The organism is Roseateles oligotrophus, assembly GCF_025717515.1.
Lineage (GTDB): Bacteria > Pseudomonadota > Gammaproteobacteria > Burkholderiales > Burkholderiaceae_C > Paucibacter_A > Paucibacter_A oligotrophus.
The window spans coordinates 227,355-342,697 of sequence record NZ_JAJIRN010000007.1; the positions used below are offsets into that span (position 1 = coordinate 227,355).

The 115,343-nt window shown below is 62.3% G+C and carries 97 protein-coding genes and 1 pseudogene (2 of these 98 cut by a window edge); 55 read left to right on the top strand and 43 right to left on the bottom strand.

The annotated features are described in order from the left end of the window. On the top strand, positions 1-351 hold the final stretch of the coding sequence (locus LNV07_RS16575; RefSeq protein WP_263572270.1) for an enoyl-CoA hydratase-related protein. It extends 432 nt beyond the left edge of the window; the window shows 351 of its 783 coding nt (coding positions 433-783); its start codon lies off the left edge, out of view; it ends in the stop codon at positions 349-351. A 20-nt stretch (positions 352-371) separates the two neighbouring features. Then, entirely contained in the window at positions 372-1,895 is a 1,524-nt protein-coding gene (locus LNV07_RS16580) for a 3-hydroxyacyl-CoA dehydrogenase (RefSeq protein ID WP_263572271.1), read from the top strand. On the opposite strand, the gene LNV07_RS16585 is transcribed toward LNV07_RS16580, so the two are convergent. Beyond that, positions 1,896-2,762, bottom strand: a complete 867-nt coding sequence (locus LNV07_RS16585; protein WP_263572272.1) for an IclR family transcriptional regulator domain-containing protein — start codon at positions 2,760-2,762, stop codon at positions 1,896-1,898. A 404-nt stretch (positions 2,763-3,166) separates the two neighbouring features. Continuing rightward, positions 3,167-4,372, bottom strand: coding sequence for a 3-oxoadipyl-CoA thiolase (gene pcaF, locus LNV07_RS16590; RefSeq protein ID WP_263572273.1), 1,206 nt, complete (start codon positions 4,370-4,372; stop codon positions 3,167-3,169). Positions 4,373-4,683: 311 nt separating this feature from the next. Between pcaF and LNV07_RS16595 the strand changes: the two genes are divergently transcribed. The 5 genes from LNV07_RS16595 to LNV07_RS16615 all read left to right on the top strand — a co-directional run bounded on the left by LNV07_RS16595 (position 4,684) and on the right by LNV07_RS16615 (position 10,297). After that, a complete protein-coding gene (locus LNV07_RS16595) occupies positions 4,684-5,964 on the top strand; it encodes an HD-GYP domain-containing protein (RefSeq protein ID WP_263572274.1) in 1,281 nt (426 codons plus the stop codon). Continuing rightward, complete coding sequence (locus LNV07_RS16600; RefSeq protein WP_263572275.1) at positions 5,961-8,105, top strand: putative bifunctional diguanylate cyclase/phosphodiesterase; 2,145 nt, start codon at positions 5,961-5,963, stop codon at positions 8,103-8,105. The genes LNV07_RS16595 and LNV07_RS16600 overlap by 4 nt, the downstream gene beginning before the upstream one ends. A 71-nt stretch (positions 8,106-8,176) precedes the next feature. Beyond that, positions 8,177-8,500 carry a DUF1840 domain-containing protein gene (locus tag LNV07_RS16605; protein WP_263572276.1) on the top strand — a complete coding sequence of 108 codons (324 nt, stop codon included), beginning with the start codon at positions 8,177-8,179 and terminating at the stop codon, positions 8,498-8,500. Between the two features lie 4 nt (positions 8,501-8,504). Continuing rightward, positions 8,505-9,155 (top strand): histidine phosphatase family protein, encoded by a 651-nt coding sequence (locus LNV07_RS16610; RefSeq protein ID WP_318013743.1) that lies wholly within the window; start codon positions 8,505-8,507, stop codon positions 9,153-9,155. 185 nt (positions 9,156-9,340) lie between these two features. Then, positions 9,341-10,297, top strand: a complete 957-nt coding sequence (locus tag LNV07_RS16615) for a porin (protein ID WP_263572277.1) — start codon at positions 9,341-9,343, stop codon at positions 10,295-10,297. 64 nt (positions 10,298-10,361) lie between these two features. Here LNV07_RS16615 and ruvB read toward each other — a convergent pair whose 3' ends face one another. From ruvB to LNV07_RS25575, 4 genes and pseudogenes are all read right to left on the bottom strand, one after another. Then, the gene (gene ruvB / locus LNV07_RS16620) at positions 10,362-11,417 is read right to left on the bottom strand and encodes a Holliday junction branch migration DNA helicase RuvB (RefSeq protein WP_263572278.1); all 1,056 of its coding nucleotides are present in this window, start codon (positions 11,415-11,417) and stop codon (positions 10,362-10,364) included. Next, on the bottom strand, positions 11,414-11,986 hold the full coding sequence (ruvA, locus tag LNV07_RS16625; protein WP_263572279.1) for a Holliday junction branch migration protein RuvA: 573 nt from the start codon (positions 11,984-11,986) through the stop codon (positions 11,414-11,416). Before ruvA ends, ruvB begins: the two co-directional genes overlap by 4 nt. A 30-nt stretch (positions 11,987-12,016) precedes the next feature. Continuing rightward, the gene (locus tag LNV07_RS16630; protein ID WP_263572280.1) at positions 12,017-12,670 is read right to left on the bottom strand and encodes a response regulator; all 654 of its coding nucleotides are present in this window, start codon (positions 12,668-12,670) and stop codon (positions 12,017-12,019) included. Between the two features lie 146 nt (positions 12,671-12,816). Further along, positions 12,817-13,404: pseudogene (locus LNV07_RS25575) on the bottom strand (sensor histidine kinase); the annotation flags it as partial. A 985-nt stretch (positions 13,405-14,389) separates the two neighbouring features. Between LNV07_RS25575 and LNV07_RS16640 the strand changes: the two are divergent. Together LNV07_RS16640 and ybeY are read left to right on the top strand one after the other, a co-directional pair. Next, positions 14,390-15,400, top strand: a complete 1,011-nt coding sequence (locus tag LNV07_RS16640) for a PhoH family protein (protein WP_263572282.1) — start codon at positions 14,390-14,392, stop codon at positions 15,398-15,400. Next, positions 15,397-15,840: an rRNA maturation RNase YbeY gene (ybeY, locus tag LNV07_RS16645; RefSeq protein ID WP_263572283.1), complete on the top strand. Its 444-nt coding sequence runs from the start codon at positions 15,397-15,399 to the stop codon at positions 15,838-15,840. The genes LNV07_RS16640 and ybeY overlap by 4 nt, the downstream gene beginning before the upstream one ends. A gap of 6 nt (positions 15,841-15,846) precedes the next feature. Here the strand turns inward: ybeY and LNV07_RS16650 are convergent, their stop codons facing one another. Continuing rightward, positions 15,847-16,944, bottom strand: a complete 1,098-nt coding sequence (locus LNV07_RS16650; RefSeq protein WP_263572284.1) for a magnesium transporter CorA family protein — start codon at positions 16,942-16,944, stop codon at positions 15,847-15,849. Further along, complete coding sequence (gene hemB, locus LNV07_RS16655) at positions 16,944-17,960, bottom strand: porphobilinogen synthase (RefSeq protein WP_263572285.1); 1,017 nt, start codon at positions 17,958-17,960, stop codon at positions 16,944-16,946. Before hemB ends, LNV07_RS16650 begins: the two co-directional genes overlap by 1 nt. 329 nt (positions 17,961-18,289) lie before the next feature. On the opposite strand from hemB, the gene LNV07_RS16660 reads away from it, so the two are divergent. The 7 genes from LNV07_RS16660 to LNV07_RS16690 are packed head-to-tail and all read left to right on the top strand — an operon-like array spanning position 18,290 to position 23,236. After that, positions 18,290-18,712 (top strand): CopD family protein, encoded by a 423-nt coding sequence (locus LNV07_RS16660; protein WP_263572286.1) that lies wholly within the window; start codon positions 18,290-18,292, stop codon positions 18,710-18,712. An 11-nt stretch (positions 18,713-18,723) separates the two neighbouring features. Next, entirely contained in the window at positions 18,724-19,827 is a 1,104-nt protein-coding gene (locus LNV07_RS16665; protein WP_263572287.1) for a VanZ family protein, read from the top strand. Positions 19,828-19,854: 27 nt separating this feature from the next. Further along, positions 19,855-20,181 carry a (2Fe-2S) ferredoxin domain-containing protein gene (locus LNV07_RS16670; RefSeq protein ID WP_263572288.1) on the top strand — a complete coding sequence of 109 codons (327 nt, stop codon included), beginning with the start codon at positions 19,855-19,857 and terminating at the stop codon, positions 20,179-20,181. 3 nt (positions 20,182-20,184) lie between these two features. Continuing rightward, on the top strand, positions 20,185-20,820 hold the full coding sequence (locus LNV07_RS16675; protein WP_263572289.1) for an alpha/beta hydrolase: 636 nt from the start codon (positions 20,185-20,187) through the stop codon (positions 20,818-20,820). Positions 20,821-20,849: 29 nt separating this feature from the next. Continuing rightward, positions 20,850-21,998 carry a D-alanyl-D-alanine carboxypeptidase family protein gene (locus LNV07_RS16680; protein WP_263572290.1) on the top strand — a complete coding sequence of 383 codons (1,149 nt, stop codon included), beginning with the start codon at positions 20,850-20,852 and terminating at the stop codon, positions 21,996-21,998. A gap of 49 nt (positions 21,999-22,047) precedes the next feature. After that, the gene (locus tag LNV07_RS16685) at positions 22,048-22,926 is read left to right on the top strand and encodes a D-amino acid aminotransferase (RefSeq protein WP_263572291.1); all 879 of its coding nucleotides are present in this window, start codon (positions 22,048-22,050) and stop codon (positions 22,924-22,926) included. Positions 22,927-22,933: 7 nt separating this feature from the next. Then, positions 22,934-23,236, top strand: a complete 303-nt coding sequence (locus LNV07_RS16690) for a DUF493 family protein (RefSeq protein ID WP_263572292.1) — start codon at positions 22,934-22,936, stop codon at positions 23,234-23,236. 10 nt (positions 23,237-23,246) lie between these two features. On the opposite strand, the gene LNV07_RS16695 is transcribed toward LNV07_RS16690, so the two are convergent. Beyond that, positions 23,247-23,918 (bottom strand): tetratricopeptide repeat protein, encoded by a 672-nt coding sequence (locus tag LNV07_RS16695; protein WP_263572293.1) that lies wholly within the window; start codon positions 23,916-23,918, stop codon positions 23,247-23,249. Positions 23,919-24,008: 90 nt separating this feature from the next. On the opposite strand from LNV07_RS16695, the gene lipB reads away from it, so the two are divergent. Together lipB and lipA are read left to right on the top strand one after the other, a co-directional pair. Then, on the top strand, positions 24,009-24,680 hold the full coding sequence (gene lipB, locus LNV07_RS16700; protein WP_263572294.1) for a lipoyl(octanoyl) transferase LipB: 672 nt from the start codon (positions 24,009-24,011) through the stop codon (positions 24,678-24,680). Between the two features lie 22 nt (positions 24,681-24,702). Further along, on the top strand, positions 24,703-25,689 hold the full coding sequence (gene lipA, locus LNV07_RS16705) for a lipoyl synthase (protein ID WP_263572295.1): 987 nt from the start codon (positions 24,703-24,705) through the stop codon (positions 25,687-25,689). 63 nt (positions 25,690-25,752) lie between these two features. Here lipA and cphA read toward each other — a convergent pair whose 3' ends face one another. Both cphA and LNV07_RS16715 read right to left on the bottom strand, forming a co-directional pair. Continuing rightward, positions 25,753-28,332: a cyanophycin synthetase gene (gene cphA, locus LNV07_RS16710; protein WP_263572296.1), complete on the bottom strand. Its 2,580-nt coding sequence runs from the start codon at positions 28,330-28,332 to the stop codon at positions 25,753-25,755. Between the two features lie 58 nt (positions 28,333-28,390). Beyond that, the gene (locus tag LNV07_RS16715) at positions 28,391-30,580 is read right to left on the bottom strand and encodes a cyanophycin synthetase (protein ID WP_263572297.1); all 2,190 of its coding nucleotides are present in this window, start codon (positions 30,578-30,580) and stop codon (positions 28,391-28,393) included. Between the two features lie 244 nt (positions 30,581-30,824). On the opposite strand from LNV07_RS16715, the gene LNV07_RS16720 reads away from it, so the two are divergent. After that, a complete protein-coding gene (locus LNV07_RS16720) occupies positions 30,825-33,119 on the top strand; it encodes a cyanophycin metabolism-associated ABC transporter (RefSeq protein WP_458296243.1) in 2,295 nt (764 codons plus the stop codon). Between the two features lie 11 nt (positions 33,120-33,130). Further along, positions 33,131-33,598: a cyanophycin metabolism-associated DUF1854 family protein gene (locus LNV07_RS16725; RefSeq protein ID WP_263572299.1), complete on the top strand. Its 468-nt coding sequence runs from the start codon at positions 33,131-33,133 to the stop codon at positions 33,596-33,598. Here LNV07_RS16725 and LNV07_RS16730 read toward each other — a convergent pair whose 3' ends face one another. From LNV07_RS16730 to LNV07_RS16760, 7 genes are read right to left on the bottom strand one after another with little or no spacing between them, the layout of a single operon-like run. Further along, on the bottom strand, positions 33,599-34,570 hold the full coding sequence (locus LNV07_RS16730; RefSeq protein WP_263572300.1) for a sodium-dependent bicarbonate transport family permease: 972 nt from the start codon (positions 34,568-34,570) through the stop codon (positions 33,599-33,601). A gap of 48 nt (positions 34,571-34,618) precedes the next feature. After that, positions 34,619-35,254, bottom strand: a complete 636-nt coding sequence (locus tag LNV07_RS16735) for an exopolysaccharide biosynthesis protein (RefSeq protein ID WP_263572301.1) — start codon at positions 35,252-35,254, stop codon at positions 34,619-34,621. Positions 35,255-35,281: 27 nt separating this feature from the next. After that, a complete protein-coding gene (locus LNV07_RS16740) occupies positions 35,282-35,695 on the bottom strand; it encodes a TerB family tellurite resistance protein (protein ID WP_263572302.1) in 414 nt (137 codons plus the stop codon). Between the two features lie 21 nt (positions 35,696-35,716). Then, complete coding sequence (locus LNV07_RS16745) at positions 35,717-35,872, bottom strand: hypothetical protein (RefSeq protein ID WP_263572303.1); 156 nt, start codon at positions 35,870-35,872, stop codon at positions 35,717-35,719. Positions 35,873-35,930: 58 nt separating this feature from the next. After that, positions 35,931-36,230, bottom strand: a complete 300-nt coding sequence (locus tag LNV07_RS16750; RefSeq protein WP_263572304.1) for a TFIIB-type zinc ribbon-containing protein — start codon at positions 36,228-36,230, stop codon at positions 35,931-35,933. Positions 36,231-36,280: 50 nt separating this feature from the next. After that, positions 36,281-36,973 (bottom strand): Bax inhibitor-1/YccA family protein, encoded by a 693-nt coding sequence (locus LNV07_RS16755; protein ID WP_263572305.1) that lies wholly within the window; start codon positions 36,971-36,973, stop codon positions 36,281-36,283. 40 nt (positions 36,974-37,013) lie between these two features. Next, positions 37,014-37,370, bottom strand: coding sequence for an HPF/RaiA family ribosome-associated protein (locus LNV07_RS16760; RefSeq protein ID WP_263572306.1), 357 nt, complete (start codon positions 37,368-37,370; stop codon positions 37,014-37,016). Between the two features lie 114 nt (positions 37,371-37,484). Between LNV07_RS16760 and LNV07_RS16765 the strand changes: the two genes are divergently transcribed. From LNV07_RS16765 to LNV07_RS16795, 7 genes are all read left to right on the top strand, one after another. After that, positions 37,485-38,369, top strand: coding sequence for a LysR family transcriptional regulator (locus LNV07_RS16765; RefSeq protein ID WP_263572307.1), 885 nt, complete (start codon positions 37,485-37,487; stop codon positions 38,367-38,369). A 95-nt stretch (positions 38,370-38,464) separates the two neighbouring features. Then, entirely contained in the window at positions 38,465-39,643 is a 1,179-nt protein-coding gene (locus LNV07_RS16770) for an isovaleryl-CoA dehydrogenase (protein ID WP_263572308.1), read from the top strand. 25 nt (positions 39,644-39,668) lie between these two features. Further along, positions 39,669-40,349 (top strand): carbonate dehydratase, encoded by a 681-nt coding sequence (gene can, locus LNV07_RS16775; protein WP_263572309.1) that lies wholly within the window; start codon positions 39,669-39,671, stop codon positions 40,347-40,349. Between the two features lie 20 nt (positions 40,350-40,369). Beyond that, positions 40,370-42,211 (top strand): bifunctional isocitrate dehydrogenase kinase/phosphatase, encoded by a 1,842-nt coding sequence (gene aceK, locus LNV07_RS16780; RefSeq protein WP_263572310.1) that lies wholly within the window; start codon positions 40,370-40,372, stop codon positions 42,209-42,211. A gap of 16 nt (positions 42,212-42,227) precedes the next feature. Beyond that, complete coding sequence (locus tag LNV07_RS16785; RefSeq protein ID WP_263572311.1) at positions 42,228-43,406, top strand: acetyl-CoA C-acyltransferase; 1,179 nt, start codon at positions 42,228-42,230, stop codon at positions 43,404-43,406. Between the two features lie 43 nt (positions 43,407-43,449). Then, entirely contained in the window at positions 43,450-44,118 is a 669-nt protein-coding gene (locus tag LNV07_RS16790; protein WP_263572312.1) for an SDR family oxidoreductase, read from the top strand. 13 nt (positions 44,119-44,131) lie between these two features. Then, entirely contained in the window at positions 44,132-45,262 is a 1,131-nt protein-coding gene (locus LNV07_RS16795) for an acyl-CoA dehydrogenase family protein (RefSeq protein ID WP_263572313.1), read from the top strand. A 3-nt stretch (positions 45,263-45,265) separates the two neighbouring features. On the opposite strand, the gene LNV07_RS16800 is transcribed toward LNV07_RS16795, so the two are convergent. Beyond that, the gene (locus tag LNV07_RS16800) at positions 45,266-46,039 is read right to left on the bottom strand and encodes a substrate-binding periplasmic protein (RefSeq protein WP_263572314.1); all 774 of its coding nucleotides are present in this window, start codon (positions 46,037-46,039) and stop codon (positions 45,266-45,268) included. Positions 46,040-46,357: 318 nt separating this feature from the next. Between LNV07_RS16800 and LNV07_RS16805 the strand changes: the two genes are divergently transcribed. After that, positions 46,358-47,233, top strand: coding sequence for a COG1361 family protein (locus LNV07_RS16805; protein ID WP_263572315.1), 876 nt, complete (start codon positions 46,358-46,360; stop codon positions 47,231-47,233). Positions 47,234-47,299: 66 nt separating this feature from the next. Here the strand turns inward: LNV07_RS16805 and LNV07_RS16810 are convergent, their stop codons facing one another. Beyond that, complete coding sequence (locus LNV07_RS16810) at positions 47,300-50,878, bottom strand: indolepyruvate ferredoxin oxidoreductase family protein (RefSeq protein WP_263572316.1); 3,579 nt, start codon at positions 50,876-50,878, stop codon at positions 47,300-47,302. Between the two features lie 117 nt (positions 50,879-50,995). Between LNV07_RS16810 and LNV07_RS16815 the strand changes: the two genes are divergently transcribed. Next, complete coding sequence (locus LNV07_RS16815; RefSeq protein ID WP_263572317.1) at positions 50,996-51,469, top strand: Lrp/AsnC family transcriptional regulator; 474 nt, start codon at positions 50,996-50,998, stop codon at positions 51,467-51,469. Here the strand turns inward: LNV07_RS16815 and LNV07_RS16820 are convergent. Then, a complete protein-coding gene (locus tag LNV07_RS16820; RefSeq protein WP_263572318.1) occupies positions 51,466-52,443 on the bottom strand; it encodes a GlxA family transcriptional regulator in 978 nt (325 codons plus the stop codon). The genes LNV07_RS16815 and LNV07_RS16820 overlap by 4 nt on opposite strands. 124 nt (positions 52,444-52,567) lie before the next feature. Between LNV07_RS16820 and LNV07_RS16825 the strand changes: the two genes are divergently transcribed. Both LNV07_RS16825 and LNV07_RS16830 read left to right on the top strand, forming a co-directional pair. Continuing rightward, entirely contained in the window at positions 52,568-53,344 is a 777-nt protein-coding gene (locus tag LNV07_RS16825; protein ID WP_263572319.1) for an MBL fold metallo-hydrolase, read from the top strand. A 33-nt stretch (positions 53,345-53,377) separates the two neighbouring features. After that, the gene (locus tag LNV07_RS16830) at positions 53,378-53,866 is read left to right on the top strand and encodes an Lrp/AsnC family transcriptional regulator (protein ID WP_263572320.1); all 489 of its coding nucleotides are present in this window, start codon (positions 53,378-53,380) and stop codon (positions 53,864-53,866) included. Here LNV07_RS16830 and LNV07_RS16835 read toward each other — a convergent pair. Then, positions 53,826-54,353, bottom strand: coding sequence for a GNAT family N-acetyltransferase (locus tag LNV07_RS16835; protein ID WP_263572321.1), 528 nt, complete (start codon positions 54,351-54,353; stop codon positions 53,826-53,828). The genes LNV07_RS16830 and LNV07_RS16835 overlap by 41 nt on opposite strands. Next, positions 54,350-55,618, bottom strand: a complete 1,269-nt coding sequence (locus LNV07_RS16840) for an MFS transporter (protein ID WP_263572322.1) — start codon at positions 55,616-55,618, stop codon at positions 54,350-54,352. The genes LNV07_RS16835 and LNV07_RS16840 overlap by 4 nt, the downstream gene beginning before the upstream one ends. A 139-nt stretch (positions 55,619-55,757) precedes the next feature. Here LNV07_RS16840 and LNV07_RS16845 point away from each other — a divergent pair, with 139 nt between their 5' ends. Both LNV07_RS16845 and LNV07_RS16850 read left to right on the top strand, forming a co-directional pair. Further along, on the top strand, positions 55,758-57,011 hold the full coding sequence (locus LNV07_RS16845; RefSeq protein WP_263572323.1) for a citrate synthase family protein: 1,254 nt from the start codon (positions 55,758-55,760) through the stop codon (positions 57,009-57,011). Positions 57,012-57,106: 95 nt separating this feature from the next. Continuing rightward, the gene (locus tag LNV07_RS16850; protein ID WP_263572324.1) at positions 57,107-58,030 is read left to right on the top strand and encodes an SMP-30/gluconolactonase/LRE family protein; all 924 of its coding nucleotides are present in this window, start codon (positions 57,107-57,109) and stop codon (positions 58,028-58,030) included. A gap of 14 nt (positions 58,031-58,044) precedes the next feature. Here LNV07_RS16850 and LNV07_RS16855 read toward each other — a convergent pair whose 3' ends face one another. From LNV07_RS16855 to pdxR, 3 genes are all read right to left on the bottom strand, one after another. Next, complete coding sequence (locus LNV07_RS16855) at positions 58,045-58,434, bottom strand: rhodanese-like domain-containing protein (protein ID WP_263572325.1); 390 nt, start codon at positions 58,432-58,434, stop codon at positions 58,045-58,047. A gap of 198 nt (positions 58,435-58,632) precedes the next feature. After that, positions 58,633-59,031, bottom strand: coding sequence for a nuclear transport factor 2 family protein (locus LNV07_RS16860; RefSeq protein ID WP_263572326.1), 399 nt, complete (start codon positions 59,029-59,031; stop codon positions 58,633-58,635). Between the two features lie 29 nt (positions 59,032-59,060). Next, positions 59,061-60,524, bottom strand: coding sequence for a MocR-like pyridoxine biosynthesis transcription factor PdxR (pdxR, locus tag LNV07_RS16865; RefSeq protein ID WP_263572327.1), 1,464 nt, complete (start codon positions 60,522-60,524; stop codon positions 59,061-59,063). 91 nt (positions 60,525-60,615) lie between these two features. Here pdxR and LNV07_RS16870 point away from each other — a divergent pair, with 91 nt between their 5' ends. Both LNV07_RS16870 and LNV07_RS16875 read left to right on the top strand, forming a co-directional pair. Beyond that, a complete protein-coding gene (locus LNV07_RS16870) occupies positions 60,616-61,095 on the top strand; it encodes a rhodanese-like domain-containing protein (protein ID WP_263572328.1) in 480 nt (159 codons plus the stop codon). A gap of 1 nt (position 61,096) precedes the next feature. After that, on the top strand, positions 61,097-61,558 hold the full coding sequence (locus LNV07_RS16875; protein ID WP_263572329.1) for a GNAT family N-acetyltransferase: 462 nt from the start codon (positions 61,097-61,099) through the stop codon (positions 61,556-61,558). 347 nt (positions 61,559-61,905) lie between these two features. On the opposite strand, the gene LNV07_RS16880 is transcribed toward LNV07_RS16875, so the two are convergent. The 9 genes from LNV07_RS16880 to LNV07_RS16920 all read right to left on the bottom strand — a co-directional run bounded on the left by LNV07_RS16880 (position 61,906) and on the right by LNV07_RS16920 (position 78,043). Then, entirely contained in the window at positions 61,906-63,693 is a 1,788-nt protein-coding gene (locus LNV07_RS16880) for a sensor histidine kinase (RefSeq protein WP_263572330.1), read from the bottom strand. Positions 63,694-63,908: 215 nt separating this feature from the next. After that, entirely contained in the window at positions 63,909-67,199 is a 3,291-nt protein-coding gene (gene icmF / locus LNV07_RS16885; RefSeq protein WP_263572331.1) for a fused isobutyryl-CoA mutase/GTPase IcmF, read from the bottom strand. Between the two features lie 215 nt (positions 67,200-67,414). Beyond that, positions 67,415-67,837 carry a hypothetical protein gene (locus LNV07_RS16890; protein WP_263572332.1) on the bottom strand — a complete coding sequence of 141 codons (423 nt, stop codon included), beginning with the start codon at positions 67,835-67,837 and terminating at the stop codon, positions 67,415-67,417. A gap of 13 nt (positions 67,838-67,850) precedes the next feature. Continuing rightward, complete coding sequence (locus tag LNV07_RS16895; RefSeq protein ID WP_263572333.1) at positions 67,851-72,374, bottom strand: RHS repeat-associated core domain-containing protein; 4,524 nt, start codon at positions 72,372-72,374, stop codon at positions 67,851-67,853. Between the two features lie 342 nt (positions 72,375-72,716). Continuing rightward, positions 72,717-73,496, bottom strand: coding sequence for a hypothetical protein (locus tag LNV07_RS16900; RefSeq protein WP_263572334.1), 780 nt, complete (start codon positions 73,494-73,496; stop codon positions 72,717-72,719). Positions 73,497-73,765: 269 nt separating this feature from the next. Next, the gene (locus LNV07_RS16905; RefSeq protein ID WP_263572335.1) at positions 73,766-74,989 is read right to left on the bottom strand and encodes an HD-GYP domain-containing protein; all 1,224 of its coding nucleotides are present in this window, start codon (positions 74,987-74,989) and stop codon (positions 73,766-73,768) included. A 142-nt stretch (positions 74,990-75,131) separates the two neighbouring features. After that, complete coding sequence (locus LNV07_RS16910; RefSeq protein ID WP_263572336.1) at positions 75,132-76,754, bottom strand: GDYXXLXY domain-containing protein; 1,623 nt, start codon at positions 76,752-76,754, stop codon at positions 75,132-75,134. Beyond that, entirely contained in the window at positions 76,751-77,752 is a 1,002-nt protein-coding gene (locus LNV07_RS16915) for a DUF2157 domain-containing protein (RefSeq protein ID WP_263572337.1), read from the bottom strand. The genes LNV07_RS16910 and LNV07_RS16915 overlap by 4 nt, the downstream gene beginning before the upstream one ends. A gap of 75 nt (positions 77,753-77,827) precedes the next feature. Further along, the gene (locus tag LNV07_RS16920) at positions 77,828-78,043 is read right to left on the bottom strand and encodes a YgdI/YgdR family lipoprotein (RefSeq protein WP_263572338.1); all 216 of its coding nucleotides are present in this window, start codon (positions 78,041-78,043) and stop codon (positions 77,828-77,830) included. A gap of 240 nt (positions 78,044-78,283) precedes the next feature. Between LNV07_RS16920 and LNV07_RS16925 the strand changes: the two genes are divergently transcribed. From LNV07_RS16925 to LNV07_RS16960, 8 genes are all read left to right on the top strand, one after another. After that, complete coding sequence (locus LNV07_RS16925) at positions 78,284-78,916, top strand: ANTAR domain-containing response regulator (protein ID WP_263572339.1); 633 nt, start codon at positions 78,284-78,286, stop codon at positions 78,914-78,916. Positions 78,917-79,173: 257 nt separating this feature from the next. Further along, positions 79,174-80,412, top strand: coding sequence for a CmpA/NrtA family ABC transporter substrate-binding protein (locus LNV07_RS16930; protein WP_263572340.1), 1,239 nt, complete (start codon positions 79,174-79,176; stop codon positions 80,410-80,412). 13 nt (positions 80,413-80,425) lie between these two features. After that, positions 80,426-81,310: a nitrate ABC transporter permease gene (gene ntrB / locus LNV07_RS16935; protein WP_263572341.1), complete on the top strand. Its 885-nt coding sequence runs from the start codon at positions 80,426-80,428 to the stop codon at positions 81,308-81,310. Positions 81,311-81,314: 4 nt separating this feature from the next. Continuing rightward, the gene (locus tag LNV07_RS16940) at positions 81,315-82,130 is read left to right on the top strand and encodes an ABC transporter ATP-binding protein (RefSeq protein WP_263572342.1); all 816 of its coding nucleotides are present in this window, start codon (positions 81,315-81,317) and stop codon (positions 82,128-82,130) included. Continuing rightward, positions 82,127-84,577, top strand: a complete 2,451-nt coding sequence (nirB, locus tag LNV07_RS16945) for a nitrite reductase large subunit NirB (protein WP_263572343.1) — start codon at positions 82,127-82,129, stop codon at positions 84,575-84,577. The genes LNV07_RS16940 and nirB overlap by 4 nt, the downstream gene beginning before the upstream one ends. A gap of 20 nt (positions 84,578-84,597) precedes the next feature. After that, positions 84,598-84,975 carry a nitrite reductase small subunit NirD gene (nirD, locus tag LNV07_RS16950; protein WP_263572344.1) on the top strand — a complete coding sequence of 126 codons (378 nt, stop codon included), beginning with the start codon at positions 84,598-84,600 and terminating at the stop codon, positions 84,973-84,975. 7 nt (positions 84,976-84,982) lie between these two features. Next, entirely contained in the window at positions 84,983-87,757 is a 2,775-nt protein-coding gene (locus LNV07_RS16955; protein WP_263572345.1) for a nitrate reductase, read from the top strand. Positions 87,758-87,925: 168 nt separating this feature from the next. Next, entirely contained in the window at positions 87,926-88,702 is a 777-nt protein-coding gene (locus LNV07_RS16960) for a type III pantothenate kinase (RefSeq protein ID WP_263572346.1), read from the top strand. Here the strand turns inward: LNV07_RS16960 and LNV07_RS16965 are convergent. The 6 genes from LNV07_RS16965 to LNV07_RS16990 form a co-directional block, all read right to left on the bottom strand. Continuing rightward, on the bottom strand, positions 88,699-89,484 hold the full coding sequence (locus LNV07_RS16965) for a potassium channel family protein (protein ID WP_263572347.1): 786 nt from the start codon (positions 89,482-89,484) through the stop codon (positions 88,699-88,701). The two genes, LNV07_RS16960 and LNV07_RS16965, sit on opposite strands and share 4 nt — an antisense overlap. Before the next feature lie 68 nt (positions 89,485-89,552). After that, positions 89,553-90,875: an ATP-dependent protease ATPase subunit HslU gene (hslU, locus tag LNV07_RS16970; RefSeq protein ID WP_263572348.1), complete on the bottom strand. Its 1,323-nt coding sequence runs from the start codon at positions 90,873-90,875 to the stop codon at positions 89,553-89,555. After that, a complete protein-coding gene (hslV, locus tag LNV07_RS16975; RefSeq protein ID WP_263572349.1) occupies positions 90,872-91,435 on the bottom strand; it encodes an ATP-dependent protease subunit HslV in 564 nt (187 codons plus the stop codon). The genes hslU and hslV overlap by 4 nt, the downstream gene beginning before the upstream one ends. Positions 91,436-91,481: 46 nt before the next feature. Continuing rightward, positions 91,482-93,263, bottom strand: coding sequence for a hypothetical protein (locus LNV07_RS16980; RefSeq protein ID WP_263572350.1), 1,782 nt, complete (start codon positions 93,261-93,263; stop codon positions 91,482-91,484). Positions 93,264-93,333: 70 nt separating this feature from the next. Further along, entirely contained in the window at positions 93,334-94,053 is a 720-nt protein-coding gene (gene dksA / locus LNV07_RS16985) for an RNA polymerase-binding protein DksA (RefSeq protein WP_409993995.1), read from the bottom strand. Between the two features lie 159 nt (positions 94,054-94,212). Beyond that, positions 94,213-95,250: a CobW family GTP-binding protein gene (locus LNV07_RS16990; RefSeq protein ID WP_263572352.1), complete on the bottom strand. Its 1,038-nt coding sequence runs from the start codon at positions 95,248-95,250 to the stop codon at positions 94,213-94,215. A gap of 138 nt (positions 95,251-95,388) precedes the next feature. On the opposite strand from LNV07_RS16990, the gene LNV07_RS16995 reads away from it, so the two are divergent. From LNV07_RS16995 to LNV07_RS17025, 7 genes are all read left to right on the top strand, one after another. Further along, positions 95,389-96,276, top strand: coding sequence for an HlyC/CorC family transporter (locus tag LNV07_RS16995; RefSeq protein WP_397545576.1), 888 nt, complete (start codon positions 95,389-95,391; stop codon positions 96,274-96,276). Further along, entirely contained in the window at positions 96,276-97,745 is a 1,470-nt protein-coding gene (lnt, locus tag LNV07_RS17000; RefSeq protein WP_263572354.1) for an apolipoprotein N-acyltransferase, read from the top strand. The genes LNV07_RS16995 and lnt overlap by 1 nt, the downstream gene beginning before the upstream one ends. Positions 97,746-97,809: 64 nt before the next feature. Further along, positions 97,810-98,733, top strand: a complete 924-nt coding sequence (gene glyQ, locus LNV07_RS17005) for a glycine--tRNA ligase subunit alpha (protein ID WP_263572355.1) — start codon at positions 97,810-97,812, stop codon at positions 98,731-98,733. Positions 98,734-98,736: 3 nt separating this feature from the next. After that, positions 98,737-100,842, top strand: coding sequence for a glycine--tRNA ligase subunit beta (gene glyS, locus LNV07_RS17010; protein WP_263572356.1), 2,106 nt, complete (start codon positions 98,737-98,739; stop codon positions 100,840-100,842). A 16-nt stretch (positions 100,843-100,858) separates the two neighbouring features. After that, the gene (gmhB, locus tag LNV07_RS17015) at positions 100,859-101,506 is read left to right on the top strand and encodes a D-glycero-beta-D-manno-heptose 1,7-bisphosphate 7-phosphatase (RefSeq protein WP_263572357.1); all 648 of its coding nucleotides are present in this window, start codon (positions 100,859-100,861) and stop codon (positions 101,504-101,506) included. Positions 101,507-101,588: 82 nt separating this feature from the next. Continuing rightward, positions 101,589-102,374, top strand: a complete 786-nt coding sequence (locus tag LNV07_RS17020) for a lysophospholipid acyltransferase family protein (protein WP_263572358.1) — start codon at positions 101,589-101,591, stop codon at positions 102,372-102,374. A gap of 16 nt (positions 102,375-102,390) precedes the next feature. Continuing rightward, positions 102,391-103,203 (top strand): M48 family metallopeptidase, encoded by an 813-nt coding sequence (locus LNV07_RS17025; protein ID WP_263572359.1) that lies wholly within the window; start codon positions 102,391-102,393, stop codon positions 103,201-103,203. 286 nt (positions 103,204-103,489) lie between these two features. On the opposite strand, the gene LNV07_RS17030 is transcribed toward LNV07_RS17025, so the two are convergent. After that, complete coding sequence (locus LNV07_RS17030; RefSeq protein ID WP_263572360.1) at positions 103,490-104,548, bottom strand: MBL fold metallo-hydrolase; 1,059 nt, start codon at positions 104,546-104,548, stop codon at positions 103,490-103,492. Positions 104,549-104,715: 167 nt separating this feature from the next. Between LNV07_RS17030 and LNV07_RS17035 the strand changes: the two genes are divergently transcribed. The 5 genes from LNV07_RS17035 to LNV07_RS17055 all read left to right on the top strand — a co-directional run bounded on the left by LNV07_RS17035 (position 104,716) and on the right by LNV07_RS17055 (position 111,840). Beyond that, on the top strand, positions 104,716-105,147 hold the full coding sequence (locus LNV07_RS17035; RefSeq protein ID WP_263572361.1) for a MerR family transcriptional regulator: 432 nt from the start codon (positions 104,716-104,718) through the stop codon (positions 105,145-105,147). Positions 105,148-105,212: 65 nt separating this feature from the next. Continuing rightward, a complete protein-coding gene (locus LNV07_RS17040; RefSeq protein ID WP_263572467.1) occupies positions 105,213-105,773 on the top strand; it encodes a sensor histidine kinase in 561 nt (186 codons plus the stop codon). A gap of 55 nt (positions 105,774-105,828) precedes the next feature. After that, complete coding sequence (locus LNV07_RS17045; protein ID WP_263572362.1) at positions 105,829-106,089, top strand: hypothetical protein; 261 nt, start codon at positions 105,829-105,831, stop codon at positions 106,087-106,089. Between the two features lie 32 nt (positions 106,090-106,121). Further along, on the top strand, positions 106,122-108,923 hold the full coding sequence (locus LNV07_RS17050) for a diguanylate cyclase (protein ID WP_263572363.1): 2,802 nt from the start codon (positions 106,122-106,124) through the stop codon (positions 108,921-108,923). Positions 108,924-108,939: 16 nt separating this feature from the next. Further along, entirely contained in the window at positions 108,940-111,840 is a 2,901-nt protein-coding gene (locus LNV07_RS17055) for a histidine kinase dimerization/phosphoacceptor domain -containing protein (protein WP_263572364.1), read from the top strand. Positions 111,841-111,849: 9 nt separating this feature from the next. On the opposite strand, the gene LNV07_RS17060 is transcribed toward LNV07_RS17055, so the two are convergent. After that, positions 111,850-115,343: the 3' portion of a CheR family methyltransferase gene (locus LNV07_RS17060; protein ID WP_263572365.1), read on the bottom strand. It continues 499 nt past the right edge of the window; only the last 3,494 of its 3,993 coding nucleotides appear in the window; its start codon lies off the right edge, out of view — the gene reads right to left on this strand; the stop codon is at positions 111,850-111,852.

Below are 115,343 nucleotides of genomic sequence, written 5' to 3' on the forward strand. Positions count from 1 at the left end.
GGCCCCTATGTGCTCAATGCGGTCGGTCCGCGCCAGGCGCGCCGACTCGCACTCACGGCGAGCCGGGTCGGTGCGGCCGAGGCCTTGCACATGGGCTTGCTACATGAGGTGGTGGAGCCCGGTGATCTGGATGCCGCGATGGAGCGTTGGGTGAGCGACTTGCTGGCCAGTGGGCCGCAGGCGCAGGCCGAGATCAAGGCCTTGTTTGCGCAAATGGAAGTGGGTCCCGTGACGGCCGAGGTGCGTGAGTTGACGGCGCAGACGATTGCGCGTGTGCGTACCGGCGACGAGGCGCGCGAGGGTTTTTCCGCCTTTTTGGCCAAGCGGCCGGCGGCCTGGATTGGCAAGTAAATACTGCGTTAGGGTTTGAAATGAGTGAAGCAAAACAATGGGCGGTGGCGTCCGCATCGCCGGCATTGATTGGCGTGGTCGGCGCCGGCATCATGGGCGCGGGGATTGCCCAGGTCGCAGCGCAGGCCGGGCATGCGGTGCTGCTTTTGGATTTGCGCGAAGGTGCGGCGGCGGCCGCGATCGCGCAGACGGCCAAGGCGCTGGAGGCTTTGGTGGCCAAGGGCCGCATGGAGGCGGACGAATGCGCGGCGGTGCTGGCGCGGATTCAGCCGGCCCTGAGCTTGGCCGAATTGAAAGATGCGGCCCTGGTGATCGAGGTCATCGTCGAAAAGCTGGAGCCCAAGCAGGCGCTGTTGCGCGAGTTGGATGCCTTGTTGGGCGAGGCCGCCATCATCGCGACCAACACCTCATCGATCAGCGTAACGGCCTTGGCCAACGGCATGAGCCATCCGAGCCGACTGGTCGGCATGCATTTCTTCAATCCGGTGCCGCTGATGAAGTTGGTCGAGGTGGTCTGGGGCGCCGAGACCGACGCCGGCGTGGCCCAGACCATCGAGTCGCTGGCGCGGCGCTGGGGCAAGACACCGGTGCATGCCAAGTCGACGCCGGGCTTTATCGTCAACCGCATTGCCCGGCCTTTTTATGCCGAGGCGCTGGCCTTGCTGCAAGAGCAGGCGGGCACGCCGGCGCAGATTGACCGCGCCTTGCGCAGCGCGGGCTTTCGCATGGGGCCTTGCGAATTGATGGATCTGATCGGCCACGACACCAACTTCTTGGTCACGCAGTCGGTCTTCGAGGCCAACTTTGGCGACAAACGCTATATGCCGTCGCTGGTGCAAAAGGCCTTGGTTGATGGCGGGCGTTTGGGTCGCAAAGCGGGCAAGGGTTTTTATGTGGGCCTGCCCGAGGCTGCGGCCAAGGTCGCGGCGCCGCAGCAGGGCTTGGCCGCTATCGGTGTGGTCGGGCGGGGCGCTTTGGCCGACCGGCTGGCCGCTTGCCTGGATTTAAAGGGCTTGAGCTACACGCGCGGTGAGTCGGCCGATTGGAATGGGCTGGTGATCGGCGACGTGCATGTGCACCTGAGCAGTGGCGTCAGCGCGGCGCAGCTGGCGGTCGAATGGCACCACCCGGAATTGGCCGTGATGGACTGGCCCTTGGCGCCCGACCGGATCGACGGCCTGGCCCTGGCCTTTGCGCCGCGTGTCAGCCCGGCGGGCGTGGCGGCGGTCGAAGATGTCTGGCGCACTTTGGGCTGGGAGCCCTTGCAGCTGCGCGATGTGCCCGGACTCGCGGTGGCGCGTACGGTGGCGATGCTGGTCAACGAAGGGGCAGACGCGGTCTGGCAGGGCGTTTGCGACGAGCCCTCGGCCGACCTCGCTTGCAAGCTCGGCGTCAACTATCCGGCCGGGCCGTTTGAGTGGCTGAGTTCGGTCGGTGCGGAGGCGGTGGTGGCTTTGCTGGACGGGCTGTTTGCCGGTTACCGCAGCGAGCGCTACCGGGTCAGCCCCTTGCTGCAGCAGCGACGTTGGAGCGCTGCACGCTAACTACAACAACATGCGCAGATGTGCTTGCGTTTGCAGCAAGGGTGGCAGGCATTGCTCGACCAGTTGATCCATGCTCATGCGCGAGGCGTGGGCGCTGATGTTCATTGCTGCCACCACTTCGCCGCGGTAGTTTCTCAGCGGCACGGCGACCGTGCGCAGGCCCAACTCCAGCTCTTGATCGATACAGGCATAGCCCAGTGAGCGGATCCGGGCGATCTCGATGCTCAGCCTCTCCGGGTGGGTGATGGTGTGCGTCGTCAGTGCGCTGAGCTGCTGGCGGGCGAGCCAGGCATCGAACTCATTGGGAGGCAAGGCGGCCAACATGATGCGGCCATTGCCGGAGCAGTTGGCCGGGACGCGGGTGCCGGTTTGCAGCTTGGGCGAAACGAGGCGCCCGGAGCCGGTGGCAGCAATGCAAATCACGTCATTTCCGTCCAGTACGCCGGCCGAACTGGCTTCCTTCAACGCATAGGCCAATTTGTGCAATTCGGGCTCAATGATTCGCGGCAAGCGGGCCGAATGCATATAGCTTTGGCCCAGACGCAAGACCCGCGGGGTCAGCGCAAACATCTTGCGGTCTTGAGACACAAAGCCAAGATGGGTCAAGGTTAGCAGGTAGCGCCTGGCAGCGGCACGGGTCAGCCCGGTGCGGATAGCCACCTCGCTGATGGTCAGGCGCGGGCGCTCTTGGTCAAAGGCTTCAATGACGGCCAAGCCCTTTTCCAGGCCCGCGACCAAGTCACGTTTGAGTGGCCCGGTGGCCGGGCCTTCTGGCTCGGCGGGGGCAATTGAATAGTAAGAATCGGTGCCTGCATTGGCTTGACTGTGCAGGTGGACATGATCTTCAAAAACGCGGGCAGCTGACATATTTGGACTAGCGATTGGCTTCTTACCCCAAATAGCAAGTCGAAAACCGCAAGCCCGGATCGCAGGCCAGCAAGGCCAAGCTTTGTCGAAGCTGTACCAACCGGCGGTGCAGCTTGAAGGAGTTGCCAAGTTTCGAGGCCACGAGTCGGGCGGGGAAGCTTGAATTTCTGAAAGACAGCACCGTCCGAATAGAAGGGACTGGTGCTGCTGAATCGCAAATAGAACCGTTGGATCGGCAACTTTTCTAGCGAAATTCGCGTTGATATATGTGCGCTGTACGCCAAGACATCGAATTTAGTATGCCATGTAAACTTTTGTTTCTGGGTACTATTACCTAGGGCATTGCAGACTAAAACTCATTTAGCCATGAGTTTTAGTCATGACTTGGGCCTCGCGATAGTGATTCAGACCCGCTCGACGATCAGCGCAATGCCTTGACCGACGCCGATGCACATGGTGCACAGCGCATAGCGCCCACCACTGCGATGCAATTGGTTGATGGCGGTCGTGACCAAGCGTGCGCCGCTGGCGCCAAGCGGATGCCCCAAAGCGATGGCGCCGCCATTCGGGTTGACGCGCACATCATCGTCGGCAAGCCCAAGTTGGCGCAGCACGGCCAAGCCTTGGGCGGCAAACGCCTCGTTGAGTTCGATCACATCCATTTGCGCCAGACTCAGCCCGGTCAGCGCCAGCACGCGCTGGCTGGCCGGCGCCGGGCCTATGCCCATGATGCGCGGGGTGACGCCAGCGCTGGCCATGCCGACCACTCTTGCACGTGGCGTCAAACCGTTTTTTGAAGCAGCCGACTCGCTCGCCAGCAGCAGGGCGCATGCGCCGTCGTTGACGCCGGAGGCATTGCCCGCGGTCACACTGCCGTCCGGGCGCACGATCGGTTTGAGCTTGGCCAGCACCTCGAGGCTGGTCTCTCGCGGGTGCTCGTCGCGGCTGACGCTGATCGCTTCGCCCTTCTTTTGGGCGATCAAGACCGGGGTGATCTCTGCTTCGAAGTAACCTGACTGCTGGGCCGCTACCGCCTTCATCTGACTGCGCAAGGCCATCAGATCCTGGTCGGCGCGGCTGATGCCAAAGTCGCTGGCTACGTTTTCGGCCGTTTCCGGCATCGAATCGACGCCGTACTGCTCCTTCATCAGTTTATTGACGAAACGCCACCCGATGGTGGTGTCGTAGACCGTATTGCTGCGAGAGAACGCTGTTTCGGCCTTGGGCATGACGAAGGGTGCGCGACTCATGCTTTCGACGCCGCCGGCCAACATCAGGCCGGCTTCTCCGGCCCGAATCGCGCGTGCGGCTGAACCGATCGCATCCATGCCCGAGCCGCATAGACGATTGATGGTCGCCCCCGGTACTGCCAGCGGCAGGCCGGCCAATAAGGCCGACATGCGAGCGACGTTGCGGTTGTCCTCGCCCGCCTGATTGGCACATCCGTACAGCAGGTCGCTGACGGACTCCCAGTCTACGCCTGGGTTGCGGCTCATCAAGGCACGCAAGGGTATTGCTCCCAAGTCATCGGCCCTGACGCTGGATAAGGCGCCACCATAGCGTCCGAATGGTGTGCGAATGGCATCACAGATATAGGCCTGATTGTTCATGGACGTCCTGAATTTTCGAATATGGCTTGGCGTTCTGCTGGATTTATGCACGCTTCCGGTCAGTAGCGCCAGGGTTCTGAGGTCGTGACTATATATAGTGGCCACAGGAGTTGAATTTGGGGGCGGAGCTAGAACGGACCGTTTGCTTGCGCACTTGGCCCAAAGTAGGCGGCCCCGGGTGTGACAAATCACACGGGATTTTCTGCTGGTGAGCCCTGAGCCGCTGATTGGCGGCCGATGTGCTTAAGTTTTATCTTGTGTTTGCCGAAGCTTGACCGGAGGGCGCCTCAACGAATAGGCGTAGGAATCATATGAAGGACAGTAGCGCAGATCCATTGATCGATGTAAGTCAGTTGAAGGTGGGGATGTTTATCCACCTGGATCTTGGCTGGATGGCTCACCCGTTTCCGCTCAGCAGCTTCAAACTCAATAGTGAGGAGCAGCTTTTGATCTTGCGCCGCTTGGGCCTGAGTCAAGTGCGCTGGAGTCCGGGCAAGAGTGAGCTCCAAATGGATGCAACGCCCTTGCCGGTTGCGGCGCCTGCCGTTACCGATTTGTCCTCGGTCTCGAGTGATGATCTGGCGCGTGAGGCGCATCGGCGTGCGCTGGCTGCTCAGCGGGCCGCTTTGCAGCTGTGTGAGCGGCAGTACAACGAGGCGGCCGGGGCGTTTCGGGAGGTGATGGAGCTGGTCCCCAAGGACGCACGCAACAGCCGCGAGCAAACCACCGCATTGGCTGCGGCCTTGCTGGACAAGATGTTGATCGAGGGCGACCTGAACATCCGCCTGCTCAACGAAGGCGCCGGTGACCGCAGCACGGCCCATGCTTTGAATGTTTCCATCATTTCTTTGCTGCTGGGCCGGGCCTTCGGCCTGAACCGCGACGAAATGCTCGACCTCGGAGTCGGGGCGCTCTTGCATGATGTGGGCAAGCTTGAGGTCTTGGCTCGCTTGCGGCACCGCGAAGACAGCTTTACCGGACCTGAACTGCAGATGTATCAGCAGCATGTCGCCAAGGGTGTGGCGATTGCACAAGGCATGGGTCTGTCGCCCGGGCCTTTGTTGATCATTGCCCAGCACCATGAAAATGCCGATGGCAGCGGATTCCCGCAGCGCATCAATATGGACAAGATGAGCGCCGGTGCCCGTATCGTGGCTTTGGTGAATCGTTTTGACGGCCTGTGCAATCCACTGTTGGCTTCCAAGGCAATGACGCCGCATGAAGCGCTGTCTCTGATGTTTGCCCAAGGGCGCAACCGCTTCGACGCAACGATGCTGAATGCCTTCATTCGCATGATGGGTGTCTACCCGCCGGGTTCGGCGGTGCAGCTGACCGATGACCGATATGCCTTGGTCGTGGCCGTCAATTCCTCTCGGCCGCTGAAGCCTCGCGTGATGGTGCATGACCCGAAGGTGCCGCGAGAAGAAGCCTTGGTGCTTAATCTTGAGGATCAGCCTGATCTGGGCATACGCCGCAGCATCAAGGCGCAGCAATTGCCGCGCGCTTCGATGGACTATCTGAGCCCGCGCACGCGCATTGCCTATTTCTTTGAGCCGGTGGGTGCGGGCTTGGCATCGGAGCTGGCGGCGTGACGGTTCTCAGGCTGCAGTTAGCGCCCCCCATCAAGACCCCCGAACCTTATGCGGCCCTGTTGGACGGGCTGCTGGATTCGGCCTGGTTGCTTGACGGGGCTAGCCGCTGCATCCTGGCGGTCAATGCGCTTGCGCATCAGCTATTGGGCATGAGTCCCGAACAATTGGTTGGGCAGTCGATCGAGTCCTTGGTCAGCACGCCCGAAGACGCGATGTTCTGGATGGAGGCGGCCGGCAACACCTCGGCCAGCTTGAATTCGGATACCTTGATGCGCCATGCCGATGGCCAGATGCTTTGGGTCACCCGGCGCATCAGTTTTATCGCGCCGAATACACAGTTGGGCGGTAGTGGAGCCAATGGCTATTGGCTGGTCGTGATCCGTGACCAAAGTCGGCAAAGGCAAAGCGAGGAGGAGCGTGAGGCCTTGGTGGCCGAGCTGCAAGCAACCCTCGAATCAACCGCCGATGGCATTTTGGTGACCGATCTGGCGGGCCGCATGCGCTCCTTCAATCGGCGTTTTGCGTCGCTCTGGGGTATTCCCGCTGATCTGTTGCAGGAGCGCAATGACGAGGCGGTGCAGACATGGATGCGGCGCTCGGTGCATGACGGCAAGAGCTATGCGCAGCGCTTGGTGGCCATTGAAGAGGCGCCGCTGCTGCAGAGCAGCGATGTGATCACGCTGACGGATGGGCGGGTGCTGGAGCGCGTGTCTTTGCCGCAGTTCAGCCGCGGCAGGGCGGTAGGGCGGGTCTATTCCTTCCGTGACTTGAGCGAAAAGCTTGCCGCCAGCCAGCGCATCGAGGAATTGGCCCATTCCGATATGTTGACCGGCCTGCCCAATCGGCGTGCTTTGGCAGAGCGGGTGGACTATGCGCAGGCAATGGCAAGACGCGAAAGCATTCCTTTTGCGCTGCTCAATGTTGACCTCGATAGGTTCCAGCAAATCAATGACACGCTCGGACATTCTTATGGTGACCGTGTCCTGAAAGAAGTGGCCGAACGCCTGAAGGGCTGTTTGCGCGAGGTGGATACGGTGGCTCGCTTGGGCGGCGATGAGTTTGCACTTTTGATCCACCAAGCCGATGCGCGTGGCGCCGAGAACGCGGCCCGCCGGGTGCAGGACGCCATGTCCCGGCCCTTTAGTTTTGACACGCTCAGTTTCACCGTCACTTGCAGCACCGGCATCGCCTTGTTTCCCGGCGATGGCGGCACGGCCGATGAGTTGATGGCCAGCGCCGAGCGCGCGATGCACTGGGTCAAGGAAAGTGGCCGCGGCACGTTCCACTTCCATCGGCCGCGCAAGGATGTTGACTTGCTGTCACGTATGCGCCTGGATCACGCCATGCGTCAGGCCTTGCAAGAAGGGCAGTTCCGACTTCACTACCAGCCACAAATCGCCTTGGGCAGTGGGCAGGTGATTGGTGCGGAGGCTTTGATTCGCTGGCGAGATCCGGTGCGAGGTGAAGTTTCGCCCGGTGAATTCATACCGGTGGCGGAAGAGAGCGGTTTTGTGGTCGCGATTGGCGAGTGGGTGTTGCGTCAAGCCGTCGAGCAAGCCGCGACTTGGTTGCGCCAAGGCCGGCCGATGCCGGTGGCCGTCAATGTGTCAGCGCTGCAGTTTCAACAGAGCCAGTTCGTCGACACGGTGGCCGCAGTCTTGAAGTCATCGGGCCTGCCGCCGGCGCTGTTGGAGTTGGAGTTGACCGAGTCCATTTTGCTGCGCGATGCTGAAGAAGCGTTGCTGCGACTGCAGGCTTTGGCGGCGCTGGGCGTGACCATGTCGATCGACGACTTTGGCACCGGCTATTCAAGCCTCGGTTATTTGAAGCGCTTTCCGATTCAGCGCTTGAAGATTGACCGCAGCTTTGTGAAGGGTCTGCCCGGCGATAGCAGCGATGCAGCGATCGTCAACGCCATCATTCAAATGGGTCAGGCTTTACGCCTGCAAGTGATCGCCGAAGGCGTGGAGACCGAGGCGCAGCGTGAGTTCCTGCTGCGCGCCGGCTGCCATGAATTCCAAGGCTTTCTGTACGCTCAAGCGCTCGATCCACGTGCCTTCGAGGAGCGAGTCTGGCGACGTAGCCCGGAGTTGCCTGCGCGCGGTGTCGGCATGCATTTATTGGGCGGCCTGCTGGTCTGAGGCGTCGGCGTCACAAACAGGCGTCACCGCCGTCAACGCACAATAGCGCTCTATCCAAGCAAGGGTGAGCGATGATTTACAAATTCAAGTCCAAGGCCGGCGCCGACGTCATCATGATGGGACCGCAGGGTGATCAAATCTTGGCGCTGCTGGGGCGCGAGCCGGCCGCTCAGGGTCTGCTCGCCGTGACGACCCTGACGCAAGCGATGGCCTCCTTGGAGCGGGCCGCTGCGGAAGATGACGCTGCTTTTGCCGCCCAGCAAGCCGAGGCGCTGGCCGCCGGTTTGAGTGCCCCTCGCCGAGAAGGCATCAGTCTGCGCCAACGTGTTTGGCCATTGCGGGAGCTAATGCGCCATAGCCTGGAGGCGGGGCAAGATGTTTTCTGGGGAGTCTGAGGCGATGCCTTTGGACCGCAGCACCCAGATTCTGGCGATTCGGCATGGCGAGACCGAATGGAATCGGGCCAAGCGGATTCAAGGGCATACCGATATTGCGCTCAGTGAACTTGGCCATGCCCAGGCGCGCTTGCTGGGGCTTGCCTTGCGTGAGCAGGCGATCGATGCGGTCTATACGAGCAATCTGTTGCGCGCCCAGCAGACCGCTCAGGCGGTAGTTGCCCATGCCCATCCATCCTGTCAACTGCGACTGGATCCCTTGTTAAGGGAGCGGAGTTTCGGCATCTTTGAGGGCCTGACCTGGGAGCAAATCGCGGAGCGGTGGCCGGTTCAAAGCGAAAGGTGGCGAAGGCGGGACGCCGATTTCGGTGCCGAAGGCGGTGAAACGCTGGGTAATTTTTACCAGCGCAGCGTTGCGGCGCTGACGCGTATCGCCTTGAATCATCCGGGCGAGACCATCGCGATCGTCACCCACGGTGGCGTCTTGGATTGTCTCTACCGCGCAGCGGCGCGACTCTCCCTGCAAGCTCCGCGCAGCTGGGTATTGGGTAATGCCGCGGTCAATCGCCTGCTTTTCACGCCAGCAGGTTTCAGTTTGGTCGGTTGGCACGATAGCGGCCATTTGGAACCGCTTGAGCAGGGCTCAGAACGTTAGGATTTCGGCCGTTTTCGTTTGGCTATGGCAAGTGCTAAACCGCATGCTGCTAGGTATAGCCGCGAAGTGTTGCAATTTCGCGTCGCCCCACTGGCGCTCCCGCTTGGCACTTCTATACTCGCGTCACATTACGCAGAAGACCGGGCGTACTTGCTCAGTTCTAATTCAACTCACAAAGGTAAACGATGAAAAAGATCGCTCTCGTGGCCGCTATTGCAGCCTTCGCCGCACCCGCCGCATTCGCACAAAGCTCGGTCACCCTGTGGGGCCGGATCAATACCTCGGTTGAGAGCCAGTCCAACAATGGCGGCGACCGCGTTGTTGCAGTGCAGAACAACAGTTCGCGCCTGGGTTTCAAGGGCACGGAAGATCTGGGTGGCGGCCTGAAGGCTCAGTTCTTCTTGGAGCATGGTCTGAAATCGGATACCGGCGCTGCCAATGGACCTTTCTGGAATCGTGAAGCAGCCGTTCAGTTGAGCGGCTCCTTTGGTGCTGTCAAGCTGGGTCGTTGGACCAACGGTTCTTACTTCGCCACGGCTGACTACATCAGCATGCACAACCATGACACCGGCACTTCCTCGGATAACCTGTACGCATTCGGTACGGCTTTCAGGGAGGAAAATAAGATCGGTTACTTCACCCCTAACTACGCAGGGTTCACTGCAGAAATTACTGCCAGCGCTGGCGAGGGTGGTCCCAAGCGTGCGTTCGACTTGTCCGCCAACTACGACATGGGCCCTATCCATTTGGGCGCTGGTTACGGCAAGCAAGGTGACGGTAACCAATTCGCTATTCGCGGTCTGTATGAAATGGGTGCCTTCACCTTCGGCGCTTATTGGCAAGTTGAAGACAACAAGGTTGCAGTTGGCACCAAGGCAAAGCGCAACATTGGTCGGGTCTCTGGCATGTACACCATGGGAGCCTCCGAGTTTCACGTCAACGTCGGCGGCACCGAGGGTGGCGGTACGGCTTGCCCAGTGTCCAATCTTTGCAACACAGGCGGTACGCAATATACGTTGGGGTACAACCACAACCTGAGCAAGCGTACCAAGGTGTATGGCTTCTACACAGCGCAGGAGCCAACCAAGGGTGACAAGGGCAAGTTCGACTCTTTCGCAGTCGGCATTCGCCACAACTTCTGATCGTTCGCGACGGATTGAAAAAAGCGACCTTCGGGTCGCTTTTTTGTTGGCAGCTTAGAAGTGGCTATTCGTCAAAGAGTTGCCCCATGGCCTTGGGCGGCGTCACGCCCAGATGCCTGAAAGCCGCCAAGGTCGCGATGCGACCCCGCGGTGTGCGCTGCAAAAAACCCTGCTGGATCAAATACGGTTCGATCACATCTTCGATCGTGCCGGCTTCTTCTCCGATTGCTGCGGCGACGTTCTCCAGCCCCACCGGTCCGCCGTCAAAACGGTGGACGATGGCCTCCAGCAGCTTGCGGTCCATCAGGTCGAAGCCGCGCGGATCCACGTCCAACATCGCCAAGGCCTTGTCGGCAATGCTTTTGACTATGCGTCCATCGCCCTTGACGTCGGCATAGTCGCGTACCCGCCGCAGCAGACGGTTAGCGATGCGCGGAGTGCCGCGCGAGCGACGGGCGATTTCGAGCGCTCCCTCGGCATCCATCGGCGTGTTCAAGAGCGCGGCCGAGCGGGTGACGATGCGCTGCAGCTCTTCGGCGGTGTAGAACTCCAGCCTAGCCACGATGCCGAAACGGTCGCGCAGCGGGTTGGTCAGCATGCCGGCACGGGTCGTGGCGCCGACCAGCGTGAACGGTTGCAGATCAAGCTTGATCGAGCGCGCGGCCGGGCCCTCGCCAATCATGATGTCGATCTGATAGTCCTCCAGAGCCGGGTAGAGGATTTCCTCCACCACCGGCGAGAGGCGATGAATCTCGTCGATAAAGAGCACATCGTTCTTCTCGAGATTGGTCAGAATGGCGGCCAGGTCCTTGGGCTTCTCCAGCACCGGCCCGGAGGTCTGGCGCAGATTGACGCCCAACTCGGCCGCGATGATGTGGGATAGCGTTGTTTTGCCCAAACCCGGTGGGCCGAACAAGAGCACGTGATCCATTGCTTCATCGCGTTTGCGAGCCGCGCCGATGAAGATCTCCAATTGCTCGCGGGCCTTGGTCTGGCCCACATATTCGTCCAGCAACTTGGGGCGCAGTGCACGCTCAATCGCTTCTTCTTTGGGCGAGCTTGGCGCCGCGCTAACGACCCGGATCGGCGCCGCAGCAAAATCGTCGGTTTGAATGCTCATCTGGACAAGGCCCTCAGCGCCAGCTTGATGCCATCGCTAACGCCGATATCGATCGGCAAGGCCTTCAGTGCCAGCGCGGCGTCCTTCTCGCTATAGCCCAGCGCCACCAGCGCTTGCAGGATGTCGCCCTGGTTGTCGTTTGCCATGCTGACCGGCAGGGCAAGATCTGGCCCGAGCTTGCCCTTGAGTTCGAGCAACAAGCGTTCGGCGGTCTTCTTGCCGACGCCGGGCACCTTGACCAAGCGGGCCGCATCTTGCTTTGCGACGGCCTGCGCCAACTCCGCGACCGACAGGCCGGACAGCAGCGACAGTGCCATGCGGGGGCCTACGCCGCTGATTTTGATCAGTTGCCGAAAGGTGGCGCGCTCTTCCGCGGTCAAAAATCCAAACAGAATTTGTGCGTCCTCGCGGACGACGAAATGCGTCAGCAAGCTGACCTTCTCGCTCAAGCCGGGGAGGTTGTAAAAGGTGCTCATCGGCACATCGACCTCGTAGCCGACGCCTTGCACATCAATGAGGACCAGCGGAGGCGATTTTTCCGCAATGACGCCTGTGAGTCTTCCAATCATCGGCCCATTATCCGGCCGAAAAACACCGCGCTAGTTTCTGCCAAACAGACCCAGGCGCTGCGCTTCGAGAGCGGCTTCGGCGCGTGAAGAAACATTCAGCTTGCGATAGATTTGCTTCACATAGTCGGCAATGGTGTGACGCGACAGGCCGAGTTGCACGCCGATCTCCGGCAGGGTGAAGCCCTTGGCGACCCGCAGCAGCACTTCGGTCTCGCGGTCGGTCAGAGACACCTCATGCAAGGGCGCGGCGGCCTGTGGGCGCTTTTGCTTGCCGAAATAGGAAATCACCTTGCGGGCAATCGACGGCGACAGCGGCGGCTCACCCTGACTCATTCTCTGCAATTGTTCGATCAATAGCTCGCGTGACTGTTCCTTCAGCAAATAGCCGAAAGCGCCGGCTTGCAAGGCCGGGAACAGGTGTTCGTCGTCGTCATGGATGGTCACGATCACCGACTGCGCCTCCGGTTGGCGATCGCGCAGCGCGGCGATGACCTCGACACCGGAGCCGTCTGGCAGGCCCAAATCCAGTAGTGCCAGGTCGAAGCGCTGGCTGTTGACGAAGGCCAGAGCGTCTTGAACTCGCGAGCATTCGGTGATTTGAGCGTTGGCGAATACCTGCTTGATCAGCGCCTTTAGCCAAGCACGGATTTCGGGGATATCTTCAAGCAGCAGGATATGGTCCATGGTGGTCTCGGCTTCGTTCTCGGATTTATGGCGCGGCGGAGCGCGGGTTACGCTCGTTCACGGTCTGTCACAGTAAGGCTTTATCGACAGAATGCCAACAAGCCTGCATGCGATAAGTGAATGCAGGCGTGTGAGATGCACGTTATTCAAAGCGGAATCGTCAGGCGAATCACGGTTCCCCAGCCCGGACCCGATTCGACCAGACATTGCCCATGCATTTGCTTGGCGCGCGACTTCATGCTGGCCATGCCGTGGCCGCGGTCCAGCCTACCGTCCAGTTCGGCCGGTATGCCCTGACCATTGTCCTGAATGACGACCAAAAAATCGCCTTCCTGGACCTTGCAGCTGATATTGCAGTGGGTGCCGCCGCTGTGCTTGATGATGTTGCTGACGGCCTCGCGAAAGATCCGCGTGGTTTGCACGTAAGCACGCGCCGGCAGGGTGTGAATGATGTCCTCGGCCGGCGACTCCCATTCGGCCAAAATATTTGCTTGCCCCAATCTTGAGACCACCTCGGCTCGCCAGTCGCCCAAGGCATCCAGCAATTGCACGGGCTTGCCGGTCAGCCCTCTCACCGACAGGCGCATTTCCTCCAGCGCCTCACGGGCCAAGGTTGAAATTCGGTCCGACTCGCTGGTGTGAACAATCGTCAGCAACTTGGCGCCCAGGTCATCGTGCAGGTCGGCCGCAATACGTTTGCGTTCGCGTTCGGTCACTTGTTCCAATTTTTGTTCCACCAGCGCGCCAAAGCTGAGTTCGACCTCGGCAACGCGGTGATGCATTTCTTGCTCGGCCTGTGCATGTCTGATTTCGGCGATTTTTCTGGCTCGCGCCAACGAGGCGATCGCCTGCAGGCCCATTCCCATCATCAATAGAGCGGCGGCCGCTAGCAAGATTTGGCTGGCTGCGGCCGAGGTTGCGGATGTGGGGCCGGAGGGAAGCTGTAGGAGCAAAAAGGCGGACAACGCCGAGGTCAACAAAGCCAGCAGGGCGCGCAGCAAAACGGGATCGCGGTGTTTGGCCAGCAGAGCATCTTGGTCCTGTACTTCGGCATCGGCATCGGCATCGGCGTTGCCGTGCAGGCGCGCGTAATAGGCCATCGCCAACAGCAGTTCCATGATCAGGAGGACTGACCACACCAAGCTGGAGTTCGCCACTTGTTCGGCCTTCAGCAACCAAAGGCTGAGCGGGGCCAACACAAGCTGCGCTCGCAGAAGCGCAGACAGCCAACTGGGCAGGGCGGCGAAAGGTTGCAGCACGAACCGCAGCGTACAAAGGGTCAGCAAGGCCAAGCAGGCGACCGACAAACTGGGGCCTAATTCGCCCAGCACCTGGGTGCCGGCACCAAGCAAGGCCCACGCAACCGCGCTCAACATCATGCCTCCGAGGTAGGGCAGGCGCTCTTCGCTCGGGCAGAGTCGGGCCAAGAGTGCGACGGTGATGCCCATCATCATCAGCATGGCCGTTAGCCATAAATTGATGGGGTCGGCACTTCCGGTTGAAATCACGCCGGAAGTCGCTTGAGCGAACGAGGCCGCCGGGAGCAAGAGGGAGGCCGCTGTGGCGGCGCCAATCAATGAATGAGGTCTGACCATCGTCGAGTCTTCATGTAACAAGCTGTGCATGGGCGCGATTGTGCAGGATCGCGGCTCTGGCCGATTAAAGGCAAGTGCGGGCGACAATGCGTGTCTGCTCCACTGCTCCAAATACGTTTCCGCCATGATGCTTCGCCATGATTTTGCTCCGATCGACAATCAACGTTTGGCTCACCTGTGCGGCAGCTTGGACGGTCATTTGCGGCAGATTGAAGCCGCCATGGGCGTCAGCATCACGCGCAAGCATGCGCATTTCCGCATCGAGGGCCTGAAGGCTGCGGCGACGCGGACATTGCAGCTTTTGCAGACACTGTATGAACGTGGTCAGCGCGCGATCTCGCCCGAGCTTTTGCAACTGGCCCTGGCGGAGGCCGTTAGCGAGCTCGGCCCCAGCAAGAAGCGCCGGCAAGCGCCTGCCGTTGCGGCCGAACTGCCGCCGGAAGCGCTCGTGTTGAGAACCCGCCGCACCGACTTGGCCGGCCGTACGGCGCTGCAGCATCAATACCTGCGCCAGATCCTGGCGCACGACATCACGTTTGGCCTCGGGCCGGCCGGCACCGGCAAGACCTATCTGGCGGTGGCATGCGCCGTTGATGCGCTGGAGCGCAATAGCGTGCAACGCATCATCCTGACCCGGCCGGCTGTAGAGGCCGGCGAGCGGTTGGGCTTTTTGCCGGGAGATTTGGCTCAAAAGGTTGATCCCTATCTACGCCCGCTTTATGACGCGCTGTACGAATTGATGGGGTTCGACCGTGTCACCAAGGCGTTTGAGAAGGGGACGTTGGAAGTAGCGCCCTTGGCCTTTATGCGCGGCCGCACGCTCAATCATGCGTTTGTGATTTTGGACGAAGCGCAAAACACCACGCCCGAGCAGATGAAAATGTTCTTGACTCGCATTGGCTTTGGCAGCAAATGCGTGATCACCGGGGACACCAGCCAGATCGACCTGCCCAAGGGTGCTGCCAGTGGCTTGGTCGATGCCGAGCGGGTGCTGGTGAAGGTGGAGGGCATTGCGATGACGCATTTCACCAGCGCCGATGTGGTGCGCCATCCGCTGGTGGCGCGGATTGTTGAGGCCTATGAGGCGCGCACAAAGACCGAGGCCAAGTTGAAGAGCAAAGGAGGTGCCGCATGAGCCAGCCCGAATTGAGTTTGTCCCTGCAGTTTGCCGATCCGCGCCACCGGACGCTGTTGCCCCGCCACAAGGTGGCGCGCTGGATCCGTGCGGCGCTGGAGCTGCCGGGGGAGTTGACCGTTCGCATCGTCGGCGCCGAAGAAGGTCAGGGTCTCAATCTTGAGTTCCGGGGCAAGGACTACGCCACCAATGTGCTGACCTTTGATTACAGCCATGAGCCGGTGGTGACCGCCGACCTGGTGATTTGTGCCGAAGTGGTCGAGCGTGAGGCGGCCGAGGCGGGCACCGATATTGCCGCCTACTATGCCCATATGCTGGTGCACGGCACCCTGCACGCGCAGGGTTATGACCATGAGGAAGATGATGAGGCCGCCTGCATGGAGGGGCGCGAGACCGAGATCATGCTTGGCCTGGGTTTTGCTGACCCCTATTCGAGCTAACTTCAATTATCGGCGCGTACCCAGGTAGCGCTTGCGCCAGAAGAAACCACCCAGGAAGATCGCGGTGAATCCCATCACACCCAAGGCGATCCAGACGCCGGTGGCGCGGTGAATCAGGGGCAGGGTGTCGAAATTCATGCCGAAGATGCCGGTGATCAGGTTCAGCGGCAGGAAGATTGCCGTCAGCACGGTCAGCGTCCGCATGATGTTATTGGTGCGGTGGCCGAGTGCCGAGAAATGCATCTGCACCGCCGATTCCGACGAAGATTCCATCCTCCGCACATGGGTCAATACCCGCTCGATATGCTCCAGCACATCACGCGAGCGCACGCGCAGCAGCTCGCGCTCGCGCAGCGCGGCGCTGTCCTGCGTGGCCGGCCAGTCGTCCAGCACATCTATCCACTCCTGCATCGCACTGCGCTGGTCCTCGCAGGTGTCCTCTAACCTGTGCAGCGCGTCGCGCGATTCCAGCAGCAGCGGCCATTCGTGGAACTCACGCTGCGAGTCCATCAGCGCATGCTGCACGGTCTGCATTTGCCGCGTCAGCAAGCGGCGCAGGTCCAGATAGCTGTCCACCATATGGTTGACCATGCGCAGCATCAGCTCGGCCGAGCTATTGGGCAGGCGCGAACTGCCGCGCAGATCGCGGCCCTCGGTCAAGGCGCCGAGCTTTTGGGCAAAGTAGTCGCGCACCGCGCAATCGGTCGGATGCACGCTCAGCAGCACGCGGTCAAACACCGCGAAACCGACCGGACTGGTGTCGATCGCGCGCAGCGCTTGTTGCGCACTGGCCAGCGTGCCATGCTGATCATCTACAAATAACTCCTCGCTGCCCGGCTTGGCCGCCAGCCGCCGGAAAATCAGCATGTCGTACCACGACGTGTAGTCGAAATGCGAAGGCAACTGGTTGTTGATCAGGTCGGCGACATGAAGGTCAACCAGTTGGCCGCAGCCCCATCGTTGCAGGCCGAGTTGCGCGTCCAAATAGTGCAGCTCGAACTCGCGCCGACCATAGGTCAGCCACAAATAGCCTTCTGCCGGCAGATCGGCCGGCAACTGCCCCAGTTCGGTGAACTGATCGCCGCGAATGTGGAAAAACCGCATCAGCGCTGCTTCATCAGACGCGCCGCCTCAAGGGCGAAGTAAGTCAGGATGCCGTCGGCGCCGGCGCGCTTGAAGGCCAAGAGCGACTCCATCATCACCGCATCATGGTCGAGCCAGCCGTTCGCCGCCGCCGCTTTGAGCATCGCGTACTCGCCACTGACCTGATAGGCGAAGGTCGGCACGCGAAACTCATCCTTGACCCGGCGCACGATGTCCAGATAAGGCATGCCGGGCTTGACCATCACCATATCGGCGCCCTCGGCGATGTCCAGCGCCACCTCGCGCAGCGCCTCGTCGCTATTGCCCGGATCCATCTGATAGGTCTTTTTGTCGGCCTTGCCGAGATTGCCGGCCGAGCCGACGGCGTCGCGAAAGGGGCCGTAGAAGGCGCTGGCGTACTTGGCGCTATAGGCCATGATGCGGGTGTGTATATGGCCCTGCGACTCCAAGGCCTGGCGGATTGCACCGATTCTGCCGTCCATCATGTCGCTGGGCGCGACGATGTCGACGCCGGCTTCGGCCTGCACCAAGGCTTGGGCGCACAGCATCTCCACCGTGCGGTCATTGATGATGTAGCCGGTCTCGTCCAGCACGCCGTCCTGGCCGTGGCTGGTGAAGGGGTCGAGCGCGACGTCGGTCAAAACGCCCAGGTCGGGGAACTTTGCCTTCAAGGCGCGCACGACGCGGGGCACCAGGCCGTCCGGGTTGGCCGCTTCGCTGCCATCCGGGGTTTTCAGCGAGGCGTCGATCACCGGGAACAGCGCCATCACCGGGATGCCCAGCGCCACGCATTCTTCGGCTACGGCCATCAAGCGGTCCAGACTCAGTCGTGCCACACCCGGCATCGACAGCACCGGTTCGACCTTGTCTATCCCTTCGTGCACAAACACCGGCAGGATCAAGTCATTGGCGCCGAGGGCATGTTCGCGCACCAAGGCACGGGTAAATGCGTCGCGGCGTAAGCGGCGAGGGCGACTGGCTGGAAACTGAGCTGGAAATGGCGTTGAGCGAGACAAGGGCTTTTCTCCGAAGCAAAAAACGATCAAACCACAACTTAAGTGATGATTTGCGCAAACTAAACCACAACTCTTGACGACAGAGTTATGAAGATTCTGTTAATATTCACACCGGATGATAGCCGCAAGGTGGTCGTCCCCTGCTTTTCCTCCCTGAGCAGGAGCCTTTGCGTGATGACAGCGAAAAGGCTTTCTCGCCCCGGCTCGATAGCCGGGGCTTTTTTTTGCCCGCTTTTGCCCGCTTTTGCCGGTTTCACTTCATTTGCAAACAAGGGTCTCGGAGCGCGGCCTTCTCTGTGCCGTCGCCGCCGCGCCCGCATAATGCCCAGATGCTCTGGATCAAAGCCTTTCACATCGTTTTCGTCGCCAGTTGGTTCGCCGGCTTGTTTTATATGCCGCGAATCTTCGTCAATCTGGCCATGGTGCCCCAGGAGAGTCACGCCGAACGCGAGCGTCTGCTGCTGATGGCACACAAGCTCTACCGTTTCATGAGCTTGCTGATGATTCCGGCGCTTGGCCTGGGTTTGTGGCTGTGGCTGGACAACTTCGGCGGCTTCAATCGCGGCTGGCTGCACCTGAAGCTCGCCCTTGTCGTCGGCGTGATCGGTTACCACCATTTCTGCAAAAGCATATTGCGCAACTTCGAGTTGCTGGCAAACCGGCGCAGCCACCGATGGTTCCGCATCTTCAATGAGATGTCTGTTTTGCTGTTCGCTGCCATCGTGATCTTGGTGGTGGTCAAGCCCTTCTAGACGATCAGTTCATGACGCGCCGGCAGAGTTCCGCCACCTGGTTGCTGCTGGCCTATGCCTGCTTGATCGTCTATGCGAGCTTGTATCCGTTTGGGCCATGGGTCTTGCCGCCGGCTGTGCCGCTGGATAGCTTGTGGCGCCTGCCCTGGCCTAAATATTTCGGGGCCTTCGATCAGCAGTTGAATTTGATCGGCTACATGCCGATTGGCCTGCTGGGTTTTGCGGCCGGCATGCGCAGTGGCTTGGGGCTAGGCTGGGCCATCGCGCTTGGCCTGCTGCCGGCGCCCTTGCTTTCCTATGTGCTGGAGACGGTGCAGTTTTTTTTGCCTTCGCGCGTGCCCTCGCTGGCGGATTGGCTGCTTAACTCGCTTGGCGCCTGGGTCGGACTCATTCTGGGCCTGGTCCTGCACGCGTTTGGCGGCCTGCGGCGCTGGCATGATTTGCGCGAGTATTGGTTTCAGCCGCACAGCGCAGCCGCCTTGGCGCTGCTGGCACTTTGGCCGATTGGCCTATTGTTTCCGACCTCGGTGCCACTTGGGCTTGGCCGTTGGCTGCCGCATTTGCAGGAAACCGCCGTCGAGTTGCTGGACAACACACCCTGGGCGCTGCAATGGGCAGATGACTGGCTAGACGCCGCGCGCGCCTTGCCGCCGGGCCTGGAGGCGATTGCAATTGCGCTGGGGCTGTTGGCGCCTTGCTTGCTGGCGCTGTCGGTCGCGCTGCCGGGCAGGCGCCGGGGCGGTCTGGTGCTGGTGCTTGCCGCATTAGGTGTCTTGGTCACTGCACTGTCGACCGGGCTGAATTTCGGTCCACACAACGCCTGGGGCTGGTTGACGCTGGCAACTTGGCCGGGCTTGGTCTTGGGTCTGATGCTTGGTTTGCTGGCAACGTTTTTGCCGCGCTTGGTTTGCGCCGGCTTGGGCTTGCTGGTGCTGAGCGCGCTGATTGCTCTGGTCAGCCAAACGCCGGCCGACCCCTATCTGGTGCAGCGCTTGCAGACTTGGGAGCAGGGGCGTTTCATCAATCTCTATGGGCTGGCGGAGTGGATTGGCTGGGTGTGGCCATTTGCGGCGGTGGCCTGTCTGCTCAACTTAATGGCCAGGCGCAAGCTCTGAAATGCCGGCCCTCCCTACAATGGGGGCATGAGTTATTTTGAACGCCACATCTTCTTCTGCTTGAATGAGCGCGAGAGCGGCAAAAACAGCTGCGCTCAACATGACGCCCAAGCAGGTTTCGATCACTGTAAATCCAGGGTTCGCGAGTTGGGCTTGGCCGATGTCGGCGGGGTGCGGGTCAACAAGGCCGGTTGCCTGCATCGCTGCGCCGGCGGGCCGGTGGCTGTGGTCTACCCGGATGCGATCTGGTACAGCTATGTCGACAACAGCGACATCGATGAAATCGTCGACAAACATTTGAAAAATGGCCAGGTCGTGGAGCGCCTGGTCTTGCCCGATGACGTGGGTCTGTAGACGATGAATTCTCAAACCGAGAAGCGGCTGATCGCCGGCCCTGCCGGCTTGATCGAAGTTGCGATCGACACGCCGCCCGACTCTTTTGAAGGCCGACTGCGCGGCATGGCCCTGGTTTGCCACCCCAACCCGACCCAGGGCGGCACCATGGACAACAAGGTGGTGCAGACCCTGGCCCGTGCCTTTGTCCAGTTAGGTTACCGCTCGGTGCGCTTTAATTTTCGCGGCATCGGCAAGTCCGAAGGCGGCTGGGATGCAGGCCAGGGCGAGATTGAAGATGCTTTGGCCGTGCTGGCCGCTTTGCGAGACCCTGGCGAAACTTTTGTGCTGGCAGGGTTTTCCTTTGGTGCTTTTATTACCTCGCAAGCCGCGAGGCGCTTGCCCGAAGGACTTGCGGCCGAGCGCTTGGTGCTGGTCGGCCCGGCGACCAGCCGATTCGATACCGCGCCGGTGCCCGCCGAAACGTTGGTGATACACGGTGAGGTCGACGATGTGGTGCCGCTTGCCTCGGTGCTCGACTGGGCGCGGCCACAAGCGCTCCCGGTTGTCGTCGTGCCAGGTGTCGGGCATTTTTTCCATGGCCAGTTGCCGCTGCTCAAAAACATCATTGTGCGCAATTGGCAGACTTTGCAGATTTGATTCTTCCCCCTGGTGTTCGAGACCCCCTGATGAAACGATTGATTGTCTTTGTGCTGGCCGCTGCCGGCGCGTTTTCTGTTCACGCTCAGGCGCCTCAACCGCCCGAGGTTGCCGCCCGCAGCTTCTTGCTGCTGGACATGACGGCCAACAAGGTCTTGACCGAGCGCGATGCCGACACCCCTAACGACCCGGCCTCACTGACCAAGCTGATGACCGCCTATGTGGTGTTCGGCGCGCTGCGCGACAAACGCCTGACGCTGGACCAGACCCTGACGATCTCCAAGCGAGCCTGGGATGAGCGCAAGGGCGATCCGTCTTTTATGTTCATCGACACGACGATGACGCCCAAGGTGGATGAGTTGCTGCGCGGCATGATCATCCAGTCCGGCAATGATGCGTCGGTCGCCTTGGCCGAAGGTGTGGGTGGCACGGTGGAGCAATTCGTGGCGATGATGAATCGCCAGGCGCAGGCCTGGGGCTTGAAGAATACCGAGTTCAAGAACGTCACCGGCATGACCGAACCGGGACATCGCAGCAGTGCACGCGATCTGTCCGTCATCGGCTCCAACCTGATTCGTGACTTCCCCGAGTTTTATGCCTATTACTCGCAGCGCGACTTCACCTTCAACAAGATTCGCCAAGACAACCGCAATCTGCTGCTGCGCCGCGACCCCAGCGTCGACGGCATGAAGACCGGCTATACCGAGGCGGCCGGCTACTGCCTGGTGGCCAGTGCGCAGCGTGAATTCCCCAATGGCAAGCGCCGTTTGCTGAGTGTGGTGATGGGTACGGCCTCCAAGGAAGCCCGCGCCAGCGAAAGCCAGAAGCTGCTGAACTGGGGCTATTCGGCCTTCGACGCGGTGCGTTTATTTGACAACGGCCAGGCGATCAATACCGTGCCGGTGTGGAAAGGTGCTGTCCCAGAAGCGAAGCTGGGTGCGAGCGGACCGGTGTTTGTGGCGGTGCCACGCGGTGAAGGCGGCAAGTTGCAGACCAAGGTCGAGCGCACCGACCCGCTGGTCGCGCCGCTGACCAAGGGTCAGCGTGTTGGAACGCTGAAGGTCACCACGGCGACCGGTGCTGCCGTGGCCGAGGTGCCCTTGGTGGTGCAAGAGGCGGTGCCCATGGCGGGGATTTTTGGCCGCGCTTGGGATGCGATCCGACTCTGGATCAAGTGAGCAAACAGGGCGGCGCGGAACCAAGCTTTGGGCGGATCAGGAGAGCAGCATGAATAACGCATTACCCGATGTCTTTTGCTATTTGAACGGTGAGTACACGCCCTTGGCGGAGGCCAAGATCTCGGTGATGGACCGGGGTTTCATCTTTGGTGATGGCGTTTATGAAATGCTGCCGGTCTATGACCGGCTGTTGTTTCGTTTCGAGAGTCATATGGACCGCTTCGAGCGCAGCATGGCCAAGCTGCGCATTGCCAGCCCGCTGTTGCGTGCCGAGTGGTTGGACATTGCCCGCAAGCTGGTGTCCAAGGTGGAGGCCGATGATCAATGGGTATATTGCCAAGTGACACGAGGCGTGGCGCCGCGCAACCATGTAATGCCGAGCCATATCAAGCCGACCTTGTTCGCCTACAGCATCCCGGCCAAGCCAATCTCGGCGGACGAGCGCCATCACGGCGTGGCTTGTATCAGCGCACGCGACTTCCGCTGGGAGCGCGGCGACATCAAGAGCACTTCGCTGCTCGGCAATGTGCTGGCGCGGCAGATTTCGGCCGATCAAGGTGTGGCCGAGACCATTCTTCTGCGCGATGGCTTCCTGACCGAGGCTTCGTCCTCCAATGTCTGGATCGTCAAGGAAGGCGCCTTGCTGGGGCCACCCAGGAGCGAGCATGTGTTGGAGGGGATTCGGGTCGAGCTGTTGAAGGAGTTGTGCGAAGAGATGGGCATTGGCTACAAGCTGCGGCCGATCTCAGAGGCTGATCTATTTTCCGCCGATGAAATCATCCTCAGTTCGGCCACCAAGGAGGTGCTGCCGGTGACGACGCTGGATCACCAAGCGGTTGGCCATGGCGCTCTGCATGGCAAGCCCGGCCCGGTTTACGCGCGGCTGTACGAGGCCTACCAGCGTGCCAAGTTATTGCAATCCATTTGAATGAGCCATGAGTAATTTGCCCCCGATGAATTTACCGCCCGACATTCCGCCCGAGCAGTCGCTGATCGAGTACCCATCCAAGTTCCCGATCAAGGTGATGGGGTCGCACGTGGAAGGTTTTGTCGAGGCCATCGTGATGGTGGCGCGGCAGTTCGATTCCGAGTTTGATGAGCAGACCATCGAACGCAGGCCCAGCAAGGCCGGCAACTATCTGGGCCTGACCATCACCGTGACGGCGACCAGCCGCGAGCAGCTGGACGAGCTTTATCGGACGCTGAGTACGCATCCGATGGTGAAGATCGTCCTTTAAGCCAGGCGCTTCAGGTCGTTGGCTCCAGCGCCAGTCGCTGATCCAACTCGATCAGCTTGCTCGGCGCCGCTTCGTCGCCATTGCGGGCGGCGATGTCGTACCAATAGCGCGCCAGGCGCAAATCGACCGGCAGGCCCAGCCCCGTTTCATACATCGAGGCGAGCAGGTATTGCGCGCCAACATCGCCGGCATTGGCCGCTTCACGGAACCAGCGCGCCGCCTGTTTCATGTCCAGCGCCGCGCCCCGACCCAGGTAATAGGCGGTGGCCAGCGCCACTTGTGCGTCGACGCTGCCATGCTCGGCCGCGCGGGCATACCAGACCGTCGAAGTGGCCAGTTCGGGTTTGCCCAACAGGCCTTGCTCGTACAGTTGGCCCAGCGCCAGCTCGGCGCGCACCAGACCCTTGGCGGCGGCGCGTTCCAGCAGACGCTTGGCCTCGCGCGGATTCGGTTTGGGCAACTCGGCGCGCAAATGCATCATCGCCAGGTTGTAGTCGGCCAGGGGTTCTCGTTTGGCCGAGAGCGCGGTGAAGCTGCGCGCTGCTGCCTTCAGGTCGCCGGCCTCATAGGCCGCGACAGCCTGCTCCAGTGGCGTCGCTACCGTCTCGGCCCGTAAAGGACTGCCGACCAGCGCCGCCCACAGGAGGGTTGCTGCAAAAGAGGACTGAAGGCGAATGGTCATGGGTTTCCTTGGCGTTTGGGCGGCAACGTTAACTCAGTCTGAGTCGGCCCGGTTTTCACTGCCCTTACAGTCGGGCGCTAATATTCGCCCATGATTGTTGTGAAAAACCTAGGTCGTGTTGATTACGAACCGACCGTCGAGGCCATGCGAGCCTTCACCGAGACGCGCGGCCCCGATGCCGCCGATGAGCTGTGGCTGTGCGAGCACCCACCCACCTATACCCAAGGCCTTGCCGGCCGCGCCGACCATGTGCTGCAGGCCGCTGGCATTCCGGTCGTGCAGACCAACCGCGGCGGTCAGGTCACTTATCACGGCCCCGGGCAGGTCGTGGCCTATCCGCTGCTGAATCTGCAGCGGCTCGGCTACTTTGTGCGCGAGTATGTGTTCCGGCTTGAGTCGGCGGTGATCCAAACGCTGGAAGTCTACGGCATCACCGGCCACCGCGTCGCCGGCGCGCCGGGCATTTATGTGCGTTTGGATGACCCGCACAGCCACGCGGCGCTGACCGGCCCGGTCGATCCGCTCAATCCTTTCGCGGGCTTGGGCAAGGTCGCCGCACTCGGCATCAAGGTCAGCCGCCATTGCACCTACCACGGCGTCGCCTTGAATGTGTCTATGGATTTGCAGCCCTTTGCCGGCATCAACCCTTGTGGTTACGCAGGCTTGGCGACGGTGGACCTCGTTACACTTGGGGTTTTTGCGGATTGGCCGACTGTGGCCGAGCGCTTCGGGGAGCGGCTACAAGCCCAGCTGGAGCGCTGAACAAGCATGGAGTTTGGCTGGCATGGCGACCGAGAACATCACTCACGAAGCGAAGACGGGCGAGGCGTATGACGCCAGCGCCAAACAAAAATCGCAGGCCAAGACCGCCCGAATCCCGATCAAGATCGTGCCGGCCGAAACCCTGAAGAAGCCCGACTGGATTCGCGTCAAGGCCGGCTCGCCGTCGACCCGCTTCTACGAAATCAAGCAGATCCTGCGCGAGCACAAGCTGCACACCGTCTGCGAAGAAGCCTCCTGCCCGAATATCGGCGAATGCTTCGGCAAGGGCACGGCCACCTTCATGATCATGGGCGACAAATGCACCCGGCGTTGCCCGTTTTGCGATGTCGGCCATGGCCGGCCCGATCCGCTGGACGAGGCCGAGCCGCTCAATCTGGCCAAGACGATCGCAGCCTTGAAGCTCAAATATGTCGTCATCACCAGCGTCGACCGTGACGACTTGCGCGACGGCGGCGCCGGCCATTTCGCTGAGTGCATCCGCCAGGTGCGCGAACTCAGTCCTATGACGCAAATCGAAGTGTTGGTGCCCGACTTCCGCGGCCGTGCTGACCGCGCGCTGGACATCCTCAAGGCCGCGCCGCCGGATGTGATGAACCACAATCTGGAAACCGCGCCGCGCCTGTACAAGGAAGCGCGCCCGGGTTCCGACTACCAGTTCAGCCTCGATCTGTTGAAGAACTTCAAGGCGGCGGTGCCGGGCGTGCCGACCAAGAGCGGCATCATGGTGGGCCTGGGCGAAACCGACGAAGAGATCCTGCAGGTGATGCGCGATATGCGCGCCCACAATATCGATATGTTGACCATCGGCCAATATCTGGCCCCGAGTGGCCACCACCTGCCGGTGCGCCGCTATGTGCACCCGGACACCTTCAAGATGTTCGAGGAAGAAGCCTACAAGATGGGCTTCAGCCACGCGGCTGTCGGCGCGATGGTGCGCTCCAGCTACCACGCCGACCAGCAGGCGCATGGGGTGGTGGCGGGCAGCTGAATTTGCTAGCTGAAGTTAAAAAGGCGCTGAACTCAGCGCCTTTTTTTGAGCTCAGAGAGAATGTCAGCCTTCCGCGATCCGCTTGGCCAAATGCGCCAAGGCCTCTTCGACTTGATCGACCAGCACCAGACACAAATCACCCGGCTGTAATCGCGCCAAGGCCTTGTCGATGGCGATGAATTCGCCGCGAATCTCATCGATGAAGCTGGTGCGCTCGGCACCCACCAGGCCCTCGCGCAGCAAGGCCATCACCTCGCCGTCGGCGCGGCCGCGCTGACAGGCGTCTTCGAACAAGAACACATCATCGAAGGCGGTGCCGAGGATGACGGTTTGCTCGCGGATGTCTTCGTCGCGGCGGTCACCGGCGCCACTGATGACGACCGAGCGGCGCTTGCCGGGCAGCGCCGTCACTGCGCTGACCAGGGCCCGCATCGCGTCGGCGTTATGGCCGTAGTCGGCAATCACGGTCGCCCCCCGGTAGTCCATCACATTGAAGCGGCCGGGCGCGTTGTCGGCGTCATTGGCGAAGCTGGCCAGACCACGGCGCACGGTGTCCCAGTCCAGGCCGATGCCCCAGGCCGCGGCGACCGAGGCCATCGCGTTTTCGACCTGGAAGCCAATCGCGCCATTGCGCGTGATCGGGATGTCGCGCAGCGCAATGTTCTCGCGCCATGAGCCTTGCGCCGCCACCAGCATGTCGCCGTCGATATAGACGCAGCGCTTGCCCTGGGCACGGTGCGTGGCCATCAGCGGGTGGTGCCTGTCGGTGGCAAAGAAGATGATCTGGCCCGGGCAGGCCTCGGCCATCTTGGCCACCACCGGGTCGGCGGCGTTCAAGACCGCATAGCCCGAAGCGGCGACGTTCTGCACGATCACGCGTTTGACCAGCGCGAGTTCTTCCACCGTGTTGAGGAAGTTCATGCCCAGATGATCGCCGGCGCCAAGATTGGTGACGACCGCCACTTGGCAGCGATCGAAACCCAGGCCTTCACGCAGCACACCGCCACGCGCGGTCTCAAACACCGCAGCTTCGACGTCCGGGTGCATCAGCACATTGCGGGCGCTTTTCGGGCCCGAGCAATCGCCGCTGTCGATCTGGCGGCCGTCGACATAGACGCCGTCGGTATTGGTCATGCCGACCTTGAGCCCGCAGGTCGCGAACAGATGCGCGATCAAGCGCGAGGTCGTGGTCTTGCCATTTGTGCCGGTGACGGCGACGACCGGAATGCGGCCGTCCTCGCTCTTGTGGCCATGGCCATAGAGGTGCGAGATGATGGCCTCGCCGACATTGCGGCCCTTGCCATAGCTGGGGCTCAGGTGCATGCGCAGACCGGGCGCGGCGTTGACCTCGACGACGCCGCCGCTGATCTCTTCCAGTGGCCGCAGCACGCTCTCAGCCACCACGTCGACGCCGCAGACATGCAGGCCGACCACTTGCGCGGCGGCGATCGCACGCGCCGCCACTTCGGGGTGAACGTCATCGGTGACATCGGTGGCGGTGCCGCCGGTGGACAGATTGGCGTTGTTGCGCAGGATCACGCGTTGGCCCTTTGGCGGGACCGAGTCGGGGCTCAGGTCTTGCTGCACCAGGCGCGCGACGGCGATGTCGTCGAAGCGGATCTTGGTCAGCGAGGTGGCATGGCCGTCGCCGCGCTTGGGGTCGGCGTTGACCTTGTCGACCAATTGCTTGACGGTCAGCTTGCCGTCACCGATCACATGTGGCGGGTCGCGGCGGGCGGCGGCAATCAGCTTGTCGCCGACCACCAGGAGCCGGTAGTCGCTGCCCGGCAGGAACTTCTCCACCATCACCTGGCCGATGTCTTCGGCGGCCTTGTAGGCAATCTCCATATGCTCGCGGGTGACGACATTGACCGTCACGCCCTTGCCCTGGTTGCCATCGAGTGGCTTGACGACGACCGGCAGGCCGATCTCTTCGGCCACTGCCCAGGCCTCGTCGACCGAGTCGACCGGAGCGCCGATGGGCACCGGCACACCGGCCGATTGCAGCAGGCGTTTGGACAGGTCTTTGTCCTGCGCGATCGATTCGCTGACGGCGCTGGTCGCGTCGACCTCGGCCGCCCAGATGCGGCGCTGCTTGGCGCCCCACCCGAACTGCACCAGGCTGCCTTGGGTCAGGCGGCGGTAGGGCACGCCACGAGCCAGCGCGGCGTTGACGATGGAGCCGGTCGAGGGGCCGAGACGCACGTCTTCGTCCATCTCGCGCAGCTTGGCCAAGGTCGCATCGGCATCAAAAGCGCCGCCGTCGCGGGCCGCTTCGACCAGCTTGCAGGCTTCCTCAAAAGCGAGTCGGCCGACATCCTCTTCGCTGTACTCGACCACCACCTGATAGCTGCCGGCCTCCGAGGTGATGTGAGTCTGGCTGAAGGTCACCGGGCAGCCGGCCTGCGCCTGCAGCGCCAAGGTGGCTTGCTCCAGCACATGGGCGAGCGAGACCGGCGTGCGGCTGGCGCTGGCCGGCCGCAGGGCGCCGATGCTGGGGAATAGCGCGCGCAGGCGGGCTTCGAAATCGGGCATTTCGGCGATCGACTGTTCGGCCGGGCTGCAATGCACGACGGCTTCGATGGCCGTGTGGCGGCTCCACATATTCGGGCCGCGCAGGGCGCGGGTGCGAGAGACTTCCATGTTTGGTCTTCCTCGATGCTCTATAAAGTTTGTAGGGTCGCCGGACTTGTCGGCAAGTTCAGGCGGCCAGATCGGGCACAAAGGTATCCAGGCCGGCCGAGATCAACTCGGGCGAAATGTTCAAGGCCCAGGCGGTGGCGACGGCGCCCAGCACGGTGGCGGCATCAATCTCCGCCTCGCCGGCCGATTCGGCGGCCGCAAAGCGCCGCAACAAGGCATCGACATTGGCGCCGACCGTCTCCGACTGGCCATGCGCCAGCACCGCCGCGCCGCCTTGCAAGAAGACCGCCCGGCCGCCCTGCGCCCGGTGCTCGACCAAGGCAGGAAGATCGGCGTTCAGCGCGTACAGCACGACCTCGCCGTCGCACAGATCGCTCATCTCCACCAGCAGTGGCTCCGCGGCATTGAGCACGGCCGCGCCGTCGCCCAGAACCACATCGACCTGCGTGCGCAAGACCTTGTAGAGCTGGTCCTGATTCATCACGTCGAATTCGGCCAAGCCCTCGATGCCGTCCATATCGGTGATCAGGCCGACCAGGCAGCGGTCATAGGACAGGCCGTCGCGCAGGATCGAGGCGGCGCTGTTTTCAATCACCACCGCATCGACGCCGCGGTTCATCAGCAGGCGATGCGCGGCGTCCCAGCGCACGCTGCTCTTGCGCTCGACCCGGCGCGTGCCGAGGAACAAGCCATTGCGGCAGGCCAGGCCGACATGACGGCCATTCAGATGCAAGAGCCAGGCGACCAGGCGCGAAATCGTGTGGGTGCCGCGCGAGCCGGCCACGCCGACGATGGGGATGCGGCCGTTCTCGTCCTCGGCAAACAGATGGTCGATGATGGCCTTGCCGACCGGCTGGGGCATGCCCTCGGCCGGCTTCAGATGCATCAGCAAACCCGGGCCGGCGTTGACCTCGACGATGGCGCCGCCTTGTTCGGCCAGCGGGCGCCCGATGTTCTCCGCCACTACATCGACGCCGGCGATATCCAGGCCGATCACGCGCGCGGCCAGGCTGACCGCATGGGCCACATCGGGGTGAACCTCGGCGGTGCAGTCAATCGAAACATTGCCGTTGCGCTGAATCAGCACCTGGCGGCCGGCCTCGGGCACCGAGGCGATGCTCAGGCCCTGGCGCTCCAGGTCGAGCAGGATGACGCCGTCGCTGTCGGCATTGAGGCGGTTGAGCGGGTGCTCTTCGGTCAGGCCTCGGCGTGGGTCGGAGTTGATCTGCAACTCGACCAGTTCCAGCACCGTCGACTTGCCGTCGCCGATCACATAAGCGACCTCACCGCGCGCGGCCGCCACCAATTGGCCGCCGACCACCAATAAGCGGTGCTCGTTGCCGCGGATATAGCGCTCCACCAGCACCTCGCTGCCATGCCGCTCGGCCACTTCAAAGGCCGCCATCACATCAACGCGGGTCTTCAGGTCCAGCGTGACGCCGCGGCCATGGTTGCCGTCCGAAGGCTTGACGACGACCGGCAGGCCGAGATCTTCGGCCGCTTCCCAGGCGGCCTCGGCGTTCTTGACCGCGACGCCCTCGGGCACCGGCACGCCGCAGGCCTTGAGGAGGGTCTTGGTCAGGTCCTTGTCACCGGCGATGCCTTCGGCGATCGCGCTGGTCATATCGGTCTCGGCGGTCCAGATGCGGCGCTGGCGCGCACCGTGGCCCAGCTGCACCAGATTGCCGTCGTTCAGGCGGATATGCGGGATGCGGCGGTCGGTGGCGGCGGCGACGATGGCTGCCGTCGAGGGGCCGAGGTAGCAGTCATCGAGCTTGTCGCGCACACGCGCCACTGCGGCATTGACGTCGAAGGGCTCGTCGTTGATGGTCGCCATCAGCAAGGCATGGCCCTCGGCCAAGGCGCTGCGGGCGACCTGCTCGTCGCGCGCGCGGAACACCATGCGGTAGACGCCGCGCTGGCTGGTCGAGCGGGTCTGGCCAAAGCCGGTCGGCATGCCGGCCAGGTTCAGCAGCTCGATCACGATGTGCTCGAGCACGTGACCACACCAGGTGCCTTCGACCAGACGCTGCAGAAAGCCGCCGCGCTCACCGACACCGCAATGGTGCTCGATCAGCGCCGGCATTGCCTTGGTGATGCGGTCGGTGAAGCCGTCCAGCAGATGGGTGGGCCAGTCTTCAAGCTCGCCCAGGTCCAGCCAGACTTCCAGCACGGGACGGTAGGTCCACATATTGGGGCCGCGCAAATAATTGATGCGCAGCAGCTTGATGTCTTCTTTCTTGCTCATGGATGGCTAGCAGGTTGATGGCCGGTTCAAGGCCGAATTCATGGGATAGCTTTTTTAAACTGGCGCAATTGTGCGCTCAGTTGAGGGCGGTTTAGCGGGGCGGCCTTGGTGTCTCGAATGCAACGCTTGGCGATGCTGCCGAAGCCAATACGCTTGAATTCGGCTTCGCCCGCTCGGCGATGAGTGAAAATCCGGCCCTGAACCTTGCCGGCGACCCGTTTGAGGCGGCCGACCCAAAAATAGATTGCGTCATCACATGTCAGTTGAAGTGTCCTTGCAGCACCCGAGATGGCCCGAACTCCAAGCGCGACTGCTGCCGGACGAAAACGTGCTGGCCCCGCTGGAGGTTGACCTGGACTCGCAAACTCGCTTCGCGCGCGGCTTGCTGGTCCTGACCGATCGGCGCTTGTTGGCCTGGGACCCGGCCGGCGCGCAATGGTCGGACTGGCCGCTCAACTTCGGCTTGCGCATGCAGATCTCGGACCATGCCGGGGTTGGATCGCTGGAGTTGTTGGATGCCGAGCGGCGCTTGGGTCTGTGGCGCTTCACATTGCAAATGAATCTGCAGGCGCAGCGTTGGCAGGATTTGTTCACGCGACGGATTGAGTCGGGTGGCGTGCAAGAGCAGGCTCAGCCCGATGAAGCCGAATATTGCCCGAGTTGCCAGGCCCCGCTGCCGCCGGAGAGCGAAGAATGCCCGGCCTGCGCGCGCGAACTGCATACGCCGCCGTCAACCTGGGTGCTGCTGCGCCTGGCCCGTTTCGCCAAGCCCTACCAAGGGCAGCTCCTGATGGGCTTCTTGCTGATGCTGGGCTCCACCGGCGCGACGCTGGTGGCGCCCTATCTGAGCATTCCGCTGATGGACCGGGTTTTGATCCCGTTCCAGGCCGGCCACAAGATTGACCCCTGGCTGGTCGCCTTGATCCTGAGCGGTTTGTTCGGTGCCTCCTTGGTGTCCTGGCTGCTGGGTTGGGCCAAGACCTATATCCTGGCGCTGGCCTCGGAGCGCATTGCCGCCGATCTGCGCACCGCCACGTTCGAGCATTTGCTGAGCCTGTCGCTGGAGTATTTCGGCAACAAGCGCACCGGCGATTTGATGTCGCGGATCGGCTCCGAGACCGACCGCATCAGCGTTTTTCTGTCCCTGCATGCCTTGGACTTCATCACCGATGTGTTGATGCTGTTGATGACGGCGACGATCCTGTTCTCGATCAACCCCTGGCTGGCGCTGGTCACCTTGGTGCCCTTGCCCTTCATCTCCTGGATGATCCATCTGGTGCGTGACCGCTTGCGCACCGGCTTCGAGAAGATCGACCGGGTCTGGGGCGAGGTCACCTCGGTGCTGGCCGACACCATCCCCGGCGTGCGCGTGGTCAAGGCCTTTGCGCAAGAGAAGCGCGAAGCAGAACGTTTTCGCGTCGCCAATGCCAATAACCTCAAGATCAATGACAAGCTGAACAAGACCTGGAGCCTGTTCGGCCCGACGGTCTCGCTGCTGACCGAGTTCGGCCTGCTGGTGGTCTGGGCCTTCGGCATCTACCTGGTGTCCAAGCAGGAGATCACGGTCGGTGTGCTGACTGCTTTCATCGCCTATATCGGGCGCTTTTATGGCCGCATGGATTCGATGAGCCGTATCGTTTCGGTGACGCAAAAAGCGGCCGCCGGTGCCAAGCGCATCTTCGACATCCTTGATCATCAGTCGAATGTGCCCGACCCGGTCAACCCGGTGCCGCTGCAGAACTGCAAGGGCGGGATTCAGATCCAGGACATCGGCTTTCGCTATGGCAATCGGGCGGTGATTCGTGGTTTGTCGCTGGACATCAAGCCGGGCGAAATGATTGGTCTGGTCGGCCACAGCGGTTCGGGCAAGAGCACGCTGGTCAACCTGATCTGCCGTTTTTATGACGTCACTGAAGGCAGCATCCGGGTCGACGGGATCGATCTGCGCCGCATCGGCGTGGCCGACTATCGCCGTCATATCGGCCTGGTGCTGCAGGAGCCGTTCTTGTTCTTCGGCACGATTGCCGAGAACATCGCTTACGGCAAGCCCGAGGCAACGCGGGCCGAGATCGTCGCCGCCGCCCGCGCCGCTCACGCGCATGAGTTCATTCTGCGGCTGCCGCAGGGCTATGACTCGCTGGTCGGCGAGCGGGGTCAGGGCTTGAGTGGCGGCGAGCGTCAGCGCATCTCGATCGCCCGCGCGCTGTTGATCGACCCGCGCATCCTGATCCTCGATGAGGCCACGTCTTCGGTCGATACCGAGACCGAGAAAGAGATTCAAAAGGCGCTGGACAACTTGGTCAAGGGCCGCACGACGATTGCGATTGCCCACCGTTTGTCGACGCTGCGCAAGGCCGACCGGCTGGTGGTGATGGACCGCGGCCAGGTGGTCGAAGAAGGGCCGCACGATGCCTTGATGGAAAAGCGCGGCGCTTATTGGCGCTTGTATGAGGCGCAGGTCAGGCGGGTGGATGCCGATGGCGAGCAGGTGATGCCGATGCTGCCGCCGAATTTGAACGCACACACGGCTCAACAATGAGTGAATCGAATATGCCTGCTTTTCAAGCTTTGTCCCGCAACGCTTTTGGTCGCTTGGCGCTGACCGACCTGCAAGGGCGCGAGCATGCCGACATCACCGTGGTGCGCGCGCACCCGATCTCGGCGCCGGACGAGGGCGTGTCGCTGGTCGGCAGCGATGGCCATGAACTGGCCTGGATCGACAATCTGGCCGCCTTGCCCGGCGCCGAGCGCGACTTGCTGACGGCCGAATTGGCCAGCCGCGACTTCATGCCGACGATTCAGCGCATTACGTCGGTGTCCACCTTTTCTACACCAAGTCAATGGACGGTCGAGACCGACCGCGGCGAGACGCGTTTTATCTTGAAGACCGAAGAAGACATTCGTCGCCTGCCCGACGGCCGGCTCCTGATCGCCAGCAGCCATGGTCTGCAGCTGATGATTCAGGACCGCTTTGCGCTCGACCGGGCCTCGAAGAAGTTGCTCGAGCGTTTCCTCTGATCAGGCCGGAATCATGCGCTGGGCGATGCCGACATAAAGCGGTATACCAGCCAGGATATTGAAGGGGAAGGTCAGCCCGAGGGACATGCCGAAGTAGAGGCTCGGATTGGCCTCCGGAATCGCATGCCGGATCACGGCAGGCACGGCAATATAGGAGGCGCTGGCCGCCAGCACCATCAGCAAGGCCGCGTTGCCCTGCGACAGGCCGCAGATCAGGCTCAGGCCTAGGGCGATGCCGGCATGCACCAAGGGCGCGCCCAAGGCGTAGGCAATCAGCAGCGGGGGCTGTCGCTTCAAGCCGGCCATATTGCGTGCGGCCAGCAGGCCCATATCGAGCAAGAAGAAGGCCAGCATGCCCTTGAAGAGATCGCCGGCAAAGGGTTTCATCGCAGCTTGGCCGGAAGTACCGCTCAAGATACCGACCACCATCGCACCGATCAAGAGCAGTTGCGCGCCATCGGTCAAGGCCTCATGCAACACCTTGGACAAAGGGCCGGGGTTCTGGCTGCTCGCCGCGCTGCCTTGGCGGCGCCGCACGATATTGGCCAAGAGCACGGCCATGATGATGGCGGGCGATTCCATCAAGGCCATTGCCGCCGCCATATGGCCGCCGAAGGCAATCGAGTGGTTGTCCAGATACTGGACCGCGGTGATGAAGGTCACCGCGCTGACCGAGCCATAGGTGGCCGCGATGGCCGCCGCATCAAAGCCCGACAGCCAGCGGCGCAACACCAGGTAGCCCAGGCCCGGCACCAGTACTGCCAGCAGCAGAGCCAAGCCCAGGCTGACGCTTACTTCATGAGTTAGGCCGGATTCGGCCAGCGCAAATCCACCCTTCAGCCCCAAGGCCATCAATAAATAGAGGGATAGGAACTTCGAAATCTGTGGGGGTATCTCAAGATTTGACTTGAGCATGCCGGCGGCGATGCCGAACACGAAGAAGAGGATGGCCGGGTCCAGGAAGCTCTGCATGATTTGTTGTTCTTTCTAATGTTGATGCAGGCGCGGATTGTCTGTGAACTAAGGATGGCGCATCAGCCATGAGGGTATTTGCTGCGCCAGCCCGTACAACTCGAAACCCCAGAACCAGGCGGCGCAGGCGACCGCGGCGCTGAACAGGACGGAAAGCAGCGCCATCGCCATGCCGGCCAATATCGCCACACCGTCGCGCGCAACCAGGCCCAGGCCGAGCAGCATCAAGGCCAGTGCGGGGAGGAGGTTGCCAAAAGGAATCGGCAAGACGATCAAGACGGCCATCAGGCCCGCTTTGGCTGCAAGCCAGCGCTGGCTGCTGCCGTCGGATAAATGCGTTAGCCGGGGGCGAGTCAAGCGGCCCGAGCTGGCGTAAAAGCGCGCCAGCAACTGCAGCACCCGGGCCGCCCATAGGCTGGGCAGATTGAAATCTGCGACCCTTTGTGGCAGCCGCGCAGATTCGGATGTGTTGCCCCGCCACAAGGCCAAGGCCATCGCCAACAGGCCCATGCCCAGCACCGAACCCACGCCGGGCAAGGGCAGCAAGCAGGGGGCGGCCAACAAGATCAGCAAGCTGCCTGTTGCTGCCGGGCCGTGCAAGGCCGCGAGTTGCTGCAAGCTGACGCCGTCGGCGGGCAGGGCGAGAGCGGCGCTGCTCAGGCGCTCGGACAGGGCGGTGGTCAAAAGGCGGGCTTTCTTGGCGTCAATGCATCAATGCGGTGGCTGCTCTTGCAGCGCAGCATGAAGATTCCATTGCTCGACTGCGGTCAACAGCACCAGCGACTCCCCGGCCTCGATCGTTTGATCGGCTTCGATCACCGCGATGCAGAGTTGCAATACCTTCAGGCGCAGTTGCGGATCGTCGACTTCGGCCATCAGCGCCGCCATTGTTTTCGGTGCCACCCGGCAAATGCTCGCTTCGCCCGGACTGGCATTGTTCAGCAGATCAACGCATAGGGCTCGCATCACCTCTTGCAGCTGGATTCGGTGCAGGCCGAGTTGCGCGCAGGCGTCGAGCTCATCGAGCGTTTCAAGCTCGATGGCGGACAAGCTGCCATCGGCCAAGGCTGCCAAAGACAGGATGCGGGCGGCTGCTTCTGGGCTGTTGCGTGGGTAAGGGCGCATGTTCTAGCTTGGCTTGGCGGGTCAGAGGAGATAGAGACTCGCGCCGGCTAGCGTGCCTGCGCCGCCGAGGCCAGCCAGGAGTCGGAAATCGCGCTGATTCTCGGCCTTGAACTCGGCATAGGCCGCGTAGAGGATGCTGGCGGCTAGGAGGATGATGCCGAGGGCGATGGTATTCATGGTGATAGGCCTTGGCTTGAACGATTGCGGTTGAAGATTTGCATGGAGGTCCAACCCTTCAGTCAAAAAATTCACTCAGCCAGGACTTTTTACGGCGGGCGTGATGGCCATATTGGCTTTCTTGGCCTTGGTGCCCCTGATTGCCATGGCGTGCCGGAGCGGATGGGTAGTCCGAGTCGACGAAGTCGGCCCGCGTCCGGCCTTTGTTCGGGGTAGCGGTTTGGGCCGCAAATTCCAGCAGCTTGTCCAGCTCGCCACGGTCCAGCCAGATGCCTCGGCAGTCCGGGCAGTAGTCAATCTCGACGCCTTGACGCTCACTCATGGCGAGGGTGCTGGCGGGGCAACGGGGGCATTTCATGAGGTGCTCACTTTGTAAAAAATGGGATTCACTGCTGCGGCTTGCGTCGATTACTCGTCCGAGCCGCCGAAGCCGAACAGCGCCAGCAGGCTGGTGAACAGATTGAAGATCGACACGAACAGACCGACGGTGGCCAAGACGTAATTGGTTTCGCCACCATTGACGATGCGGCTGGTCTCGAACAGGATCAAGCCGGCCGACAACAGCGCGACCATTGCCGAAACCGCTAGACCTAGCGCCGGGATCTGCAGGAAGACGGCGCCCAGACCGGCCAGCAACGCAATCACCATGCCGGCGAACAGGAAGCCGCCCATGAAGGAGAAGTCCTTCTTGGTCGTCAGCACATAGGACGACAGGGCCAGGAAGGTGGCGCCCGTCGCGGCCAGGGCCAACATGATGGTCTGTGCGCCGCCCGGCAAGGCCAGCGATTTGGCCAAAACGGGCCCCAGGCTATAGCCCATGAAGCCGGTCAGGGCGAACACCGCAGGTATGGCCCAGCCGCTGTTCTGCAGCTTGTGGATGGCAAACAGCAGGCCGAAGGTGGCGCCCAGCGTCAAGATCAGGCCGGGCGCCGGCAGCTTCATCGCGACACCGGCGGCTGCGACGGCGGCGCTGAACAGCAGCGTCATCGATAGCAAGGCATAGGTGTTGCGCAGCACACGGGCTGTGGCAGGGCTGCTGACGCCGGCCGAGGTGTCGGCAAGAATGGCAGGACTGGCGTAGGTTTTGGTGGCGGTTTCCATGACGGTGTTTGCTTTCAGATTGAATTCGTTGCGGGAGGGTTCAGCGTTCGGTTGCGGCGATCGGGGCGAGTTGCAGTCGCTTGTCGCCGCGAGGGTGGCTGCGGCCGCGCTGCCAAGCCTTGACCAAGGCGCGGGCCGCGCGGGCCAGGGCCGCCTCGAAGGCAGCCCGCCAAACCTTGGCGGTGGCGACGATCACCAGCGTGCCGGCGCCGTGGGTGCGCAGCTCCAGCGTGCAGCGCTTGTCGATGCCGCCGCGTGGGCCGTTGATATCGCTCATTTGCACGCGGGCCAGCGGCACGTTCAAGGCGACGCGGCGCATGGCAAAGCGCAGGCGCTCGGATGCGATATCGCGCAGCGCCATCGCATCGGCATCTTTGGATTCGAAATGAACTTGCATATCGGAACTCCTATGGGCTTGAAAGTGAATGCAGGATAGGTTGCCCATGTGAATTGAAAAAGCAGATAATCGATTACAAATACTTCTGCAAAACCTGATTAATAGGGCGCCTAGATGAGTCTCAGCTATAGCTACAAGCATCTCTACTACTTCTGGGTCGTGGCCAAGGAGGGCGGGGTGTCGCGCGCGGCGGACCGGCTGGGCATGGCGGTGCAGACCGTCAGCACCCAGGTGCGCGAGTTGGAGCGCGCCCTGGGTTACGCCTTGCTGAAGCCGGCCGGGCGCGGCCTAGTGTTGACCGAGGCGGGTCAGGTTGCGCTGCGGCAGGCCGACCAGATCTTCCAACTCGGCGAGCAGTTGCCGGCGCTGGTGCGCGACGCCGCGAGTACGCCGACCGTGCGCTTGGCGGTGGGCATTTCGAACGGCTTGCCCAAGCTGGCGGTGCGGCGCCTGCTTTTGCCGGTGATGGACGAGCCGGGCCTGCGTCTGCTCTGTCATGAGGATCAGTTCGAGGGCTTGCTGAGCGAGCTGGCGCTGCACCGGCTGGATGTCGTGTTGGCCGACCGCGCCGCACCGGCCAATCCGAATCTGAAGGTCTACAGCCATTCGCTCGGTGCCTCGGCGATGGCCTGGTATGCGCCTGGGGCTTTTTACGAGCAGGCGCTGGCCGACTTTCCTCGTTCTCTGGCGCAAGTGCCGGTGCTGCTGCCGACGACGCACTCGGCGGTGCGGGCGCGCATCGACCAATGGTTCGAGCGCATCGGCGTGCAACCGCGCATCGTCGGCGAGTTTGAGGACAGCGCCTTGCTGGCGACCTTTGGCGGTGGCGGCATGGGCGTGTTTCCGGCCACCGAGTTGGTGCAGGACAAGCTGATTTCGCGCTATGACCTGCGCCGCGTTGGCGATTGCGACGGGGTGCAGGAGAACTTCTTCGCCATCGGCGCGGACAAAAAAGTCGCCCACCCCTTGATCCGGCGTTTGTTGCTGGCCTGGCATTGATTTAGAATTCGCCGGTTGACGTTTACGTAAACGTCAACTAAAAACACAGCGATCCGGCCTTACGATGACCGGCAGCCCAAAATCTTGGAGACGATATGAATTTGCCCGGACTGAACTTTCAACTTGGTGAAGACATCGACGCCTTGCGCGATGCGGTGCGTGACTTTGCGCAGGCCGAGATCGCGCCGCGCGCGGCCGAGATCGATCACTCCGACCAGTTCCCGATGGACCTGTGGCGCAAGATGGGTGACCTGGGCGTCTTGGGCATTACCGTCGGCGAGGAATATGGCGGCGCGAATATGGGTTATCTGGCCCACATGATCGCGATGGAAGAAATCAGCCGGGCGTCCGCCTCGGTGGGCCTGAGCTACGGCGCGCACAGCAATCTGTGCGTGAACCAGATCAAGCGCAATGGCAATACCGCGCAAAAAGCCAAATACCTGCCCAAGCTGATCAGCGGCGAGCATGTCGGCGCGTTGGCGATGAGCGAGCCGGGAGCCGGCTCCGACGTGCTGAGCATGAAACTCAAAGCCGAGGACAAGGGCGGCTACTTTCTGCTCAACGGCAGCAAGATGTGGATCACCAACGGCCCCGACGCCGACACCTTGGTCGTCTATGCGAAGAGTGAACCCGAGTTGGGTGCGCGCGGCGTGACCGCCTTTTTGATCGAGAAGGGGATGCCGGGCTTCAGCGTCGCTCAAAAGCTCGACAAGCTGGGTATGCGCGGCAGTCACACCGGCGAGTTGGTGTTCCAGAACGTTGAAGTGCCGGCCGAGAACGTGCTGGGTACGCTCAACGGCGGCGCCAAGGTCTTGATGAGCGGCTTGGACTATGAACGCGCGGTGCTGACCGGTGGCCCGCTGGGCATCATGCAAAGCGTGATGGACAACGTGATCCCCTATATCCACGATCGCAAGCAGTTCGGCCAAAGCATCGGCGAATTCCAGCTCATTCAGGGTAAGGTCGCCGATATGTACACGGTGCTGCAGGCCGGCCGCTCGTTCGCCTACACGGTGGCCAAGAATCTTGATTTGCTCGGCGCCGAGCATGTGCGCCAGGTGCGCAAAGACTGTGCTTCGGTGATCCTGTGGACAGCCGAAAAAGCCACCTGGATGGCCGGCGAGGGCGTACAGATTTTTGGCGGTAACGGCTATATCAATGAGTACCCGCTGGGCCGTTTGTGGCGCGATGCCAAGCTGTATGAAATCGGGGCGGGCACCAGTGAAATCCGCCGTATGCTGATCGGCCGGGAGTTGTTTGCCGAGACGATGTGACATCTCGCTCCGCGACAATGCGCTCATGACAACCGAACTCAAAGAGCTGCTCGACAGCAATAAGCAATGGGCCGCCGACACCGAGACGCGTGAACCGGGATTTTTCTCGCGCCTGTTGAAGCAGCAGACACCGCAATACCTGTGGATTGGCTGCGCCGACAGCCGGGTGCCGGCCAATGAGCTGGTCAATCTACTGCCGGGCGAGCTGTTCGTGCATCGCAATGTCGCCAATGTGGTCGTGCATTCGGATCTGAACTGCTTGTCGGTGATGCAGTTCGCCGTCGATGCGCTGAAGGTCAAGCATGTGATCGTGGTCGGCCATTCCGGCTGTGGCGGCGTCAAGGCGGCCTTGAATGACACCCGCACCGGCCTGGCCGATAACTGGCTGCGTCATGTGCAGGATGTGCGCAATCATCACCAGGAATGGCTGGACGGCTTGGCCCCGGCGCAGCGCGTCGACGCCTTGTGCGAGCTCAATGTGCTGGAGCAGGCACGCAATGCCTGCCAGACCACGGTGGTTCAAGACGCCTGGGCGCGCGGGCAGGAGATCGTCGTGCATGGCTGGGTCTACGGTTTGCACAACGGCTTGCTGGAGGATCTGCGCATCACGGCGGCCTCGGCCGAGCAGGTCGGTCCGGCGTTTGCACGCGCCTTGAGCGCGGTCAAGCTGCGCTATGACGGGCAGCGGCTACAGTCGGCCGACTGATCAAACACCGAGGCCTGCCCATGTTCCCGCAAAAGCTGACCGACTCCCGAGCGTTCGAGATTGCGCAGGCGATGTTGGGTGGCTTCAATCGGCATTACGGCTTGTTCCGCGCCACCTCGGCCGCCGCCAAGGGGCGCTTCGAGCGCGCCGATTGGCATGGCCAGCAGCGCGCCCAGCGCGAGCGGATCGAGTTCTACGATGCGCGGGTCGATGAAGCGATCACCATGCTGGAGCAGCGCTTCCAGACGAGTAGCCTGCCGATGGATGTGTGGCAGCAGGTCAAGCTGCATTACATCGGTTTGTTGATCGATCATCATCAGCCCGAGCTGGCCGAGACCTTCTTCAATTCGGTCTGCACGCGCGTGCTGCACCACGGCTATTTCCACAACGACTTCATCTTTGTGCGGCCCGCCGTCTCGACCGAATACATCGAGAACGAGGAGCCCGCCGCCAAGCCGACCTACCGGGCCTATTACCCCACGCGCGAAAACCTGCAGGAGACGATGCGCCGTGTCGTCACCAACTTCCAGCTCGAGCTGGAATTCGAGGACCTGGGCCGCGATGTTGAATGGGTGTTGGCGGCCGTGCGCAAAGAGATGGGCGACTTCCGCTGGCGCACCAATTTTCAGATCCAGGTCTTGTCCAGCCTGTTCTATCGCAACAAGGGCGCCTATCTGGTCGGCAAGTTCATCAACGGCTTTACCGAGACGCCGTTCGCGCTGCCCATCCTGCATCGGGAGCCGCGCGCCAAGGGACAAGAGGCATTGCTTTACATCGACGCGATGCTGTTCGGCGAAGACGATTTGCTGATGTTGTTCAGCTTCGCGCGCGCCTATTTCATGGTCGATATGGAAGTGCCCAGCGCCTATGTGCAGTTTCTGCGCTCGATGATGCCGCGCAAGCCGCGCGCCGAAATCTACAGCGCGATCGGTCTGCAAAAGCACGGCAAGAACCTGTTCTACCGCGACTTCCTCTATCACCTGCGCCATTCCTCCGACAAATTCCGCATCGCGCCCGGCATCAAAGGCATGGTGATGCTGGTGTTCGACCTGCCGTCCTACCCCTTCGTCTTCAAGCTGATCAAGGACTTTTTCCCGGCCCAAAAGGAAACCACCCGCGAGCTGATCCAGAGCAAGTATTTGCTGGTCAAGCAGCATGACCGGGTCGGCCGCATGGCAGATACGCTCGAATACAGTAACGTCGCATTTCCTCGCCATCGCTTCGAGGATGAATTGGTGGCCGAGTTGAAGCATTTTTGCCCCAGCCTGCTGGAGATCAAGGGCGACGATCTGGTCTTGAAGCATGTCTATATCGAGCGCCGCATGGTGCCGCTCAATATCTATCTGCAGGAAGCCACGCCGCCGCAGATGGAGCATGCGGTGATCGAATACGGCAATGCGATCAAGGATCTGGTCGCGGCCAATATCTTCCCCGGCGATATGTTGTGGAAGAACTTTGGCGTCACCCGCCACGGCAAGGTCGTGTTCTACGACTACGACGAGATCGAGTACATGACCGATTGCAACTTCCGCCATGTGCCGCAGCCGCGCAATGAGGAAGAAGAAATGTCGGGCGAGATCTGGTACCGCGTCGGCCCGCGCGATGTCTTCCCCGAGACCTTCGGCCCCTTCTTGCTCGGCCACCCCGGCGTGCGCGAGCTGTTTATGCGCCACCATGCCGATTTGCTCAATGCCGATTATTGGCAGGAGCACAAACTGCGCATACAGGCCGGCCATGTGCACGATGTTTTCCCTTATGACCCGCACAAGCGTTTTGCCTACGCGGCGTCAAAAACCGCCCATCCCCATGTTGATGGGGCCGCGCTGATTGCGGCCAGCCATCACGATCTTCCCGTCCAATAACCTTTAGGAGCACACCATGTCTGATTCCATCGTCATCGTTTCCGCCGCCCGCACCCCCATCGGCGGTTTGCTGGGTGATTTCGCCGGGCTGCAAGCCTGGGAGTTGGCGGCCGTGGCCATCAAAGCGGCGGTCGAGCGCGCCGGTGTGCCGGGCGACGCGATTCAAGAAGCCTTCATCGGCAACTGCCTGATGGCCGGTCAAGGCCAGGCGCCGGCCCGCCAAGCGGTGTTGAAGGCCGGCCTGCCGCAATCGGTCGGCGCGGTCACCTTGAGCAAGATGTGCGGCGCCGGCATGCGTGCCACCATGTTCGCGCATGACACGCTGAAGGCCGAGAGCGCCGACATCCTGATCGCCGGCGGCATGGAGTCGATGACCAATGCGCCGCACCTGATGTTCGCCCGCAAGGGCGTCAAGTACGGCTCCGCGCAGATGTTCGACCATATGGCGCTGGACGGCCTGGAAGACGCCTACCAGCGCGGCAAGGCGATGGGCGTGTTTGCCGAACAATGCGTGGCCAAGTACGGCTTCACGCGTGAGGCGCAAGACGCCTTCGCGATTGCCTCGACCGAGCGCGCCAAGCGTGCCAACGAAGACGGCAGCTTCGCCTGGGAGATGGCTCCGGTCACGGTCAGCGGCCGTGGCGGCGACACCGTCTTCAGCCGTGACGAGCAGCCCTTCAAGGCCAAGCTGGACAAGATCGCCGGCCTCAAGCCCGCCTTCGTCAAGGACGGCACTATCACTGCCGCCACCTCGTCGAGCATCTCCGACGGCGCCGCCGCGATGGTCTTGATGCGCGAGAGTCATGCCGCCAAGCTGGGTCTGACGCCGGTCGCCCGCATCGTCGGCCAGGCGGTGCACGCGAACGCGCCGGAGTGGTTCACCACCGCCCCGGTCGGCGCGATTCAAAAGTTGCTGGCCAAGAACGGCTGGGACGCCAAGAGCGTCGATCTGTGGGAAGTCAACGAAGCCTTCGCGGCCGTCACGATGGCGGCGATGGCCGAGTTCAAGCTGCCGCATGAAATCGTCAACGTTAACGGCGGCGCGGTCGCCTTGGGCCACCCGATCGGCGCCTCCGGCGCGCGCATTCTGGTGACGCTGATCGGCGCCTTGAAGCACCGTGGCCTGAAGCGCGGCGTGGCCGCTCTTTGCATAGGCGGTGGCGAGGCAACGGCCATGGGCGTGGAGCTCCTGTGAAGCTCCGCGCTGGCCGTCGAGCCATGGGCGTCGAGCTGATCTGATGGGGCAAACGCTGATCATCGGTGCCTCACGCGGCATCGGCCTGGAGTTTGTGCGCCAATGCCGCGCCGCCGGTGATCAGGTCGTCGCCACCGCGCGCAGCGAGGCCGGCCTGGCCTTATTGCAGGCCGAGGGCGCCACGGCGCTCAAACTCGACGTTGCCAGCACAGCCGGCGCTTCCGGCCTGGCCTGGCAGATCGACGGCCATCAGTTTGATCTGATCGTGATCAATGCGGGGGTCTTCGGCCCTCGAACCAGCGGCCTGCAAACCCCGACCGAGGCCGACTTCGACCTCGTCATGCACACCAATGTCCTGGGTGCGATGCGCGTCATCCCGCAACTGACCGACGCCTTGGCGCCGGGCGCGCGGCTGGCCCTGATCTCGTCGACGATGGCCTCGATAGGCGGGCGTGACAACAACAGCGGATGGCTTTACCGCGCCTCCAAAGCGGCACTCAATTCGGTGCTGAAGGACACGGCGACGGCGCTGCGCGAGCGGGCCATCTGCATCAGCCTGAGCCCCGGCTGGGTGCGCACCGATATGGGCGGCGAGGACGCCGAGATCGACGTGCAGACCAGCGTTGCCGGCATGTTGCGGTTGTTGGCCGGGCTGACCCCGGCAGACAACGCATGTTTTTTCGACTACAACGGTCAACCCCTACCCTGGTGAGAACAGAACCATCATGATGCTTTCCGAAGACCATCTCGCCGTGCAAGACGCGGTGCGCGCCTATGTGCAGGCCGAAATTGCCCCCAAGGCCGCGCAGTGGGACAAGACCCACCATTTCCCCGCTGCCGAGTTGCAGGGTTTGGCCGAGCTGGGCTGCTACGGCGTGGCCGTGCCGACCGAGTATGACGGCGCCGGCCTTGACTACCTGGCGCTGAGCATCATCCTGGAAGAAATCGCCGCCGGTGACGGCGCGACCTCGACCGTGGTCAGTGTGAATAACTGCCCCTGTTGTTCGATCCTGATGGGCTTCGGCAACGAGGATCAAAAGCAGCGCTTCCTGAAGCCGCTGGCACGCGGCGACATGCTCGGCGCTTTTTGCCTGACCGAGCCGCATGTTGGCTCGGAGGCCGGTGGCTTGCGCACCGCCGCCGTGCTGGACGGCGGCGAGTATGTGCTGAACGGCGTCAAGCAATTCATCACCAGCGGCAAGAACGGCGATGTCGCCATCGTGATGGCCGTCACCGACAAGGCCGCCGGCAAAAAAGGCATCAGCGCTTTCCTGGTGCCGACCAACACGCCCGGCTACGAGGTCGACCGGGTCGAAGACAAGATGGGCCAGCATGCCAGCGACACGGCGCAGATCCGTTTCGAGAACTGCCGCGTTCCCGTCGCCAACCGTCTGGGCGAAGAAGGCCAGGGCCTCAAGATCGCATTGGCCGGGTTGGAGGGCGGCCGCATCGGCATCGCCTCGCAGGCGGTCGGTATGGCGCGGGCCGCGTTCGAGGCGGCGCTGAGTTATGCCAAGCAGCGCGAATCCTTCGGCCAGCCCATCTTCAATCACCAGGCGATCAACTTCAAGCTGGCCGATATGGCGACGCAGATCGAAGCCGCAAGGCAATTGATCCATCATGCCGCCAGCCTCAAAGACGCTGGCAAGCCCTGCTTGAAAGAAGCGGCGATGGCCAAGCTCTTCGCCACCGAGATGGCCGAGCGCGTCTGCTCCGACGCGATCCAGGTGCATGGCGGTTACGGTTATGTCAGCGACTTCCCCGTCGAGCGCATCTACCGCGATGTGCGGGTCTGCCAGATCTATGAAGGCACGTCCGAGGTGCAGAAGATCCTGATTGGGCGTGCGCTGGCCTGAGTTTCAGTCATCCAGCTTGGCGGCTTGCAGAATTTTGCGCAGACTGCCATCGGCCTTCATGCCGAGCAAGCCTTTGTCGAAGGCCGCCAGCAGCTCGCGAGCTTGGGCCTGCGTTTTGGCAAAGGCCAGGTGGGTGTCTTTGCGCTCCAATCCCGGCGACAGCCATTCCACGCTGGCCTTCAGTTCGGGTTCACGCTCCAGTCCGGCCAGCCCGGCATCTTTGGCGCCGAAGGCCAGGTCAATACGACCACGCGCGAGCTTCAGCAGATTTTTTTGCAAGGAGCCTGCCGGATCAAAGCGCAGGTCTTTTGAGGTCAATAGCGGAGGCAAATAGCTACCACGCTCGACGCCAATCACGAGCTCGGTCAGTTGTGCCGCGTCTTTGTATTCATGTTTGCTGCCGCGCCGCGCGAAAAAGCCCAGCTCCTGCTGAATCAGCGGCTGGCTGAAATCAAAAATCAGCTCACGTTCGGCGTTACGCCAGATGCCCAGAATGCCGCAGCGTCCTTCGCTGCCATCCTTCAAGACCCTTGCCCAAGGCATGAACTCGACCTTGAGCTCATAGCCTGAGCGATGCATCGCCTCGACGGCAATCTGTATGACCGGGCCACCTTGCGGCAGCGCAGGGCTGTTATAGGGCTGGAAGTCGCCGACGCAGATGGCCACAGTTTGCGCGGCCCCGGCGGCAGCGGAACACAGGGCGAGCGAAAGCCCCATCAACAGCGCTCGCAACAGGGCGGGGCAAGCAAGACCTAAGGGTTTCAGATGCAGCAGCATGGTGGTTTGGCTGAATCCTGCGCCCCAGCGACGCAAGATTCACGCAGCATAAATCCTGCTGCGCCGAGGCGGGGCCAAATATTGCGCGGCAGGCGCGGCGCTTCGGTGACGAAGTCTGCTCGGCTTGGGTCCGACCTGCCCGGTCGCTGTACAAAACCTACACAGACAGGCGAAGCTGGCTTTTTTAGAATTGCGTCACTTCAACAGATGCACCCAGATCTGGCCGCACCAGACCGGGTTGCAGCCCGAAAATTCTTCAAAGGATAGATTATGTTTTTGCCAGCCGCTCCCACCGTTCAGCCTTCGCGTATCCGGCCCATGCTGCTGATGATCGCGCTTTCGGCTGCGGCCTTGCTCAGCGCCTGCGGCGGCGGTGGAGGTGGTGGCGGCAGTGAGGTCACGCCGCCACCACCGCCCGCCGATGGCCCCGATTTGCTGCTGCTCGTGACGCCTGCCGGCAACCCGGTGCCGTCCGGCGTCGCGCAGACCATGGCCACGGTCAAGCTGAGCAATGTCGGCAAGGGTGCGGCGACCACGACCGACGTCAATATCAATGCCGATGCCATCTTGCAGGACCTCAAAGTGGTCAATTGCAAGTCGGACAACCCGGCCTCGGCCTGCCCGGCCACCGGCTCGCGCATGACGGTCAGCAATCTGCTACCAGGCGCCTCGCTCACCTTCGAGGTGACGGGCATGGTCAAACTCGGCACGAGCAGCACGGTTAATGTGGAGGCTTCGGCCAGCACGGGCAGTGGCACGCAGCTGTCCAGCAGCAAGATGTCGGTTGGTTTCAAGGCCTACAGCGTTGACGTCGGCGTGCAAGCCACCGGCCCGACCAGCGCTGTACCAGAGGGTAGCAGCTTTGACTATGTGGTGACGGTCAGCAACAAGGGGCCGGATATCGCCAAAGACACGAGCTTGGGGCTGGCCTTGTTGAGCAATCCTGTCCCGAATGCACCGACGCTGGGCAGCATCAGTTGCAGCGCGACGGGTGCCGCAGTTTGCCCGACCGAGCTGAAAATTGGTGTGATGACCCTGCCCAGCCTGCCCAAGGACGGCACGCTGGTGTTCACCTTGCCCTATCGTTTTGCGCCCGGTGTCACGGCCGGCCTGGTATTCAATGCCGGTGTGCGGGCCACAGGGGATGTCGATGCCAGCAATGACAGCGCCTTGATCCTTACGCCTTCAAACTAAGACCCAAAGCACCAAGAGGGCAGACCGCAAGGCCTGCCCTTTTTTGCTTTGTGGGCGGGCGCTGCCTCACAGCTCCGCCACGCTCTTGATACGCTGCTGCGGCATCGCCATCACCTGCTCGGTGAATGCTGCTGCCCGGCCGTGGAATAGATCCAGCAAGGCCTGCTGCTTGGCACGTACGGTCACGACGTTGGCATGTTTGACATGGCCGTAGCCGCGGATCTGCTCGGGCAGGCGGGCCAGTTGCACGGCCAGTTCCAGCTTGTCGGCGCTCAAGCCCGTCAGCAACTCATTGACGAGCTGCTCATAGTCGGCAATCAAGCGGCGCTCCATTCGGCGCTCATCGGTCTTGCCAAAAATATCCAGCGCGCCGCCGCGCAAACCCTTGAGCTTGGCCAGCAGCTTGAAGGCCTTGAAGGTCCAGCTGCCCAACTCGATTTTCTTGGCCCGGCCATCGGCGCCGGGCTTGGAAATCAAGGGCGGGGCGAGGTGGAAGGACAGCGATTCCCAGTTGTCGAACTGCGCCTTCATCGCCGCCTCAAACGTGCCGTCGGTATACAGACGCGCGACTTCGTATTCGTCCTTGATCGCCAGCAGCTTGGCGTAATAGCGCGCCACCGCTTTGCTCAAGCGCTCGGTCTTGCCGGCCTCGCCCAAGGCGGCCTCGGCTTGGCGGACCTTGCTCACCAGGGCCAGATAGCGCTGCGCATAGGCGCTGTCCTGGTAGGCCGTCAGGTGGCTGGCACGGCGAGCGAGCAGGCCGTCTTCACCGTCAAGCCGGTCGAAATTGACAACTTGAATGACTTGGCCCAACTTGCCGGCCAGGCGGCGCAAGGCCTCCGGATTGGCGATCGCCAGACGACCCAACGCAAACGCGGTCTTGTTGCCTTCGACCGCCACGCCGTTCAGCTCCATCGCGCGGATCAGCGACGCTTCGCTCAGCGGCACCAGGCCGCGCTGCCAGCAGGCCCCGAGCATGACGATATTGGCCGGCATGGTGTCGCCCATCAGCTCTTGAGCGATGGCTTGTGCATCGATCGTGCTCATCAGTTCTGCTTTGCCGCCGACCGCATGGCTCATCTTGGCCAGCAGCGACTCGCCTTGCAGGCTGGCGTCCGGGTTGCGCACAAAGGCTGCGGTCGGCAACTCATGCGTGTTGGCCAGAATCACCGTACGGCCAGGCTTGACGGTGCCCAAAGCATCGGGCGAGGCGCCGACCACCATATCGCAGGCCAGCAGGACATCGGCCTGTTGCGTATCGATGCGCACCTGATTCAGCAGGTCTTGCGTCGGCGCCACGCGGACAAAGCTCAAGACCGAGCCGCCTTTTTGCGCAAAACCCATGAAGTCCAGCACCGAGGCTTGCTTGTGCTCCAGATGCGCGGCCATGCTGATCAGCGCGCCGACGGTGACGACGCCGGTGCCGCCGACGCCGGTCACGAGCAAGTCAAACGGACCGGTCCAGGCCCAAGGGGCGGGCGCGTTAATGGACGCGATTTCGCGCGCCAGATCGACTGGCGTGAAGCCGGCACCGGCGCGCTTTTTCAGCTGCGCACCATGGACGGACACAAAGCTCGGGCAAAAGCCGTTGATGCAGGAAAAATCCTTGTTGCAGCTGCTCTGCTCGATCTGGCGCTTGCGGCCGAAGTCGGTTTCCACAGGCACGACAGACAGGCAGTTGGACGCCTGGCCGCAGTCACCGCAGCCCTCGCAAACCGCCTGGTTGATGAAGATGCGCTTGGGCGGATCGACCATTTCTTTCTTCTTCCTGCGGCGGCGCTTTTCGGCCGCGCAGGTTTGGTCGTAAATCAGAATCGTCACGCCTTCAATCTCGCGCAGCTCGCGCTGCACCGCGTCGAGTTCGCTGCGGTCGTGAAAGGTCGTGCCGGCCGGGAACAGGCCGTGATGACCGTCGTACTTGCCAATCTCATCGGACACCACGACCAGGCGCTTGACGCCCTCGGCCTCGACTTGGCGAGCGATCTGCGGCACGCTGGTCTGACCGTCTACCGGCTGACCGCCGGTCATCGCGACGGCGTCGTTGTAGAGAATCTTGTAGGTGATATTGGTCTTGGCAGCGATCGCCTGGCGGATCGCCAGATAGCCGGAGTGGTAATAGGTGCCGTCGCCCAGATTTTGGAACACATGCTTTTCGGTCGTGAAGCGGCTGTGCGCCGCCCAGTCCACGCCCTCGGCGCCCATTTGAATCAGGCCCGAGGTGCCGCGCTCCATCCAGCTGGCCATGAAGTGGCAGCCGATGCCGGCCAAGGCGCGCGAGCCTTCGGGCAGCTTGGTCGAGGTGTTGTGCGGGCAGCCGGAGCAGAAATAAGGCTGGCGGCGCACGCCGTCGGCCGCATTGGACAAGAGGCAGGGGGTCATAAAGTCCACCACCAGATGACGGCGATCTAATGCCGGATTCAAGCGGGCCAGCCAATCGGCGACGGTGGCCATGATGCGCGAGGGCCGCAACTCGCCCAAGGCGCTCAGCACCGCCGCACCATGCTCGTCGGTCTTGCCGATCACATGCGGGCGCTGCGCGTCGGGCAGGTGGTAGAGCAGCTCCTTGATCTGGCGCTCGACGACGGGTGCTTTCTCCTCGATCACCAGCATATCGGTCAGGCCTTGGGCGAACTCGCTCATGCGGGTGGCCTCCAGCGGGAACACCAGGCCGACCTTGTAGACGCGCACACCGGCGGCGGCCAGCGCGTTCGGGTCCAGGTCCAGACGGCGCAAGACCTCCATGAAGTCGTAATGCGCTTTGCCGACGGTGACGATGCCTAGCGTGGCGGCGGGGCTGCTGACGATGTGCTTGTCGATGCTGTTGAGCTTGGCAAAGGCCTTGACGGCGTTCAGCTTGTGCTCAAGCCTTGTCTCCAGCTCCAGCGAGGGCAGATCGACCGCGCGGATATGCAGGTCTACCGGCGGCACATGGTCTACCGGCAGCTCGAAGTCCAGCGGCACGCCGTCCAGATCGACCGTCATGCCGCTTTCCACCACTTCCGAGATCGCCTTGAAGCCGACCCAGGTCGAGGAGAAGCGGCTCAGCGCCCAGCCGTAAAGCCCGAACTCCAGATATTCGGCCACATTGCCCGGGTGGACGATGGGCATATGCCAGGCTTGCAGCGCCAGGTCGCTCTGGTGCGGGGTGCTGGACGACACACAACCATGGTCATCGCCGCAGACCACCAGCACGCCGCCTAACTTCGAGGTGCCGTAGACATTGCCATGCTTGAGCGCGTCGCCGCTGCGGTCCACGCCGGGGCCCTTGCCGTACCACATCGCGAACACGCCGTCCGCCGTGCGCTTGGGGTCCAAAGCGACGCGCTGCACGCCCAGGCAAGCGGTGGCGGCGAGGTCTTCGTTGATGGCGGGCAGGAAGTTGACTCGTGAACCGTCGAGGAACTTCTTGGCCTTCCAGAGCTGCTGGTCGACCATGCCCAGCGGGCTGCCCCGGTAGCCGGAGACGAAGCCAGCGGTGTGCAGGCCTTTGCTCTCGTCCTGTGCTTTTTGCGCCAGCAGCAGGCGCACCAGCGCTTGGGTGCCGGTCAGAAAAACGGCGCCGCTGCTGGCGGCGAGGTTGTCCGAAAGCTTGTAATCGCGCAAGGTTGGCGATCCATCTTGGGTGGTGCTTGTGATCTCAGACATGGGCAATCCTGGCGGCAATGGGCTGGCGAGATTTTTCATCAAGAGCACAAGTGTTTGTTGCTCTCATTGCTGCTGTCAAGCCTGTAAATGAGAGAATTCGACTCAAAGGAGCGGCAAATGGAGAGTGAACGTTTCGATAGGGCGAGCCGGGAGATTCTTGCGGCTTTGCAGGACGACTGCCGGCAAAGCACGCAGGCGCTGGCCGACAAGGTCGGCTTGTCGGCCACGCCCGTCTGGCGGCGCATCAAGGAGCTGGAAGACAGCGGCGTGATCCGCCGCCATGTGGCGCTGGTGGACCGCGAAAAGCTGGGGCTGAATATCTGCGTGCTCGCTAACGTCAGCCTGGTGCGGCATAGCGAAGGGGCGGTCGAGCAGTTCGAGCGCTTGGTGCTGGCCAGCCGCGAGATCATCGAATGCCACGGCATCACCGGCGAGGCCGATTACGTGATCAAGGTCGTGGTGCCCGATATGAAAGCCTATGACCTGTTCCTGCAGGGCCAGATCTTCAAGGTGCCGGGCGTGGCCAGCGTGCGCAGCAATGTGGTGCTGCGCGAGGTCAAATACGAGACGGCGCTGCCGGTGAACGGCTAAAGTGTTCGGCGCCGGTACTTGGCCGGCGTCTCGCCGACGCGCAGGCTGAACAGGCGCGCGAAGCTGGCTGCATCGCTGTAGCCAACCGCTTCAATGATGCGGGCAAGGGACAAGTCGCTGCCGCTCAGCAACTGCTTGGCCTTGACCACGCGCGCGTCTTGCAGCAGCGTCAGCGGGGACTTGCCGGTCTCGGCCTTGACCCGGCGCATCAGGGTGCGGCCGCTGATGTGAAAGGCCTGGGCGACCCGCTCCAGATCGTAGGTCTCGGCCAGGCGGGCTTCGAACCATTGCTGCAAGCCCTGCGAGAACGTGGGCAACTGCGGCGCCAGCAGGCCATGGTCGACATAAGGCGACTGGCTCGCTCGTTGCGCCGGCAGCAGCGCGGCGCGGGCGGTGGCGGAGGCGACCGCCGCGCCCAGATGGCGCTTGATCAGGTGAAGGCTCAAATCGAAGGCCGAGCTGACCGCTGCCGTCGTCGTGACCGCGCCGTCTTCGAGCAAGATCGCGTCGGCATTGACTTGCGCCGCCGGATAGCGGGCGGCCAGGTCGGCCGCGAACAGCCAGGCGGTGGTCACGCGCCGGCCGTTCAAAAGACCCGCCTCACCGAGCAAAAACGCCCCCACGCAGACCGAGGCCACCGGCGTGCCGACGGCAAAGGTTTTGCGGATGAAGGCCAACTCCCGGCCCAAGGGCGCCAGCTTGGCCGACCAGTCTTGCTGGCGGCGGGTTTCCATCCCCGGCACGATCAGCAAGTCGACGCGGCCTTGCAGGCGCGGCGCCTGCAGCGCCAAACCGCCGGCGACCTTGACCGAGCGGCCCGCCAGCGCGATCACCTGCAGCTCGAAGCGCAAGCGCCTCGTCTGCCCCAGACTTGCGTCGATATCGGCGGCAATGCCCAGCACATCGCTGATGGCGAACACCTGAGCGGCCATGCAGCCCGGATAGGCCAGGATGGCGATGCGAAAAGTCTTCATGCTTGCCCCGTCTTGCGCTAGCCAGCGGATTTGGCGATATCGGCAATTTAACAGTCAATATCGACATCGCGGCCGCAAAGGAGATTGGCGACAATTTGCTCGCCCGCAGCCAGAAAGCCCCGCCATGAGCACAAGTCAAATCGTTCGAATTTCCGTCCTGCCCTTCGGCCTGATCAATTGCCATCTGATCATCGGCGAGCAGGGTTGCGTGTTGGTCGACACCGGCCTGCCGGGTTCCGAAGCCAAGATAGCGCGCGTGTTGAAAAAGCATGGCCGCAGTTTCAAGGACATCAAGCTGATCGTCATCACCCATGCCCATGTCGACCATGCCGGCAGCGCCGCCAGGCTGCGCGAGTTGTCGGGTGCGCCCATCCTCGCTCATGCCGGCGATCTCGATTACTACGAGCAGCGTAAGCAGATGACCTTCTGCGAGACCGGTTGGTTTGGCCGTCTATTCATGCGCACCGGCCTGATTCTGCAGCCCTACCAGGCCTTCACGCCGGACATCTTGCTGCAAGACGGCAGCAGCGTCGATTTGAGCGCTTATGGCGTCAACGGCGTGGCGCGGCACACGCCCGGCCACACCGCCGGATCGGTTTCTCTGCAACTGGCGAGCGGTGACGCCCTAGTCGGCGACCTGATTGCTTCGGGCATCTTGCTGGGCGGGCTGCTGCGCACCGAGCACGCGATCCGGCCGCCGTTCGAGGATGATCCGCAGACCGTTGCCGTCGAGCTGCAGGGTTTGGTGGACGGCGGCATGCAGCGCTTTTACATGGGCCATGGCGGCCCGCTGATAGCCGCCGAGGTGAGGCGGCATGCGGTTTCGCTGCGCGGACTCAAGCCTGGCCGCCGCTATGGCCTGCGCCCCACTTGCGCCTGCCCGGATGCGCATGGTGGCTGAGCGATCGGCAGCCGATCGCCGATACTTGAGCCCATGGCCGAACTGGATAAATTTGACCGCCGTATCCTCGCCTTGCTGCAGATGGACGCGCGCATCAGCTCGGAGCTGATTGCCGCCGAGGTCGGGCTGTCGGCGACCGCCGTGCAGCGCCGCATCAAGAAGCTGCGCGAAGACGGGGTGATCCTGGCGCAGGTGGTGGTGCTGGAGCCGCGCGCCCTCGGGCGCGGCGTGACGGCGCTGGTCGAAGTGACCTTGGCCGAGGCCAGCCGCGAGGCGGTGATCGACGGTTTCAAGCGCCGCATGGCCGAGCAGGCCGAGGTGCAGCAATGCTATTACGTGGCCGGCGAGAGCGACTTCGTGCTGATCGTGACGGCCGTCGATATGGCCGATTACGAGTTGTTGACGCGGCGCCTGTTTTTCGACGACAGCAATATCAAGAAGTTCCGCTCGACCTTTGTGCTGGAGGCGAGCAAACGCAGCCTCAGTCTGCCGGTCGATCCAATCGACATCGATAGGCGATGAGGGGCGAGTCGCCGCGCTGCAAGGCTGCGGACGCGGCCGGATCCAGGCGCTCAAAACCGCATTTCTGTAATACCCGAGCCGAGGCCGGATTGGCCGGGCTGACCACGGCGTCTAGGCGCTGCAACCCCAATTGCCGCTGCGCCAAGGCCTTCATTTGACGGACCGCAGCGGTCGCCAGACCGGCGCCGACCCGGTCTTGGTCAAGCCGGTAGCCCAGTTCGGCCACACCGGTTTGCAGGTCCATGTCCTTCAAATTGATCCGCCCAATGATCAACCCGGTCTCGTCCAACAGCAGGCCGGGGAAGCCGCGCCCTTGGGCATGAGCCGCCAGCAGTTCGGCGATATGTTGCAGGACGCCGGCTTGGCTGTAGAAGGCCTCACCGCGCGGCGCAACATGCTGCTCGAACCAGCCACGGTTGCGGGTTTCAAAGTCCAGCAGCGCCGGGCAATCGGCCAGCGTCAGCAGGCGTATCGTGATTGTTTTCATGGTGATGTTTTCAATTGAAATTGGCCGAAAAAATTTCGAGCTGTTCTGTCCGCCGATGCGCTTACCGCAGCCGCGCAGAGCAGCAATAAGGTGCTGGCGGCGAGCCAGGCCGGAGTGACACCCCAACGGTCCGCTGCCAAGCCCCAGGCCAAGCTCCCCAGCGTTTGGCCTGCAGCCAATATCAGCATGTAGCTGCCCAAGCCGCTGGCCCGTGCATCGGGATGCAAGCGCGCCTGAAGCAGGCTGTTCAAGGTGGTGATCAAGGTGGCCATTGCCATGCCGCCCAAGGCGATGAGGAGGTGGGCGCCCAGCGCCGATACATGCGGCAGCAGCGTCAGCAGGCCCGCAAAACCGGCAAGTGCTGCGCTCAGCAGGCGAGCAGGGCCAAACCGGGCACGCAGCGGCGGCAATATGAAGGCCGACAAGACGGCTCCCAGACCCAGCATCGCCAACAGGCCTGCAAATACAGTGGCGTCCAGGCGCAGATGCTTGCTTGCATAGGCTGGCAACAGCGCGACCAAGCCGATCGTGCCAAAAAAGATGCAGCCGACCAGACCCAGTAGTCGTTTGAACCCGGACTGCAATGGCGCAGCTTGGCCGCCGGCGCGCCAAGTTCGTGCACGCCTTGCGGCTTTCGAGGCCGGCTCGCCAAGCGTGCCGGTCCGGCTCCAGCGTCGATACAGCGTCAGCAGTCCCAAGAAGGACAAGGCATTGACGGCCAGTACCGCCGAGGCGCCCAAGCCATGGAGCAGCGCAGCGCCCAGCGCCGGCCCTAGCAAGGCGGCCGAATTGAAGCTCATATTGTTCAGCGAAGCGGCGGCCGGCAATTGCTCGGCGGGCAACAAGCTGGCCACGCTGGTTTGCCAGGCCGGCCATAGCAAGGCCGCGCCACTGCCCATCAAGAAAGTCAGCAGCAAGACCGTGGTCTCGCCGGGCTTGCCTTGCAATGCCGCGAGTGCCACGGCCGCAGCGCTCAGGGCCATGACCGTATTGATCCAGAACTGCAATCGGGCCCGCTCAATGCGCTCGGCCAAAGACCCGGCCAGCAAGGCAAAGATCAACATCGGTGCGCTGCCGGCGGTTTGCAGCAAGGCTGCGCTAAGCGGAGTTTTGGACTTGGCCATGATCAAGCAAAGCAGGGCGTAGCTTTGCATCGCGTTGCCCAGGTTGGAGGCGAAGTTGGCCAGGCACAATTGACGAAATTCGGGGTGCCGCAGCGGTGACAGCATGCCGATCGGTGCAGGATGAGGATGGCTTGTTTGCATCGAGAATGGTGGCCAACCTGGCCCGACGAGGGGCTCGGCCTTGAAGGGGAGCTGATCTTGGTCGGCAGTCTATGAATGGCCCCATTGGCGCGTCAATCTTGATTCCGGCAATCGATACGAATAAAGCTCAAGCGGGATGATGAAAAGCGATATTTCAGCGACCGAGGCGGCGGCTATTCTTGGCGTTAGCTTGGCGACCTTGTACAGCTATGTCAGCCGTGGCTTCTTGCAGTCCAGCGAGGCAGATGGGGCTTCGCGCAGCAAGCGCTACTCGCGCGAGGCGGTGCTGCATCTGGCGGCCCGCAAGGCCGACGGCAAGCGCGGCGGGCACCGCGTGGCCGCCGCCATGCACTGGGGTGTGCCGGTCCTGGAGACTCGCATCTCGGGCATCAACGATGGCCAGCTGCATTACCGTGGCCACAAGGCGGTGAGCTTGGCGCAAGCGGCCAGCCTGGAGCAGGTGGCGGCGCTGCTTTGGGGGCCGAGCGAGCAGGAGGACCCCTTTGAGCTGGCCCTGCCGGCATTCCAGACGCCGCAAGCGGACGGCCGCTATTGGCGCGTGTCTGTAGCGGGGCTCGATCCTTTGCGCCGGGCTCAGGCCTATCTGCCCTTGCTGGCTCAGCAAAACCCGAGTCAGCAAAGCCCGCAGACCCTGCAGAGCGCAGGCTTGCCGGTGGACGAACAGTTTCGTCGCAGCGGTGCGCAGCTGATGCGCTTGCTGGCTGCCTTGTTGCTGAATACCGAGCCGTCAAGCCAGCCTTTGCATCGGCAGCTGGCGCAGGCCTGGGGGCTGACAGGTCGTGGCGCCGACCTCATCCGCGCCGCGCTGGTGTTGCTGGCCGACCATGAGTTGAATGCCTCCACCTTCAGCGTGCGTTGCGTGGCTTCGACCGACGCGGAGCTGCCGCTGGTCTTGAGCGCGGGCTTGGCGGCATTGGCCGGGCCGGCGCATGGCGGCGGCTGCGCGCTGGCGCGAGAAATCATCACAGCGGCGCTGTCTGGCGACGCTGTGCAGGCTGGTTTGGAGGGCGCCGGTTTCGGCCATCCGCTCTACCCGGCGGGTGACCCCCGCGCCCAATACTTGCTGGCAAGACTGGCGCAGCGGGATCAAGAAGCAACAGCCGCGTCGACGGACGCACTGCGCTGGGCAAGGGTGGCCGAAGTGACGCAAGCCCTGGGGCAGGGGGCAGGCCTGACCCCGAATGCCGACGCAGCCTTGGCCGCCATCGAGTTGGCCTTGGCCTTGCCTCCAGGGAGTGGCTTGGTGATGTTTGCCCTGGGGCGTTCGGCGGGATGGATTGCGCACGCGATCGAACAGCGCAACGAGGGCCAAATGATCAGGCCGCGAGCTCGTTACCTTGGACCTCAACTGAGTGAGACAGCCGCCAGCTAGTGCAGTGTCGCTGGGCCTCAAAACTTGCCGCTTTGCTGCGATTTTGGCCCTCGATTCGCAGAAACTCCGCAGCGCCCCGGGCCGACAATTTCGGCATGACGACCTCACACCCTATCCCCACCCCAAGCCCCTTCGAAATTCTTGACCCCCGCTTCGAGGACTGCGTGCGCAGCAGCGCCCAGATCGAACAGCTCTACACCGGCTGCCGCTGGGCCGAAGGGCCGGCCTACTTCCCGGCGCTGCGCTCGCTGGTCTGGAGCGACATCCCGAATGAACGCATGTTGCGCTTTGACGAATGCACCGGACAGGTCGGCGTATTCAGGCAACCGAGCGGCTATAGCAATGGCAATACCGTTGACCGCGAGGGCCGCTTGATCAGCTGCGAGCATGGCGGCCGGCGGGTCGTGCGCACCGAACATGACGGCCGCATCACCGTGCTGGCCGACCGCTATCAGGGCCGGCGCCTGAACAGTCCCAACGACGTGGTTGTCAAGTCCGACGGCACGATCTGGTTCACCGATCCGAACTACGGCATCACGTCCAACTACGAAGGCATCAAGGCCGAGCAGGAGCAGCCCGGCTGCTACGTCTACCGCCTCGATCCGCTAACTGGCGATCTGCGCGTGGTGGTGGATGACTTCAAGGGCCCCAACGGCCTGGCGTTTTCACCCGATGAGCGAACGCTCTACATCGTTGACACCGAGCAGGACTGCGGCACCATGCGTCGCTTTGCGGTGGGCGACGATGGTGTGAGCTTGAGCGGCGGTGAAATCTTCATCACCTGCGAGACCGGTTTTTACGACGGCTTTCGCTGCGATGACGAAGGGCGAATCTGGACCAGCGCCGGCCGTGCCATCCATTGCCATTTGCCGGACGGCACGCTGATTGGCCGCATCAAGATGCCCGAGCGTGTCTCTAATCTCGTCTTCGGCGGCCCCAAGCGCAATCGCCTGTTCATCTGCGCGACGACTTCGCTTTATGCGGTCTTGCTGGCGGCCGATGGGGCCAAGACCTTCTGACCCGAACTACGCCATCAATGCTCGATGGCCTTGCCCATTTTTTTGCCCAGGGCAAGAGCCGCGCCGCCGTTGCGCACATTCTTGTAACCCATGCGCTGCAGCAGACCCAAGGCCTGCTCGGCGCGGCCGCCCGAGGAGCAGTACAGCACGATGGGCGCGTCATGGTCGGGCGCCATCTGCGCGACCAAATGGCTCATTTGCGGCAGTGGCAGGCAATGCGCATCGGGCAGGTGGCCGGCCATGTATTCGGCGTAAGAGCGCACGTCAATCAGCAGCGCGTCTTCGGGCAACGGTGCCTCCTGCGGCGCTCGCTGGGCGTGCCGGTGCTCGTGGTCGTGTTGATGAAGGTTTTCCAGCACGGCCATTTGTGCGTCAATCGGCAGATAAAAAGATGCCCAGGTCATGATGGTTTTCTCCTAATGCGCAGCGTCGACGGGTTCCGAGGCGGCAAGCGGGTGTGACGCCAGGGCGCCCGTTTTACGTCGGCTTCGAACCAGGCTTTGTTTTACATCAAGCGCCCAGGCTTGGCGAGCGGAAACTCGGTGGGCTCGCAGTTTTCAGGCCCGCGCGTGAAATGTTGTCGCTTCTTGGTGGCCAAAAATTTAGCCCTTGCTCGCCATCAGTTGCAGCATTTCGGCCATTTTCTGCTGCAGCAGATTGATCGCCTTGAGCGGTCTGATCATGACCTTGAAGTCGCAGATGCGGCCGGTCTCGTCCCACCGAATGATGTCCACCCCATTGATCTCTATCCCGTCCACCTCGGCGATGAATTCCAGCATCGCATCGCGCGGGCCCACGATCTCGCGCAGATAGCGGAACTTGCCCGGCTTGAGCAGCACCTGCAGCGCGCCGGCCAGGTACATGCCCGTCAAGGCCTTGCCCTGCTGCGGCTTGTGCACCACCGGCGAATGGAACACGACATCGTCGGCCAGCAGCTCGCCCAAGGCCTGAGCGTCGGCGCTGTCGACGATGTGATGCCAAAGCTTCAAGGTGTCCAACATATGAGTTCCTCTGTGTACGGGTGTTGATGCTATATCTTTGCCAACTGCGCCACGGCAGATTGGATCTCCATCGGCGTCAAGGCGGCATAACCGAGCAACCAGCCGTCATGGCCTCCGCCAGCGGCCTTGTCTCGGTAAAGCGCGCTGAGGCTGGGTGTGGCGACGCCGAGGGCGGTGGCGGCGCGGCTGAAGCGAGCCTCTTCGCCGCCCGGCAGCAGCGCGGCAATTTGCAATCCGCCCGGGCTGGCTTGCGGGCGCAGCCAGGCGCTCAAATGCGTTTGAGCCTGCTCCAGCAACAGATCGCGGCGCTGACGGTAGAGTTGGCGCATCAGCCTGAGATGGGCAGCGAAATGGCCTTGGCTGATGAAGTCTGCGGTCACCGCTTGCGCCAATTGCGAGCTATGGCCATCGCCGATGCTGCGCGCGCTGCTGAGGGGTTTGACCAGGTTCGTCGGCAAGACCATATAGGCCAGCCGCAGCGAGGGGAACAGCGCTTTGGAGAAGGTGCCGAGGTAGATCACCCGGCCATGCTCATCCAGCCCTTGCATGGCGGGCATGGGCCGACCTTCGTAGTGGAATTCGCTGTCGTAGTCGTCCTCGATGATCCAGGCCTGTTCGCGCTCGGCCAGGGCCAGCAACTGCAGGCGGCGCGCCAGGCTCAGGGCGACGCCGCTCGGGTATTGGTGCGAGGGCGTCAGATAGATGGCCCGCGGCGCCGGCCGGTCTAGCGGCTCAATGCACATGCCTTGGTCGTCCACGGGAATGGGCACGACAGCGGCGCCGGCCGCCGCAAAGGCGGTCGCCGCGCCGCGGTAGCCGGGGTCTTCCATCCAGACCGGCTCGCCTTCGTCCAGCAGCATGCTGGCCAACAGTTGCAAGGCCTGCTGGGAGCTGGTCAGCACCATCACTTGCTCGGGCTCGCAGCGCAAGCCGCGCGACTGGCGCAAATAGCCGGCGATGGCCAGCCGCAATTCCTCCAGCCCCTGCGGGTCGCCATAGCCGAGCAAGGCCAACGAATCGGGCCGGCGGCCGCTCAAGCGTTTGGCCAGCAAGCTGCGCCACAGCGCGACGGGGAAGGCCCGCAGATCGGGGCTGCCGGCGGCGAAGGCCAGCGGGCGACGCGGGTCATCGCAGCCGCCACCGGCGCTGATGCGTTGGCCTCTTGCCGACAAGCGCGGGCGCAGATCCGCCGGCTGCAAAGGCGTCTGTTTGCTGGGCTTGAGCGGGCCGGCTGCGATGGCCACAAAGCTGCCTTGACCGACCTTGCGGCGCAGATAGCCCTCGGCCTCCAGTTGCACATAAGCGGCCTCGACGGTCACTCTTGACAGCCCAAGGTCGGTGGCCAGGACGCGGCTGGCCGGCAAGCGCTCGTCCAGGCTCAGCTCGCCCCGGCGCATCGCATCCCGCAGGCCGGCGCAGAGCTGTTCGCGCCGCCCGAGGCCATGGCCGGCCTGGCGCTCAAACAGTTGCAGCCAAAGCCGGGGTTTGTTCATTGGTCTTATATGAGTCTTGAAATTGGACTCAATCTTAAGGCCGAAAACTCGGACACTGACTCACCTTCTTCAAAGCCCCAAGGAACTTCCCATGAGCGAGATCTGCAATATCGGCAATAGCGCCACATCCGTCCTCTTGGCCTATCCGGCACCGACGCCGGCCCAGAGCGCCGACTTCTTTCTGGCTAAGCTGCACTATCACGCCGACGCCTGGGATGTGGCCGAAGACCTGCGTGCCCGCGTGGCCGACATCGTCGTTATCGACACCCGCTCCGAAGCCTTGTACGCCGCCGGCCATGTGCCGGGTGCCATCGGCATCCCGCATCGGCTGATGGACGAGGCCAGCACCGCGCAGCTGGATCGCTCCAAGACCTACGTTACCTATTGCGACGGCATCGGCTGCAATGGCTCGACCAAGGGCGCCTACAAGCTGGCGCGGCTGGGCTTCAAGGTCAAGGAAATGCTTGGCGGTCTGGACTTCTGGATCCGCGACGGCTGGCCCGTGGCGACCGGCGCGGAGGTCGGCGAGATGCCAGCCGAGGGGCAGGCAATCGAATGCGGCTGCGCCTGAGATGAGCCAAGCGCAAGCAAATCCGCTGATCCGTCCGGCCACGCCGGCCGACGCAGCAAGACTGGCGATGCTGTGTGCGGAGCATGCCGAATACGAAGGCCTGCCGCCGACCTCCGACGCCGGCCTGCTTGAGCGCTTGGCCCAAGCCTTGATTGATGAACGCCTGCATATTTGGCTGGCGCTGGAGGCCGAGCAACTGCTCGCTTATGCCAGCGCCACGCTGGACTTTTCAACCCTGTCGGCGCGGCCGTTCTTGCATATGGACTGCTTGTATCTGCGACCACAGGCGCGCGGTCATGGTCTCGGTGCACGCTTGATGCAGGAGTTAGCAATTTTTGCTCGAGCGCGCGGCTGCCACGGCATGCAGTGGCAGACACCGCCGTGGAACGCGCCGGCGCTGCGTTTCTATGCGCGCCAGGGCGCGCTGGCGCTGGAAAAGACGCGCTTCAGCCTGGCGCTTTGAGTCCTTGAAGCAAGGCCGGATTTGGGAAAATAAGGTGGGTGCCGAAGGGCCAGACTGCCTCGCTCATTTTCGAAATGCCGCATGGCTAGGAGTCTATCGGGCTTGGGAGTCGGCGGCTGCGAACCGACCGCAGCCGTCCATTTGTCACCGTCTTTTTGCCCCATAGGCGAGCTATGGGGCTGCAAATCCGGCGCCAACTGTCCTGGCTGGGGCCGATCTCGCTATCGCCGCCCCAAGTCCGAGAGGCTCCTAGCGAGAAGGTGAAAAAAAGGTTCGACACAGGCCGTCTAATTTTTAAGTTGGCAGCCGCAAGCTTGATTTGGCGGATACCGCCGCGTTCCCGCCGCTCAATGAATGATGTCGTCGGCCGCCAGTTTGATCACAATGGCCGCTGGCGCTTCGGCCTCGAAGTCGACCGTGAACACGGCCTGCGGGCCCGCGCCCACATAAAGGGCTCCGCCCATTTGCTTGGCCAAATCGGCCACCAACTGCAGACCCAGGGATTGTTGGCGTCGGCTTTCAAAGTCTGCCGCCAAACCGATGCCGGTGTCGCTCAGCCGTAGCCGCCATTTTTTGGCGGCGGCATCCAGGCAGTGCAACTCCATGCAAATTTCACCGCTGCGACCATCGGGAAAGCCGTGCTTCAAACAGTTCGAAATCAACTCGCTGATCAGCATGCCACAGGGCGTGGCCTGATCCAGGCCGACCTGCAAAGAACCCAGCGCCAAGCGCAGTTGCACCGAACCCGGGACCGCGAGCATCGCGGCCAATGATTGATCCGCCAGTTGGGCGATGTAGGTGCCCAGGTCGATGGAGGAAAAACTGCCCTTGCGGTAGATGGTTTCGTGCAGCAGCGCGATCGAACGGACGCGAACCTGCATGTCCTTGAGGACGGCCTTGGTCTGCGCATGCTCGTTGCGCCTGCCCTCCATGCGCAGCAGGCTGTTGATGACTTGCAGATTGTTTTTGACGCGGTGGTGGACTTCCAGCAGCAGGGCAGTTTTTTCCCGCAGAGAACTCTGCAAGGCGACTTCGGTTTGTTTTTGCGCCGTGATGTCCCAGTTGGTGCCAATCATGCGCAAGGGAACACCATCGCCGTCTCGCTGCACGATGGCGAGGGCGCGAATATTGCGCACCTCTGCGTTCGGCCATTGCACGCGGAATTCGGTATCGAACTCCTTGTGGCCGGCCAAGGCCAGCTGGATTTCCTGCTCGCCTCGTGCTTGATCATCCGGATGAAAACCGTTTCGCCAGGTTTTGTAGGCGTCGCCATTGCGATTCGCTGCGATGCCATATAGGCCATACATGGCGGCATCCCAAACCAGTTCATTGGTGGCCACGTCGTAGTCCCAGATGCCGACCCCGCCGGCGCGAGTGGCCAGGGCCAGGCGATCACTGATTTGCCGCTGCGCTACTTCGGCCCGCTCATGCTGAGCGAGCAGTCCGGAAAGTTCGGCTCGCATGGTGTCCAGGCCAAGCGCGAGTTGGCCCATCTCATCGGCGCGCTGCGGCGTGGCAGGCCGGTCGAGCGCGCCGCTGGCCCAGCGTGAAACATCGTTTTGCAGCTCACGCAAAGGGCGCAGCAGCCGGCGATTGATCAGCAGCCAGATCAGCGATAGCGAGATCAGCACCTGCGCCGTCAAGGCGAACCCTTGTTTGAGCATCTGTGTGCGCAGTTCTTGCCGAATACGGGCGGTCGACAACTCGATGATCACGCTGCCTATGAGCTCGCCCTTGTACTTGATCGCTCGCTCCTCGCGAAAGAGTTCGGCTCCGGCGGGTACTGGGCGCTGGTTCTGTGTGAACGTGCGTTTATATCCGTCTAAAACGGTGACGTTCATCACGTCCGGATTGCTCATGACGGCGGCGGCCAGTTCGGCTGCAGATTCGCGATCGAGCACCCAAACCGGTTCGGCCATACCGCGCTCCAGCACATTGGCATGGGTATGCAAGGGCCCTCGCGCATACAGCTCGATGTTGCGCTCGAACTCTGCGATGAACTCAAAATAGCCCAGCAACAGCGCCGGCAACAAGATGCCCAGCCCCGCACCAAAGAACAGCGTTTGGCGCAGCGACATGGTCGCCCAGCGCTGCCACCATCGCCTCTGCCGGCCTTGAATTGCCTCTGCGTTCATGGGCCCAGCACAGAGCTGGTGGGGGCGAGGAATCGCGGCGCAGCGGCGGCGCTGTTTAGACTCGCCAAGAAGGTGCTTGCCATACGAACAGTGGCGACGCTCATGTCCCGAAGTGCTCCCTTGTTACAGGTAGCAGCGTACACCACCCGCCAAGAGCCGACTTGACGCGCTCGAAGGAAGCCTTGGCTTGGAGCCGGCTGGCGGGAGTTGCCGGCCTACATGCTGCGCCGATACTGCCCACCGACCTCGAACAGCGCCGAGGTGATCTGGCCGAGCGAGCAGACCCGCACCGCGTCCATCAAGACCTCGAAGACGTTCTTGTTCTCGATCACCGCCTGCTGCAGGCGCGCCAGCATGGCACCGGATTGGGTGATGTGGGCGGCGTGGAAATCGCGCAGACGGTGCAACTGCGACTGCTTCTCCTCGTCGGTGGAGCGCGCCAGCTCGATGCTCTCGGGCGCGTGGTCGCCGTGCGGATTGCGGAAGGTGTTGACGCCGATGATGGGGTACTCGCCGGTGTGCTTGAGCATTTCGTAATGCATGCTCTCTTCCTGGATCTTGCTGCGCTGATAGCCGGTTTCCATCGCGCCCAGCACGCCGCCGCGCTCGGCGATTTTCTCGAACTCGCTCAGCACCGCTTCTTCCACCAACTCGGTCAGCTCATCGATGATGAAAGCGCCTTGTGAGGGATTCTCGTTCTTGGCCAGACCCCATTCGCGGTTGATGATCAATTGAATCGCCATCGCGCGCCGCACCGATTCTTCGGTCGGCGTGGTGATGGCCTCATCGAAGGCATTGGTGTGCAGGCTGTTGCAGTTGTCATAGACGGCAATCAGCGCTTGCAGCGTGGTGCGGATGTCGTTGAACTGGATCTCCTGCGCATGCAGGCTGCGGCCCGAGGTCTGGATGTGATATTTGAGTTTTTGGCTGCGCTCGTTGGCACCGTATTTGTCGCGCATCGCCACCGCCCAGATGCGCCTTGCCACCCGGCCCAGCACCGTGTACTCGGGGTCCATGCCGTTAGAGAAGAAGAAGCTCAGATTCGGCGCAAAGTCATCGATGTGCATGCCGCGCGCCAGGTAGGCTTCAACAAAGGTGAAGCCGTTGGACAGCGTCAGCGCCAGTTGCGAGAGCGGGTTGGCGCCGGCCTCGGCGATGTGATAACCGCTGATCGAGACGGAGTAGAAATTGCGCACATTGTGGTGCACAAAGAACTCGGCGATGTCGCCCATCACCTTGAGCGAGAACTCGGTCGAGAAGATGCAGGTGTTCTGTCCCTGGTCTTCTTTCAGGATGTCGGCCTGCACGGTGCCGCGCACATTCGCCAAGACCCAGTCCTTGATCTTGGTGGCCTCGTCGGCGGTCGGGTCGCGCTGGTTGTCTGCCTTGAACTTGGCGATGTTCTGGTCGATTGCGGTGTTCATGAACATCGCCAGAATCGTCGGCGCCGGGCCATTGATCGTCATCGACACCGAGGTGGTCGGGCTGCACAGATCAAACCCGTCGTACAGCACCTTCATATCGTCCAGCGTCGCAATGCTAACGCCGGAGTTACCGACCTTGCCGTAGATGTCCGGGCGTGGCGCGGGGTCGGCGCCGTAAAGCGTGACCGAGTCAAAGGCGGTGGACAAACGCTTGGCCGGCATGCCTGCGCTGACCAGCTTGAAGCGGCGGTTGGTGCGGAAGGCATCGCCCTCGCCGGCGAACATGCGGGTCGGGTCCTCGCCCTCGCGCTTGAAGGCGAACACGCCGGCGGTGTAGGGGAAGCTGCCTGGCACGTTCTCCAGCAGCAGCCATTTCAGCAGCTCGCCATGGTCCTCGTAATGCGGCAACACCACCTTGCGGATTTTGGTGCCCGACAAGCTGCTCGACACCAGTTGGGTACGCAACTCCTTGTCGCGGATCTTCACCACATACTCGTCGCCGGCATAGGCTTTTTGCATGTCCGGCCATTGGTTCAAGAGCTTGCGGGCTGCGCCGTCCATCTGCGCTTCGCGCGCCGTTGCCAGCTCGGCCAAGGCCTCGCGGGCGCGGTGCTTGTCCGGGTTGTTTTCCAGCAGCATGCGTGAGCTGCCCCAGAGCTGCTGGATCTCGCGCGCCAGCGTGGCTTGGGCGCGCGAGCGCTTTTTGTAGGCGCGCACGGTGTCGCTGATCTCGGCCAAATAGCGCACGCGCGCGGCCGGCACGACCGGGGTCTGGTGGGTGCTGTGGCGGGTATTGACCAGCGGCAGCCGGCCTTCGCTCAAGTTCAGGCCCAGCTCGGCGAGGCGGGTTTTGAGGGCTTGGTAGAGCGCCGTCACGCCGTCATCATTGAAACGACTGGCCATGGTGCCGAAGACCGGCATCTGATCGGGCGCCGTGGTCCAGGCTTCCTTGTTGCGTTGCACCTGCTTGGCCACATCGCGGATCGCGTCGAGCGCGCCCTTGCGGTCGAATTTGTTGATCGCGACGAACTCGGCGAAGTCCAGCATGTCGATCTTCTCGAGCTGGCTGGCGGCGCCGAACTCGGGCGTCATCACATACATCGGCACATCGACATGCGGCACGATCGCCGCGTCGCCCTGGCCAATGCCCGAGGTCTCGACGATGATCAGATCGAAGCCGGCCACCTTGGCGGCGGCAATCGCGTCTGGCAGGGCGGGGGAGATTTCGCTGCCGAAGTCGCGGGTGGCCAAGGAACGCATGAAGACTCGCTGACCTTGGCTCCAGGGACCGATCGCGTTCATGCGGATGCGGTCGCCCAAGAGTGCGCCGCCGCTCTTGCGGCGCGACGGGTCGATCGAGATCACGGCGACGCGCAGACCATCGTTCTGATCCAGGCGCAGGCGGCGGATCAGCTCATCGGTCAGGCTGGATTTGCCGGCGCCGCCGGTGCCGGTGATGCCCAGCACGGGCACCTTGATGCTCTTGGCGGCGGCTTGCAGCTCGGCCACCAATGCTGCGTCGGCCTTGTCGTTCTCCAATGCCGTGATCAGTTGGGCCAGCGAGCGCCAGGCGGCTTCGCCATGGCCTTGCAGGCTGCTCAGTGTCTTCGGTGCATAGACGCTGAAGTCCTGATCGGCCTTCATCACCATCTCGCCGATCATGCCGGCCAAGCCCATGCGCTGGCCGTCTTCGGGGCTGAAGATGCGCACGCCATGTTCGGCCAGATCGCGGATCTCGGCCGGCACGATCACGCCGCCGCCGCCGCCGAAGACCTGGATATGGGCGCCGCCGCGGCTTTGAAGCAGCTCCACCATGTATTTGAAATATTCGACATGGCCGCCCTGGTAGCTGCTGATCGCGATGCCTTGCGCATCTTCCTGCAGTGCGGCGGTGACGACCTCATCAACCGAGCGGTTGTGACCGAGGTGGATCACCTCGACACCCATGCCTTGCAGAATGCGCCGCATGATGTTGATGGCGGCATCATGGCCGTCAAACAGGCTGGCGGCCGTCACAAAGCGCACCTTGTTGGACGGGCGATAGTTGGCGAGGGCCTTGTATTCGGCGGACAAATCGGTCATGGCGTAGCTCCAGGGGACAGGCTTTGACCTGCCAGTATCTATCAGCAAAGATCCGGCGATTCTAGAGGATGATTGACGTTTACGTAAACGTCAATTGAAGGCAAGGCATTGCACCCAATGGAATCGGGCGCTTTGCCAATCTTGTCGATTGAATGCACTCGGCCCGCAGGTTGCCTATGGTTGGGATTCGGCGCGCCGCTGGGCATGCCCGGTGGCTATTTCGAGGCTAGCAAAGCGCTCAAGGTTGGCCGTTGCCAATCCGGAACGACGTAAACGATGGAGTTTTTTTCGTCAAGTATGAACTCGCATCCTGGTGATATTCCAAGGGTGATGCGTTCGACCGGATGATGCGCAGCGATCAGCGCAATTCGGTTGTTGAAGCCCGGCAATTTGGGTGGCGGGGCGGACCGAGAGGGCGGCACCCAAGGCCTGAGGTTCGAAAGAATATCCGAGATTTGTTTGATTGACGATTGGGGTAGTTCAAACTCGGTGGAGTCGACCGGCCGATAAAACAGGGCCGTGATCGTGATGGCTTGACCATCTTGCTTCTTCAGGAACGACGGCATTATCTCATTGGCCGAAAGCTTGCTGATTGCCAAGCCCATCAGCAGCGCAATGGAAATTTTTACAAACCTCACCAGATGCCCTTTTTCAAATCTTTGGCCACGCGGGAGGAGCGTCGTTGACTTTGCACTCGCAAGCAGTATAAATTGCGTCAACATATTTCTTGCCGGGCTTGCAGGGCGAATTTGGAACGATGTCCAGAGACAGGGCGGAATATTTTTTTATGCAACCCTCGCGTGAAGCGTTGGGGTCGTAAAAATCGCCGCCTTTTTCGCAATCCCCAGAAAGGCTGTTGGCTCTGACTTCGCTGCAGGCCCAATCTTTGCATTTCGAGAAGCTGGCCTTCAGACATTTGTCCAGCGCATGAATGAGTTCGTGCCTTACGCTAGTTTCAATATTCGACTTGACGTTGTAGCAGACTGCAATACTGTTCTTGCTGCTGTCATAGTACGCGGAGTAGTTGCAGCATTCGCAGCTGAAAGCAGGGGTTTTGCATTTGGCTTTCTCCATTTTAGTGAGAATATCTGAGTTCTTTTCTTGAAGAACTTTGAGCTTTTCTTCGCAGTCGAGTTTTTCTTTCGGGCAATTGCCGCTTGGGTCGGAGTACCTTGTCGGGCGGCTCTTTACGTAGGCATAAAGATTCATTCCCGCAACATAGCCGAGCGGATCTCGTTGAATGAATCTTCCTTTGTATGGGTCTAGGTATCGCGCCCTATAGAAATACAAGCCGGACTCTTCGTCGTAGTTGCGCGCGGTGAAAAGATGAGTATTGCCGATCAAGCTGTGCGCCACACCCGATGGGTTAGTTGGCAAGGGCAGGCCGGCACCGCTCATGATGAGGGGCAGCCCATAAGCATCGTATGAGTAGCGCTCCACCGGCAATGCTGCGGCGTCGCTGATCGCTGCGATCGAGCCCAGTGCGTTCTGGTGGTAGTAATAGCTTTGCCCGGCGCGATCCATCGTCAACAACTCGTCGACCGTATTGCCGTAGACATAGCTGGCCAGCGTAGATCCGACGCTGTCTTGCTCCTCGATGATGCGGGCGCCGTCATGGAAGTAGAGCGTCAAAGTCGGCACAGCTGCCGGGTTGGCGGTCTTTTTTACCCGACGCGACAGGGCATCGTATTGATATTGACCGACCAGCACCGAGTCTGCTCGCCGGGTCACACCGGTCAACCGGTTCTCCTCGTCATAGGCATAGCGATATTGCGTGTCTTCGCTCAGGTTGCCGTTGTTGTCGTAGGCCAAGGGCGGGCCGCCATTGATGCTGGTGAGTTCGTTGACGGCGTTGTGCGTACGCGTTTCGGTGATCGCGTCCTTGGTCTTGATGCGCCAGTTATCGACCGGATCCAGCGTGTACTGCGTCTGCGTGGTGGGTACGGGCACCGTGGCTCCAAGCAGTGCGCCTACTTTGAAGTCAATCAGGCGATAGTTGCTGTCGTATTGGTAGGCCTCGGAGCGGCTCTGTGCATTCGATGCATCCGCGCGTTTTTCCTCAAAGCGCTTGTTGCCTTCCTTGTCATAGGCATGGCCGAAGCCCACAAGGCGCGTGACGCCTTGGCTATGCTCTACCCCGCTCAGCCAGTTGTTGGCGTCATAGCTATAGGTGGCCTGACTTCCGTTGCGGTAGCTGCGCTGAAGCACCCGATCGCCTGCGTCATAGCTGTACTGCACCAGATTGGGCGAGGCGTCATCGATTTGGCTCAGGCGGCTGCGCAGATCCATGTTTTCGACGATCTGGCGACCACCCGGATAGCCGACCACGCGAATTCGTGCCGGCACGTTGTAGCTGTAGTTGACGGTCGCTCCGTTTTGCTGGGTCTGCGTGACGCGATCGGCACCGTCGTAGCTGAAGGTCACCAGCCAGCCGCCCCGCTCGGCCGAGAGCATGCGCCCCGACAGGTCGTAGGCCAAATGATCCGCAGGGCTGAGCGGATAACTGCGTTGGGTCAAGAAGTACAAATCGTTGTAGCTGTAGTGGGTTGTCTGGCCGTTTTGATCGGTGCGGCTCAGCAGGTTGCCGACGGCGTCATAGCCATAACTGCGCGACAGGCCGTTGGCAAAGGTTTCGGTCAGGGGGCGATTCACGCCGTCATAGGCATAGCGGGTGGCGTGCCCGTTCGCATCGGTCAGTTTGGTGAGATTGCCGACCGCGTCGTATTGATATTGCGTAGTCTGACCCAAGGCGTCGGTTTGTGTGATGCGGCGATTGACCGAATCGAAGGTCTGGCCGCTGACCTTGCCGTTGCGATCGCTTGTGGACAGCAAGTTGCCCACCGCGTCATATGCATAGACGGTCGCGTTGCCGAGCGCGTCGGTGACCTGCGTCAAACGGTAGGCCGCATCGTAGGCATAACGGTTGAAATTGCCGTTCCCGTCGGCACGCGTCAATCGATGACCCTCGGCGTCATAGCTGAGGCTGAGCACAAGTCCCTCGCTGTCTTGGACTTGCACCGGGCGATTGAGCGCGTCGTAGCTGGTATTTGTGATGTTGGTGGTGGGCGCGGTGCTGCTGACGATGTTGCCGACCGGGTCGAAAACATTGCTGGTGGTTTCGCCGGCCGCATTGCTGCTGGTCAGCATGCGGTTGAGCGGGTCGTAGCCATAGCTGCTGGTATTGCCATTGGGCTCGGTGCTGCTGATTGGATTCCCTTCCGGGTCGTATGCGGTGCTGCTTACGGCATCGTCGCCGTCGACGGAATCGGCCGTATCGATCTGCTTGTTGATCTGCTTGATTCGGCGATCCAGGCCGTCGTATTTGTAATAGATGACCCTGCCGTTGCCGTCGGTCTGTCGAGTTACAAGGCGGGAGCCCCGGGTCGGGCCGCTGCAGTCTGGGCAAGGGCCGGTGCTGTCATAGGCCAAGCGGGTCACGCTGCCGACCGCATCGGTCCGCGTGATCATTCGGTTCAAGGCGTCATAGCTGTAGCTGCTGCTGCGACCATTTGCATCGGTCTCGCTCAAGGTGTTCCCGGCCAAGTCGTAGCCGACAGTTGTCAAGTTCCCCAGTGCATCAATGCTCTTGTTCCGGCGGTTCTGCAGGTCGTAAGCGAAGCTGCTGCTGTGACCGTTCTTGTCGATGCTGGAAACGAGGTTGTCGTTGTCATCAAAGCCCTGTTTAACGGTGTTGCCGAGTGCGTCGGTGACCTGGGTCAGTCGGCCGCGTTGGTCGTACTGATAGATGCTTGCGTTGCCATTGCGGTCGACGATGCGGCTACGGTTGCCTTGCGCATCGTACTCAAAGCTCGAGACCGCCCCCGACGCATCGGTCTGCTTGCGCAGACGATCGAGGGCATCGTAGGCGTAGCTTGTGCTGCGGCCGTTGGCGTCGGTACGCATCAGCAGATTGCCGGCCGCGTCGTAGCTCATCGCGGTGACGTTGCCGAGCGCATCAATAGACTTGATGCGGTTGCCTTGAACATCGTAAACATGGCTTGTCGTGTGACCGTTCTTGTCGGTCTCTGTCAGGACGTTGCCGTGCAGGTCATAAGTCCACCGGCGTGTGAAGAGCAGCGGATCGGTTTCCTGGACGCGGTTGCCTCGGGCGTCATAGGCATAGTTGCTGACGCGGCCATTGGCATCGGTGCTGCTGATCAGTTGATTGAACACCGCCTCATAGCTATAGCGCGTCACATTGCCCATGGCGTCGGTGCGCTGGACAAGATTGCCTTGGCCGTCGTACTGATAGCTGCTGACCCGCCCGTTCGGATCGGTCTGTGTTGCCGGCATCAGCGTGCCGGGGTCGTAGGTGGTGGACCAGCTGGCGCCGTCCGGGGCGGTTCTCCGCACAACGTAGCCGTTGGCGTCGTATTGATAGCGCCAGACATTGCCCCGCCCGTCCTTCAGGCTCGTCGTGTTTGGCAGGTACTGCCGCACCATGTTCTGAGCCAGAGCCGTGTCGCTGGTCGCCCAGTTGCCTGGGTTGGACATCGAGAACAATGCACGGCCTGCTCCATCGGTCACCCCCACCGGCGAGTCATTGTTGTAGGCGTATCTGTAGGTGCGACCGTCCTTGTCGGTCTTGCTTGTCAGTTGAAAAAGGAAGTTATAGCTGTATTGCATCGCGCGACCCAGTGGGTCGGTGATCTTCAATAGCTGTGCGCCGCTGCTGTCGTAGGTGAAGCCGGTGCTGCGACCCAGCGAGTCCGTCACGGCGCGCAGCTTCTTGTTGCTGTAGTAGCTGAGCGAGAAGCCGCGCCCATAGTTGTCAACAATGCTGCGCAGTTGCCCTCCCGAGTAGCTCAGATTGACGATATTGTTGTTGCGGTCGGTGATGCTCGTCAGTTGGAAAACCGGCGTTCCCTGCATGAACGGTGTGGCCGGGATGACCGCAAAACGATAGGCGGTTTGATCCTTTTTTGTGAGCGTGAAAGAACCGTCCGGGTTGCGCACCAGGGTTTCAAAATAGCCGGCTGCGGCGCGGAAGGTTCCGCCGGAACCTGGCGCGTAGCGCGTGATCCGGCCATCGCCGTCGAGGCGAAACATATGGCCTCGGACGCTGTAGAGCAGGGTGGAGTAGTTGTGTGTCCAGCCAAACCCAAGACCGACGTCGATGCGCGCCCGCGAGGTATCGGCGTTGTAGCTGTTGTAGTTGAGGGCGAATTGGGGCAAGGAACCGCTCGCGCTGCCCAGGCTCGCCCCGTGGTAGGTTTCAGTCAGGTTGCCTTCGGTTCGACTGAGGTAGCAGGCGCCCATCGGGCAAGACTCGGTGGTGGCGCAATAGTCTCGGGGCGCACCAGGGCTGCTCGTTTCGCAACTTCTGCACCCGCTGCCGCCGCAGCGCGACGGTGGGTCGGCGCCAAAGTACTTGGCTTGCACCGGGGCGGCTATGACTATCAGCAACACAGTCAAGCCGCGAAACCATCGGCGAAGGTACTCACGAATATGGCTCATCTGTGCCTCCTGCAAAATCTTTCACGGCCGGTTCAGGCGCGCGGTAGTCAAGCCCTGAATTCAGATTGGGCAATGAGAATTCCGCGCGGACCTAGCCCGACTCAGCCCCATTGCCAAACCGCCGAACAAGACCAGCATCAAGCTTCCGGGCTCGGGGAGGTTCTTGGCATTCGACTCGGAATCTGCTTCGATGAAAACCCAATACGGGGTGTCATAAAAGAGGCTGGCCGTGCCGCTCAAGGTCGAAGTCAGGGTCCGCGAAAAACTCGAGTTCGGGCCGATGCTGTAGATCGAATCGAAGAACAGCAAGGGATTGGCAAAGGCGTCGAGCGACAGGCTCGCGACGAGCTCGTTGCGAACGACAGCGGCAATATCGTCGGTCCAACCGTCCTGCGAGGCGATCAAGTCCAACTCGAAGCTGACATCCACGGCCCCGGTGCCACCGGTGATCATGAAGCTGGTGAAGAGGGCGCCCGCCGAGCTTGAATCCGCCTGATTGTGTTTGCCCGGGAGTTCGACGGCGCTGCCAGCGATGGCGCCGGGGTTGGTGGCATCCGCGCTGCTGTGGCCGGTGGCCCATGTCACTGCAGCGTTGGCTTGCGCGGCATTGGATGGACCGTCGAACTGGCCGCTGCTCTCGCCCAGGCTATTGTTTGTGGTCGCGCTGGCCTGGGCGGACCAAGGATCAATGAGCAACTGACCCGCCGCCGCATTGATGCGGATATTTGATATCGCCAGCGAGCCGTGAGTGACCACGGCTGCGAGCGAAACTTCGACCGCCAATAGCGCTGCAACGAACAGGCAAAGGCGCACAACAGAGTCTTGAGTCTTCAATCGCATGATGGCCCCCAGCGCTTGTTTGCGGCAAATACCGCCAAAGGAAACCATGGCGAGCGCTCAAATGATCGACTGGGGCGAGGGCGCGCGATTGCGAAATCTCAACGCCGCCGAAGGTTGCGCAGCGCAGGGCAGGGCTCAGCTAATGGGCCGGGCCAGCCACCAAGGCCAGACGCCGCGCCGCTACGGCGTGAACCGAAGAGCAGCCGAATTGAAACCTGCGGCCCGGGTTGAACAAGGAGCCAAGCGCGGTGAGCGCCATGAGCAACAAGCTATTTGGCGTTGGGCTGCTGCCAGATATCTTCCAGATAGGTGAAGCCCCAGTCCGACGGGGTTTCGCGGCTGAGGACCTTGTCGCGCGTGCCGGGGTGGGAGAGGTCGAGGGTCAGCACCGGGATCGGCATGCTGGAGCGGGTCGAATAGAACACCCGCACCACCGGCGCGGCGAGGCTGGCAGGGTTCAACTCGGTCACGACGGCCAGTCGCCCCGACTCCAGTTTGACCAGGCTGCCGACCGGATAGATGCCGACGCTTTTCACAAAGGCCTTGAACACGACCGGGTCGAAATGGTCGCCCGCCCATTGCGCCATGCGCTGAATCGAGCCGGCCGGGTCCCAGGCCGATTTATAGGGGCGCGTGGAGGTGATCGCGTCATAGACATCGCATACCGCACCCATGCGCGCCAGCAGGCTGATCTGCTCGCCCTTGAGCTTTTGCGGGTAGCCGCTGCCGTCCATTTTTTCGTGATGATGCAGGCAGACATCCAAGGCCGCGGCAGGCACCGCCTTGCCTTCTTTGAGCATCTGATAGCCGCGCAGCGGATGCGAGCGAATGACGTTGAATTCGGCGTCGGTCAGCTTGCCGGGCTTGTTCAGCACATCCATCGGCATCGCCATCTTGCCAATGTCATGCAGCAGCCCGGCCAAGCCGGCTTCGCGGGTTTGCTCATCGCTCAGCCCCAGCTGTTTGGCCAGCGACACCATCAGCGCGCACACGGCCACCGAATGCATATAGGTGTAGTTGTCCTTGGTCTTCAGGCGCGCCAGGCTGATCAGCGCCGAAGGATTGCGCGACACCGAATTGCTGATTTCTTCGACGATGGGCAGGCATTGCTCGGCGTCCAGGGCGCGCCCCAAGCGGGCTTCGCCAAACATCGAGGTCACCGCCTCGCGCGAGCGGTTGACCAGCACATTGGCGCGGGCCATTTCGGCGGCCATGCTGATGGGCGAGCGCTCGTTCGGCGGCGCGGGCTTGGGGGCTGGCTCCGCAGGGCGGCTTTGGGGTGGGTCCGCAGCCGTGGCGGCGCTGCTCACATCCAGACCGCGGTCGAGATCAATCCAAAGCATCGGCACGCCGCTGCTCAGCAAGGCGTCCAGGTCGGCTTGCTCTTGCAGCAAGAACTTGGTTTTCCAGAAAGGATGGGCCAGCCAAGAGCCCTCCAGCGACTGGACAAACATGCCGATTCGGGCTTGTTGGGTGGCTATTTTCTTCAGCATCGGATAGAAACTGCCAGCAATCTCGCGTCAGGGTCGAGCCGGCATTTTCGCCTCAAGGCCTGCAGGCCGGTGGCCAAGACAGGGCGCTATTTCGAGGATATATCGGCAAAATGGCAGGCCAAAAATGAACCTGACCCCATTTTCAGGGCTGAATGGGCCGGAGCTTGGCGTCGGCCAGTCCGACCAGCAGGGCCTGGCCATCGGGGCGGACCCTGAACTCGCCGTATTTGGCCGCTTGCCAGCGCTTGCCATCGCCTTCGCGGAAGTACCAGGCATCGCTGACCAGGGTCCAGCCGCCGTTTCTTGGGCTCAGCGCGATCAGTTGCTCGTCGGCGGCCAAGGGCTTGCCTTGCTCGTGAACACGCCGCAACAAGGCGAGCCCGCGTGCGTCGACCCCGAGCACGACCAGCGTGCGTGCAGCGCCGAGCCGGTGCAATTGGGCCGCATTGACATCGGGGCCTAAGTCGTAATTCAAGCGCATAAAGTCGCCCTGCATCAGCGAGCGCGGGTCAATCGGCGCCAGCGCGACAAAGATCGGCCGCCCCTCGCTGATCAGGCGCTGCTTTTGCCAGATGCCGGCGTTGACGAGCAGCAAGGCCAGCAGGCCGCCGCCCAATAAGCAAGCGGCACCGGGCATGCGTTTGGGCCGAGGCGCGGGGCTGGCGCCGGCCGGCGTTTGGCCTTGGCGGCTTGCCGCGAGCCAGGCGATGGGCGCCAGCAAGGCCGCCGCGCCTGCCAAGACCCCGGCCTTGCTGCTCAAGGTCCAGCTGAGTTGATAGTAGGACGCCCCCAGCACCCAGACCGAGGCCATCGCGCTGGCCATGGCCAGCTCGCGGCGCCGCGTGGCGCTGCCCCAAGCCAGCAGCATCAAGAGGCCGCCCAAGCAGGGCAGCCAGGCGCAAAGACCCGCCAGTACCAGCGCCACGGCCAAGGGCAGCGGCCGGCGCAGATCCGGCCAGGCTTGCGCGGCCAGCGCGAAGCCACCGAGTGCAAAGACGACGGCGCCTGCCTGATAGGCCCATCGCAAGCTCGAGGGCAGGCTGGACTCTGGGCCGAAAAGGCCTTGTTCAAGGGCGGCGACACTGCCCAAGGCAGCGAGGCCGAGCACCAGCATCAAGAGCCAACCGGTCGCAAGCGCCTCCAGCAGCGCCGCCTTGGCCGCTTGCCTGCCATGCAGCAGAAAGCGTTGCTGCAAGAGCAGGGCAGCCAGGCCGATCACCATCCCCCCATGCAAGATCAGCCAATGCACACCCAGGCCCTTGCGCTCGTCCAAGCCCGTCGGCATCAGCGCCAGGCAGAAAAACAGTCCAGCAGCCGCACCCAGCAAGATGCGCAGCCAAGCCTTGTCAATTGCCAGCGCCAGCCCCAAGCAGCCGATCAGCATCCCAACCGAAGCAGCGGAATGGTGCAGGTCACGGTACAAGCCCAAGGATAAAGTCAGCGCGCCGCTCAGCAGCAGCGGCATGGCCAATTGCTCTAGGAACAAGGGCGCCGAGTTGGAACGCAAGATCACGGCGGCCGCCAACAGCACCAGAGCCCCGACCAGGTAGCTTGCACCTCCCGCCGTCAGCGACGGTCCCAAGAGCAGATAGATAAAGCTCAGCAGCGGCACGGCCGCCAGCCATGCGCCCAGCGCCGTCAGCAGCAATAGCGACCAGGGGCGCGCCTCGGCGGCAGAAAGGGTGGCCGATCCGGGCAGCAAGCCGGCGGTGATCGCGCGTTGCAGCAGTTGCGCCGGAGCGAGTGCTTGACTGCCTCGCTTCATCTTGATGTCTCTTGCGCGCTGGCATGCCGCCGGGCGATTCGCAACAGGCCGCTGACGCTGCCAGCCAGCAGCAGGGCGGCGACGGCGCCGACCAGCAGCAGCCTGAGCGGGTCATTGCCGAGCGAGCCATTGCCCGGACTCAGCCAATGCGCAAAGCCGACCACCAGCAAGCTGTTCAGGCCCAGCGCCAGCATGCTCAGCTGAGCCAGGTCAAAGCCGCCGGCGCTGCGCGCGACCAGCGCGACGGCCACCAGACCCATGATCAGGCCGAGCCAGTAATGCGGCATCACCTCGGCGTGAAACAAGCCGCTCAAGGCGACGGCGCTGACAAAGGTGGTGGCCAAGCCCATCGCCAAGCGCATTGTCAGCAGGCCGGCGCCGGTCTGCCGGCGACACAGCGGCCCGAGCAATAGCAGCATCAGACTCAGTGCGCCGAATGCCAGCGCGTGCACCAGCAGCTCCTCATATTCACCGGCCGGCAGCGCGCTCCAGCGCCCGCCCAAATGGGTTTGCGTCCACAGCGCAATCGCGGTTGTCGTGATGGCCGCCCAGGGCGCCCACAAGAGGTCTGAGCGGGCGCCAAAGCATAGCGGCAGGCCCAAGGCGGCCCAGAGCGCAAAGAGCTGCCAGGGGTCGGCGCCGGTTTGGTAGGTTTGACCAAAGAAGGCGAGCAAGCCGCCCAGGCTCAGCAGGCATAAAAAGGCCAGCGCCTGCCGGGCCTTGGGCCACAGCGCCGCACCCAGCGCGCTGCCGAGCAGCAGGGTTTGCAAGAGCGCAAAACGTCCGGCCCGCCCCAGCTCGGACCAGTTGGCCGCGACCCACATCACAAGCGCCAAGCCGGCCAAGCCGGCCGCCAACAAGGCCGTGCCGCGCAGCAGCTGTGCGCTCAAGTTGCGCGGCTGCTCGGTCAGGCCTGCCAAGCGCTGGAGCTGACGCGCCGCTTGTTCGTCCAAGCCATATTGGGCGCCGAGTTGAAAGAGCAGTAATCTTGTCTTCATGAGCGCCTTGAGGCGTGGCTGGGCGCAAATGATAAGGGCAGCCTTGGCTGCCCTTGCCGCGAACAACGGGGGCCCTTAGCGTTCCATGATCTGCACGACCTCGCCCTTCATGATGGTCATGCGTTTGCCTTCGGCGTCGCGGTACTCGTAGCTGCCGGTTTTTTCGTTGAAATCAGGTTTGCCGTCCGCCACGATCATGCGACCTTCTTTGGTGCTCATGATGTATTGGGTCGAGCTGCAGCCGGCCAGCGCTGCGAGCAGGGTCAAACAGATAGGGGCGCCGAATTTCATGTCTGTATCTCCTATTGAAAGTTGATTTTCAAGGCCGGTCGCCAGGCGCCGACGGCTGGCAGTATTCCATGGAGACGGGGTGTTAGCTCGCTGAATCAGGGGCCAAGGCCCATGGCGGGCTGCTTCAACTTAGGGGGGAGCTTGATCGCTTTTGTGGGTGGTTTTTGGGGCTTGGCCGACACCCGCTGTGTTTCGGCATGGAATTTGCGTCTGCCTGTTGATCAACCCATGCCCATGCCCATGCCCGCCATACCCAATTTCGAGCCATCAAGCCCCGCCCAGGGCTTGCGTGTGCTGCTGATCGATGACGGTGCACATCGCGTGCAGCTGATCCAGCAGGAACTGTCGCGCCAGGGCTGCGAGGTGGTCGGCGTGATCGAGCAGGGCGCCTTGATTCATGACTGTGTGCTGCGCCTCAAACCCGACGTGGTGATCGTCGACAGCGAGTCTCCGACGCGCGACACCCTCGAGAACCTGGCCACGCTGTCGCTGCAGATGCCTCGCCCGGTGGTGGTGTTCTCTGAAGACGGTGACCAGGCGACGATGCGCCGCGCCTTGCAGGCCGGCGTCAGCGCCTATGTGGTGGCGGGGCTGCAGCCGGAGCGCCTCGCTTCGGTGCTGCAAGTGGCCTGCCTGCGTTTCGAGCAAGACCTGGCCCTCAAGCGGGAGCTGACGCAGGCACAGGCGCAGCTGAGCGGGCGCAAGATCATCGAGCGGGCCAAGGGCATCTTGATGGCCGAGCTGAGCCTGGATGAAGACGCCGCCTACAAGCGCATGCGCCGCCTGGCGATGGACAGGGGCGCGCCCTTGCTGGATGTGGCGGAGCGCATCATTGATGCGCAGGCCTTGCTGCGCTGCACCAAACTGGGTTGATTCTTGAGCGGGCACGCCTTCAAAGCGTGCGCAAAGGGCCGCTGTGCAGCGATTTTCGGCTGGCACGAGTTCTGCTAACTAACTGCTGAGACCCACAACGGCGTGGGTCACTCAAGCAATAGATTTTCGACGGACAACGGCGTCCGACCTTGGCCGCGGCTTTCTTTGGAAGGCTGCGGCGGGTCGAGGCGCCGTTTTTGTTTTCCACATTGGAGATGTTGATGAGCAAGAGTCTTGAACTTCAAGGAGAAGGTTTGATGAGCGCAGATCGTCGCAAACTATTGACCGGTGCCGCCGCTGGCGCTGTATCTGGTCTCGCAGGTCTTGCCAGCAGCCTGCCAGGCGGCGCCTGGGCCGCCGGTTCCGACAAGCCCGAGAAGGAAGAGGTCCGCATCGGCTTCATCCCGCTAACGGATTGCGCCAGCGTGGTGATGGCCTCGGTCTTGGGCTTCGACAAGAAATATGGCGTGAAGATCATCCCGACCAAGGAGGCCTCCTGGGCCGGCGTGCGCGACAAGCTGGTCAACGGCGAACTCGATATGGCGCATGCGCTCTACGGGATGATTTACGGCGTGCATCTCGGCGTGTCCGGCCCCAAGAAAGACATGGCCGTGCTGATGACCTTGAACAACAACGGTCAGGCGATCACGCTGTCCAAGAAGCTGGCCGACAAGGGCGCGGTCGACGGCGCAACGCTGGCCAAGCTGATGACGAGTGACAAGCGGGAGTACACCTTTGCCCAGACCTTCCCGACCGGCACCCATGCGATGTGGTTGTACTACTGGATGGCCGCGCATGGCATCAACCCGCTCAAGGACGCCAAGGTCATCACCGTGCCGCCGCCGCAGATGGTGGCGAATATGCGGGTCGGCAATATGGACGGCTATTGCGTCGGCGAGCCCTGGAATCACCGCGCGATCGTCGACGGCATCGGCATCACAGCCATCACCTCGCAAGACATCTGGAAGGATCACCCCGAGAAGGTCTTGGCCAGCAGCGGTGACTTCGTCAAGCAGTACCCGAACACCGCCCGCGCCGTCATCATGGCGATCCTGGAGGCCGGCCGCTGGATCGACGCCGGCCTGCAAAACAAGCTCAAGATGGCCGACACCATCGCCGAGAAGGCCTATGTCAACACCGGCGTCGATGCGATCAATCAGCGCATCTTGGGCCGCTATCAAAACGGCTTGGGCAAGACCTGGGACGACCCCAATCATATGAAGTTCTTCAACGACGGGGCGGTCAATTTCCCCTATTTGAGCGACGGCATGTGGTTCCTGACCCAGCACAAGCGCTGGGGCTTGTTAAAGGACCACCCGGACTATCTGGCGGTCGCCAAGCAGATCAACCAGATCGATTTGTACAAAGAAGCGGCCGGCGCGCTCAAGGTCAATGTACCCAAGGACGTCATGCGTAGCAGCAAGCTGATTGACGGCGTGGTGTGGGACGGCATTGCGCCGGCTAAGTACGCCGACGCCTTCAAAGTCAAAGCCTGAGGAGCAAGCCATCATGGTCAGTGCAGTCTTCCATTCGCCGCGTGATGTCAGCATCGAGCTGATCAAGCCGCCTGTTGCTCCGCCTCAGAAGGCGCTTGCAAAACCGCCAACTACACGGATGCCAATAGATTGGCGCGGCGTCTGGCTGCGCGTGCTGCCGCCAGTACTGGGCTTGGCGCTGCTGGTTGGCATCTGGGCGCTGGCGACGCAGAAAGGCGGGCCCTTTCCAACGCCCACTGCGACCTTCGATGCCGCCGTCAAGCTGTTCGCCGACCCGTTGCGCAGCAACGGCCCGAACGATCAAGGCATAGGCTGGAACATCCTGGCCTCGCTGCAGCGGGTCGCGCTGGGCTTCGGCTTGGCGGCGCTGGTCGGCATCCCGCTGGGCTTCATCATCGGCCGCTTCGAGTTCGCCAGCCGGATGATCTCGCCCTTGATCAGCCTGCTCAAGCCGGTCTCGCCGCTGGCCTGGCTGCCGATCGGCTTGCTGGTGTTCAAGAGCGCCAACCCGGCCGCGATCTGGACCATTTTCATCTGCTCGATCTGGCCGATGGTGGTCAACACGGCGGTCGGCGTGCAGCGTGTGCCCGAGGATTATTTGAACGTGGCGCGGGTTTTGAAGCTCTCTGAATGGAAAGTTATCACCCGCATCCTCTTGCCGGCCGTGCTGCCCTACATCCTGACCGGCGTGCGGCTTTCGGTCGGCACCGCCTGGCTGGTGATCGTGGCGGCCGAGATGCTGACCGGCGGCGTCGGCATAGGCTTCTGGGTCTGGGACGAATGGAATAACCTCAATGTCGCCCACATCATCATCGCCATCTTCGTCATCGGCATCGTCGGCTTGGCGCTGGAATGGGTCTTGATGGCGCTGGCCAAACGCTTCTCTTTCGAGGACTGATGCGATGACGACGATAAAAGCTTTCATTGAAGTGCAAGCGGCCGAGATGGTCTTCAACACCCGCAAGGGCTCTTTCCACGCGCTTAGCAAGATTGACTTGCAGGTACAGCGCGGCGAGTTCATCACCTTGATTGGCCATTCGGGCTGCGGCAAGTCGACGCTGCTGAACCTGATCGCCGGGCTATTGCGGCCCACGAGCGGCGTGCTGCTGTGTGACAACCGCGAGATCTCCGAGCCCGGGCCGGAGCGCGCGGTGGTGTTCCAGAACCATTCGCTCTTGCCTTGGCTGTCTTGCTTCGAGAACGTCTACCTGGGTGTCGAGTCGGTGTTCGGCAAGCGCGAATTCAAGCCCAAACTGATTGAGCGCACCGAGGCCGCGCTGGAGCTGGTCGGCATGAGCCACGCGACGCATAAGCGCCCGCATGAGATTTCCGGCGGCATGAAGCAGCGCATCGGCATCGCCCGCGCGCTGGCCATGCAACCCAAGGTCCTCTTGATGGACGAGCCCTTCGGCGCGCTCGACGCGCTGACCCGCGCCCATCTGCAGGACGAGTTGCTGAAGATCGTCGCCGCGACGCAGAGCACGGTGGTGATGGTCACGCATGACGTGGACGAGGCGGTGCTCTTGAGCGACCGCATCGTGATGATGAGCAACGGCCCGGCGGCGACCATTGGCGAGATCCTCAGCGTCGATCTGCCGCGGCCACGCAAGCGCGTTGAGCTGGCCGAGAGCGCCACCTATATCGCGGCGCGCAAGGCGGTGATCGACTTTCTCTATACCCGTCACGCCAAGGATTCCCGCAGCGAGGTGCTGGCATGAATGCGTCAAGCAAGTTCCTTGGCCCCAAGCAGAAACTGGTGTTGATCGGCAACGGCATGGCCGGCGTACGCACGCTGGAAGAGCTGCTCAAGATGGCGCCGGATCTCTACGACATCACCGTCTTCGGTGCCGAGCCGCACCCCAACTACAACCGCATCCTGCTGAGCCCGGTGCTGGCCGGTGAGCAGACGATAGCGGAGATCATCCTCAATCCGCTTGACTGGTATGCGGACAACAACATCACCCTGCATCTGGGCAAGACGGTCACGCAGATCGACCGGGTGCGCCGCAAGGTCATCGCGTCGGACGGGACCGAGGCCGATTACGACCGCCTGCTGATCGCCACCGGCTCCACGCCCTTCATCCTGCCCATCCCCGGCAAGGATCTGGACGGCGTGATCGCTTATCGCGACATCGCCGACACCAATGCGATGATCGATGCCGCGACCAAGTACCAGCACGCGGTCGTGATCGGCGGCGGCCTGCTGGGCCTGGAGGCCGCTAACGGTCTGATGCTGCGGGGCATGCAGGTGACGGTGGTTCACATCGGCGACTGGCTGATGGAGCGCCAGCTCGATGATGTGGCCGGTGACCTCTTGCGCAAATCGCTGCAGGCGCGCGGCCTGAAGTTCAAGCTCGGCGCGCAGACGCAGGCCTTGATCGGCGGCAAAGACGGCAGGGTGATGGCAGTGCAGTTCAAAGACGGCAGCGAGATCCCGGCCGACTTGGTCGTGATGGCCGCCGGAATCCGTCCCAATACGGCGTTAGCGGAAAGCGCCGGCATCCACTGCAGCCGTGGCATCGTCGTCAGCGACACGCTGCAGACCACCACCGACCCGCGCATCTACTCGGTCGGTGAATGCGCCGCGCATCGCGGCATCGCCTATGGCCTGGTGGCGCCGCTGTTCGAGCAGGGCAAGGTTTGCGCCACGCATCTGGCGCAGTTTGGCATTGGTCGCTACACCGGCAGTTCGGTGTCCACGAAGTTGAAAGTGACCGGCATCGATCTGTTTTCGGCCGGCGACTTCAACGGCGGCGAGGGCTTCGAAGAAATCGTCATGAGTGACCCCTTTGCCGGGGTCTACAAAAAGCTCGTGATCAAGAACGACCAGCTGGTCGGTGCATGTCTGTATGGCGACACCGTCGATGGGTCCTGGTATTTCAAGTTATTGCGCGAGGGCCGCAAGGTGGCCGACATCCGCGACAAGCTGATGTTCGGCGAGTCCAATATCGGCGATGTGGGCCATCAAGGTCACAACAAAGCGGCCGCGATGCAGGATGCCGACGAGGTCTGCGGCTGCAATGGCGTCAGCAAGGGCAGCATCTGCAAGGCGATCAAGGAGAAGGGCCTGTTCACGCTGGAGGAGGTGCGCAAGCACACCAAGGCGAGTGCCTCTTGCGGCAGTTGCACCGGTCTGGTCGAACAGTTGCTGATGTTCACCGCCGGCGGGGACTATTCGGCCACACCGAAGAAAAAGGCGGTTTGCGCTTGCACCGATCTCAGCCATCAAGATGTGCGTGACGCCATCAATAAGCAGCATCTGATCAGCCTGGACAGCGTCTACACAGCCTTGGCCTGGAAGACCCCGAATGGTTGCCCGAGCTGCCGCCCGGCCTTGAACTATTACCTGATCTCCAGCTGGCCGAAGGAGGCGCAAGACGATCCGCAAAGCCGCGCCATCAATGAGCGAGCGCATGCCAATATCCAGAAGGACGGCACCTATTCGGTGATCCCGCGCATGTGGGGCGGCGAGACCAACAGCTCGGAGCTGCGCCGCATTGCCGACGCGGTGGACAAGTACAAGATCCCCACCGTCAAGGTCACCGGCGGCCAGCGCATCGACCTGCTGGGCGTGAAGAAGGAAGACCTGGTCGGCGTCTGGAAGGACATCGGCATGCCCTCGGGCCACGCCTATGCCAAGGCGCTGCGCACGGTCAAGACCTGTGTCGGTAGTGAGTGGTGCCGCATGGGCACGCAGGACAGCACGCAGATGGGCAAGGACCTGGAGCGCGCTTTTGTCGGCATGTATGCGCCGCACAAGGTCAAGTTCGCGGTCTCGGGCTGCCCGCGCAACTGCGCCGAGGCGGGCATCAAGGATGTCGGCATCATCGGCGTGGACAGCGGCTGGGAAATGTACGTGGCGGGCAATGGCGGCATCAAGACCGAGGTCGCGGTGTTTCTCGTCAAGCTCAAGACGGCCGAGGAGGTGCTCGAGTACACCGGCGCCTTCATGCAGCTCTACCGCACCGAGGGCTGGTATCTGGAGCGCACCGTTCATTACGTTTCGCGGGTCGGCCTGGACTATGTGAAGCAGCGGATTCTGGAGGATGTTGAGGGCCGGCGCGCGCTGTGGGCGCAGCTGCAATTCGCGCTCGCCGGTGAGCCCGATCCTTGGTTCGAATTCGACAAGGCCAAGGTCGATTTGCGTCAGTTTGAAGCGCTGTAGAAAGAGGGGGAAGAAACGCCATGAGTGAATGGAAAAATATCTGTGCGGTCAACGACATCCCGGTGCTGGGCTCGCGCCGTGTGCAGCGCGCCCAAGGACCGCAAGTCGCTTTGTTTCGCAGCAGTGATGACGCCGTGTTTGCGCTCCTGGACCGCTGCCCGCACAAGGGCGGCCCGCTCAGCCAAGGCATCGTGTTCGGCAACAAGGTCGCCTGCCCGCTGCACAACTGGACGATTGCACTCGACAGCGGCCAGGCGCAGGCGCCCGATGAGGGTTGCACGGCCAAGTTCAGCGTTAGGGTGGAGGCGGGTCAAGTCTTGCTGAACCAGTTTGAGCTGGAGACGGTCGGCATCGAGTTTGAGCCGATCAAGGCCGGACCCTGCACCCGCAGCTGCTGAGCCCGGTATGGATACGCGTTCGACCTGCCCTTACTGCGGCGTTGGTTGTGGGGTGATCATCGAGAGCCAGGCCGGTGCGATCACCGGCGTGCGCGGTGATCCGGAGCACCCGGCCAATTTCGGCCGCTTGTGCAGCAAGGGCTCGACCCTGCACCTGACCGCCGCGCCGGTGGTGCTGCAAACCCGCCGCTTGCTGCAACCGGCATTGCGGGCCGAACGGACTGCACCCATGGAGGCGAGCAGCTGGGATGCTGTCAACAAGCAAGTGGCCGAAAAACTGGCCGCGACCATCCAAGCGCATGGACCCGACTCGGTCGGTTTCTACATCTCCGGCCAGTTGCTGACCGAGGACTATCACGCCTTCAACAAGCTGGCCCGCGCCTTGGTCGGCACGAACAATATCGACAGCAATTCGCGCCTGTGCATGAGTTCGGCCGTGGTCGGCTACAAGCAAAGCTTGGGCGCCGACGCGCCGCCGGCCTGCTATGAAGACCTGGACCTGGCCGACTGCGTGTTTATCACCGGTGCGAATCCGGCCTGGGCGCATCCCATCCTGTTTCGGCGCCTGGAGGCGGTCAAGGCCGCGAAGCCTGCCATGAAGATCATCGTCGTCGATCCGCGCCGCACCGAGAGCGCCGAGTTCGCCGACCTGCATCTGCAAATCCTGCCCGGCACCGATGTGGCGCTGTGCCTGGGGTTGCTGCATGCCTGCATCTGGGACGGCTTGCTCAATCAGTCCTTTATCGACGCCCACACGGCCGGCTTTGGCGAGCTGAAGGCCTTGGCGCGCGACATGACGCCGGCGCAGGCCGCGCGCATTTGCGGCATTAGCGTGACGGATCTGTTGCAGGCCGCGCGCTGGTTTGCAGCTTCGCCCGCCACGCTGTCGCTGTACTGCCAAGGGCTGAACCAAAGCAGCAGCGGCACGGCCAAGAACACTGCGCTGATCAATCTGCACCTGGCCACCGGGCAGATCGGCCGGCCCGGTGCCGGTCCGCTTTCGCTAACGGGTCAGCCCAACGCTATGGGTGGGCGCGAGGTGGGCGGCATGGCGACGCTCTTGCCCGGCCATCGCGATCCCAATGACGCGCTTCACCGCACCGAAATCGCGTCCTTGTGGGGCGTTGACGACTTGCCGGTGAAGCCGGGCAAGACGGCGGTCGAGCTGTTCGAGGCCGCCGCGCGTGGAGAGATCAAGGTCTTGTGGATAGCTTGTACCAACCCGGCGCAGTCGCTGCCCGACCAGGCCTTGGTGCGGCGGGCGCTGGAACGCTGCGAGCTGGTGATCTTGCAAGAATGCTTTGCCGGCACCGCCACGGCCGCCTATGCCGATGTAATCTTGCCGGCCGCCACCTGGGGCGAGAAGGAAGGCAGCGTCACCAACAGCGAGCGCCGCATCAGCCGCGTGCGAGCCGCGATGGCTCCGCCGGGTGAGGCGCGGCCAGATTGGCAGATCGTGCGCGATGTGGCGCGTTTATTGGAGCCTGTTCTGCGGCCCGGCCGCCCCAGCCTGTTCGGTTTTGAAACCAGCGAGGCGCTGTGGCTGGAGCATCGCGAGGCCACCCGTGGCCGCGACCTCGACATCTGCGGCCTCAGCTATGCCTTGCTTGACAGCGCCGGCCCGCAGCAATGGCCGTACCCGGAAGGCGCGGCCCAAGGCCTTGCTCGGCTGTACGAAGATGGGCGCTTCGCCACGCCCGATGGCCGCGCGCGCTTTATTGCCAAGCCTTACCAGGCCTGTGCCGAGGCCGTCGACGCGCGCTTTCCTTTTGGCTTGACGACCAGCCGCCTGCGCGATCAATGGCACGGCATGAGCCGCAGCGGCCTGGCCAGCCGCTTGTTCGGCCATGAGGCCGCGCCGGTCTTGCGCATGAACCCGCAAGACCTGCCGCGCCGGGGGCTCAAGGATGGCGACCTGGTGCGAATTCGCTCGCGTCGCGGTGAAATGGCCGTGGCCCTGCGGGGAGACGCCGGCATTAGCCCGGCGCAAGCCGATCTGGCCATGCACTGGGGCCAGGAGTTCATCTCCGGGCGAGGTGCAGAGGGTCAGGCCTTGCTGGGCGTGAACGGGCTGACTCAGCCGATTTTTTGCCCCGACTCAAAGCAGCCTGAATTGAAATTCACTGCGGTGGATATCAAACGCCTGGATTTGCCTTGGCGCCTGAGCGCGGCAGCTTGGGTAGCGCCGGCCGATGCGGCTGCGATAGGGCTGGCCTTGCGCGGCTTGATGCCTGAGTTCGACTATGCGCATTGCGTGCCGGTGCCGGCTCAGGCCGGCAAAGAGGGTTGGTCTTTCGAGGCCGCGCTTGCCTCGCCGCCGGCGCCTGAATTGGTCGCGCGGATTGCTGCGCTGCTGAAGCTGCAGGGCGTCAATCTGCTGCGTTATGCCGACGCCCAGCGCGGCCGCACGCGGCTGCTTTTGCTTGACGGCGTGGGCCCCGAGGCCCGCCTGCAAGCGCTGCTGCGCGTGGGCGAGGCCGGTGAGGGTGCTTGGATTCAACAACTTTGGCGTGACGCCGCCTTGGTGGCCCCGCATGGCCGCAGGCTGCTGGCGCCCGAGGCCGCTGCGCCGCAAGACCTGGCCCCGCCCAGCCCGCAGGTCTGCAACTGTTTCGATGTATCCGAGCAGCACATACTCACTCAATTGAAAGTCTGCGCCGGCGGGCCGGGCGAGCGACTGCGGTCCTTGCAGTCCAAGCTGCGCTGCGGCACTCAATGCGGCTCCTGCTTGCCGGCGCTGCGCCGCTTGGTCGAGCTCGCTTCCCGTGACCCCGAGGCATAGACGCCAGGGCCTGCAAAAGCCTTCAAGCCGTCGATTTGCAGGCCTTGTTTGCGGCGCCCGAACATGAACGGTGGCAGCGCCAAGGACCCAAACTTCTGGCCTGTGCCGCAGAGGCAGCCCGAGAGCTGTTAGGCTGGCGGCCTTTGTCAGCTTATCTTCACCCGCCTCATGAGCTTCTTGGCCATCGACATCGGCAATACCCGCCTCAAATGGGCGCTTTACGCATCACCACAGCCGGGTGCGGTGCTGCTGGCACATGGTGCGGTGTTCCTCGAAACCATCGAAACCTTGGCCGACAGCGATTGGCGCGGCCTGCCTGCGCCGCACAGCGTGCTGGGCTGCAATGTGGCGGGTGACGCCGTGCGCAGGCGGGTCGAGGAACAGCTCGAGCTGTGGGATCAGGAACCACGCTGGGTGGTGTCCAGCGGCCATGCCGGCGGTGTCAGCAATGGCTATGACCATCCCGGCCGGCTTGGCGTTGACAGGTTTGTGGCCTTGATCGGGGCACGTTCGCATGTGCTGCAGCGGGCCAAGGGGGCCGAACCGAGTGCGGCGCTGGTGGTGATGATAGGCACGGCGGTCACCGTTGATGCGCTGGACGCGAGCGGTCAATTCATCGGCGGCATCATCATGCCCGGCCACGGCATCATGTTGCGGGCCTTGGAGGGCGGTACGGCCGGTCTGCGCGTGCCCACCGGCGAGGTGCGCGACTTCCCCACCAATACCTCGGACGCCTTGACCAGCGGCGGCACCTTCGCGATTACCGGCGCGATCGAGCGCATGCACAGGCATCTGACGCAGAAGGTCGGTAACGCACCGCTAACGCTGATGACCGGCGGCGCCGCCTGGAAGGTTGCGCCGACGCTGGAGATCGAACATGAGCTGGTCGACTCGCTGATCTTCGACGGCATGCTGGCGCTGCAATCGCACCGACTTGCGCTTTAGCCTCTTAGCCGTTTCAGCTCATCCTTCAGCGCCGCCAGCTCCTCATGTACGCTGCGCAATTGCGCGTGCATATCTCTGAGGATGTCCTGCTCCATGCGGCGCTCCGAGCTTTCGACCCAGAAGGACGCGATCGCCGCTGTCACCAGCGATAGCACCGCATAACCGAGCAAGACGACGAAGACCGAGAAGATCTTGGCTGCCGGCGTGGTTGGCACGATGTCACCATAACCGACCGTAGCGGCGGTCGTAAAGGCCAGCCAGAGCCCATCGCCCAAGCTGTGCACACGCGGCTCGAGCGCCCAAAAGCCAACGCCGCAAAAAAACAAGACCAGCATCGCCAGCGCGAGCAAATAGCCCAGGCCGCCGCGCGTGACCCAGAATTTGATCGCCCAGGCCATGTGCACCAGGGTCAGCATGGCGACGAACAAGCGCAGCCCCAGCGCCAGTTGGGAATGGACACTCGGCGGCAACAGCGCGGCCGCCACCAAGCCGGCGGCCAGCACCAGATCCATTGCGTTGCTGCGCAGGTATTGCTGTTTGTGGCTGACTTGGCTTGCGACCAAGCTCAGCGACAGCAGGATCATCCCGGCCGCGCCCAAATAGATGCCCACGGCCAGCGGCGTTGGCAGGTTCTCCAGCAACTCGATATAGAAGGCTGGGATCGTGCACAGCAGGCCGATCAAGACCGGCCAGCGCCAGCGTTTTTCGGTGCGCAGCGCGGCGGCATTCATGGCGGGCGGGCGGGCCAGCCCCCAGGTGCGGGTACTAAGTCGGTGTGGCATGGGGGCGAAGCTTAGTCCCGACATGCCGGGCATGGCTTGATGTCAATCAAGACGGCGTAGCGGGGCGCTTAGAGGATGAATCTCGACAAGTCTTCGTTCTTCGCCAACTCGCCGAGCTTGGCGTCGACCTCGGCTGCGCTCAGTCTGACCGTTTGCCTGGCCAGATTGGGTGCATCGAAGCTGATCTCGTCGAGCAGACGCTCCATCACCGTGGCCAAGCGGCGCGCGCCGATATTCTCGGTGCGCTCGTTGACTTCGAAGGCGATCTCGGCCAGGCGGCGGATGCCGTCAGCGCTCAATTCCAGCGTTACGTCTTCGGTTGCCAGCAGCGCCTGGTATTGCTTGACCAGGCTGGCGTGCGTGCTGCACAGAATCGCCTCGAAGTCGTCGACCGACAACGAGCTCAACTCGACCCGGATCGGGAAGCGGCCCTGCAGCTCGGGGATCAAATCGCTTGGCTTGGCCAAATGGAAGGCGCCCGAGGCGATGAAGAGCATATGGTCGGTCTTGACCATGCCGTATTTGGTGTTGACGGTGGTGCCTTCGACCAGCGGCAGCAGATCGCGCTGCACGCCCTGACGCGAAACCTCAGCGGAGCCCGAGTCGGAGCGCGAGCAGACCTTGTCGATCTCGTCGATGAAGACAATGCCCATCTCCTGCGCGCTGTGCAAGGCGGCGGCCTTGATCTCGTCTTCGTTCAGCAGCTTGGCCGCTTCTTCTTCGACCAGATGCTTGATCGCGTCGGCGATTTTGAGCTTGCGGGTTTTCTTTTTGCCCGCGCCCAGCTGCGAGAACATGCCTTTCAGTTGCTCGGCCATTTCCTCCATGCCGGGCTGACCCATGGGGCCGAGAATTTCCATCGTCGGCTTGGCCTCGAGCAGATCGATCTCGATCTCCTTCTCGGCCATGCTGCCCTCGCGCAAGCGCTTGCGCATGATCTGGCGCGCGGTGTTGTCCGCCTCGTTGGTGGTGGAACTGCCGGGCACCAGGATGTCCAGCACGCGGTCCTCGGCGGCGTCTTCGGCGCGCACACGCTGGCGCTTCATCTGCACTTCGCGTTCCTGCTTGACCGCCATATCGATCAGATCGCGGATGATGGAGTCGACGTCCTTGCCGACATAGCCGACCTCGGTGAACTTGGTCGCCTCGACCTTGATAAAGGGGGCGCCGGCGAGCTTGGCCAGGCGGCGTGCGATTTCGGTCTTGCCAACGCCGGTGGGGCCAATCATCAGGATGTTCTTGGGCGTGATCTCGCCGCGCAGCTTTTCATCAACCTGCTGACGGCGCCAGCGATTGCGCATCGCGATGGCCACCGCGCGCTTGGCGGCGTTCTGGCCGACGATGTGCTGATCGAGTTCGGAGACGATCTCTTGCGGGGTCATGCTGCTCATTCCAGCGTCTCAATCGTATGGTTCTGGTTGGTGTAAATGCATAGGTCGCCAGCGATTTCGAGCGACTGCTTGACGATATCGGACGCCGTCAATTCGCTGTGCTTGAGCAGCGCGCGGGCGGCGGCCTGCGCATAGGCGCCGCCGGAGCCGATCGCCGCGATGCCCAACTCGGGCTCCAGCACATCGCCATTGCCGGTGATGATCAAGGAGGCAGTCCGGTCGGCGACGACCAGCATCGCTTCGAGCCGGCGCAGCACGCGATCGGTGCGCCAGTCCTTGGTCAGCTCGACGGCGGCTCGGGTCAGGTGGCCTTGATGCTTTTCAAGCTTGGCCTCGAAGCGCTCGAACAGCGTGAAGGCGTCGGCGGTGGCGCCGGCAAAACCGGCCAGCACCTGGTCACGGTGCAGCTTGCGCACCTTGCGGGCGCTCGCCTTGACGACAATGGTGCCCAGGGTGACCTGGCCATCGCCGCCGATGGCGACCTGCATGCCGCCGCTGGCCGTCGCACGCCGCACGCTGATGATGGTGGTGCCGTGAAAGAGGGGAGATTGTTGATCCATAGCGAATCCAGATGAGGCCAATGAGCGTGGCTTCAAGCCCAGTCGGCTATAGCTGGCGCACCTTGATCTTGGCGTGTTCGTTGATGCCCATGGCGACAAAGAACAAAGCCACCAAGCGATGCGCGTCGGTGAAGCTGACGCTGCGATTCTCGGCGCGGCGGCTCAAGACCCAGTTGAGCAGATCACCTGCGGCCATGAAGTCGAGGCGGATCAGTTTGGGGCAATGGACATTGATCATGGTGGCGGCGCCCATTTCAGCCGTCATACGCCTCAGGGTCTCCGAGATGTCGCCGCTCAGCTGCCCGCTGAGCTCAAGTTGAACGCTGGCCGGCAAATGCGCATGTTCGTTCATCTGCGATTCCAGAAAACTGGTCGATTGCTCGGTCTGCACGGTGTTGCTTGCCGGCCCATGGGTCGAAAGACTGGCTCCGCTGACCCGGACCCGGCAATTGCTGCGCTCCCAGCTGGGTGGCGAGACCTCGTAAGTAACGCAGTAGTCGATCGCGGTTTCATCGAATTGATCGGGGCGATTGACCAGGCGCAGCGCTTCCAGGCGCAGCATCCACAATGCTGGGTCGGCGTCACGTACGCCCACCGGCGCCATCTCGCTGAGCAAGTTCAAAAAAGCGTCGCCGGCAAGCCAGCGCATATCGACTGGCAGCTTTGCCCAGTCGCGAAACAACTCCCGCAAAAGTCCACAGGCCTCGATATCGAGTTGGCGCAACGGTGCCCAGTCCAGCACCCAGGGCATGGGCATGTTCTGGCAACGCGTCTTCAATTGATGGACCGACTCGGCGACCAGATACTCGGGCGCGGACCAACTGACGTTGCTCGAGACTCCCATGGGTGCGCGCACGCTGCGCGCAGCCTCGGCGGCCATCTTGGGCATTGAGTACCACTGCGGTGCCGATAGGCCGAACAACTGCGCGTAGTCCAGCGCTAGGGCTTCAAATTTGGCTTGTTGGCCGGTGGCGCGGAAATGGTCAAACAGCACCAGCCAGGTTTCGCCCTGCAAATTGCGCTGCCCGCCCGGTCGTATCAGGCTGTTAAGTGCGTTCTCGCAACTTTCATAATCGGCGTTGGCGAACGCGATCACGGCCTCATCAAGCTCGGGGTCATGTACCACTTCGCGCAAGGCCGGCATGGCCTGCTGCGCGGCCCTGAAACTCAAAGGCGGAGCGACTTCTTCGGTAGGCTTGGGCTCGAATGTCATTTCGAGCGGCGGCAGGTCGGCAATGGCCGGCAGCACGCTGGCTTTGGCATCCGATAGAGGCGACATGCCGGCCCCCATCACGAAGGCGGCCGGTGTTGGCGCCGATTCCAAACGATCAACCTCGGCGGCCGAGGCGAACTCACTCACTCTGGGCGCGTCTGCGTCAGCCGTCGAAGTCGGCGCGAAATGCGCCGGCGTCGTGCTGGTCTCGAAAAGACGTTGGGTTTGTGGGCCTTGGGCCTGGGTGGTGGCGTAGCCCTCGCCGGCCATTTGCTGCTCGATCTCGTCGATTTTGGCCTTCACGCCGAGGTCGATCTTGGAATTCAGTTCGCTGATACGTTCGACCTCGTCCAGGCGCGAGTTCGAGGACCCCAGTATCGCCAGTTGCTCCGGCGTCAGGCCCTCGCGGCGAATGCGGCGCAGCATATCGAGCTCGCGCTTGCGCACGAAATCATTGCGGCGCTTGCGATCCACCATGGCGCGCAACTCGGCCTTGGCCTGATCGCCTTCCGGGTCGTCCTGGCGGGAATTGATTTCCGCCCAGTCGCTGGTGGGATTGGCCACAAAGCGCGCAACCTTGCGGAAGAAGCTCTCGCCGTCTTTCGGTTCTGCCATGCGCGCTGGACCTTGGTTTGAATCGGACTGGGCGAATGAATGACCGTTCGTTTGAACGTCCCGGCGCTGTTCAGTCGCCAAACATCTTCTGCTTCATCTCGCGGCGCTGCTGCGCTTCGAGCGACAGCGACGCGGTCGGACGGGCAATCAAACGGCCCAGGCCGATGGGCTCACCGGTCTCGTCGCAATAGCCATATTCGCCATTGTCCAAACGAGCCAGCGACTGAATGATCTTCTTCAGCAACTTGCGCTCGCGGTCGCGCGTGCGCAATTCCAAGGCATGTTCTTCCTCGATGGTGGCGCGGTCGGCCGGGTCGGGCACGATGGAGGTGTCTTCGCGCAAATGCTCGGTGGTCTCACCGGCATTCGACAACACACCGTTCTTCAACTCGGTCAACTTGGCGCGGAAGAACTCGATCTGTTTGGCTCCCATGTACTCGGTCTCTGGCATGGCCAGCACTTCGGCATCGGTCAATTCGGAGCCGGTCTTGGTCTTCCAAGCGTTGACCAACTTGGGGTCGGACTTGGCGGCGGTGCGGGGGCTTTCAATCACGGGCGTATTCATCTGTCTGGTGGGCGGCTTCGGGGGAGCGAATCGGTCAGCGAAGCGGCTGTTTCCGGTCGGGGGAGGGCTGGCCTCGATGGTGGCAAGGGCGGGCTGATCTGCGGCCTCGGTCTTGGCTTTGGACGAGGTCTTGCCCGCTTTGGTGACGGGACGGGACTCTGCTCCAGCCTGGTTAGGCTCGAGCTCGGTCGCAACGGCGGATTTTGGGGCCTGGGTCTTGCTCACGGTTCTCTCCTCGCACAAACATCTCTAAGCAACAACTCGTTCGAGTTTGTCATTCAGATATCAATCGGGACCAGCTTTGTTCGCATTTTGGGCGCCGCGCATTGTAGTCACGATACTGCGACGCCCTTCAAGACAATTTGCGAAGTTTGGCCCAAAGTTTCAGGCCAAACAGCCTTCCATACCCTGAAGCAAAATTTCCTTGGGCAGATCAATGCCGATGAAAACCATTTTGCTCGCCTTTTTCTCTCCTGGCATCCATTTCGGACCCAGGTCGGAGCCCATTAACTGGTGGACTCCCTGGAAAATTACACGTTTATCGGTGCCTTTCATATAAAGCACACCTTTATAGCGCAGCATCTTCGGGCCGTAGACCTGCACGATGGCGCCCAAAAAATCTTCCAGCTTGGCCGGGTTGAAGGGCTTGTCCGACTTGAAGACAAAGGACTTCACATCATCGTCGTGGACATGGTGGTGCGGGTGATCGCAATGCTCCCCATGCTCATGGTCGTGGTCATGGGGCGCTTCGATGGTCAAGAAGTCCGGGTCGATCTCCAGCTTGGCATTCAGATTGAAGCCGCGCAGATCGAACACCTTGGACAGCGCCACCTCGCCGAAATGAGCCTGCTGCTGCGGCGCACGCGGGTTCATATGCTTGATCCGGTGCGACAGCGCCGCGACGGCCTCGGGTTGGGCCAAGTCGGCCTTGCTGATGAAGATTTGGTCAGCGAAACCGATCTGACGGCGCGCCTCCTGGCGGGTATTGAGTTGCTCTTCGGCATGAACCGCGTCGACCAGGGTCAAGATTGAGTCCAGCAGATAGCTCTCGGCGATCTCGTCGTCCATGAAGAAGGTCTGCGCCACCGGGCCGGGGTCGGCCAGACCGGTAGTCTCAATCACGACGCGGTCAAATTTCAAATCACCCTTGCGACGCTTGGCGGCCAGGTCCGACAGCGTGGTGCGCAAATCCTCGCGAATCGTGCAGCACACGCAGCCGTTATTCATTTGAATGATTTGCTCTTCGGTATCGGCGACGAGGATCTCGGTGTCGATATCTTCTTCACCGAATTCATTCTCGATCACGGCAATCTTCTGCCCATGGGCCTCGGTCAAGATGCGCTTGAGCAAGGTGGTTTTGCCGGAGCCTAAGAAGCCCGTCAAGATGGTGACGGGGATGAGACCTTTTTGTGGGTTTGACATGATGAGCAGGCTTGGGAGCGAGTAAGGCGCTAAAAGAAATCTAGCCCGCAACATGGGGGCGGGTGACTGTCCTGCAAGAGGGCGGTCATGTCAATCGGTTATTCTGTGCCCCTGTGCAACTACGACACGCCCGTCCCAGTGTCTGACCCCAATCCTATTAAGCCCTCTCACCGAGGGGGCCAAAAACAAACCGCGCATCCGCGTGGCCATGCGCGCAATCTGTTCGAGCGCATGTTCGAGTTTCTTCATCCCGGGCCGGATTCCAAGTCCGAGTTGATGGAGACCTTGGCCGACGCCGAACAGCGGGAGCTGATCGAGCCGGAGTCGCTGCAAATGCTCGAAGGCGTGTTGCGCATGGCCGAGCTGAGTGCCGGTGACGCGATGGTCGCCGCGCCGCGCATGGACCTGCTGGACATCGACGCACCCTACGAAGAACTGCTGGCCAGCGTGATCGACGCCGGCCATTCGCGCTTCCCGGTGTTTGATGGTCAGCGCGACAACATCATCGGCATCTTGCTGGCCAAGGATTTATTGAAAATCCAGCGCGCCCCCGAATTGAACCTGCGTGCGCTGTTGCGTCCGGCCAGCTTTGTGCCCGAGAGCAAGGGCTTGAATGAGCTGCTGCGTGATTTCCGCTCGAACCGCAACCACCTGGCCATCGTCGTCGATGAATTCGGCAACAACGCCGGCTTGATCACGATCGAGGATGTGCTGGAAGAAATCGTCGGCGAAATCGAAGATGAATTCGATGACAAGGACGGTGAATCCAGCATCTACACCCTGGCCGATGGCAGCCAGCGCGTGGCCGGCGACACCACGATCGCCGCGGTCAATCAGTCGTTCGAGACGGATTTTTCCGAAGAAGACTTTGACACTATCGGCGGCCTGATCGCCCAGCATCATGGCCATGTGCCAAGGCGCGGCGAGGTGGTCGAGGTCGGCGGCCTGCGCTTTTCGGTGATGCTGACGCGTGGCGGCTCGGTGCGCTGGTTCAAGGTAACCCGCGCCGCCAAGCCCTCTGCTTGATGCGTCTTCGATTTGCCGCTCCGCTGGTCTTGCTGGCCGGCGTGATCCACACCGCGGCATTTGCCCCGCTTGAGGCTTGGTATCTGCAGATTTTTGCGCTGGCATTGTTGGCGAGGCTGACTTGGTCCGCCACGCCGCGCCAAGCAGCCTTGCTGGGCGGCCTGTTTGGCCTGGCGTGGATGAGTTCTGGCTTTTGGTGGATCCACGTCAGCCTGCACCAGTTCGGCCATCTGCCTTGGCCGCTTGCGGCCATCGCCGTGCTCTTGCTGGCGGCCTTTTTGAGCTGCTACTACGCCGGCGCGATGGCCTTGGCGGCGCGCTTGACGGCGCCCGATGCCAAGCCGTTTTGGCGCATGGCGGTTTGGTCGGCTTGCTGGCTGCTGGCCGAGCTGGGCCGGGCGACGCTGCTGACCGGCTTCCCCTGGATCGCGGCCGGCTATGCCCATACGGTGGGGCCGCTGGCCGCTTGGGCCCCTTGGATCGGTGTTTACGGCATCAGCGCGCTGGCAGCGGCCATCGCCTTGGCGCTGGCGGGCTTGAGCCTGGGTAGCTGGCGCCCAGCCGCGGCGATGCTGGCGCTGCTGGGTTTGGGCAGCTTGCTGCCGCAAGACTTCAGCCGCAGCACGGGGGTCTTGCGGGTCAGCTTGCTGCAACCCAATGTGGCGCAGGATCAAAAATTCGACCGCGATTTGATGGATGCCAATCTGGAACGCCTGGCGCTGCAGATCGAGGCCGCGCGTGGCCAGGTCGTCGTCACGCCGGAGTCGGTGGTGCCGCTGCCGTTGGACTATCTGGACGCGGTCTTCCTCCAGCGCATGGAGCGGGTGGCACAGCAGCGGCCAATTCTGCTGGGCAGTTTTCTGGGCGACGAGCGGCGCGGCTATGTCAATTCGCTGGTCGGCTTTGGTGGCCCCCAGGCTTACGACTACGGCAAGCGCCATTTGCTGCCTTTTGGCGAGTTCATACCGCCCGGTTTCCATTGGTTTGTCAGCGCCTTGCGTATCCCCCTGGATGACCAGGCACGCGGCCAGCATCAGCGCAGCTTTGATGTGGCGGGCCAGCGTTTGCGTCCCCTTATTTGCTATGAAGATCTGTTCGGCGAGGACTTTGTCGGCAGCGTGGTGGGTGAGCAGGCCGCCACCCTGTTGGTCAACGTCAGCAACCTGGCCTGGTTCGGGACCTTGATGGTGCAAGACCAGCATTTGCAGTTCTCGCAGATGCGCGCTTTGGAGTTTCAGCGCCCGGTGATTCGGGCCACCAATACCGGCGCGACGGCCGTGGTCAACCACCGTGGTCTTGTCACGGCAAGGCTGGCTCCGGCCGTCGCCGGCCTGCTGGAGGCGGAGGTCGAGGGGCGCAGCGGCAGCACGCCCTATGCGCGCTGGCTGCAGGCGTTTGGGCAATGGCCGTTGTGGCTTGCGGTGACGCTCGTGCTGGGTTTGGCGTGGTGGCGTCGCCGCGCCTCGTAGAATCGGGCGCAATATCCGCTCATCTTGGGCGGTTTTCCTCAATCACTGGCAAACATCTATTCACATGCTGAGCTTCCAGCAAATCATTTTGACCCTGCAGGACTATTGGTCCAAGCAGGGCTGCGCTCTTTTGCAACCCTTCGACATGGAGGTCGGCGCCGGCACCAGCCACACCGCGACCTTTCTGCGCGCGATCGGCCCCGAGCCCTGGAAGGCCGCCTATGTGCAGCCCAGCCGCAGGCCCAAGGACGGCCGCTACGGCGAAAACCCGAACCGCCTCCAGCATTACTACCAGTACCAGGTCGTGCTCAAGCCGGCCCCGGCCAATATCCTGGAGCTTTATCTCGGCTCGCTGGAGGCACTCGGCTTCGATCTGAAAAAGAACGATGTGCGCTTCGTTGAGGACGATTGGGAAAACCCGACCCTGGGTTGCTGGGGCCTGGGCTGGGAGGTTTGGCTCAACGGCATGGAGGTGACGCAGTTCACCTACTTCCAGCAGGTTGGCGGCATCGACTGCAAACCGATCACCGGCGAGATCACCTATGGGCTGGAGCGACTGGCGATGTATTTGCAGGGCGTCGAATCGGTCTATGACCTGGAATACACCCCCGGATTGAAATACGGCGATGTGTTCCATCAGAACGAGGTCGAGCAATCGACCTATAACTTCGAGCACAGTGACGTCGAGTTCCTTCTGACCGCATTTGCGGCGCATGAGAAGCAATCCAAGCATCTGATGGAGCAGCAACTGGCGCTGCCCGCCTATGAGCAGTTGCTCAAGGCCGGCCACAGCTTCAACCTGCTGGACGCACGCGGCGCGATCAGCGTGACCGAGCGCGCCGCCTATATCGGCCGCATCCGCAATCTGGCCCGTGCGGTGGCGCAAGGTTATCTGGACAGCCGTGCGCGGCTGGGCTTCCCGATGGCGCCCAAGGCCTGGAGTGATGAAGTCCTGGCCCAGATCGAAAAGAAAGCAAAGGCTGCCTGAACCATGAGCGCCAATAAGAATTTATTGATTGAATTGTTCGTCGAAGAGTTGCCGCCCAAGGCACTCAAGAAGCTCGGCGAGTCTTTTGCCGGCGCGCTGCTGGAGAGTCTCAAGGCGCAAGGCCTGGTAGGGGCTGCGGCGGTGTCCACCGCGATCGCCACGCCCCGCCGTCTCGGCCTGCATCTGACCGATGTTTTGCACAAGGCGGCCGACCGGACTGTGCAGCAAAAGCTGATGCCGGTGGCGGTAGCGCTGACGGCGGACGGCCAAGCGACGCCCGCCTTGCTGAAGAAGCTGGCCAGCGTCGGCGCCGATGCGTCCTTGTTGCCGGAATTGAAGCGGGCGCCCGATGGCAAGTCCGAAGCGCTGTTCCTGGATTTGCTGGTGCCTGGGGCTGCCTTGGCCGAGGGTTTGCAAAAAGCGCTCGATGAGGCGCTGGCCAAGTTGCCTATCCCGAAGGTGATGACTTATCAACTCAGCGATGGCTGGACCGATGTGAAGTTTGTGCGCCCGGCGCATGGCATCGTCGCCTTGCATGGCGCGGATCAGGTGGCGGTCAAGGCCTTGGGCCTGAGTTCGGGCCGCAGCACGCGCGGCCACCGCTTCGAGTCGCTGGCCGAGATTTTGACGATAGAGAGCGCCGATAGCTACGCCGACCAGATGCGCGAGCAGGGCGCGGTGATCGCCGGTTTTGCCGAGCGCCGTGCCGAAATCGAGCGCCAACTGAATGCCGCAGCCGCCAAGGAAGGGCTGAAGCCGATTGCCGACGAGGCCTTGCTGGACGAGGTCACCGGCCTGGTCGAGCGCCCGAATGTGCTGAGCTGCCAGTTCGAGCAAGAGTTCCTGGCGGTGCCGCAGGAATGTCTGATTCTGACGATGAAGGCCAACCAGAAATACTTCCCGCTGCTCGATGCCGCCGAAAAGCTAACCAACAAGTTCCTGGTCGTCAGCGCGATCAGCCCGGCCGACGCCGGCGCGGTGATTCAAGGCAATGAGCGGGTCGTGCGCCCGCGCTTGGCCGACGCCAAGTTCTTCTTCGACCAAGACCGCAAGAAGACGCTGGAATCCCGGGTGTCAGGTCTTGCCAAGGTCGTCTATCACGGCAAGCTGGGCAGCCAGGGCGACCGGGTCGAGCGCGTGCGCGCGATTGCGCGCGCCATTGCCGAACAGTTGGGTGGTGGCGCCTTGACCGCGCAGGTCGATCAGGCCGCCCATCTGGCCAAGTCCGATTTGCTGACCGATATGGTCGGCGAGTTCCCCGAGTTGCAAGGCATCATGGGCGGCTATTACGCCCGTCACGACGGCCTCAGCGAGGCGGTTGCCTGCGCGATCGAAGACCATTACAAGCCACGCTTTGCCGGCGACGAATTGCCGCGCAATGAGGTCGGTCTGGTGGTGGCGCTGGCCGACAAGCTGGAGACCCTGGTCGGCATGTTCGGCATCGGTCAATTGCCGACCGGCGACAAGGACCCGTTCGCGCTGCGCCGCCATGCCCTGGGTCTGGTGCGCATGTTGAGCGAGCGCGCCGGCACGCTGAGTCTGGACGCTTTGATCGCCGCTGCGGTGCCGGCCTTTGGCGCCCTGATCAAGGACCCTAGCGGGCCTTTGATCGACTTCATCTTTGATCGCCTGTCCGGTTCCTTGCGCGAGCAGGGCTATAGCGCGCAAGAGGTCGACGCGGTGATGGCGCTGCGGCCGCAGCGCCTGGCCGACGTGGCAGCGCGCTTGGGTGCGGTGCGTGCCTTTGCCGCCCTGGCCGAAGCCGAATCGCTGGCCGCTGCCAACAAGCGCATCGGCAATATTTTGAAGAAGAGCGAGCAGGCGGTGGAGGCGCGTGTCGACGCGGCGCTGCTGCACGAGCCGGCCGAGAAGGAATTGGCCGGCGCCTTGGCGCAGGTTCAGTCCTTGAGCGATGCCTTCTTTCATAACGGCGAATATGCAGCCTCCTTGCGCGAGTTGGCGACGCTGCGGGCGCCGGTCGACGCCTTCTTCGATGGCGTGATGGTGAACGCCGAAGATCCGGCCCTGCGCGCCAACCGCCTGGGCCTGCTGAAGACCTTGCACGAGGCGATGAACCGGGTCGCCGATTTGTCACGCCTGGCCAGTTGAAGCACAAGGACGATTGATGCGCGCCGATCACAGCCATACGATGAAGCTCGTCATCTTGGGACGAGATGGGACGCTCAATCAGTACCGCGACGACCATGTCAAAGTGGTCGAAGAGTTGACCCCTCTGCCCGGCGCGTTGGAAGCGGTGGCGCGCCTCAATCAGGCCGGCTGGCACACGGTGCTGGCAACCAATCAGCCCGGCATCGGCCGCGGTCTGCTGGATATGGCCTCCTTGACCGCGATTCACATCCGTTTGAATCAAATGTTGGCGGAAAAAGGCGGCCGTTTGGATGCCGCCTTCTTCTGCCCGCACACGCCCGATGAGGGCTGCGATTGCCGCAAGCCCTTGCCGGGCATGTTGACGCAAATCGGTGAGCGCTTCGGCGTTGATCTCGCCAATGTGCATATGGTCGGCGCCTCGCTGCGTGATTTGCAAACGGCGCAAGCGGCCGGCTGCATCCCGCATCTGGTACGCAGCGATAGGTTAGGTGAGCTCGATGATGAGCAGTTGGCGGCACTGTTGGCGCTGGTGCCCGGCGCCAAGCTGCATGCCAGTCTGAGCGCCTTTGCCGAAGGTTTGATTCAAGCCGAACGCCGCAACAAGGCCGAGGCCCGCGGCGAGACCCTTTTGCCCCCGAATACCGGTCCCGGAGACCTGACTTGATGCCCCCACACTCACAAATGTTCGCTGCCCCCCGAGGGGGAGTAGGTCTCCCTTGGGGCGGCCCGGCGGGAGACCTGACTTGATGCCCACTTTGTTTGCTGCCCTACGTTCCCTGCTGTTTGTGCTCTTTTTGATCATCACCGTGATCCCTTGGGCGCTGGCGGTGTTGCTGATTTCAATTTTCGCCAAAGGTGATCGGGTCTATTGGGCCTGCGCAGCCTGGTTGCGTGTGGCGACCTATGGGGCGCGCTATATCTGTGGCGTGCGTTGGCGTCTGCATGGCCTGGAGAATCTGCCGACCGAGGCCGATCGCAAATCTGCGGTGATTCTGTTGTCCAAACATCAAAGCACCTGGGAGACCTTTGCCTACCCGGCGCTGATGTCGCATCCGCTCGCCTATGTGTTCAAACGCGAGTTGCTGTATGTGCCGTTTTTCGGCTGGGCGATGGCCCGCATGGACATGATCCATATCGACCGCAGCAAACGTACGCAGGCCTGGAACAAGGTTGCCGCGCAGGGCAAACGCCTGGCGGCGATGGGTAATTGGGTCATCATGTTCCCCGAAGGCACGCGCATCGCGCGCGGTCAAAAGGGCGACTACAAATCGGGCGGCAGCCGCTTGGCGATCGAAACCGGCGTGCCCATCGTGCCGATTGCGGCCACCTCGGCCCGCTGCTGGCCGCGCAAGAGTTTCATGCTGCGACCCGGCGTGGTCGACATCTCCTTCGGCAAACCGATTGCTTCGGTGGGGCGCGAGCCGGTCGAGTTGATGCGTGAGGTCGAAGGCTGGATCGAGGCGGAAATGCGCCGGCTTGACCCCGAGGCCTATGTCGGCTCGGCCCAAACTGTTAGCGCTGCCCGCGCCTGAGCTGTTTTCCTGAAACATGCTGAAGCGCCTCGCCCAGCTCTTGCAAGATCCTCAGCTATCGCTGTTCGGCGCTGAGCCGGCCGCGCCGGCCCCGGCCCCGAACCCTGCCGGAGCTGGGCCGCAGCGCGAGTTGCACCTGGGCGAGCACCGGGTCGCTTACGAGTTACGGCGAGCGCGCCGACGCAGCATCGGCTTTGTCGTCGGCAGCGAAGGCTTGAGGGTCAGCGCGCCACGCTGGTTGCCGCAGGCCGACATTGAGCGCGCCTTGTTGCAAAAATCGGATTGGATTCTGCGCAAGTTGGTCGAGCAAGGCGAGCGGGCCCGCCGGGTCGAAGCGGCCCGGATCGAATGGCGTGACGGCGGCAGCTTGAACTTTCTGGGACGGCTGATCTGGCTGCGTCTTGATCCATTGGCGACGGGCGTTCGATTGGATCAGTCCGGAACCATGCTGAGTCTGGGCTTGCCCCTGACAGTTTCAGAGGATCAAGTCAGGGATGCCGCACAGGCTTGGCTCAAGCGTCGGGCCAGGGCGGTGTTCGAGCCCCGTTGCCAATACTTTGCCGCCGCGCTGGGGGTGGAGATGACGCAACTGCGCCTGAGTTCGGCTCAGACCCGTTGGGGCAGTGCCAGCGCGGACGGCACGATCCGCCTGAATTGGCGTCTGATCCATTTCGAGCCCGACATCATTGACTATGTAGTCGCGCATGAGTTGGCGCATCTGCGCGAAATGAACCACAGCGCGCGCTTCTGGGCGGTGGTGGCTTCGGTATTGCCCGACTATGAACAGGCGCGCAAGCGGCTGCGAGAAGAATCAATCGTCGCCGAGTAAATGCCCGGTTAACAAGGTGCAGAGGCCTTGCATCCCACTTAAGGGGGGCTTGTTGGTTCAATAGCGAACAAGCAAACTTCGTCCATAAGCTGTCATCACCTGCATCATGAGTCTGCCCCGGCGCAGATTCGCTCGAAGGGCCCATGAATTTCAAAAGCCCACATCCATGGCATAGGCCTGGTTCGAGTCGGATGCCATAAAAAGGGCCGAGAACCCGTCGTCGTCGAGCCGTCAAGCGCTCAGCGGCGACGGTTTTTTTTGCCCGTCGGCGCGAAAGAATTCCGGTTCAAATGGCGCTGAAGCGGTAAACCCCGTCCGCGTCCAGGCTGCGGCGCAGCTGCCCGCGCAGCCATAAAGCGTTCAGATGCGCGACCGATTCGCCCATCGCGAACGTGGTCTGGTGCAGGTCGAGCTTGCGTTTGAACATCATCTCCAGCAGCTCGGCCGCATGGCAGGGCTTGGCGGAGCAGGCCTGCAGCACTTCGGCCAAGCGTTCGTCGTGATGCTCGCGCAACTGATCGATGCGGGCATGCAGGCCGATGAAGGGCTTGCCATGCGAGGGCAGCACCAAGGTGTCGGCGGGCAGCGTCAACATGCGCTGCAAGGAATCCAGATAAAGCGTCAGCGGGTCCGCTTCGGGCTCCACGTCGACCACCGATACATTGGTCGAAATGCGCGGCAAAACCATGTCGCCGGAGATCAGCAGCCCCAAGTCCGGGCAATGCAGGCTGATGTGTTCGGGCGCGTGGCCGTAGCCGGTATGGCAGACCCAGGTTTGCGCGCCGATTTTGATGTGCAGGCCCTCCATCAGGCGATGAAAACTGCTCGGCACGGTCGGCACCATGCTGGGGTAATAGCTGCTGCGGCCGCGAATCTTGGCGAGCGAGTCGGCGTCGATCAGTCCATGGCTGGCGAAGAACTGCGCCGCAGCCTCGCCGCCCATGCCCACCGTCGAGCCGCTGGCCAGCCGGGCCAAGTTGAAGTCGGTCGCGCTGATCGATAGCCGACAATTCCACCTGCTCGTCAGCCAAGCTGCCAGCCCGATGTGATCCGGGTGGAAATGAGTGACGATCACGCGCAGCACCGGCAGTCCGTCCAGGTGATTCGCAAAGACCTGTTCCCAGTTGGCGCGGGTGGCCTCGTTGCTGACGCCACAGTCGACGATGGCCCAGCCGCTCTGGCCACCCATCTCGTCTCGCAGCAACCACAGATTGATGTGGTCAAGCGCGAAGGGCAAGCCCATGCGCAGCCAGCGCACGCCCGGCGCGATCTCAAGCACCTCACCTGCGAGGGGCAGGGCATCGGCCAATGGGTAATGAAGTTCGGACTCGCGGGAGTTGGCCATAGCATTTAATCAGTTGGTGCCCGAGCTACTCGCGTTGCTCGGGCGGTCTGGCACACAAGGCCGAAATACAAGTTGTTGCCCGAGCTACTCGCTCTGCTCAGGCGGTCTGGCACACAAGGTCGTAAACTGACGTTTACGTTAACGTCACTAAAGCCCCCAGTTTAGCCATGAGTACCGAAACCAGCGTCCCCCCTTCTTCCGAAAGCAACGGCCGCTTGTTCACCATCACCGAATTGGCGGCCGAGTTCGACATCACGCCGCGGGCGATTCGCTTCTACGAGGACATGGGTCTGCTGGAACCCTCGCGTTCGGGGCGTAACCGTGTCTACACGCACCGCGATCGCACCCGTTTGAAGCTGACCTTGCGCGGCAAACGCCTGGGGCTGACGTTGCAGGAGATCAAGCAGTTGGTCGATATGTACGACTCGGCCACCGGCGCGGCGCCGCAGCTGAAGGCGTTTTTATTGGTGCTGCAACAGCATCGCCGGCAGCTCGAGCAGCAACTCGACGATATCGAAGTGACCCTGGGCGAAATCAGCCAGCATGAGGAGCGCTGCCAGAGCCTGCTGGAAGGTGGCGGCGCGCCACGGCGTGGCTGAGCCTGAATAATGTAAAAACGGGCCCGAAAAGTCGCGGTTTTCGACTTGCTTGGCGCTGCGCCTTGGTGTTGCGCAATGTGCAGCGCGCCGCCGAGATCGTGCGTGGCTTCAAGCAACTCGCGGTGGACAGGACCAGCGAAAAGCGACGCGAGTTCTTGCTGGATGAGGTGATTTCCGAGTTTCAGTCAACCTTGCAGCCGAGCTTTCGGGCGAGCCCCTTCGTCCTTGAGACCGATCTTGAGGCCGGCCTGCTGATGGACAGCTACCCCGGGCCACTCGGCCAGGTGATTGACAACATTCTGCAAAACGCCTTGATCCACGGCTTGGCCGGGCGTGAGCATGGCACCGTGCGCGTGAGTTGTCGCGCCCTGGATGCCGAGCATATCGAGATCGTTTGCAGTGACGATGGCGTGGGCATGATCCCGGAGGTGAAGGCAAGGATTTTCGAGGCCTTTTTCACCACCCGATTTGGCCAGGGCGGCTCGGGGCTGGGCATGCAAATCGTCCACAGCTTTGTCACCGGGCTCTTGGGCGGGCAGGTTCAAGTGGAGAGCGAACCGGCGGCTGGCGCCAGCTTTTCAATCATGTTGCCGCGTTCTGCACCAAAGCACGCGGCGGCCGATTGAAGTCCGGCGCCGCAGCCTGCTGGACCAAGGCCTTGAACAGTCGAAAGGAGTCCCGATGAAACTTGCTTGCTTGGCAATTTATTGTCTGATGCTCGCGGCCGGCGTGGGCCCGGTGTTCGCGCAAACCAGTGAAGACCAGGAGTTGGCCCAGGCTTATGGTGACGCCGCCACCGTGTCGGTGGCCAGCGCCTTCACCACCGAGGACATCCGTGCCCTGGGGTTCAGCGATCTGCGCGATGTGCTCGGCCAGGTGCCGGGCCTGAACGTCTCGGGCCGGCACTCGCCGTTCATGGCTAAGATCGCAGCACCCGAATAAATCGAATGGTCCGATCAGCCAGGTCCGCCCTCATGCTCTTGTTTGCAAGCGATGATGAAGTTAGCGCCTTAGAGGCCGAGATCACCACTTCGGTGGATGTGCCGAGTATGGAGGCTCAGGTCGCCTTGGCCTGGCATTTGCGGGAGCGTGATAGCCGTCGCGCGCTGGCCTTGGCGCAAAAGCTAACCAATGACCTCGACGGGGCTCCGGCGTTCGAGGCGGGCCCGGAAGCCGCGCGGTACAGGTTGCGTCTGCGTTTATTGCAAGGCTACGTCGGCTGGCTATTCGCTGATCTTGCCGCGGCCGAAGCGATCGCCGGCGAGGTCGCCTGCGCGTCCGCTGGCTTGGCGGAGTTGGCCTTGGCCGCCGATGCCCATGTCTTGCTGGCCCATATCGCGCAAGACCGTGGCGATCGACTGCGCCGGGCGGCGCAGTTCGAGCTTGCGGCTGAATTGGCAGCCACGCTCGGTGATGGCCTGCGGCTGCAATCGGCAAGTCTGGGCCGGGCGATCGGCGATGTACGAGTCGATGCACGCGCAGCGATGGCCCGCTGGGGCGACTATGTGAACGACCTGCTGAGTCATTGCCCCGCGGCGGCCCTGCAGGTTTTGTGCAATGACTTTCTGGCCTTCGAGGCCTATCAGCGCTCTGACTATGCGGTGGTCGTGCGCCATTGCAGCCACACCGTCATGGCCCTGCAACACAGCGGCTTGGTTCGGCAAGTGGCCGGAGCGTTCAGCACCTTGGGCGTGGTGTTCTTGAGTTTGAACGACAAACAGCAGGCGCTCGAATGGCTCGAGCGTGGTTTGCAATTGGCGCGCCCCACCGCTTGGCCATTTGTCACCGGCTCAGCCTTGATGCAGCTTGCCGAGACACAGCGTCAACTCGGCAATTTGTCGGCAGCACAAGGCTTGCTGGAAGAGGCCTTGCAACTGTTGGCGGCGGTGCCGGGTTCGCGCAGCTACGCGGTCGCGATTCAATACCTGGGTGAGTTGCTATTGAATCAGGATAGAGCCGATGCAGCCTTGACCACGGCCGAGCATTTCCTTGCCCAGGCCGACCGGGCTCAGAACGTCGACATACAGCTCAGTCTGATGCAGATCAGGACCTTGGCGCTTTCACGGCTGGGTCGCCCCGAGGAAGCGCTGCAAGCCGGTCTTGAGAGCCTTGCCCTGGCCGAAGAGCAGGGCAGTCCCCTGGTCCACTCCGAGTTGCTGGACGCCTTGGCCGCGCTGTATGCCAGGCATCAATTCCCTGCTCCTCAAGGCATGTGCGAGGCCAGCGCGGTGTTGCATTATTTGCTGCGCTCCTTGGCGGCCTTGCCGTCCGAGTATGAGTACGGCGTGCCGCCGATCAAGCTGGATGCGATTGCTGCCGAATACATGCGGCTGGGTGAGCCGGCGCAGGCCTACGCCTATGCGCTGCGTGCTAACGCTGCACGTGAGCGCAATCACCAGCTTGACGTGGACCGCCGCACGATCTCTGTCGAAGCCAGGTTCCAGACCGAGCGCGCGCAGGCCGAGGCCGGGCATTTGCGCCAGCTCGCGGCGTCTGCAGCCGATCGGGCCGAATTGCAGGCGCAAACCAGCGCCACGCTGGCCCGGCTTGGCCTGATCGGCCAGGAGATCACCGGGCATTTGCAGGAGCAGGCGGTGTACGCCTGTTTGAATCGCAATGTTCAAAGTCTGCTGGTCGGCGCACACTTCGGCGTCTTTTTGTTGGATCGGTCAGAGACTCAGTTGGAGTTGGCCTTTGGCATGGAGGATGGCCAGGCCATCAAGCCTTTTGTGGTGCCGCTGAGTCATCCCAGCTCCCAGGCGGTTCGCTGCGCGATGCAGCGGCGGGAGTTCACCTGGAATATCGATAGCCGGGATGAGCCGGTCAATATTGCGCCAGGCACCCGGCTGACTCGCAGCGCGATGTTCATGCCGCTGATGGCGGCCGAGCAATTGCTGGGTGTGATGTCGATTCAGTCGACGCAAGCCTTGGCCTACGGTGAGCGTGAGCAGCTGATTTTTCGCAATCTCTGCGCCTATGGTGCGATTGCGATCCAGAACGCCCGCAACTTCCAGGCGCTGGAGGCGACGCTGCAAAGCCTGCATGCGGCGCAGGCCGAGCTGGTGCTGAAAAAGAGTGAGCTGGAGCAAGCCTATTCGGCGCTTGAGGATGTCAGCCTGACCGACCCCCTGACCGGGCTGCGCAATCGGCGTTTTCTTGAGAAGCATTTGGCCGCCGAGGTTAGCCAGAGCCTGCGCTATTACGAGCGTTGGCAGCGCGAGCCGGCCGTGCCTCCACCGGCCGACGCCGACCTGCTGTTTTTGCTGGTCGACATCGACCATTTCAAACGCGTCAATGACGACTGGGGTCATCCGGCCGGTGATCAGGTTCTGGTGCAGATGCGCGAACGACTGGCGCGCACCTTCCGGGATTCGGATTACCTGGTGCGCTGGGGCGGCGAGGAATTTTTGGTGGTGGCGCGGGCCAATCACCGTGAACAGATCACTCTGCTGGCCGAGCGCGTGCGAGCCGAAGTGGCGGGCGAGCGCTTTGTCATTGAGGCGGCCGAGCCGCTGGCCTTGACCTGTTCGGTCGGCTTCGCCTGCCTGCCCTTTATCCCAAGCCGACCTGAGGCCTTGAGCTGGGCGCAAGTGGTGGGCCTGGCCGATCAGGCGCTCTATATTGCCAAGCGCAATGGACGCAATGCCTGGGTCGGTTTCAGTGCCTCGGCGCGGACCGCTGAGGTGGCTGATCCGGCCTTGCTGATCGGGGCGCCGCTGGGCGCCGCCGAGGCTGGGCTGCTGACGCTGCATGCCAGTCGCGATTTGATTTCATGACGAGACCCGACCCGATATGAACGCTTGGCTTTCCCGTCTCAGCATTCGCCAGCAAATCTCTGCGCTGGTGCTGTTGGTTTGTCTGCCCCTGGCCGTGATGCTGACCTGGCAAGTGGTGGAGGATCTCGCCCATGTTCGCGCAGAGGCCGATCAACGTGTGCGAATTCTTGCGCGGAGTACCGCAGCCAATCTGAGTCGCTTTCTGCTTGATCAGGAAGCCCTATTGGTCAGGCTGGCCGAGTTGCCGGCGATCAGGGCCCTGGACCCAGCAGCATGTCAATTGCTGCTGCGCGACTTGGTGATTCTGGATCCCCGCCTGAATACCTTGGCCCTGCGCGACTTGCAGGCCAATCCTATTTGCTCGGCCCTGCCCAGCCTCGCATCGGCCGCCGAGATGAGTCAGTCGCCGGTGTTTGCCGCGGCCTTGCATGGCGATGGTTTTGTGGTCGGCGGGGCAGAGACTGGTAGATCGAGCGGGCGCTGGCTCTCGGTGTTGTCCTATCCGGTGCGCAATCAAGCAGGCAAGAAGGTCGGGTTGATCCGCATGGTCATTGACCTGCAAAAACTCAGCGCGGAGCTGCTGGCCGGCTTGCCGACGAATGCTATTGTGACCGTCGTTGATCGGAACGAGCTGACCGTGCTGCGCTCGGTTGAGGCGGCCAAGTACATCGGTCAGCCAGTTCCTGCCGCCGGTACCGAGGCGGCACGCCTGCAGCGCGAGGGCTTTGTATCCGTCCAGGGCATGGACGGCGTGCGGCGCCGGATGGCTTTCACGGTGCTGCCAGGCAGCGGTTGGCGGGTAGTGGCCGGCCTGCCTGAGGCGGAGGTTCTGGCCGAATTCCACAGCGTCTTGTTGCAGACCCTGCTGATGGGGCTGGCGGTGTTGACCTTGGCGCTGCTTTTGGCCTGGCGTTTGGGTTTGAATGTGGCGCGCCCGATCGCCTATTTGGCCGACACCGCGCGGCGTGTCGCCGAGGGTGATCAGGCGGTGCGGGCGGAGTTGACCGGCAGCGCCGATGTGCGTCAGGTGGCGGCGCAATTCAACCGCATGCTGGATGCATTCGCAAATGAAGCGCAGGTGCGTGCGCGTGCGTTTGGCGATCTGCAGCAGAGCGAAGCGCGCTTCCGCGCCTTGATCGAGTTGTCGTCTGACTGGTACTGGGAGCAGGACGAGAATTTCCGCTTTACCAGTATGACCGATCTGACCGGGGCCGCCCTGATTAAGACAAGGCAGTCAAGGCTGGGCAAGACCCGCTGGGACTTGCCCTCGGTCGATATGGACGACGCAGTGTGGCGGCAGCATCGGGAGATGCTGGAGCGACATGAGAGATTCGATGATTTCCAGATGAAGCGGATTGAATCCGATGGGCAACTCGCGGTCTACCTGAGTTCGGGTCTGCCCAGGTTCGACACCACCGGCAAGTTCCTCGGCTATCACGGTGTGGCGCGAGATGTGACCGCGGCCCGCAATGCGGCCGCCTTGCTGAGCACCACCGTCGAGCGCTATCAAAAGGTGTTGGCCAATGTCTATTACGGCATTTTGTTGGTGGATAACGAGGGTCGTGTTGAATATGTCAATCAGGCTTTTTGCGACATGTTCGGACTGGACCGTGCTGCGCCGGACCTGATAGGCCTGGACAACGCCACCGTCATGAAAGTGACCGACGGTCGCCTTGCCAACTCGGAGGCTGGCCTGGCCAGGGTTGAAGAACTGGTCGCTTTGGGTAAAGCGGTACGCGATGAAGAGGTCGCCTGCAAGAACGAACACACGCTGTTGCGCGACTTTGTACCTCTGTTGGTTGACGGTGAACCGCGCGGGCGTTTGTGGGTGTTCCGCGATATCACCCGGCGGCAGAAAACGGCGCTGGCTTTGCGGCTGAACGAGAGCCGCCTGCGCATGGCCGAGGAATTGGCAGGTATCGGCAGCTGGGTCTGGCCGGTGACCTCCGGCGAGGCGGTTTGGTCCGATCAAATGTTCAAAATTTACGGGCGAAATCGGGCCGACGGCATGCCTGTTGCCGAGGCTTGGCAAGAGTCCATCCACCCGGACGATCATCAGCGCTTGGGCGACGCCATCCAGACCGTGCGGGTATCGGCGCAGCAGTTCTTGATTGAGTTTCGTATCTATACCCTGGACACGAAAGAGCTTCGCTTCATCTCATCAAAAGGCGTTTCGGTGGCCGATGCCGAGGGTCAGGTCTTGCATGTATGGGGCGTTGATCAAGATGTCACGGCGCAGAAGCTGGCGCAGCAAGCGCTGCAAAATTCAGTCAACGACAAGGTGGCCCTTCTCAACGAAGTTCATCACCGGGTCAAGAACAATCTGCAGGTGATCACCAGCCTGCTGCGTCTGGAGAGCCGGCGCAGCGGCGAGACTGGCACCAAGACGGTATTGGCGGACATGCAGGCGCGCATCCGCTCGATGTCGCTCTTGCACGAGTCGCTCTACCGCAGCGGCATTTTTGCCTCGGTCGAGTTGTCCAAATATCTGAAGCAACTCGCCGGTGAAGCATTTCGAGCCCAAGCCCCCGACGGCGGTCTTATTCGCCTGGAACTGGACTTGCAGCCCTTGCAGCTGAGCATGGATCAGGCCATGCCTTGCGGCCTGCTGGTCAATGAGCTAATGTCCAATTGCCTCAAGCATGGTTTTCCGCCCGGCAGTCGCGGCGAGGTGCGGGTCTCCTTGCGACCGTTTGATTCGCCATCGGACGCGGCCCAGGCCTTGGGCCACCCTGGGTCGTGGCGTTTGCAGGTCAGCGACACCGGTGTGGGCTTGCCGGCTGACTTCGACCTTAGTCATCTGGCGTCCCTGGGCCTGCAACTGGCCTCCGACCTGGCCCGACAGCTGGGCGGCGATTTGGACATTGGCGCCGGCCCCGGCGCCAGCTTCGGAGTGACTTTCGGGGTTCAGCCCTGAAATGCAGCTTCAGGTCCCGGTGGTGGTGGCCTTGAGGTTCAAGGCGGCTGGCAGCAAGGCGGTGAATTCAATCGTGAAGATCGCTGCCGGCCCGGCGCCCACCGCCAGCACGCCGCCCATTTGCTTGCTTAGGTCGGTCACCAGTTGCAGGCCCAGCGAGTTTTCCTGGCGCTTGGAAAAATCGGTCGGCAAGCCCACGCCGGTGTCGCTGACCTGCAGGCGCCAACGCCCCGGCTCGGCCAATGGGCTCAAGGCCAGGTAGATCTCGCCGCTACGGCCGTCCGGGAAGCCATGCTTGAGGCAGTTGGAAAGCAGCTCGGTCAGCAAGAGGCCGCAAGGCGTGGCCTGATCAAGCCCGACCTGCACCGAGCCCAGTTCCAGACGCAGCTGCACCGCGCCCGTGCGCGTCTGCAGCGTGCGGACCAACTGCGTCGCCAACTGACCCAGATAAGCGCCCAGATCCAGGGCCGCAAAGGTGCCGCTGCGGTAAATGGATTCATGCAGCAAGGCCATCGCGCGGATGCGCTCCTGCATTTCCCGCAAGACGGTTTTGGTGCCGCCATGCTCGTTGCGCGCCGTTTCCAGGCGCAGCAGGCTGGTGATCACTTGCAGATTGTTCTTGACCCGGTGGTGTACCTCGTTCAAGAGCGCGGTCTTCTCTTGCAGCAAGGCCTGTTGCGCCGCCTCGGCCCGCTTGCGTTGGCTGATGTCCTGAATCTGCGACACCAGATGCAAAGGCGCCCCTCGCGCGTCGCGCACCACCGACACATTCAGCTGTGTCCACACCAATCGGCCGTCTTTGTGAACGTAGCGCTTCTCCATCTGGAAGGCATTGCTGCGGCCCGCGATCAGGTCGTCAACCTGGCGCAGATCTTCGGCGAGATCATCCGCGTGGGTGATGGACTGAAAGCCGGTGACCAGTAGCTCCGGCTCGCTCCAGCCCAGCATGTTGCAGAAGGCCGGGTTGACACGCAAAAATTCACCGCTCAGCGCCACCAAGGCCATGCCAATCGGCGAGGCGCCGAAAGCCTGCTCGAGTTGCGCGTCGGCCAGTTGCCGGGCGGACTCGATCTGCTTGCGCGCCGTGATGTCTTGAATCGTACCGTGCAGTTTGACGGTTTTGCCATTTTCTATGACGGCGGAGCCTTGCACCCTCACCCAGATGTGCCGCCCTTTGGCGGTGATGAAGGGGGACTCCAGGTCGTAGTCGGTGCCATGCTCGATGGCCGCGGAAACCGCAGCCAACACGCGCGGCCAAGCCTCGGGCGGGTAGTACTCAGGGGCTTGAGACAACAGCGGCTCATAGGGGAGATTGACCTCATGAATCTTGGCGGTTTCCTTGGAATACGTGATCCTCGTGGTGGTCAGATCCAACTCCCAGCCCCCCACCTTGGCCATCGTGCCGGTGCGCTCCAGCATGTCGCTGCTGCGGCTCAAGGCATTTTGCGCTTCCACCATCTCGGTGCAATTGACCAAGGAGATCACCGCGCCCTCCACCTCTTCCTCCACCGTGCGATAAGGCAGGATGCGCAGAGTGAACCATTGCCCTTGCTCGGTCTGCACCAGCAGCAGTTTGGGCAATAGCGTTTTCAGCACCGCCTGCAGGTCCGCCTCCAGCTTGTTGTAGCCGACCAGATTGGTGCTTAGGTTGGTGATCGGCCGGCCGAGGTCGGCGTCGCGCAGATTGATGATGTCGCGCATCGCCGGCGTGAAACGCAGGATGCGCAATTGCCGGTCCACGAAGAGCGTGCCAATGCCGCTGCCGCCGAGCAGATTGTTCATATCGTTATTGGCGCGCGACAGCCCGGCCACCTTGCTCTGCAGCTCGGTGTTGACGGTGGTCAGCTCCTCATTGACCGACTGCAGCTCCTCGTTGGATGACTGCATCTCCTCGGTGGTGGACTGCAGGTCTTCGGCGTAATTGCTCAGCATGTCGTGGGTGCTTTGCAGATACTCCTCTTTGGCCTCCAGCTCCTGCGTCAGCGCATTGATGCGAGCCAGTGCGGCGCCGCTGAAGGTGTGCCCCGCTGCCTCGCCCGGTTGCAGATTCGGATCGCCCGCGGCCATGGTTTCGACCGGCCCGTCTTCCAGCAAGATCAGAAACAAGGGCGTGTCGAGCGCCTGATTGGGCGCGCCGGCAACCGGGTGGATGCTCAGCTTGACGGGGCTTTGCTTGCCCTTGTGGCTGACGCTCAGTTTGGCGGCGTGTACCGGCTTTTGCGTCGCCACGGCCTCGTGCAATGCCAGGCGCAGGCCGGCGCTGAGGCCTTCGCGCGCCATCTTGAAAACATTCTGAACCCCGACCTCGCCGGGGCTGGGCTCCAGAAAGTCGCCGCAGCGGCCATGCAAGTACAGCATGTCGCCCCTGGCGTTGACCAGGATGCTGGCGGGCACCACCTGGCGCAGCAAGGTCTGCTCGGTCAATTCGCGCAGCGGGTGGCGCGGCCTTGCGCGGAACTCCTGTAGCGCCGGGCGCGAGGGCAGGGCCCGGCTCGGCAGCGGAATCGGCAGAGGGGACAGCGGAGCCAGAAAGCGGCTCAGGCTGCGGCGCTGCAGGCCGTGCAGATCCTCCTTGGCTCGATAGACCTTCTCCTTGGTGTCGAAGGCCGCAAACAAGGCGTCAAACTCGCCCACCCCTTCGGAGCTGCCCAGCAGCAACCAGCCCCCCGGCTTCAAGGCGTAATGGAATAGCGGGATCAGTTTTTTTTGCAGGTCCGCGCCCAGGTAGATCAGCAGGTTGCGGCAGCTCAGCAGGTCAAGGCGGGAGAAGGGCGGGTCCTGGGTCACATCATGTTCGGAAAACACCAGCAGCTCGCGCAGCTCCTTGTTGACGCGGTAACTGTTGCCGTCGGGCTCGGGCGTGAAGAAGCGCTTCAGGCGCTCGGGCGACAGATCGGCGGCAATGCTGGCCGGGTAGATGCCGGCGCGTGCGGTGGCGATGGCCCGGCTGTCGGCGTCGGTGGCAAACAGTTGCAGCGTGTAGTCCTGCGCCAAGGTCTGCATATGCTCGACCAACAAGATGGCCAAGGAGTAGGCCTCCTCTCCGGTGGAGCAGGCGGCCGACCAGACCCGAATGACGTCGCCGGCCTGCCGGCCTTCGAACAGCTGCGGTATCACCTGCTGTTCCAGCACCCGAAAGGCCTGCTCATCGCGAAAAAACTGGGTCACGCCGATCAAGAGGTCGCGAAACAGCGCATCGAGCTCGGTCGGGTTCGGCTGCAAGTGTTTCAGGTATTGCTCCAGCGTATCGATCTGCAGCACCGCCATGCGGCGCTCGATGCGGCGCAGCACCGTGTTCGGTTTGTACTGTGAAAAATCGTAGCCGCTGCGCGCGCGCAACAACACGAAGAGGCTCGTCATCAGGGCCGGGCTATGGGCTGACCCCGCTTGTGCCCCAAGTTCCACTTGCGTCGGTTCAAGGCTCGGCAGGCGGGCAACATAATCCAGCAAATGCGCGGGCATGTCGGCGGGCGGCGTTGCGAGGTCCACCAGGCCGGTGGCCA

Excerpts from the sequence above, each read along its gene's own strand:
- LNV07_RS16580 (WP_263572271.1), top strand. The coding sequence starts at position 372 with ATGAGTGAAGCAAAACAATGGGCGGTGGCGTCCGCATCGCCGGCATTG.
- LNV07_RS16585 (WP_263572272.1), bottom strand. The coding sequence starts at position 2,762 with ATGTCAGCTGCCCGCGTTTTTGAAGATCATGTCCACCTGCACAGTCAA.
- pcaF (WP_263572273.1), bottom strand. The coding sequence starts at position 4,372 with ATGAACAATCAGGCCTATATCTGTGATGCCATTCGCACACCATTCGGA.
- LNV07_RS16595 (WP_263572274.1), top strand. The coding sequence starts at position 4,684 with ATGAAGGACAGTAGCGCAGATCCATTGATCGATGTAAGTCAGTTGAAG.
- LNV07_RS16605 (WP_263572276.1), top strand. The coding sequence starts at position 8,177 with ATGATTTACAAATTCAAGTCCAAGGCCGGCGCCGACGTCATCATGATG.
- LNV07_RS16610 (WP_318013743.1), top strand. The coding sequence starts at position 8,505 with ATGCCTTTGGACCGCAGCACCCAGATTCTGGCGATTCGGCATGGCGAG.
- LNV07_RS16615 (WP_263572277.1), top strand. The coding sequence starts at position 9,341 with ATGAAAAAGATCGCTCTCGTGGCCGCTATTGCAGCCTTCGCCGCACCC.
- ruvB (WP_263572278.1), bottom strand. The coding sequence starts at position 11,417 with ATGAGCATTCAAACCGACGATTTTGCTGCGGCGCCGATCCGGGTCGTT.
- ruvA (WP_263572279.1), bottom strand. The coding sequence starts at position 11,986 with ATGATTGGAAGACTCACAGGCGTCATTGCGGAAAAATCGCCTCCGCTG.
- LNV07_RS16630 (WP_263572280.1), bottom strand. The coding sequence starts at position 12,670 with ATGGACCATATCCTGCTGCTTGAAGATATCCCCGAAATCCGTGCTTGG.
- LNV07_RS16640 (WP_263572282.1), top strand. The coding sequence starts at position 14,390 with ATGATGCTTCGCCATGATTTTGCTCCGATCGACAATCAACGTTTGGCT.
- ybeY (WP_263572283.1), top strand. The coding sequence starts at position 15,397 with ATGAGCCAGCCCGAATTGAGTTTGTCCCTGCAGTTTGCCGATCCGCGC.
- LNV07_RS16650 (WP_263572284.1), bottom strand. The coding sequence starts at position 16,944 with ATGCGGTTTTTCCACATTCGCGGCGATCAGTTCACCGAACTGGGGCAG.
- LNV07_RS16660 (WP_263572286.1), top strand. The coding sequence starts at position 18,290 with ATGCTCTGGATCAAAGCCTTTCACATCGTTTTCGTCGCCAGTTGGTTC.
- LNV07_RS16665 (WP_263572287.1), top strand. The coding sequence starts at position 18,724 with ATGACGCGCCGGCAGAGTTCCGCCACCTGGTTGCTGCTGGCCTATGCC.
- LNV07_RS16670 (WP_263572288.1), top strand. The coding sequence starts at position 19,855 with ATGAGTTATTTTGAACGCCACATCTTCTTCTGCTTGAATGAGCGCGAG.
- LNV07_RS16675 (WP_263572289.1), top strand. The coding sequence starts at position 20,185 with ATGAATTCTCAAACCGAGAAGCGGCTGATCGCCGGCCCTGCCGGCTTG.
- LNV07_RS16680 (WP_263572290.1), top strand. The coding sequence starts at position 20,850 with ATGAAACGATTGATTGTCTTTGTGCTGGCCGCTGCCGGCGCGTTTTCT.
- LNV07_RS16685 (WP_263572291.1), top strand. The coding sequence starts at position 22,048 with ATGAATAACGCATTACCCGATGTCTTTTGCTATTTGAACGGTGAGTAC.
- LNV07_RS16690 (WP_263572292.1), top strand. The coding sequence starts at position 22,934 with ATGAGTAATTTGCCCCCGATGAATTTACCGCCCGACATTCCGCCCGAG.
- LNV07_RS16695 (WP_263572293.1), bottom strand. The coding sequence starts at position 23,918 with ATGACCATTCGCCTTCAGTCCTCTTTTGCAGCAACCCTCCTGTGGGCG.
- lipB (WP_263572294.1), top strand. The coding sequence starts at position 24,009 with ATGATTGTTGTGAAAAACCTAGGTCGTGTTGATTACGAACCGACCGTC.
- lipA (WP_263572295.1), top strand. The coding sequence starts at position 24,703 with ATGGCGACCGAGAACATCACTCACGAAGCGAAGACGGGCGAGGCGTAT.
- cphA (WP_263572296.1), bottom strand. The coding sequence starts at position 28,332 with ATGGAAGTCTCTCGCACCCGCGCCCTGCGCGGCCCGAATATGTGGAGC.
- LNV07_RS16715 (WP_263572297.1), bottom strand. The coding sequence starts at position 30,580 with ATGAGCAAGAAAGAAGACATCAAGCTGCTGCGCATCAATTATTTGCGC.
- LNV07_RS16725 (WP_263572299.1), top strand. The coding sequence starts at position 33,131 with ATGCCTGCTTTTCAAGCTTTGTCCCGCAACGCTTTTGGTCGCTTGGCG.
- LNV07_RS16730 (WP_263572300.1), bottom strand. The coding sequence starts at position 34,570 with ATGCAGAGCTTCCTGGACCCGGCCATCCTCTTCTTCGTGTTCGGCATC.
- LNV07_RS16740 (WP_263572302.1), bottom strand. The coding sequence starts at position 35,695 with ATGCGCCCTTACCCACGCAACAGCCCAGAAGCAGCCGCCCGCATCCTG.
- LNV07_RS16745 (WP_263572303.1), bottom strand. The coding sequence starts at position 35,872 with ATGAATACCATCGCCCTCGGCATCATCCTCCTAGCCGCCAGCATCCTC.
- LNV07_RS16750 (WP_263572304.1), bottom strand. The coding sequence starts at position 36,230 with ATGAAATGCCCCCGTTGCCCCGCCAGCACCCTCGCCATGAGTGAGCGT.
- LNV07_RS16755 (WP_263572305.1), bottom strand. The coding sequence starts at position 36,973 with ATGGAAACCGCCACCAAAACCTACGCCAGTCCTGCCATTCTTGCCGAC.
- LNV07_RS16760 (WP_263572306.1), bottom strand. The coding sequence starts at position 37,370 with ATGCAAGTTCATTTCGAATCCAAAGATGCCGATGCGATGGCGCTGCGC.
- LNV07_RS16765 (WP_263572307.1), top strand. The coding sequence starts at position 37,485 with ATGAGTCTCAGCTATAGCTACAAGCATCTCTACTACTTCTGGGTCGTG.
- LNV07_RS16770 (WP_263572308.1), top strand. The coding sequence starts at position 38,465 with ATGAATTTGCCCGGACTGAACTTTCAACTTGGTGAAGACATCGACGCC.
- can (WP_263572309.1), top strand. The coding sequence starts at position 39,669 with ATGACAACCGAACTCAAAGAGCTGCTCGACAGCAATAAGCAATGGGCC.
- aceK (WP_263572310.1), top strand. The coding sequence starts at position 40,370 with ATGTTCCCGCAAAAGCTGACCGACTCCCGAGCGTTCGAGATTGCGCAG.
- LNV07_RS16785 (WP_263572311.1), top strand. The coding sequence starts at position 42,228 with ATGTCTGATTCCATCGTCATCGTTTCCGCCGCCCGCACCCCCATCGGC.
- LNV07_RS16790 (WP_263572312.1), top strand. The coding sequence starts at position 43,450 with ATGGGGCAAACGCTGATCATCGGTGCCTCACGCGGCATCGGCCTGGAG.
- LNV07_RS16795 (WP_263572313.1), top strand. The coding sequence starts at position 44,132 with ATGATGCTTTCCGAAGACCATCTCGCCGTGCAAGACGCGGTGCGCGCC.
- LNV07_RS16800 (WP_263572314.1), bottom strand. The coding sequence starts at position 46,039 with ATGCTGCTGCATCTGAAACCCTTAGGTCTTGCTTGCCCCGCCCTGTTG.
- LNV07_RS16805 (WP_263572315.1), top strand. The coding sequence starts at position 46,358 with ATGCTGCTGATGATCGCGCTTTCGGCTGCGGCCTTGCTCAGCGCCTGC.
- LNV07_RS16810 (WP_263572316.1), bottom strand. The coding sequence starts at position 50,878 with ATGTCTGAGATCACAAGCACCACCCAAGATGGATCGCCAACCTTGCGC.
- LNV07_RS16815 (WP_263572317.1), top strand. The coding sequence starts at position 50,996 with ATGGAGAGTGAACGTTTCGATAGGGCGAGCCGGGAGATTCTTGCGGCT.
- LNV07_RS16820 (WP_263572318.1), bottom strand. The coding sequence starts at position 52,443 with ATGAAGACTTTTCGCATCGCCATCCTGGCCTATCCGGGCTGCATGGCC.
- LNV07_RS16825 (WP_263572319.1), top strand. The coding sequence starts at position 52,568 with ATGAGCACAAGTCAAATCGTTCGAATTTCCGTCCTGCCCTTCGGCCTG.
- LNV07_RS16830 (WP_263572320.1), top strand. The coding sequence starts at position 53,378 with ATGGCCGAACTGGATAAATTTGACCGCCGTATCCTCGCCTTGCTGCAG.
- LNV07_RS16835 (WP_263572321.1), bottom strand. The coding sequence starts at position 54,353 with ATGAAAACAATCACGATACGCCTGCTGACGCTGGCCGATTGCCCGGCG.
- LNV07_RS16840 (WP_263572322.1), bottom strand. The coding sequence starts at position 55,618 with ATGCAAACAAGCCATCCTCATCCTGCACCGATCGGCATGCTGTCACCG.
- LNV07_RS16845 (WP_263572323.1), top strand. The coding sequence starts at position 55,758 with ATGAAAAGCGATATTTCAGCGACCGAGGCGGCGGCTATTCTTGGCGTT.
- LNV07_RS16850 (WP_263572324.1), top strand. The coding sequence starts at position 57,107 with ATGACGACCTCACACCCTATCCCCACCCCAAGCCCCTTCGAAATTCTT.
- LNV07_RS16855 (WP_263572325.1), bottom strand. The coding sequence starts at position 58,434 with ATGACCTGGGCATCTTTTTATCTGCCGATTGACGCACAAATGGCCGTG.
- LNV07_RS16860 (WP_263572326.1), bottom strand. The coding sequence starts at position 59,031 with ATGTTGGACACCTTGAAGCTTTGGCATCACATCGTCGACAGCGCCGAC.
- pdxR (WP_263572327.1), bottom strand. The coding sequence starts at position 60,524 with ATGAACAAACCCCGGCTTTGGCTGCAACTGTTTGAGCGCCAGGCCGGC.
- LNV07_RS16870 (WP_263572328.1), top strand. The coding sequence starts at position 60,616 with ATGAGCGAGATCTGCAATATCGGCAATAGCGCCACATCCGTCCTCTTG.
- LNV07_RS16875 (WP_263572329.1), top strand. The coding sequence starts at position 61,097 with ATGAGCCAAGCGCAAGCAAATCCGCTGATCCGTCCGGCCACGCCGGCC.
- LNV07_RS16880 (WP_263572330.1), bottom strand. The coding sequence starts at position 63,693 with ATGAACGCAGAGGCAATTCAAGGCCGGCAGAGGCGATGGTGGCAGCGC.
- icmF (WP_263572331.1), bottom strand. The coding sequence starts at position 67,199 with ATGACCGATTTGTCCGCCGAATACAAGGCCCTCGCCAACTATCGCCCG.
- LNV07_RS16900 (WP_263572334.1), bottom strand. The coding sequence starts at position 73,496 with ATGCGATTGAAGACTCAAGACTCTGTTGTGCGCCTTTGCCTGTTCGTT.
- LNV07_RS16905 (WP_263572335.1), bottom strand. The coding sequence starts at position 74,989 with ATGCTGAAGAAAATAGCCACCCAACAAGCCCGAATCGGCATGTTTGTC.
- LNV07_RS16910 (WP_263572336.1), bottom strand. The coding sequence starts at position 76,754 with ATGAAGCGAGGCAGTCAAGCACTCGCTCCGGCGCAACTGCTGCAACGC.
- LNV07_RS16915 (WP_263572337.1), bottom strand. The coding sequence starts at position 77,752 with ATGAAGACAAGATTACTGCTCTTTCAACTCGGCGCCCAATATGGCTTG.
- LNV07_RS16920 (WP_263572338.1), bottom strand. The coding sequence starts at position 78,043 with ATGAAATTCGGCGCCCCTATCTGTTTGACCCTGCTCGCAGCGCTGGCC.
- LNV07_RS16925 (WP_263572339.1), top strand. The coding sequence starts at position 78,284 with ATGCCCGCCATACCCAATTTCGAGCCATCAAGCCCCGCCCAGGGCTTG.
- LNV07_RS16930 (WP_263572340.1), top strand. The coding sequence starts at position 79,174 with ATGAGCGCAGATCGTCGCAAACTATTGACCGGTGCCGCCGCTGGCGCT.
- ntrB (WP_263572341.1), top strand. The coding sequence starts at position 80,426 with ATGGTCAGTGCAGTCTTCCATTCGCCGCGTGATGTCAGCATCGAGCTG.
- LNV07_RS16940 (WP_263572342.1), top strand. The coding sequence starts at position 81,315 with ATGACGACGATAAAAGCTTTCATTGAAGTGCAAGCGGCCGAGATGGTC.
- nirB (WP_263572343.1), top strand. The coding sequence starts at position 82,127 with ATGAATGCGTCAAGCAAGTTCCTTGGCCCCAAGCAGAAACTGGTGTTG.
- nirD (WP_263572344.1), top strand. The coding sequence starts at position 84,598 with ATGAGTGAATGGAAAAATATCTGTGCGGTCAACGACATCCCGGTGCTG.
- LNV07_RS16955 (WP_263572345.1), top strand. The coding sequence starts at position 84,983 with ATGGATACGCGTTCGACCTGCCCTTACTGCGGCGTTGGTTGTGGGGTG.
- LNV07_RS16960 (WP_263572346.1), top strand. The coding sequence starts at position 87,926 with ATGAGCTTCTTGGCCATCGACATCGGCAATACCCGCCTCAAATGGGCG.
- LNV07_RS16965 (WP_263572347.1), bottom strand. The coding sequence starts at position 89,484 with ATGCCACACCGACTTAGTACCCGCACCTGGGGGCTGGCCCGCCCGCCC.
- hslU (WP_263572348.1), bottom strand. The coding sequence starts at position 90,875 with ATGAGCAGCATGACCCCGCAAGAGATCGTCTCCGAACTCGATCAGCAC.
- hslV (WP_263572349.1), bottom strand. The coding sequence starts at position 91,435 with ATGGATCAACAATCTCCCCTCTTTCACGGCACCACCATCATCAGCGTG.
- LNV07_RS16980 (WP_263572350.1), bottom strand. The coding sequence starts at position 93,263 with ATGGCAGAACCGAAAGACGGCGAGAGCTTCTTCCGCAAGGTTGCGCGC.
- LNV07_RS16990 (WP_263572352.1), bottom strand. The coding sequence starts at position 95,250 with ATGTCAAACCCACAAAAAGGTCTCATCCCCGTCACCATCTTGACGGGC.
- lnt (WP_263572354.1), top strand. The coding sequence starts at position 96,276 with ATGCGTCTTCGATTTGCCGCTCCGCTGGTCTTGCTGGCCGGCGTGATC.
- glyQ (WP_263572355.1), top strand. The coding sequence starts at position 97,810 with ATGCTGAGCTTCCAGCAAATCATTTTGACCCTGCAGGACTATTGGTCC.
- glyS (WP_263572356.1), top strand. The coding sequence starts at position 98,737 with ATGAGCGCCAATAAGAATTTATTGATTGAATTGTTCGTCGAAGAGTTG.
- gmhB (WP_263572357.1), top strand. The coding sequence starts at position 100,859 with ATGCGCGCCGATCACAGCCATACGATGAAGCTCGTCATCTTGGGACGA.
- LNV07_RS17020 (WP_263572358.1), top strand. The coding sequence starts at position 101,589 with ATGCCCACTTTGTTTGCTGCCCTACGTTCCCTGCTGTTTGTGCTCTTT.
- LNV07_RS17025 (WP_263572359.1), top strand. The coding sequence starts at position 102,391 with ATGCTGAAGCGCCTCGCCCAGCTCTTGCAAGATCCTCAGCTATCGCTG.
- LNV07_RS17030 (WP_263572360.1), bottom strand. The coding sequence starts at position 104,548 with ATGGCCAACTCCCGCGAGTCCGAACTTCATTACCCATTGGCCGATGCC.
- LNV07_RS17035 (WP_263572361.1), top strand. The coding sequence starts at position 104,716 with ATGAGTACCGAAACCAGCGTCCCCCCTTCTTCCGAAAGCAACGGCCGC.
- LNV07_RS17045 (WP_263572362.1), top strand. The coding sequence starts at position 105,829 with ATGAAACTTGCTTGCTTGGCAATTTATTGTCTGATGCTCGCGGCCGGC.
- LNV07_RS17050 (WP_263572363.1), top strand. The coding sequence starts at position 106,122 with ATGCTCTTGTTTGCAAGCGATGATGAAGTTAGCGCCTTAGAGGCCGAG.
- LNV07_RS17055 (WP_263572364.1), top strand. The coding sequence starts at position 108,940 with ATGAACGCTTGGCTTTCCCGTCTCAGCATTCGCCAGCAAATCTCTGCG.